The sequence below is a fragment of the Streptomyces sp. PTY087I2 genome (genome assembly GCF_001687325.1).
GTDB lineage: Bacteria > Actinomycetota > Actinomycetes > Streptomycetales > Streptomycetaceae > Streptomyces.
In genome coordinates this window covers 1-112899 of record NZ_LZRD01000026.1, presented here as the reverse complement: position 1 = coordinate 112899, position 112899 = coordinate 1, and the positions used below count along the sequence as shown (strand labels likewise).

Annotated in this window: 102 protein-coding genes and 1 tRNA gene (1 of these 103 only partly in view); 33 read left to right on the top strand and 70 right to left on the bottom strand. The window is 71.5% G+C overall.

The genetic code is table 11. The features are described from left to right. Together A3Q37_RS27385 and pyk are read left to right on the top strand one after the other, a co-directional pair. Positions 1-1167: the 3' portion of an acetate kinase gene (locus A3Q37_RS27385; RefSeq protein WP_079138011.1), read on the top strand. Its footprint begins 75 nt before the window's first position; only the last 1167 of its 1242 coding nucleotides appear in the window; its start codon lies beyond the left edge, outside the window; its stop codon occupies positions 1165-1167. A 74-nt stretch (positions 1168-1241) separates the two neighbouring features. Continuing rightward, complete coding sequence (gene pyk, locus A3Q37_RS27380; RefSeq protein ID WP_065488285.1) at positions 1242-2672, top strand: pyruvate kinase; 1431 nt, start codon at positions 1242-1244, stop codon at positions 2670-2672. A gap of 107 nt (positions 2673-2779) precedes the next feature. On the opposite strand, the gene A3Q37_RS27375 is transcribed toward pyk, so the two are convergent. The 4 genes from A3Q37_RS27375 to A3Q37_RS27360 form a co-directional block, all read right to left on the bottom strand. After that, positions 2780-4114, bottom strand: coding sequence for a hypothetical protein (locus A3Q37_RS27375; protein ID WP_065488284.1), 1335 nt, complete (start codon positions 4112-4114; stop codon positions 2780-2782). Beyond that, the gene (locus A3Q37_RS27370) at positions 4104-4667 is read right to left on the bottom strand and encodes a DUF6114 domain-containing protein (RefSeq protein ID WP_065488283.1); all 564 of its coding nucleotides are present in this window, start codon (positions 4665-4667) and stop codon (positions 4104-4106) included. Before A3Q37_RS27370 ends, A3Q37_RS27375 begins: the two co-directional genes overlap by 11 nt. A gap of 96 nt (positions 4668-4763) precedes the next feature. Next, positions 4764-5414, bottom strand: coding sequence for a DUF6230 family protein (locus tag A3Q37_RS27365; protein WP_065488282.1), 651 nt, complete (start codon positions 5412-5414; stop codon positions 4764-4766). 673 nt (positions 5415-6087) lie between these two features. Then, the gene (locus A3Q37_RS27360) at positions 6088-7059 is read right to left on the bottom strand and encodes a tetratricopeptide repeat protein (protein WP_079138010.1); all 972 of its coding nucleotides are present in this window, start codon (positions 7057-7059) and stop codon (positions 6088-6090) included. Positions 7060-7443: 384 nt separating this feature from the next. Here A3Q37_RS27360 and A3Q37_RS27355 point away from each other — a divergent pair, with 384 nt between their 5' ends. After that, on the top strand, positions 7444-8070 hold the full coding sequence (locus A3Q37_RS27355; RefSeq protein WP_065488280.1) for a TetR/AcrR family transcriptional regulator: 627 nt from the start codon (positions 7444-7446) through the stop codon (positions 8068-8070). Here the strand turns inward: A3Q37_RS27355 and A3Q37_RS27350 are convergent. From A3Q37_RS27350 to A3Q37_RS27320, 7 genes are all read right to left on the bottom strand, one after another. Further along, positions 8024-8950 carry a sporulation-delaying protein SdpB family protein gene (locus A3Q37_RS27350; RefSeq protein WP_065488304.1) on the bottom strand — a complete coding sequence of 309 codons (927 nt, stop codon included), beginning with the start codon at positions 8948-8950 and terminating at the stop codon, positions 8024-8026. The two genes, A3Q37_RS27355 and A3Q37_RS27350, sit on opposite strands and share 47 nt — an antisense overlap. Continuing rightward, entirely contained in the window at positions 8947-9543 is a 597-nt protein-coding gene (locus tag A3Q37_RS27345) for an SdpA family antimicrobial peptide system protein (protein ID WP_065488279.1), read from the bottom strand. Before A3Q37_RS27345 ends, A3Q37_RS27350 begins: the two co-directional genes overlap by 4 nt. A 146-nt stretch (positions 9544-9689) precedes the next feature. Then, positions 9690-10328, bottom strand: a complete 639-nt coding sequence (locus A3Q37_RS27340; RefSeq protein WP_141693615.1) for a hypothetical protein — start codon at positions 10326-10328, stop codon at positions 9690-9692. 278 nt (positions 10329-10606) lie between these two features. After that, positions 10607-12307, bottom strand: a complete 1701-nt coding sequence (locus A3Q37_RS27335) for a methylmalonyl-CoA mutase (protein WP_065488277.1) — start codon at positions 12305-12307, stop codon at positions 10607-10609. A gap of 96 nt (positions 12308-12403) precedes the next feature. After that, positions 12404-12730: a DUF3817 domain-containing protein gene (locus A3Q37_RS27330; RefSeq protein WP_030079230.1), complete on the bottom strand. Its 327-nt coding sequence runs from the start codon at positions 12728-12730 to the stop codon at positions 12404-12406. 85 nt (positions 12731-12815) lie between these two features. Then, a complete protein-coding gene (locus A3Q37_RS27325) occupies positions 12816-13325 on the bottom strand; it encodes a MarR family winged helix-turn-helix transcriptional regulator (protein ID WP_065488276.1) in 510 nt (169 codons plus the stop codon). A 21-nt stretch (positions 13326-13346) separates the two neighbouring features. Then, the gene (locus tag A3Q37_RS27320; protein ID WP_255311963.1) at positions 13347-14942 is read right to left on the bottom strand and encodes an MFS transporter; all 1596 of its coding nucleotides are present in this window, start codon (positions 14940-14942) and stop codon (positions 13347-13349) included. A 95-nt stretch (positions 14943-15037) separates the two neighbouring features. Here A3Q37_RS27320 and A3Q37_RS27315 point away from each other — a divergent pair, with 95 nt between their 5' ends. After that, positions 15038-16021, top strand: coding sequence for a DUF5937 family protein (locus tag A3Q37_RS27315; protein WP_065488275.1), 984 nt, complete (start codon positions 15038-15040; stop codon positions 16019-16021). Positions 16022-16223: 202 nt separating this feature from the next. After that, complete coding sequence (locus tag A3Q37_RS27310; protein ID WP_065488274.1) at positions 16224-17273, top strand: glycoside hydrolase family 6 protein; 1050 nt, start codon at positions 16224-16226, stop codon at positions 17271-17273. Positions 17274-17304: 31 nt separating this feature from the next. On the opposite strand, the gene A3Q37_RS27305 is transcribed toward A3Q37_RS27310, so the two are convergent. The 6 genes from A3Q37_RS27305 to A3Q37_RS27280 all read right to left on the bottom strand — a co-directional run bounded on the left by A3Q37_RS27305 (position 17305) and on the right by A3Q37_RS27280 (position 23775). Then, positions 17305-18540, bottom strand: coding sequence for a hypothetical protein (locus tag A3Q37_RS27305; protein WP_065488273.1), 1236 nt, complete (start codon positions 18538-18540; stop codon positions 17305-17307). Continuing rightward, positions 18537-19094, bottom strand: a complete 558-nt coding sequence (locus tag A3Q37_RS27300; RefSeq protein ID WP_065488302.1) for a SigE family RNA polymerase sigma factor — start codon at positions 19092-19094, stop codon at positions 18537-18539. The genes A3Q37_RS27305 and A3Q37_RS27300 overlap by 4 nt, the downstream gene beginning before the upstream one ends. 79 nt (positions 19095-19173) lie before the next feature. Beyond that, positions 19174-21129, bottom strand: a complete 1956-nt coding sequence (locus A3Q37_RS27295) for a galactose oxidase-like domain-containing protein (protein ID WP_065488272.1) — start codon at positions 21127-21129, stop codon at positions 19174-19176. A 3-nt stretch (positions 21130-21132) separates the two neighbouring features. Continuing rightward, positions 21133-22950, bottom strand: a complete 1818-nt coding sequence (locus A3Q37_RS27290) for a glycosyltransferase family 2 protein (protein WP_176711519.1) — start codon at positions 22948-22950, stop codon at positions 21133-21135. A 181-nt stretch (positions 22951-23131) separates the two neighbouring features. Continuing rightward, a complete protein-coding gene (locus A3Q37_RS27285; RefSeq protein WP_065488270.1) occupies positions 23132-23428 on the bottom strand; it encodes an MTH1187 family thiamine-binding protein in 297 nt (98 codons plus the stop codon). After that, positions 23425-23775 carry a DUF3817 domain-containing protein gene (locus A3Q37_RS27280; RefSeq protein ID WP_065488269.1) on the bottom strand — a complete coding sequence of 117 codons (351 nt, stop codon included), beginning with the start codon at positions 23773-23775 and terminating at the stop codon, positions 23425-23427. Before A3Q37_RS27280 ends, A3Q37_RS27285 begins: the two co-directional genes overlap by 4 nt. A 254-nt stretch (positions 23776-24029) precedes the next feature. Between A3Q37_RS27280 and A3Q37_RS27275 the strand changes: the two genes are divergently transcribed. The 4 genes from A3Q37_RS27275 to A3Q37_RS27260 all read left to right on the top strand — a co-directional run bounded on the left by A3Q37_RS27275 (position 24030) and on the right by A3Q37_RS27260 (position 26654). Then, a complete protein-coding gene (locus A3Q37_RS27275) occupies positions 24030-24662 on the top strand; it encodes an AIM24 family protein (RefSeq protein WP_065488268.1) in 633 nt (210 codons plus the stop codon). Next, entirely contained in the window at positions 24662-25312 is a 651-nt protein-coding gene (locus A3Q37_RS27270; RefSeq protein ID WP_065488267.1) for an AIM24 family protein, read from the top strand. Before A3Q37_RS27275 ends, A3Q37_RS27270 begins: the two co-directional genes overlap by 1 nt. Then, positions 25309-26073, top strand: coding sequence for an AIM24 family protein (locus tag A3Q37_RS27265; protein ID WP_065488266.1), 765 nt, complete (start codon positions 25309-25311; stop codon positions 26071-26073). The genes A3Q37_RS27270 and A3Q37_RS27265 overlap by 4 nt, the downstream gene beginning before the upstream one ends. 104 nt (positions 26074-26177) lie before the next feature. Beyond that, positions 26178-26654, top strand: a complete 477-nt coding sequence (locus tag A3Q37_RS27260; protein ID WP_065488265.1) for a MarR family winged helix-turn-helix transcriptional regulator — start codon at positions 26178-26180, stop codon at positions 26652-26654. Positions 26655-26688: 34 nt separating this feature from the next. Here the strand turns inward: A3Q37_RS27260 and A3Q37_RS27255 are convergent, their stop codons facing one another. Further along, positions 26689-28125, bottom strand: a complete 1437-nt coding sequence (locus A3Q37_RS27255; protein ID WP_065488264.1) for a HAMP domain-containing sensor histidine kinase — start codon at positions 28123-28125, stop codon at positions 26689-26691. Continuing rightward, positions 28122-28784 carry a response regulator transcription factor gene (locus tag A3Q37_RS27250; RefSeq protein ID WP_065488263.1) on the bottom strand — a complete coding sequence of 221 codons (663 nt, stop codon included), beginning with the start codon at positions 28782-28784 and terminating at the stop codon, positions 28122-28124. Before A3Q37_RS27250 ends, A3Q37_RS27255 begins: the two co-directional genes overlap by 4 nt. Before the next feature lie 124 nt (positions 28785-28908). Here A3Q37_RS27250 and A3Q37_RS27245 point away from each other — a divergent pair, with 124 nt between their 5' ends. Then, complete coding sequence (locus tag A3Q37_RS27245; RefSeq protein ID WP_065488262.1) at positions 28909-29649, top strand: PepSY domain-containing protein; 741 nt, start codon at positions 28909-28911, stop codon at positions 29647-29649. Positions 29650-29743: 94 nt separating this feature from the next. Here the strand turns inward: A3Q37_RS27245 and meaB are convergent, their stop codons facing one another. Both meaB and A3Q37_RS27235 read right to left on the bottom strand, forming a co-directional pair. Next, positions 29744-30712, bottom strand: coding sequence for a methylmalonyl Co-A mutase-associated GTPase MeaB (gene meaB, locus A3Q37_RS27240; RefSeq protein WP_176711518.1), 969 nt, complete (start codon positions 30710-30712; stop codon positions 29744-29746). A 36-nt stretch (positions 30713-30748) separates the two neighbouring features. Then, on the bottom strand, positions 30749-31924 hold the full coding sequence (locus A3Q37_RS27235; protein WP_065488261.1) for an acetyl-CoA C-acetyltransferase: 1176 nt from the start codon (positions 31922-31924) through the stop codon (positions 30749-30751). A gap of 175 nt (positions 31925-32099) precedes the next feature. Between A3Q37_RS27235 and mce the strand changes: the two genes are divergently transcribed. From mce to A3Q37_RS27200, 7 genes are all read left to right on the top strand, one after another. Beyond that, on the top strand, positions 32100-32528 hold the full coding sequence (mce, locus tag A3Q37_RS27230) for a methylmalonyl-CoA epimerase (protein WP_065488260.1): 429 nt from the start codon (positions 32100-32102) through the stop codon (positions 32526-32528). A gap of 201 nt (positions 32529-32729) precedes the next feature. Further along, positions 32730-36623, top strand: coding sequence for a polarized growth protein Scy (gene scy / locus A3Q37_RS27225; RefSeq protein ID WP_065488259.1), 3894 nt, complete (start codon positions 32730-32732; stop codon positions 36621-36623). Positions 36624-36807: 184 nt separating this feature from the next. Next, on the top strand, positions 36808-37746 hold the full coding sequence (locus tag A3Q37_RS27220) for a cellulose-binding protein (protein ID WP_065488258.1): 939 nt from the start codon (positions 36808-36810) through the stop codon (positions 37744-37746). Between the two features lie 88 nt (positions 37747-37834). Then, the gene (locus A3Q37_RS27215; RefSeq protein ID WP_065488257.1) at positions 37835-38830 is read left to right on the top strand and encodes an ABC transporter ATP-binding protein; all 996 of its coding nucleotides are present in this window, start codon (positions 37835-37837) and stop codon (positions 38828-38830) included. A gap of 5 nt (positions 38831-38835) precedes the next feature. Next, complete coding sequence (locus A3Q37_RS27210) at positions 38836-39615, top strand: ABC transporter permease (protein ID WP_065488300.1); 780 nt, start codon at positions 38836-38838, stop codon at positions 39613-39615. A gap of 130 nt (positions 39616-39745) precedes the next feature. Continuing rightward, positions 39746-40906: an ABC transporter ATP-binding protein gene (locus A3Q37_RS27205; protein ID WP_065488256.1), complete on the top strand. Its 1161-nt coding sequence runs from the start codon at positions 39746-39748 to the stop codon at positions 40904-40906. Beyond that, positions 40903-41754, top strand: a complete 852-nt coding sequence (locus tag A3Q37_RS27200; RefSeq protein ID WP_065488255.1) for an ABC transporter permease subunit — start codon at positions 40903-40905, stop codon at positions 41752-41754. Before A3Q37_RS27205 ends, A3Q37_RS27200 begins: the two co-directional genes overlap by 4 nt. Before the next feature lie 8 nt (positions 41755-41762). Here A3Q37_RS27200 and A3Q37_RS27195 read toward each other — a convergent pair whose 3' ends face one another. Continuing rightward, positions 41763-42092, bottom strand: a complete 330-nt coding sequence (locus A3Q37_RS27195) for an ATP/GTP-binding protein (protein ID WP_065488254.1) — start codon at positions 42090-42092, stop codon at positions 41763-41765. Between the two features lie 215 nt (positions 42093-42307). On the opposite strand from A3Q37_RS27195, the gene A3Q37_RS27190 reads away from it, so the two are divergent. Next, positions 42308-43357 carry an LLM class flavin-dependent oxidoreductase gene (locus A3Q37_RS27190; RefSeq protein WP_065488253.1) on the top strand — a complete coding sequence of 350 codons (1050 nt, stop codon included), beginning with the start codon at positions 42308-42310 and terminating at the stop codon, positions 43355-43357. A gap of 114 nt (positions 43358-43471) precedes the next feature. Here the strand turns inward: A3Q37_RS27190 and A3Q37_RS27185 are convergent, their stop codons facing one another. Then, positions 43472-43864 (bottom strand): SCO5389 family protein, encoded by a 393-nt coding sequence (locus tag A3Q37_RS27185; protein ID WP_006127608.1) that lies wholly within the window; start codon positions 43862-43864, stop codon positions 43472-43474. Between the two features lie 272 nt (positions 43865-44136). Here A3Q37_RS27185 and nucS point away from each other — a divergent pair, with 272 nt between their 5' ends. Further along, entirely contained in the window at positions 44137-44808 is a 672-nt protein-coding gene (gene nucS / locus A3Q37_RS27180) for an endonuclease NucS (RefSeq protein WP_065488252.1), read from the top strand. A gap of 73 nt (positions 44809-44881) precedes the next feature. Here nucS and A3Q37_RS27175 read toward each other — a convergent pair whose 3' ends face one another. The 4 genes from A3Q37_RS27175 to A3Q37_RS27160 all read right to left on the bottom strand — a co-directional run bounded on the left by A3Q37_RS27175 (position 44882) and on the right by A3Q37_RS27160 (position 49869). Further along, complete coding sequence (locus A3Q37_RS27175) at positions 44882-47377, bottom strand: AAA family ATPase (protein WP_065488251.1); 2496 nt, start codon at positions 47375-47377, stop codon at positions 44882-44884. A 238-nt stretch (positions 47378-47615) separates the two neighbouring features. Further along, positions 47616-47939, bottom strand: coding sequence for an STAS domain-containing protein (locus A3Q37_RS27170; RefSeq protein ID WP_003966237.1), 324 nt, complete (start codon positions 47937-47939; stop codon positions 47616-47618). A gap of 277 nt (positions 47940-48216) precedes the next feature. Continuing rightward, positions 48217-49065, bottom strand: coding sequence for a 3-hydroxyacyl-CoA dehydrogenase family protein (locus A3Q37_RS27165; protein ID WP_010060157.1), 849 nt, complete (start codon positions 49063-49065; stop codon positions 48217-48219). 150 nt (positions 49066-49215) lie between these two features. Next, a complete protein-coding gene (locus tag A3Q37_RS27160; protein ID WP_065488250.1) occupies positions 49216-49869 on the bottom strand; it encodes a TetR/AcrR family transcriptional regulator in 654 nt (217 codons plus the stop codon). 107 nt (positions 49870-49976) lie between these two features. On the opposite strand from A3Q37_RS27160, the gene A3Q37_RS27155 reads away from it, so the two are divergent. The 3 genes from A3Q37_RS27155 to A3Q37_RS27145 are packed head-to-tail and all read left to right on the top strand — an operon-like array spanning position 49977 to position 52105. Beyond that, positions 49977-50759, top strand: a complete 783-nt coding sequence (locus A3Q37_RS27155) for an ABC transporter ATP-binding protein (RefSeq protein ID WP_065488249.1) — start codon at positions 49977-49979, stop codon at positions 50757-50759. A 10-nt stretch (positions 50760-50769) separates the two neighbouring features. Then, positions 50770-51519, top strand: coding sequence for an ABC transporter permease (locus A3Q37_RS27150; RefSeq protein WP_065488248.1), 750 nt, complete (start codon positions 50770-50772; stop codon positions 51517-51519). 13 nt (positions 51520-51532) lie between these two features. Then, positions 51533-52105 (top strand): cob(I)yrinic acid a,c-diamide adenosyltransferase, encoded by a 573-nt coding sequence (locus A3Q37_RS27145; protein WP_065488247.1) that lies wholly within the window; start codon positions 51533-51535, stop codon positions 52103-52105. Between the two features lie 6 nt (positions 52106-52111). Here the strand turns inward: A3Q37_RS27145 and A3Q37_RS27140 are convergent, their stop codons facing one another. After that, on the bottom strand, positions 52112-52684 hold the full coding sequence (locus A3Q37_RS27140; RefSeq protein ID WP_065488246.1) for a hypothetical protein: 573 nt from the start codon (positions 52682-52684) through the stop codon (positions 52112-52114). Between the two features lie 150 nt (positions 52685-52834). Between A3Q37_RS27140 and A3Q37_RS27135 the strand changes: the two genes are divergently transcribed. The 3 genes from A3Q37_RS27135 (at position 52835) to A3Q37_RS27125 (ending at position 56719) form a co-directional block, all read left to right on the top strand. Beyond that, on the top strand, positions 52835-54034 hold the full coding sequence (locus tag A3Q37_RS27135; protein ID WP_065488245.1) for a sensor histidine kinase: 1200 nt from the start codon (positions 52835-52837) through the stop codon (positions 54032-54034). Beyond that, on the top strand, positions 54031-54681 hold the full coding sequence (locus tag A3Q37_RS27130; RefSeq protein ID WP_065488244.1) for a response regulator transcription factor: 651 nt from the start codon (positions 54031-54033) through the stop codon (positions 54679-54681). The genes A3Q37_RS27135 and A3Q37_RS27130 overlap by 4 nt, the downstream gene beginning before the upstream one ends. A 166-nt stretch (positions 54682-54847) precedes the next feature. Then, entirely contained in the window at positions 54848-56719 is a 1872-nt protein-coding gene (locus A3Q37_RS27125; RefSeq protein WP_065488243.1) for a glycoside hydrolase family 18 chitinase, read from the top strand. A 115-nt stretch (positions 56720-56834) separates the two neighbouring features. Here the strand turns inward: A3Q37_RS27125 and A3Q37_RS27120 are convergent, their stop codons facing one another. The 26 genes from A3Q37_RS27120 to A3Q37_RS26995 all read right to left on the bottom strand — a co-directional run bounded on the left by A3Q37_RS27120 (position 56835) and on the right by A3Q37_RS26995 (position 84930). Beyond that, a complete protein-coding gene (locus tag A3Q37_RS27120) occupies positions 56835-57281 on the bottom strand; it encodes a DUF2550 domain-containing protein (protein ID WP_006127595.1) in 447 nt (148 codons plus the stop codon). Positions 57282-57414: 133 nt separating this feature from the next. Further along, a complete protein-coding gene (locus tag A3Q37_RS27115) occupies positions 57415-57789 on the bottom strand; it encodes a F0F1 ATP synthase subunit epsilon (RefSeq protein ID WP_065488242.1) in 375 nt (124 codons plus the stop codon). 109 nt (positions 57790-57898) lie between these two features. Continuing rightward, positions 57899-59341, bottom strand: a complete 1443-nt coding sequence (gene atpD, locus A3Q37_RS27110; RefSeq protein ID WP_065488241.1) for a F0F1 ATP synthase subunit beta — start codon at positions 59339-59341, stop codon at positions 57899-57901. Next, positions 59341-60258: a F0F1 ATP synthase subunit gamma gene (locus A3Q37_RS27105; protein WP_032778986.1), complete on the bottom strand. Its 918-nt coding sequence runs from the start codon at positions 60256-60258 to the stop codon at positions 59341-59343. Before A3Q37_RS27105 ends, atpD begins: the two co-directional genes overlap by 1 nt. Before the next feature lie 3 nt (positions 60259-60261). Further along, positions 60262-61833, bottom strand: coding sequence for a F0F1 ATP synthase subunit alpha (gene atpA / locus A3Q37_RS27100; RefSeq protein ID WP_065488240.1), 1572 nt, complete (start codon positions 61831-61833; stop codon positions 60262-60264). 129 nt (positions 61834-61962) lie between these two features. Beyond that, entirely contained in the window at positions 61963-62778 is an 816-nt protein-coding gene (locus tag A3Q37_RS27095) for a F0F1 ATP synthase subunit delta (RefSeq protein ID WP_065488239.1), read from the bottom strand. Then, positions 62775-63311: a F0F1 ATP synthase subunit B gene (locus tag A3Q37_RS27090; RefSeq protein ID WP_065488238.1), complete on the bottom strand. Its 537-nt coding sequence runs from the start codon at positions 63309-63311 to the stop codon at positions 62775-62777. The genes A3Q37_RS27095 and A3Q37_RS27090 overlap by 4 nt, the downstream gene beginning before the upstream one ends. 41 nt (positions 63312-63352) lie before the next feature. Next, positions 63353-63583, bottom strand: coding sequence for an ATP synthase F0 subunit C (atpE, locus tag A3Q37_RS27085; RefSeq protein WP_006127588.1), 231 nt, complete (start codon positions 63581-63583; stop codon positions 63353-63355). A gap of 88 nt (positions 63584-63671) precedes the next feature. After that, positions 63672-64505: a F0F1 ATP synthase subunit A gene (gene atpB, locus A3Q37_RS27080; protein WP_065488237.1), complete on the bottom strand. Its 834-nt coding sequence runs from the start codon at positions 64503-64505 to the stop codon at positions 63672-63674. Positions 64506-64705: 200 nt separating this feature from the next. Further along, a complete protein-coding gene (locus tag A3Q37_RS27075) occupies positions 64706-65146 on the bottom strand; it encodes a hypothetical protein (protein WP_065488236.1) in 441 nt (146 codons plus the stop codon). A gap of 267 nt (positions 65147-65413) precedes the next feature. Continuing rightward, positions 65414-66808 (bottom strand): MraY family glycosyltransferase, encoded by a 1395-nt coding sequence (locus A3Q37_RS27070; RefSeq protein WP_176711517.1) that lies wholly within the window; start codon positions 66806-66808, stop codon positions 65414-65416. Between the two features lie 84 nt (positions 66809-66892). Beyond that, positions 66893-68182 (bottom strand): serine hydroxymethyltransferase, encoded by a 1290-nt coding sequence (gene glyA / locus A3Q37_RS27065; protein WP_065488234.1) that lies wholly within the window; start codon positions 68180-68182, stop codon positions 66893-66895. Positions 68183-68453: 271 nt separating this feature from the next. Beyond that, positions 68454-69095, bottom strand: coding sequence for a low molecular weight phosphatase family protein (locus A3Q37_RS27060; protein WP_006127583.1), 642 nt, complete (start codon positions 69093-69095; stop codon positions 68454-68456). Beyond that, positions 69092-69739: an L-threonylcarbamoyladenylate synthase gene (locus tag A3Q37_RS27055; protein WP_032763084.1), complete on the bottom strand. Its 648-nt coding sequence runs from the start codon at positions 69737-69739 to the stop codon at positions 69092-69094. The genes A3Q37_RS27060 and A3Q37_RS27055 overlap by 4 nt, the downstream gene beginning before the upstream one ends. A gap of 52 nt (positions 69740-69791) precedes the next feature. After that, positions 69792-70637, bottom strand: coding sequence for a peptide chain release factor N(5)-glutamine methyltransferase (gene prmC, locus A3Q37_RS27050; RefSeq protein WP_032763085.1), 846 nt, complete (start codon positions 70635-70637; stop codon positions 69792-69794). A 40-nt stretch (positions 70638-70677) separates the two neighbouring features. Continuing rightward, positions 70678-71754, bottom strand: a complete 1077-nt coding sequence (prfA, locus tag A3Q37_RS27045) for a peptide chain release factor 1 (protein WP_030715261.1) — start codon at positions 71752-71754, stop codon at positions 70678-70680. Between the two features lie 155 nt (positions 71755-71909). Further along, on the bottom strand, positions 71910-72134 hold the full coding sequence (gene rpmE / locus A3Q37_RS27040; protein WP_003966263.1) for a 50S ribosomal protein L31: 225 nt from the start codon (positions 72132-72134) through the stop codon (positions 71910-71912). Positions 72135-72281: 147 nt separating this feature from the next. After that, the gene (locus A3Q37_RS27035) at positions 72282-73385 is read right to left on the bottom strand and encodes an LCP family protein (protein ID WP_065488233.1); all 1104 of its coding nucleotides are present in this window, start codon (positions 73383-73385) and stop codon (positions 72282-72284) included. 261 nt (positions 73386-73646) lie between these two features. Further along, entirely contained in the window at positions 73647-75422 is a 1776-nt protein-coding gene (locus A3Q37_RS27030) for a trypsin-like serine protease (RefSeq protein ID WP_065488232.1), read from the bottom strand. Positions 75423-75713: 291 nt separating this feature from the next. Next, on the bottom strand, positions 75714-77738 hold the full coding sequence (rho, locus tag A3Q37_RS27025; protein ID WP_065488231.1) for a transcription termination factor Rho: 2025 nt from the start codon (positions 77736-77738) through the stop codon (positions 75714-75716). Positions 77739-78127: 389 nt separating this feature from the next. Then, positions 78128-79045 (bottom strand): homoserine kinase, encoded by a 918-nt coding sequence (thrB, locus tag A3Q37_RS27020; RefSeq protein ID WP_065488230.1) that lies wholly within the window; start codon positions 79043-79045, stop codon positions 78128-78130. Between the two features lie 388 nt (positions 79046-79433). Continuing rightward, on the bottom strand, positions 79434-80504 hold the full coding sequence (gene thrC / locus A3Q37_RS27015) for a threonine synthase (protein ID WP_010060188.1): 1071 nt from the start codon (positions 80502-80504) through the stop codon (positions 79434-79436). A 7-nt stretch (positions 80505-80511) separates the two neighbouring features. Next, a complete protein-coding gene (locus A3Q37_RS27010; protein WP_065488299.1) occupies positions 80512-81801 on the bottom strand; it encodes a homoserine dehydrogenase in 1290 nt (429 codons plus the stop codon). Between the two features lie 97 nt (positions 81802-81898). Beyond that, positions 81899-83290: a diaminopimelate decarboxylase gene (gene lysA, locus A3Q37_RS27005; RefSeq protein WP_065488229.1), complete on the bottom strand. Its 1392-nt coding sequence runs from the start codon at positions 83288-83290 to the stop codon at positions 81899-81901. Between the two features lie 33 nt (positions 83291-83323). Then, entirely contained in the window at positions 83324-84406 is a 1083-nt protein-coding gene (gene nrtL, locus A3Q37_RS27000; protein WP_065488228.1) for an ArgS-related anticodon-binding protein NrtL, read from the bottom strand. A gap of 110 nt (positions 84407-84516) precedes the next feature. Continuing rightward, the gene (locus tag A3Q37_RS26995; RefSeq protein ID WP_065488227.1) at positions 84517-84930 is read right to left on the bottom strand and encodes a response regulator; all 414 of its coding nucleotides are present in this window, start codon (positions 84928-84930) and stop codon (positions 84517-84519) included. A 185-nt stretch (positions 84931-85115) separates the two neighbouring features. Between A3Q37_RS26995 and A3Q37_RS26990 the strand changes: the two genes are divergently transcribed. Beyond that, positions 85116-85187 (top strand) — tRNA-Arg (locus A3Q37_RS26990). 81 nt (positions 85188-85268) lie between these two features. Here the strand turns inward: A3Q37_RS26990 and A3Q37_RS26985 are convergent. The 9 genes from A3Q37_RS26985 to A3Q37_RS26945 form a co-directional block, all read right to left on the bottom strand. Continuing rightward, positions 85269-86141 carry a hypothetical protein gene (locus A3Q37_RS26985; protein WP_065488226.1) on the bottom strand — a complete coding sequence of 291 codons (873 nt, stop codon included), beginning with the start codon at positions 86139-86141 and terminating at the stop codon, positions 85269-85271. Next, positions 86138-87661, bottom strand: coding sequence for an MFS transporter (locus A3Q37_RS26980; RefSeq protein ID WP_065488225.1), 1524 nt, complete (start codon positions 87659-87661; stop codon positions 86138-86140). The genes A3Q37_RS26985 and A3Q37_RS26980 overlap by 4 nt, the downstream gene beginning before the upstream one ends. Before the next feature lie 122 nt (positions 87662-87783). After that, positions 87784-88503 carry an HAD family hydrolase gene (locus A3Q37_RS26975; protein WP_065488224.1) on the bottom strand — a complete coding sequence of 240 codons (720 nt, stop codon included), beginning with the start codon at positions 88501-88503 and terminating at the stop codon, positions 87784-87786. Continuing rightward, complete coding sequence (locus tag A3Q37_RS26970) at positions 88500-89480, bottom strand: pseudouridine-5'-phosphate glycosidase (RefSeq protein ID WP_079138009.1); 981 nt, start codon at positions 89478-89480, stop codon at positions 88500-88502. The genes A3Q37_RS26975 and A3Q37_RS26970 overlap by 4 nt, the downstream gene beginning before the upstream one ends. Before the next feature lie 77 nt (positions 89481-89557). Beyond that, positions 89558-90262, bottom strand: a complete 705-nt coding sequence (locus A3Q37_RS26965) for a transglutaminase family protein (protein WP_065488223.1) — start codon at positions 90260-90262, stop codon at positions 89558-89560. Between the two features lie 51 nt (positions 90263-90313). Then, the gene (locus A3Q37_RS26960) at positions 90314-91453 is read right to left on the bottom strand and encodes an acyl-CoA dehydrogenase family protein (RefSeq protein WP_079138008.1); all 1140 of its coding nucleotides are present in this window, start codon (positions 91451-91453) and stop codon (positions 90314-90316) included. 99 nt (positions 91454-91552) lie between these two features. Further along, on the bottom strand, positions 91553-91927 hold the full coding sequence (locus tag A3Q37_RS26955; RefSeq protein WP_065488222.1) for an ectoine synthase: 375 nt from the start codon (positions 91925-91927) through the stop codon (positions 91553-91555). A gap of 49 nt (positions 91928-91976) precedes the next feature. Next, complete coding sequence (locus tag A3Q37_RS26950; protein WP_065488221.1) at positions 91977-92243, bottom strand: phosphopantetheine-binding protein; 267 nt, start codon at positions 92241-92243, stop codon at positions 91977-91979. Then, complete coding sequence (locus tag A3Q37_RS26945; protein ID WP_065488220.1) at positions 92240-93706, bottom strand: AMP-binding protein; 1467 nt, start codon at positions 93704-93706, stop codon at positions 92240-92242. The genes A3Q37_RS26950 and A3Q37_RS26945 overlap by 4 nt, the downstream gene beginning before the upstream one ends. 498 nt (positions 93707-94204) lie before the next feature. On the opposite strand from A3Q37_RS26945, the gene A3Q37_RS26940 reads away from it, so the two are divergent. Continuing rightward, entirely contained in the window at positions 94205-95527 is a 1323-nt protein-coding gene (locus A3Q37_RS26940; protein WP_107471598.1) for a transposase, read from the top strand. A gap of 92 nt (positions 95528-95619) precedes the next feature. On the opposite strand, the gene A3Q37_RS26935 is transcribed toward A3Q37_RS26940, so the two are convergent. Further along, positions 95620-97650: a helix-turn-helix domain-containing protein gene (locus A3Q37_RS26935; protein WP_065488218.1), complete on the bottom strand. Its 2031-nt coding sequence runs from the start codon at positions 97648-97650 to the stop codon at positions 95620-95622. Positions 97651-97934: 284 nt separating this feature from the next. Here A3Q37_RS26935 and A3Q37_RS26930 point away from each other — a divergent pair, with 284 nt between their 5' ends. Then, complete coding sequence (locus tag A3Q37_RS26930; protein WP_255311962.1) at positions 97935-98771, top strand: methyltransferase domain-containing protein; 837 nt, start codon at positions 97935-97937, stop codon at positions 98769-98771. A gap of 69 nt (positions 98772-98840) precedes the next feature. Next, on the top strand, positions 98841-101084 hold the full coding sequence (gene pabB, locus A3Q37_RS26925) for an aminodeoxychorismate synthase component I (protein ID WP_079138007.1): 2244 nt from the start codon (positions 98841-98843) through the stop codon (positions 101082-101084). A 65-nt stretch (positions 101085-101149) separates the two neighbouring features. Here pabB and A3Q37_RS26920 read toward each other — a convergent pair whose 3' ends face one another. Further along, positions 101150-102079: a transaldolase family protein gene (locus tag A3Q37_RS26920; RefSeq protein ID WP_107471597.1), complete on the bottom strand. Its 930-nt coding sequence runs from the start codon at positions 102077-102079 to the stop codon at positions 101150-101152. Between the two features lie 121 nt (positions 102080-102200). Between A3Q37_RS26920 and A3Q37_RS26915 the strand changes: the two genes are divergently transcribed. Next, positions 102201-102674: a GNAT family N-acetyltransferase gene (locus A3Q37_RS26915; protein ID WP_065488216.1), complete on the top strand. Its 474-nt coding sequence runs from the start codon at positions 102201-102203 to the stop codon at positions 102672-102674. Positions 102675-102717: 43 nt separating this feature from the next. Here the strand turns inward: A3Q37_RS26915 and A3Q37_RS26910 are convergent, their stop codons facing one another. The 3 genes from A3Q37_RS26910 to glyA (A3Q37_RS26900) all read right to left on the bottom strand — a co-directional run bounded on the left by A3Q37_RS26910 (position 102718) and on the right by glyA (A3Q37_RS26900) (position 105270). Further along, a complete protein-coding gene (locus tag A3Q37_RS26910; protein WP_065488215.1) occupies positions 102718-103278 on the bottom strand; it encodes a hypothetical protein in 561 nt (186 codons plus the stop codon). 265 nt (positions 103279-103543) lie between these two features. Then, a complete protein-coding gene (locus tag A3Q37_RS26905) occupies positions 103544-103867 on the bottom strand; it encodes a hypothetical protein (RefSeq protein WP_065488214.1) in 324 nt (107 codons plus the stop codon). Between the two features lie 113 nt (positions 103868-103980). Then, positions 103981-105270 carry a serine hydroxymethyltransferase gene (gene glyA, locus A3Q37_RS26900; protein WP_065488213.1) on the bottom strand — a complete coding sequence of 430 codons (1290 nt, stop codon included), beginning with the start codon at positions 105268-105270 and terminating at the stop codon, positions 103981-103983. A 291-nt stretch (positions 105271-105561) separates the two neighbouring features. On the opposite strand from glyA (A3Q37_RS26900), the gene A3Q37_RS26895 reads away from it, so the two are divergent. Next, positions 105562-107226 (top strand): hypothetical protein, encoded by a 1665-nt coding sequence (locus A3Q37_RS26895; RefSeq protein ID WP_255311961.1) that lies wholly within the window; start codon positions 105562-105564, stop codon positions 107224-107226. On the opposite strand, the gene A3Q37_RS26890 is transcribed toward A3Q37_RS26895, so the two are convergent. Together A3Q37_RS26890 and A3Q37_RS26885 are read right to left on the bottom strand one after the other, a co-directional pair. Continuing rightward, entirely contained in the window at positions 107195-109048 is a 1854-nt protein-coding gene (locus tag A3Q37_RS26890; protein ID WP_255311960.1) for a serine/threonine-protein kinase, read from the bottom strand. The two genes, A3Q37_RS26895 and A3Q37_RS26890, sit on opposite strands and share 32 nt — an antisense overlap. Before the next feature lie 92 nt (positions 109049-109140). Then, positions 109141-110190 carry a Ku protein gene (locus tag A3Q37_RS26885; protein ID WP_065488210.1) on the bottom strand — a complete coding sequence of 350 codons (1050 nt, stop codon included), beginning with the start codon at positions 110188-110190 and terminating at the stop codon, positions 109141-109143. Between the two features lie 58 nt (positions 110191-110248). Here A3Q37_RS26885 and ligD point away from each other — a divergent pair, with 58 nt between their 5' ends. After that, positions 110249-111139, top strand: coding sequence for a non-homologous end-joining DNA ligase (gene ligD / locus A3Q37_RS26880; protein ID WP_065488209.1), 891 nt, complete (start codon positions 110249-110251; stop codon positions 111137-111139). A 267-nt stretch (positions 111140-111406) separates the two neighbouring features. Beyond that, positions 111407-112899: PBS lyase (locus A3Q37_RS26875; protein ID WP_065488208.1), on the top strand; the 1493-nt coding region annotated here is incomplete at its 3' end.

Sequence of the window (112899 nt, the reverse complement as noted above, 5' to 3'; positions counted from 1 at the left end):
CGCTCGCGGCTCGCCTCGGGCCTGGTCGAGCGGATCGGCGAGGAGACCTCACGGCTGGTGCACACTCCGCTGGCAGGCGGCGGCGCGGAGCCCCGGGAGCGTACGGGCCGGATCGCGGACCACGACGAGGCGCTGAAGGCGGCGGCCGAGGAGCTGGCGGCGGACGGGCTCGGCCTGGACTCCCCCGAACTGGCCGCGATCGGGCACCGGGTGGTGCACGGCGGGCTGCGGTTCAGCGCGCCGACGGTCATCACCGACGAGGTGCTGAAGGAGATCGAGCGGCTCGTCCCGGTCGCCCCGCTGCACAACCCGGCGAACATCACCGGCATCCGTACGGCCCAGGCCCTGCGGCCGGATCTGCCGCAGGTGGCGGTGTTCGACACGGCGTTCCACACGACGATGCCGGAGGCGGCCGCGCGGTACGCGATCGACGTGGAGACCGCCGACGCGCACCGGATCCGCCGCTACGGCTTCCACGGCACCTCGCACGCGTACGTCTCGCGGAAGACGGCCGAGCTGCTGGGGAAGACCCCCGAGGAGGTGAACGTCATCGTGCTGCACCTGGGCAACGGGGCGTCGGCCTCGGCGGTCGCGGGCGGGCGGTGCGTGGAGACCTCGATGGGGCTGACGCCTTTGGAAGGGCTCGTGATGGGTACGCGCTCCGGGGACATCGATCCGGCGGTCACCTTCCATCTGATGCGGGTGGCGGGGATGTCGGCCGACGAGATCGACGTCCTGCTGAACAAGAAGAGCGGTCTTGTGGGCCTGTGCGGCGACAACGACATGCGGGTGATCCGCCGCCGGATCGACGAGGGCGACGAGCGGGCGGCGCTGGCCTTCGACATCTACATCCACCGCCTGAAGAAGTACATCGGCGCCTACACGGCGGTGCTCGGGCGGGTGGACGCGGTGGCGTTCACGGCGGGGGTCGGGGAGAACGCGGCCCCGGTGCGGGAAGCTGCCATCGCGGGCCTGGAGGAGCTGGGCATGGCGGTGGACGCCTCGCTCAACTCCGTACGGTCCGGTGAGCCGCGGCTGATCTCGCCGGAGTACGCCCGGGTGGCGGTCGCCGTGGTGCCGACGGACGAGGAGCTGGAGATCGCCGAGCAGACGTTCGCACTGGTCAGCCGGGGTGACGCCGTCAGCCCGGTGCACAGCGACAACTGAGCACCCCCGCGCCCCTTTGTATCTTCCACCAGACGGAATATTCCGTAGCGAAACAAACCGATAGGATCCGCCTCATGCGCCGTTCCAAAATCGTCTGCACCCTCGGTCCCGCCGTCGACTCCCATGAGCAGCTCGTCGCTCTGATCGAGGCCGGCATGAGCGTGGCCCGTTTCAACTTCAGTCACGGCACCCACGAGGAACACCAGGGCCGTTACGACCGTGTCCGCAAGGCGGCCGCCGAGACCGGCCGCGCGGTGGGCGTACTCGCCGACCTCCAGGGCCCCAAGATCCGGCTGGCGAAGTTCGCCGAGGGCCCGGTCGAGCTGGTCCGCGGGGACGAGTTCACCATCACCTCCGAGGACGTCCCCGGCGACAAGTCGATCTGCGGCACGACCTACAAGGGTCTGCCCGGCGACGTCGTCAAGGGCGACCCGATCCTGATCAACGACGGAAACGTCGAGCTGAAGGTCGTCGCGGTCGAGGGCCCCCGGGTGAGGACCATCGTCATCGAGGGCGGTGTCATCTCCGACCACAAGGGCATCAACCTGCCCGGTGCGGCGGTCAACGTGCCGGCCCTGTCGGAGAAGGACGTCGAGGACCTGCGCTTCGCCCTGCGGATGGGCTGCGACCTGGTCGCCCTCTCCTTCGTCCGGGACGCGAACGACGTCAAGGACGTGCACAAGGTGATGGACGAGGAGGGCCGCCGGGTCCCCGTCATCGCCAAGGTGGAGAAGCCGCAGGCGGTCGAGCACATGGAGGGCGTCGTCGCGGCGTTCGACGGTGTGATGGTGGCCCGCGGTGACCTGGCCGTCGAATACCCGCTGGAGAAGGTCCCGATGGTGCAGAAGCGCCTGGTGGAGCTGTGCCGGCGCAACGCCAAGCCCGTGATCGTGGCGACCCAGATGATGGAGTCGATGATCACCAACTCGCGGCCGACCCGCGCCGAGGCGTCCGACGTCGCCAACGCGATCCTGGACGGCGCGGACGCGGTCATGCTGTCCGCCGAGTCCTCGGTGGGCGCGTACCCGATCGAGACGGTCAAGACGATGTCGAAGATCGTCTGCGCCGCCGAGGAGGAGCTGCTCTCCAAGGGCCTCCAGCCGCTGGTCAAGGGCAAGAAGCCCCGTACGCAGGGCGGTTCGGTGGCCCGTGCCGCCTGCGAGATCGCGGACTTCCTCGACGGCAAGGCCCTGGTCGCCTTCACCCAGTCCGGCGACACCGCCCGCCGTCTCTCGCGCTATCGCACGGCCCAGCCGATCCTGGCCTTCACCACGGACGAGAACACCCGCAACCAGCTCGCCCTGAGCTGGGGCGTCGAGTCGTACGTCGTCCCGCACGTGAACAACACCGACGCGATGGTGGACCTGGTCGACGCGGAGCTGCTGAAGCTGAACCGCTACAGCGACGGCGACACGATGGTCATCACCGCCGGCTCGCCCCCCGGCATCCCCGGCACCACCAACATGGTCCGGGTGCACCACCTGGGCGGCGGCGAGCGGAACTGACCCGCACCCCGCACCACAACGCCGTGGGCCGTACTCCTGGTGAGGAGTACGGCCCACGGCGTTGTGCGGCTCCCGGACGGGTTTCGGGGAGGCGGGCGGGGCTGCTGTCAGCCGTTGCCGCCCTCCAGGTAGTTCTTCAGTCCGGGAACGGTGAGCGTGCCGCCGAACTGGCCGGCCTGCTTGACCGTGACGTTGGTGAACACGGCGATGGGGACGTTCAGCGGCGGCGGGGTCTGCGGGCTGAAGGTGACCGGGATGAGGCCGAAGAGATTGCCCTTCAGCTCCTCCGTGTACATCGTCACCTCGCCGTTGCGGATCGTCGACGTCGAGCCGGGACGGGACTTCACATGGCCCGTCGTGCCCGCCGGACCGACGGTCAGCTGGTGCAGGTCCTTGATGTCGATGGAGCTGGCGGTGAACTTCAGCACCTTCTTGATGCTGCCGTCCGCCTTCTTCACCTCGACGATGCCGTGGTAGTCCAGGCCCCTGAGGGTGAGCCGCGTCGACTCCAGGGTCCAGGGATCGGACGGCAGCAGCGGGATGCCGGGCTCCAGTTCGGCCGCGGCGAGCGCGTCCGGGTCGGCCTCGGGGCACGGGAAGCGGGGCTTCGCGCCGTCGGGGATGTCCTCGTCCTTCTTGGGGTCGAGTCCCTTGACGTCCTCGTCGAGTTCCTCGACGTCCCGGCCGGCCTTCTGGGCCGCCTCGCGGATGGCCTCGGCCGTCTTGCCGGCCGTCTCCTTCGCCTGGTCGGCGGCGCCCTCGGCCGGGTCCTTCGGCTGCTCCTTCGCCGTGTCCTTCGGCTTCTCGGACGCCTTGGGGGCCTCGGTGGTGGGGCTCGGGGACGGGCTCGCCGACTCCTCGTCCTTCTTGTCCTCGTCCTTGTTCCTGTCCGGGTCGAAGAGGTCCTTGAGGGCGTCGCCGAGGCCGAGCGGGTCGAGGGGGTTCTTCGACTTGGTGGGCGTCGGGGTCGCGGACGGCTTCTCCTCCGCGGACTGCGCCGACGTGTCCGCATCCGCGGCGGGCTTCTCGTCCGCCGCCGGGTCCTTGGCCGCACCGGTCGCGGAACCGCTCGCCGAGGGCTTCGGGGTCGCCGCGTCGCCCTTGGCGGGCTTCTCGTCCTTCTTCTCGTCCTTCGCCGTCGCCGACGGGGACGGGGTGGCCTCGGGCGACTCGGACTCGCTCGGCTCGTCGGACCGGGTGACGCAGGGTCCGGGCGCGAACGGGTTCTCGATGCGGTCCTCGGCCAGGGCCAGCTTGGGCGTGAGGCCCATGCCCACGAAGACGGCCGTCGGCATCGCCGCGAGCGCCAGCGCCTTCTTGCCGCTGGGCAGGTGGAGCTTGGTCAGCAGCGACTTCCGGGGGGCCGCGTGGCGGGGACCCTTGCGCTCGGGGAGTCCGTCGCCGAGGCGGGCGTCCGCCCGCTGTCCGTCGTCACCCAGCACGATGCCTCCCGCCCTCGGCGTCGGCCGCCGCGTCGAACTCGGCGCCCTGCTGCTGCGGTACGGCCGCCGCACCCTGGAGCTCGCCCTCGGGGCGCTCCTCGTACGGCTGCTCGCCCGACGGGGCGGCCTTCTCGGCCTGCGTCTCCTCGTCCTCCGGCCGGCCCGGCGCCCAGGAAACGGACAGGGCTCCGCCGATGAGCGCGAAGAGGAACCCGATGAGGAAGCCGCCGATGTTGGCCACGGGTATGGAGATCAGCGCGAGCAGGATGGCCGCGATACCGGCGAAGACCCGCACGATGTGGTGGAACCACATGGTCAGGCCCAGCGTGATCAGCAGTACGCCGATGATCAGGGACCCGGCGCCGGCGGTGGTGGACATCGTCAGCGTCATGTTGCCGAGGTGCAGATCGGCGTAAGGGAAATAGGCGATGGGTGCACCGCCGAGGATGGTGAACAGACCCGCCCAGAACGGCCGGTCACCCCGCCAGGCGCGGAAGCGTCGCCGGGCGACGCGAAGGTAGTGCTCGTTCTGCCCTGTGGACTCGGGGCTCATGGAAAACAGCTCCCTGGAACCGGTACTGCCGTGAAGGAGAAGGGGTGGGCGGCCGGAAAGCCCCGCCGAGGGGCGTTCCGGCCACCCGGGCGAGTGCTAGAAGCACTCCTTGACGCCCGTGTGCAGCCTCAGCTTCAGATCGCTGAGCTTGAAGGTGCCGGCGGTGGTCGCCCACGCCGTCTGCTTCACGTTGGTCAGCGTCGCCTTGTCGGCGCGCTGCGCGAAGCCTTCCTCCTTCGCCTGGGTGCCGGGCTGGATGCCGATGCTCCCGGGCTTGTTCGGCTTCTTCAGCGAACCGGCCGCGACGCCGATGTCGATGTTCTCGAACTCGGCGTCGGCGTCGAGCTGCGCGACGTCCAGGTAGAGGTTGGTCGCCTTGACCGGCTTCTTCGGGTTCGTACCGGCGTTCAGCATGAGGCTGACGTTGCCGATGAAGGGAACCTTCGGCGTGACCACCGACTGGCACATGTTGGTGATCGTGGCGTCGCTGAAGCCCGACACCGCGACCGCGTGCGCCGCTTCCTTGCCCTCAAGGTCCTTGCCGACGGCGACGCTGCCGTACTGGACGAAGTTCTCGCCCTCCAGCTTGTCGGTGCTGACCTTGAAGCTCTGGCCGGAAACGCTGAACGAAGCCGCCAGCGCACCCTGGGCCAGGCCTATGCCCACCGCGGCCGTCGCGGCGACGCTCGGCACCATGACCAGAGCGAACCGCTTCCATCTCGTCCCACCGCGAACCTGGGAACCCATACTTGCTCCTTCTTCTCGGACGTACATCTCAGGCCGGGCATCGTGCCCGTCCTGGGATGGGAGAAGTGCTACGTCCTCGGGAAGGAGAGCGCCCGTATCGGAGACGTGTCCCGCATCCGATCCACCGGCGTTCACCCCCGAGCGACAACCACTGGCCGCGCTTTCCGCACGGCCGGTCGGACAGGCCCCGCCCGTGAGCGGGAACCCCCCTGTCCGCGGTCGGCGCCTCTGCCGCCGACCCACCCGGTGGGGACCCAACAGACCCTCGGACACCGGCTGGAGACCGGGCTGAAGGCATTGGACCGAGCGTGGCCGATCGTGGTGCATTCACGGCCCCGGCACAAGGGGGATCGTTACTGGCTAGTAACGGCCCGATAACCACAGGACGACAGGGCGGCATCGGGCGACGACGCAGGGTGGCACGAAAGGGACATCGGAATAGCGGGAAACATCCTGGAAACAGGACAGAACAGCCCGCCCGGTTTACTGCGAGTAACAGCTTGCATCTTTGTCAAGATTTGGTAAAGCGAAGGCGTGCGGAGCCGTTCTTCGGCGCCGGAACGGCAAAACGGCCGCGCCGCCCGGTGGGCGGTGCGGCCGTCTTGTCACTTCGGCACAATCGGGCTCGTCCGGAGCGGACGGCGGGCCGGGGCGGTGCCCGGCCGGTGTTCCGTCAGAACAGAACGCGGGCCAGCGCGGTGCGTGCGGCGGTGACCCGGGGGTCCTCCGGACCGATCACCTCGAACAGCTCCAGCAGCCGCAGCCGGGCGGTGTTCCGGTCGTCGCCGGCCGTGCGGCGGACGGCCTCGACGAGCCGGCCGAAGGCGTCCTCCACATGACCGCCGACCAGGTCGAGATCGGCGGCGGCGATCTGGGCGCCCACATCGCCCGGGTTGTCCGCGGCCGCCTTGCGGACCGCCTGCGGGTCCATGCCCTGGACCCGGCCGAGCAGCTCCGCCTGGGCGAGGCCGAGCTTGGCCTCCGGGTTGCCCGGGTCGTCCACGAGGACGTTCTTGTACGCCTGGATCGCGCCGGGGAAGTCATTGGCGTCGAGCGCGGACGCGGCGGCCTCCAGCAGTGCGTCGTACGGACCGGCCGGCGCCTCGGCCGGGGCCGCGCCCGGCGCCCCGGCGTCCGGGTCGACGGCGATCCCGGTGAGGCCGAAGCGCTCCTCGCCGACCTGGATCAGCTGGTCCAGCGTCTCGCGGATCTGGGCCTCGGGGGCGGCGCCCTGGAAGAGCGGGAGGGCCTGGCCGGCGACGACGGCGAAGACGGCCGGAATGCCCTGGATGCCGAACTGCTGCATCAGCATCTGGTTGGCGTCGACATCGACCTTGGCCAGCAGGAAGCGGCCGTTGTACTCGACGGCCAGGCGCTCCAGCAGGGGGCCCAGCTGCTTGCACGGCTCGCACCACTCGGCCCAGAAGTCGATGACGACGGGGACCTCGGCGGAGCGCTGGAGGACATCGCGCTCGAAACCGGCTTCATCGACGTCGATCACCAGGGCGGCGGGCGACACGGCGCCGGCGCCCCCGGTGCGGGCGGCCTCCGCGCGGGCCTGCTCCGCCTTGGCCTTGGCCTCTCCGGCCGCCTTGACGGCGGCGAGGTCGACAACGCCGCTCATGGACATGTTCCTAGGCTGCATACGTACATCCTCCCCCGAGAGCGCGCCGTTTTCGAAAAGCGGGCGCGAGAACCGGCCCGGCCCGGGGCCCTCGCCGGCATGCGAGGGCGGACGGACCGGATCGGCGGTGGGCCTCTGAAAGACCCGGGTGGACCTGCCGGATCCCCATCCGGGCCGGTCCGTGCGGCTCCGGGTCCCCACCCGGCGCCTGGGGCCTTCGTGAAGGCCCCGGTGGCTGTCGCTCATGCGTTCCGTGGCGTCCGGGGCGATCCTGGCCGCCTTCCTTACGCTACGACCCGTAGCGTAACTGCCGATCGGCCCGCCGGAACAGGTGAGCCCGGTGATCTGTCTCACGGGCCCCGGGCCACAACCGTTCTCCCTACCGACCGGTATGGTCGCCGCATCATGAGCGACACCGACCCCAAAGCCACCCGAACAGGACGTCCGCGCAGCGTCGCGGCCGATGCCGCGATCCTTGAGGCGACGCGGGCGTCCCTGGTCGATCTCGGCTGGTCGAAGCTGACGATGAGCGATGTGGCGACCCGGGCCGGGGTCGCCAAGACGACGCTCTACCGGCGCTGGGCGGGCAAGAACGAGCTGGTCGTGGACGCGGTCGCGGTCCTCTTCGACGAGCTGGAGCTGCCCGACCGGGGCAGCCTGGCCGCCGATGTGCAGGGCGTGGTGCTCCAGTTCGCCGCGCTGCTGGAGCGGCCGGAGGCCCGTACGGCGCTGATGGCGGTGGTCGCCGAGTCCACCCGGGACGACTCGCTGCGCCGGCGGATCCGCTCGGCCATCGTGGACCGGCAGAAGCGGCTGGTGCTGCTGGGCCGGGAGCGCGCCCAGGCCCGCGGCGAACTGCGGTACGAGGACGACGCGTCGGCCGCGGCCCGCAACGCGGACCTGATCTTCGACGTGATCGCCGGGGCGGTGGTGCACCGGGCCCTGGTGAGCGCGGAGCCGGTGGACGCCGAGTGGGCGAACGGCTTCACCTCACTGCTGCTGCTGGGGCTGGCCGGCGCTCAGGCTGGGTGAGACCCTGCGCGCGGGGCCCGGGCCCGGCGCGCAGGTGCGCGCCCAGCGGGAGGCAGAGGAGGACGAGCCCCGCCCACATGGCGAAGGCGAAGCTCCACAGCCCCATCATCAGCGCGATGGAGAAGTGGAAGACGAAGCCGGCCACCAGCAGGTACAGGCGGTAGCGCCGCGGCAGCAGAAGGGCCAGGGCCAGGCCCAGTTCGATGAACAGGGGCACCCAGGTCAGTGCCGCGACCCCCAGAGGCTGCCGGACGACGAGGTCCACCACCGGTTGGAGCCACCCGGGAGCGCCGAAAGCGAGGTTGTTGGTCCAATACCACATCGCGGTTCCGTCCGCCCACTCCGTGTGGGGAAGCTTCGCGACGCAGGCCTGGAAGTACAGGAACGACATCTGCAACTGGGCCATGAACAGGGCGGAGCAGCAGGCGAAGGCCGTGACCTGCGAGCGTACCGAGCCTGTCCGCTCCTCCGGCGGATCGTCCCAGTGCCAGCGCCGGGGATCACCGAGGGCCGCGAGGGCGAGGAGGACGGCGAGGTTGCACGCGATCTGATCGCCGCCGTCCGGGATGGCGATATTGGCCCAGACGCTGTAGGTGATCCACAGGTGCGGCAGCGCCGTCCACCTGGGCCGCCAGCCGGACGCGACGACGAGCAGGACCGCCACGCACACCAGGCGCGCCACGTCCAACCGCTGCTCCGGAACGTGGCAGAACAGGCCGACCGACCGCAGGCCGTCGCAGCCCACGATGTCGTCGCGGCCCGCGGACGGGCGGAAGAGTGTGTCGGAACCGCTCCACAGAAGGGTGCCCGACGTGGCAAGGGCCAGCAGAGTGCGTGCCAGTCCGTAGACGTTGGTCCACGGCGACGGGAAGGACCTCATCCGCACTTCACCTCCAGGACCCGCACGCTCTCCGGCGTGTGGGTGTCCGCGTAGAAGTCGCGCCAGGCGTACGGAACGGGCAGCTGGTCGACCAGCGCGACGCGGCCGCACAGGGTGGGCGACGGAGACGGGTTGCCGACCGGGGTGATGTCCGCGCTCGCGCGGTCGAGACAGTCCGTCAGCGCCCGGCGTTCACATGCGAAGGGTTTGGTGTCCTGGACCTGGTAGAACAGCAGGCCGATCTCCAGGCCCTGGGCTCGCGACTCCCTGTTGAAGCCGTACTCGGCGTGCCGGCCCGACCGCAGGCCGCGCCAGGCGCCGTCGACCAGGCCGTAGGGGTCCATGTCCGTCTCCCTCGGGGACTTGGTGAAGAACGCCCACCCTTGGGGGACCACGGTCCGCGTCGTGGATTCCACCGAGCGCTGTCCCGGCAACTTCACCGCGTTGTCCGGCAGTTGTGTCTGCACCACATACAGGAGGAGCACCGCCCACACAGCGGTGACTCCTGCCGCCAGGGACCGCGGGACGCGACGGGTACGGGGCGGGGAGACCGACAGCCGGGCCCACCGGCGGCCGCTCGCTGGCCAGTTCATACGAGGTCTTCCTTCGCTCGTTGCTCGACGCGGTCACCGTTCTTCCCCGGCACCGGGGTGCCGGGGAAGAACGGTGCGGGACGGCTGACGTGTCGGTCCGGCGGGGTGTCCGGGCCGAGGGACCGGCTCCGGACACCCCGCCGCCGTCAGGCGTCCTTCAGAAGCGTCGTCAGGAGGGCGATGCTCTCCTCCGCCGACAGCATCGGCCGCTGCTCCATCCAGAAGTGCTGGACGTCCCACGCCACCTCGGCGTTGTAGACGGCGACGACGTTGCCGACCACCGCGACGTTCACCGCGACGACGACGGCGACACACGCCCCGGTGCTGCCGTCCCCGCTCTTCTCGATGACCTTGACGTGGTTCTTGAGAAGCGCCGAGGTGTGGTCCAGTGCCGCTTCGACCCGTCGGGGGTCGCCGCTGCGGAGGTCGGCGGAGAGCCCGGCGAAGAAGCCCGGCTCGCTCTTCTCCATGATGTCCATCAGCTTGCCGACCGCGGCCACGGACTTGGCGCTGCGGTTCTCCTTGAGTATCTCCTTCGAACTCCGGTAGTAGCCGCCCGCGATGAGGCTGTCGGCCACCCGCCCCTGGGTGAAGACCAGGCCGCCGAACAGGGCGCGGCCGTCCTCCGCCGCCGATGCGGCCTTCTCGACCGTCACGGCGGCCGGCGGGGCCGTCTGTGCCGCGGACGCGTGAGCGGTGCCGACGACACCGGCCCCCAGCGCGACGGCCGCCGCGAGGGCGGTGGCGATCACCTTCGGTGAGAACTGCACAGGAATGCCTCCCATTTCTGTTCCGTGCCCACCGCCGCACCGTCCCGCGACCAGGTCCGAGAGCACTGGACCGGCGTGGCTCCGCGTCGAGCGGACGTCAGGCGGAAGACGGCGGGTGAGCGACCATGGAGGCAACCAAAGCAGCCGGTCGGAGACCGGGATACCCACCAGAAAAGGGGGTACCCCGCACGCCCCGCCCTCCGTACGCTCCCGGCAGCCGGACTCGACCGCCGCGCACGACGAAGCGCCCGACCGGGAGACCCCGGCCGGGCGCTTGTTCTCCTGAGCCGACGTCAGAAGCCCGGCGGCTCCGTGTAGACGCCCCACTCGTCGCGCAGCACCCCGCAGATCTCGCCGAGCGTGGCCTCGGCCCGTACGGCGTCGAGCATCGGCGCGATCATGTTCGAGCCGTCACGGGCGGCGGCGAGCATCGCGTCGAGGGCCGCGGTGACCTTGGCGTCGTCGCGGGCGGCCTTGCGGTCGGCGAGCTGGCTGACCTGGTCGCGCTCGACCTCGTGGCTGACCCGCAGGATCTCCAGGTCGCCGGTGACCGAGCCGTGGTGGACGTTGACCCCGACGACCCGCTTGTCGCCCTTCTCCAGGGCCCGCTGGTACTGGAACGCGGACTCGGCGATCTCGCCGGTGAACCAGCCGTCCTCGATGCCGCGCAGGATGCCGGAGGTCATCGGCCCGATGGGGTGCTGCCCGTCGGGGTGGGCCCAGGTGCCGCGCTCCCTGATCTGGTCGAAGATCTTCTCCGCCTCGGCCTCGATCCGGTCGGTCAGCTGCTCGACGTACCAGGAGCCGCCCAGCGGGTCGGCCACATGGGCGACGCCGGTCTCCTCCATCAGCACCTGCTGGGTGCGCAGGGCGATCTCGGCGGCCTGCTCGGAGGGGAGCGCCAGGGTCTCGTCGAGGGCGTTGGTGTGCAGCGAGTTCGTGCCGCCGAGGACGGCGGAGAGGGCTTCGACGGCCGTCCGTACGACGTTGTTGTACGGCTGCTGCGCGGTGAGCGAGACCCCGGCGGTCTGGGTGTGGAAGCGCAGCCACTGGGCCTTGTCGGTCTTGGCGCCGTACGTCTCCTTCATCCAGCGGGCCCAGATGCGGCGGGCGGCGCGGAACTTCGCGATCTCCTCGAAGAAGTCGAGGTGCGCGTCGAAGAAGAAGGAGAGGCCGGGGGCGAAGGTGTCGACGTCCAGGCCGCGCGAGAGGCCCAGCTCCACATAGCCGAAGCCGTCGGCCAGCGTGTACGCCAGCTCCTGCGCGGCCGTGGCCCCGGCCTCGCGGATGTGGTAGCCGGAGACGGAGAGCGGCTTGTAGGCGGGGATGGAGGCGGCGCAGTGCTCCATCAGGTCGCCGATGAGGCGCAGATGGGGCTCGGGCTGGAACAGCCACTCCTTCTGCGCGATGTACTCCTTGAAGATGTCGGTCTGGAGCGTGCCGTTGAGCACGCCCGGGTCGACGCCCTGGCGCTCGGCGGCGACCAGGTACATGCAGAAGACGGGGACGGCCGGGCCGCTGATCGTCATGGAGGTGGTGACGTCGCCGAGGGGGATGTCGCCGAAGAGGATCTCCATGTCGGCGGCGGAGTCGATGGCGACCCCGCAGTGGCCGACCTCGCCGAGCGAGCGCGGGTCGTCGGAGTCGCGGCCCATCAGCGTCGGCATGTCGAAGGCGACGCTGAGGCCGCCGCCGCCCGCCGCGAGGATCATCTTGTAGCGCTCGTTGGTCTGCTGTGCGTTGCCGAAGCCGGCGAACTGGCGGATCGTCCACGTCCGGCCCCGGTAGCCGGTGGGGTGCAGTCCGCGGGTGAAGGGGTACTCCCCCGGCCAGCCGATCCGCTCGAACCCCTCGTACGTGTCGCCGGGGCGGGGCCCGTACGCGGGCTCGACCGGGTCCCCGGAGAGCGTGGTGAAGTCCGCGTCACGCTTGCGGGCCTTGTCGTAACGGGCCTGCCAGCGGAGGCGGCCTTCCTCGATCGCGTCAGCGTCCATACCCTCGAATTTACTAGGACGTCCTACTAAATGTCGATGACCAACCGCCCGGCGCTTTGCGCGCGGGGCGGTTCGGGTGATCCGGAAGCCCTGGCCTCAGGCCTTCGCGGGGGCCGGGGCCGGGTCGGTGACCAGGGCGCGGGCCTCGCGGCTGACCTTCGGTTCGACGAAGAACGAGGCGAAGGGGATGCAGCCGGCGGCCAGCACCCACAGGAGCTTGCCGAAGGGCCACTTCGCCTTGGAGCCGAGATCGAAGGCGAAGACGACGTAGACGATGAACAGCACGCCGTGAATCTGGGAGATCAGCATGGTGTCGCCGGTCTCGAAGCCGTACTTCGCGATGATCGCCGCGGTGAAGACGAGCAGCCAGACGGCGGTGACGTAGGCCATCACCCGGTAGCGGGTGAGCACGTTCTGTTTCATGCCATCGAGCGTAACCGGACGTCCGGGGCGATCTTCGCCCGGCCCCTCCGGCGGGACGGGCCCCACCCGCACGGGAAACCCGCGCTCACCCCTCCTCGAAGTCCTTGGCCGCCACCCGCAGCGGGCGCAGCATGGCGAAGATCTCGGCGCACTCCTCGGAGTCGTACACCCCGAGCCCGAAGTCGACCGCGACCAGGTCCCGGGTGGCCGCCTCGACGACGTCGCGGCCCTTGTCCGTGATGGAGGCGAGGGTTCCGCGGCCGTCGTTGGGGTTGGGCCGCTTGTCGACCAGGCCGGACTTCACCAGCCGGTCCACGGTGTTGGTGACCGAGGTGGGGTGCACCATCAGCCGCTCGCCGATCTTGGACATCGGCAGCTCCCCCGCCTTGGAGAAGGTGAGCAGCACCAGCGCCTCGTACCGGGCGAAGGTCAGCCCGTACGGCTTGACGACGGCGTCGACCTCGGCGAGCAGGATCTGCTGGGCCCGCATGATCGAGGTGATCGCCCCCATCGAGGGCACGGGTCCCCAGCGCTGCTGCCAGAGCTCGTCGGCGCGGGCGATGGGATCGAAGGGAAGGCTGAGCGGCTTCGGCACGGCATTGACCTTACCGACTGGTCATATGCCGGTCAGCCCCGTCTCGTTCTTCGGTACGGGGCGGCTGTCCGGGGCCGTCCGGCGGACTTCGGCGACGAGCAGGAGCGCGCAGACGGTACCGATGATTCCGGATCCGGCGACCACCTGGTGGACCGGGAAGAACTCGGCCGCGAGCCCCGCAAGCGCCATCCCAAGGCCCTGGACGGTCATCAGCCCGGCGGTGAGCAGGGTCATGGCCCGGCCGCGCAGTTCCTGGGGCACGGCGTCGACGAACCACTGGTCGAGCCCGATGACGTACGCCGCTCCCGCCCCGGCCAGCGCGAGGGCGGCCAGGGCGAGCGGCAGCCCGGGCCGGACCGCGTACACGAGCAGCGGCAGAAGGCCGACGGCGGCGACCGGCAGGACGATCCGGGAGCGGTTACGGGGGCTGAGCGCGGATCCGACGAACAGTTCGGCCCCGATGTGCCCGACGGCCATCGCGCACAGCAGCAGCCCGAGCGCGGCGGGCGAGGCCCCGATCGCGTCGGCGTACGGGGCGGCGAGCGCTTCGGGAGCCACGACGAACATCGCGGGCAGCCAGAACAGCAGCATCAGGGCGCGGATGCGGCGGTCGCCCAGGACGAGGCGGGCACCCGAGAGCGACTGCTTGAGGAGAGTCCCGCCCGCGCCGTCGCCGGTGGTGGAGCGGGCGGGGCGGTCGCGGGTGCCGAAGCGGAGGAGTGCGGCCGAGCAGAGGAAGGTCACGACGGTGACGGTGATCGCGCCGCGCGGGGACAGCACGGTGAGGAGCACCCCGCCGGCGCCGAACCCGATGAGCATCGCGCTCTGCGAGACGATCCGCAGGAGGGAGCGGCCCAGGACGTAGAGGTCGCCCTCGCCGAGGATGTCGGTGAGGGCGGCCATCCGGGTCCCGGTGAAGACGGGCGCGATCGCGGCGACCAGGCAGCGCAGCGCGAGGAGTCCGGCGACCGGGGTGGCGGGCACGAGCATCACGGCGACGCAGGCGGCACAGAGCAGATCGCAGACGACCAGGACGCGGCGAGCGGGGTAGCGGTCGGCGACCCCGGCGAAGAGCGTGCCGCCGACGATGTACGGGAGCAGCCCCAGGGCGAACGTCAGCGCGCTGAGCAGCGGGGAGCCGGTGAGGTCGTAGACGAGCACGGTGAGCGCGAGCTCGCTGACGACGACGCCGAGCAACGAGAGCAGATGCGCGGCGAAGACGGCCCGGAACTCGGCCACGGCGAAGACGGCGCGGTAGCCGCGCGGGGTGGCGGGGGCGGGGGTCGCTCCCGGTGCGGCGGGGGCCGGAGCGTGGGAGTCCCGGGGCCCGGGGGCGCCGGGGGCGGGAGCCGGTGTCGGTGCGGCGGGGGCCGGCGCGTCGGGGGCGGAGGTCGGGGCGTCGGAGATCTGGGCGGCGGAGGCCTGGAGCGCCGGGACGCCGGGGCCTGGGGCCAGGGCCGGTCCCCCTGCGGCCCCCGGCCGGGCGTCGGGGCCCCGGAGCGTGGGCCCGGGGCCCGGGTCACGGTGGGCACGCTCCGGGGCGGGAGCCGGGGCCTGCGCCGCCGGGGCGGGCGGGGTACGGGGTGTGTCCGCCGGGGCGGGGCTGTCGGTCGGCATGGGTCGAGACTGGGGCCAGGCCCCTCGCTCTCCGTAGACTTTCGGCTCAGGCCGAATGTTGGACCGGGCCGGGGCTTCGCGGCGGAGGGAGAGGCGTGCCGTTCCAGTTGCACTTCGGGGAGAGCGACCTGCTGCGCTGCCGGTTCGCCCTGTCGCCGCTGTTCGAGACCCAGGAGGCCGTGCGCACCCTGGCCCGCCGTCACCGGCACGGCTACCACCTGCCGTGGCTCCGCCGGATCCGGGAGGCGGCCGCGGCCCTGGACCTGGAGCCGCTGTGGCTGCTGATGCCGGACGGCGGCCACAACCCGGACTTCATCTGCCCGCCGCCGATCGGCCCGTTCGCCACCTTCGACGAGGAGATCGCGGGCGTCCGGGCGGTCGACCCGGAGGTGGCGTGGGCGGACATGGCGCTGGCGCTGGCGGAACGGCCCGGCGCCCGGGAATCCGCGACGGGCCGGCGCCTGCTGGCCGATCCGGCACGGGCCGTGCACGAGCTCGCCGATCTGCTGGAGCAGGTCTGGCGGACCCTGATCGAGCCGTACTGGCCCCGGCTGCGGGCCCTGCTGGAGGCGGACATCGCCTACCACTCCCGTCGGCTGGCGGACAGCGGCCTGGAAGGGCTGCTGGGCGAGGTGAGCACCCAGCTGAGCTGGAACGGTTCGACACTCACCGTGAAGGGGACGCGGGGCGACCACCACCAGGTGCTGGGCGGCCAGGGGCTGGTGCTGATGCCGAGCGTCTTCGTCTGGCCCGAGGTGGTCGGCGGCCACCTGGAGCCCTGGCAGCCCGGGCTGATCTACCCGGCGCGCGGGATCGGCGGGCTGTGGAGCGAGGCCGGGGAGCGGACGCCGGAGGCCCTCGCCCGGCTGCTGGGCCGGGTCCGGGCCGATGTGCTGTGCGCGCTGGACGAACCGGCCGGGACCAGCACGCTGGCACACCGGCTGGGCCTCGCCCCCTCGTCCGTCTCGGCGCATCTGTCCGTGCTGCGCGGGGCCGGGCTGCTGACCTCACGGCGCTACGGGCACCAGGTGCTGTACGAGCGCACCCCGCTGGGGATCGCGCTGGCCGCATCGGACTGAGGGCGCGGTGGCGGGCGTAGGGGCAGAGGCGTCACGGCCCCGGCGGGCGTGGAGGCCGACGCGTCACAGATCCCGCGGGCGTACGCGCGGACGCGTCACGGACGGTGTCGCGCCACCACTCCCTGTAACCGTTATGTCACGATTGCCCCTGCTTCACCGTGTTTCCCCGTGTCCGTGAGCCACCGCCGTCCGAGGGGTCTGGATGTCCGGCCGCAGCATCGTCCCGCGCGCTCTCCCCCGTACCGTCCGTGTCCTGGCCGCCCTCGCCCTGGCGACCGCCCTCACCGCGGGGTGCTCGACGCCCGAGCCGCGCGTCACCGGGGCCGCCGAGGAGGAGGGCGGACCCGTCCGGGGGGAGCCCGCCCCGGGCGCGGCCTCCCCGTTCTGGGTCGACCCGAACAGCGACGCGGCCCGCCAGGTGCGCGCCTGGGAGAAGGAGGGGCGCGACGCGGAGGCCAAGATGCTGCGGCGGATCTCCGAGCGGCCGGTGGCCGACTGGCCCGCCTGGGACGACCCGGCCCCGGGGATCCGGGCCGCCGTGCGGTCGGCCGCCCGCACGAAGAAGACCGTCGTGCTCGTGGCGTACAACATCCCGCACCGCGACTGCGGGCTGTACTCCGCGGGCGGCGCGAAGGACGCGGACGCCTACCGGTCCTGGATCGGGGAGTTCGCCGCCGCCGTCGGGGACGCGCCCGCCACCGTGATCCTGGAGCCGGACGCCCTCCCCCACATCACGGACGGCTGCACCCCGCCCGAGCACCACGCCGAGCGCTACCAGCTCCTCTCCGAGGCGGTGGACACCCTCAAGGCCCTCCCGAACACCAAGGTCTACCTGGACGCGGGCAACCCGGACTGGATCGACGAGCCGGCCAAGATGGCGCAGCCGCTGCGGCAGGCGGGCGTCGAGCGGGCCGACGGCTTCTCGCTGAACGTCTCCAACTTCCAGTCGAACGCCAGCGTGAAGACGTACGCGGGACAGCTCTCCGACGCGGTGGGCGGCGCGCACTTCGTGATCGACACCAGCCGCAACGGCAACGGCCCCCTGTCCGGGGGCCGTGAGGAAGCCTGGTGCAACCCGCCGGGCCGGGGGCTCGGCACGCCCCCGACCACCGACACCGGCGACGACCGGCTCGACGCCTACCTGTGGATCAAGCGGCCCGGCGACTCCGACGGCACCTGCCGGGGCGGCCCGCCGGCCGGCGACTGGTGGCCGGAGTACGCCCTCGGCCTCGCCCGCCGCGCCGCCTCCTGAGGCCGCCGCGCCGCCGCCTGAACCCGGCCTCTCAGCCCCGGGCGAACACCGGCTCCCAGCGCTTCGGGGAGTGGTCCTTGGGCGTGCGGGCGCCGCTGAGGGAGACCGTCTTCTCGCTGCCGATGCCGACCAGCACCAGCCGGTTCTCGTGCTCCCCGCCACCCGGGGCGATGTCCCAGGCGATCAGCCGCTCGTTGTCGACCCAGACCAGGAGTTCCTGGCCGCGCAGCTTGGCGACGCGCTTGCCCGTCCGGGGGTCGAGGACCTGGGTGGCGGTGGTCTTCACCCCGCCCGCGAAGGGACCGGCGACGAGCTTGCCGTCCGGGGAGAGGCCGGCGGGCGCGAACCTGAGGTCGACGTATGCCTCCTCGGCCGGGACGGCCACCTTCTTGCCGGTGAAGTCGCGGTAGACGACGCCCGGGTTCATGTTGATGGGCTCGTACAGCAGGGTGCCGTCGTTGTTGAAGCGCAGGTTCTCGCCGGAGCCGAAGTTCCCGCCGCCCTCGGAGAACGCGGGCAGGGCGTGCCAGTCGGACTCTCCCGTCGCCACGTCGACGACGGCGAACCCGGTGCGGCAGGGCACCCGCCACGGCTCGTAGGCGCCGTTCACCTCGACCTTGTGGGACCAGTAGGCGCGGTCCGGGTTCTTGTCGTACGTGGTGGCCACCAGCTTGCTGCCGTCGGGCGAGAAGGCCAGCCCTCCGACGCCCTGGGCCAGCGGGATCCAGCGGGTCATCTCGCCGGTACGGAGGTCGAGCAGCCCGATGCGGGGTGCGGGCAGTTCGCGTTCCAGAACGGCGGCGGTCCGCATGCCGGGGGCGACGGCGAGGAAGGACCAGCGCTCGTCCACCTCGTAGCGGCCGGTCTCCTGGTTCAGCACCGAGTAGGTCCGCTCGACGATCTCGTCGCGGTTGGGCTGGCGGACCTTCTCGGAGGTGTAGTAGGCGGCGAGGACCTGGTCGCCGACGGCGATCCTGTCGCGCGGCGGGGACTGGTCGACATGGCTCTGGACATCGTGGGCCGGGACCTCACCGCCGACCACGTGGACGCCCCGCCCCCGGCCGTCGTCCGGTCCGGCGTCGAGCAGCGTGGGTACGCCGACGGCCGCGGCGACGACGAGGGCCGTGGTGCCCGCGACCGCGGCGAGGGTGCGGGCCCGGCGACGCCGTCGTACGGCGAGAATCCGGTCGGCGAACCCGGAGCGCGGGGGCGCGATGCCGGAGGCCTGCTCGCGCAGGGAGTCACGGACGAGTTCCTCGACGTTCACGGTCCTACCTCCACGGCAGCGAGATTGCGGGCCGACGGCTGCTCCGCGCCGGGCCCGCCGAGGGCGGTGAGTTCGGGGGCGTGGGCGCGCAGCCGGGCCAGGGAGCGGTGGGTGGTGGACCGCACGGTGCCCACCGAGCAGCCGAGGAGCCGGGCCACGTCGGCCTCGGGCAGGTCCTCGAAGAAGCGCAGCACGAGGACGGTGCGCTGCCGGGCGGTGAGCCGGGACAGGGCCTCACGCATCACGAGCCGCAGCTCGGTGGCGCCCGCACCGTCCGTGCCGCTGCCGCGGTCGGGCGGCTCGGCGACCGTCAGCTCCCGTCTGCGGCCCTTCAGCCGCCAGCGGCTGACCTGCTGCCGGTAGAGGATCTGACGTACGTACGCCTCGGGTTCGTCGATCTTCCCCCATCGCCCGGCGGCCTTGATCAGCGCGTTCTGCAACAGGTCCTCGCCCGCGTGGCGGTCGCCGCCGCTGAGCAGGACGGCCGTCTTCAGCAACGCCGGTGAACGGTTGCTGACGAACTCCCGGAAGCTCTCCTGGCCTGCCGCGTCCACGGTCACCTTCTCTTCCCGGGCGGGCCCCCTGCCCTCCCTGACCGTACTGACGCGCGCGGGTGCTCCCCGCTATGCCTCCTCAGGCGACCTTGACCCATTTCGCTTCGGAGGGGATGCCGTCGGTGTCGGTGACGAAGAGCATGTACCAGCCGGGCGGCACCAGCGTGGGGTCGTCCGGGACGGTCACGCTCAGCTTGCCGCCGGCCTTCTTCAGCCCCAGTTCGATGGAGCGCTGTTCGACGTCGGTGGTGTGGGTGACGGCGCTCGGGCGCATCAGCCGGGCGGTCGCGATGCGGTCCGCGTCGGCGCTCTCGTACGTCACCGTCGCGCCGCGCTCGGCGTTCTCGGGGCCGTTGCCGATCACCGGGCGCTTGTCCTTGCCGCGGTGCAGGGCGGGCGGGGTGTAGACCTCCATGCGCTGTTCGAACTTGCCGAGCTTGGTGTTGTCCTTGTCGCCGTAGAGGGAGTCGGAGCCGAAGGTCGCCACCCGTCCGTCGGGCAGCAGCAGCGCCTCGGAGTGGTAGTTGCGGCCCACCGTCGGCTCGGCGGCCTCCTTGAAGGTGTTGGTCTTCGGGTCGTAGGACTGCGCCTTCAGGATGTTGCTGTCCCCGCGGCCCCGGTAGTCCTCGGATCCGCCGCTGGTGAAGACGGTGTCGTCGGGCATGATCACGCTGTTGAGGTAGCGGGTGCCCTGCGGCAGGTCGGGTCCGGGCTTGAAGGCCGGGCCGGCCTCCTTGAGGTCGATGACGGCCGTGCGGGCCGTGGACTTCTTGGACTCGCCGACCCCGCCACCGCCCAGCACCATCACCTTCTGGTCCTGCACGGGCGGCAGCATCAGCGAGGCCGCCGTCTCCAGCTGGTCGGTGTCGGTGAGGCCGGGGACCTTGGTGAAGGTGTTCTTCTTCAGGTCCCAGATCCCGGGCTCGCGCCCCTTGTCGGCCGGTCCGTAACCGGCGTTGGCGCCCGGGTAGAACAGCTTGCCGCCCTTGGTGAGGAACAGCGCCGGGTAGGTCGGGAAGTAGTGGAAGGGGCCCTTGGACCACTTCTTGGTCTTCGGGTCGTAGATCTCGTTGTCGCCCGGCAGGATCGCGCCGACGTCGTCGAGACCGGAGACGGAGAGCACCCGGCCGTCCTCAAGACCGACGAGCGTCGGGTACCAGCGGGCCTCCATCATCGGGTCGACCTTGATGTACTTCTCCGCCGTCGGGTCGAACTCGTAGGCGGCCCGGATCCCCTGGAAGTCCTGCTTGTCCATGGTGATCTTCTCGGCGAGGCCGTAGGAGTTGTCGGCCTCCTTGCCCTTGAGCCCGACGATCTCGTACTGGGCGGCGTCCGTCGCCACCGCGTCCGGCCCCTCGTTCACCGCCTCGACGAAGACCCGCTGCTCGGCGGCGGTCACCTTGGTCTTCCACGGCTTCATCTGGCCGCTCTTGAAGTACGTGACCTCGAACTCGCGCTTGGCCTTGGGCACGGTGACGTCGAACCTGGCCTTGTACTCGATGCCCGACGGCGAACGGAAGACCGTGCCCTTCTTCAGCTTCAGCGGCTTGTCCGGGTTCTCGTTCTTGACCCGCATCCCGCCGCCGGCCCGCTTCACCTTGTCGTCGAGCACCTCGTAGCGGGCGGTGCCGCCCGCGATCAGGAGCCGGCCGTCGGGGAGCTGGGCGTGGCCGCCGCAGAAGAAGTCCTCCGGGGTGGGGATCTTCTGGAAGGTGTTCTCGGCCGGGTCCCACAGCACGGTGTCGAAGGTGCCCTCGTCGAAATGCTTCTCGTCGTTGCCGGAGCCCGCGACGATCAGGACCTTCCCGGTGTGCAGGAGCGCCGCGTGGATCGCGTTGGTGCGGTACTCCTTCGGGATGTTCACCCGCTCCCAGGAGCCGTACTCCGCCTTGTACGCGGGCTGGTCGATCTTGTACGCGTGGTACCTGTCCTCGGTGAAGGACAGCGCCGCGGGCGCGTTCAGCCCGGCGAGCAGCACCACCGCGCCGCCGCCCAGGAGCGTCTTCCTCGTCTTCTTCGAGGGCCGGTAGGCCATGGCTCAGTTCCCTCCTGCGGTGGTGGTGGCGGTGGTGCCGGCGCTCGCCGTGGTGGTCGGCGACGGGGCGGGGGCCGTCGTCGTGGTGACGTACGCCGGTTCGGGCGGCGGGGGCGCCGGTACGGGGACAGCGCGGGCGGCCTCGGCGCGCTTGTCCTGCCGCACGGTCCAGGCCCAGACGACGACCGGGGAGAGGGATATCGCGAGGCCCAGCGTCGCCCAGGTGCGCATCGCGACATGGGTGTGGTCGAGGTACACCGAAGCGGCGAGCGAGGACAGCAGGACCGCCGCCCAGAAGAGGTGGATACGGAAGGTGAGCAGCCGGTCAGGGGAGGCCTGGCCGCCCTTGGGCGTGACGACGAACCGGCCGTCGGTGCGCAGCACGGCCGAGCCCAGCGACTTCAGGTAGATCGGCGCGGAGAGCGCGGACATGGCCATGCCCGCGAGGCCGCCGGAGCCCTCGGGCTCGTGCGGCGAGACGTTGTGGCGGCGGTTCCAGAGGTAGAGCCCGATCTGGAGGGCGGCGGCGTCGCTGTAGAGCATCAGCCAGATGGAGGCGGCGACCTGGGTGCCGGACGCGCCGAACCAGAGGAACAGCACACAGCTGAGGATGCCGAGCAGCCAGTTCACGGCGGTCATCGGGTAGTAGACGAGCATCAGCGTGTAGCTGAGGAGCCGCCCGGGGGGCACCCGGAAGAGCGCCTTGCCGTACTGCTTGAACAGCGTCTCGTACGTCCCCCGCGACCAGCGCAGCTGCTGGGTGAAGAAGTCCGTCCAGGAGGCGGGGCCCTCGCCCACGGCGAGCACGTCGGGGGTGTAGACGGAACGCCAGTAGTGCCCGGTGCGCGGGTTGCGGCGGCGGTGGATCTCGAAGCCGGTGGCCATGTCCTCGGTGATCGAGTCGTACAGGCCGCCGACCTGGCGCAGCGCGGCGATGCGCACGACGTTGTTGGTGCCGACGAACATGGGGGCGCCGTAGCGGTTGCCCGCGCGCTGGATCAGGGCGTGGAAGAGGAACTGCTGCGACTCGGCGGCCTTGGTGACGGCCGAGTCGTAATTGCCGTAGACCTGCGGTCCGACGACGAAGGCGACGTCCGGGTCGCGGAAGTAGCCCATCATCCGCTCCAGGAAGTTGGGCATGGGCACGTGGTCGGTGTCGACGGAGGCGAAGAAGTCGTAGTCGCCGCCGTGCAGGGCGATCCAGGCGTTGTAGTTGCCGTGCTTGGTCTTCGCCTTGTGGGCGCCCTTGTCGCGGTTCCACTCGGGGACCCCGCGCCGGGTGAAGTGGTGGACGCCGAGCTCCGCGCAGAGCATCCGGGCCCCGGGGTCGTCGCCCTCGTCGAGGAGCCAGACGTCCAGCGGGCCGGGGTGTTCGATCCGTACAGCGCCCTTGAGGGTGGCGCGGACCATGGAGAGGGGTTCCTTGCCGGGGACGTACGTGGTCAGGAAGGCGACCCGGGTGCCGGGCTCGGGCGTCACCGGGACCGGGTCCCGCGCGACGAGAGTGGCGTGCGCGATGGAGACCACGTTGACCAGCATGAACAGCTCGATCAGGGCGATCGACACCAGCATCACGGTGTCGGCGACGACCAGCCAGCGTTCCCCGTTCTCCCGGTCGGTCCAGTGCGTGGGCCAGACCAGGTAGAGCAGGAGGATGCCGGTGAGCACGGGGGCGAGCGTCATCAGCAGGACGGCTCTTATTCGGTGCTTCTCCGTCGAGAGCAGGCTCTTGTACCGCACCCGGTACCCCGTCGGCTCCGGCTCCGTGAGCGGACCCGCGAGCCGGCTGTAGGTGTCGTAGTCGTAGCCCTCCGACCGCACCGTGCCTCCCACTGTCGAACGGGTTGATATCCCCACAGAAGGGGACAGCTAACGGTGTGTCGACTTGGCAGGTCCGAGTGAGCGGTTTTTGGTCCGGGGCCGGAAAAGCCCCCGGCCGTGTGGCGCCGGGGGCTTTTCGGGTGAACGCGGAACGGGCCGCGCGGACGGTGCGTCAGAGGGGTCAGGAGCCCCCGAGATACCGCTCCACGGTCTCGACCTTCGAGGTCAGACCGTCGGTGACGCCGGGCCGGATGTCGGCCTTCAGTACCAGGGAGACGCGGCCGGCGCGGGCCTCGACGGCGGCCACGGAGCGCTTGACGACGTCCATGACCTCGTCCCACTCACCCTCGATGGAGGTGAACATCGCGTCGGTGCGGTTGGGGAGCCCGGATTCCCGTACGACCCGTACGGCGTCGGCGACGTACTCCCCGACGTCCTCGCCGACGCCGAGCGGCGAGACCGAGAACGCGACGATCATGCGCTGACCGTGCCCTCGCGGCGGGCGCGGGCGGCGATGACGCCGTCGGCCTCGTACTGCTTCAGGCGCTTGTCGCCGTAGAGCCCGCCGAAGGGGATCAGCGACAGCAGGAAGAAGAGGGCGACGCGCCCCAGCGGCCACTTCGCCTTCATCCAGACGTCCAGCAGGAACACGGCGTAGATCACGAAGAGGATGCCGTGGATCATGCCGAGCGGCATCATCAGGAAGTCGATGTCCGAGACCCGGCTGAGGACCGAGCCGAAGAGGATCAGGGCGGGGAAGGACAGCGCCTCGGGAATCGAGATGAGGCGCAGCCGGTGCAGGGCGGAAGCGGTCTTGATGTCCACAGGGGCACCTTCGGTGGGAGGGGGTCGTGTGGGCGGGAAGGGCCGTACGGGCTTGTGAACGCGGGCACAAGCCGCCCCCATTGTGGCATCGCGCCGGGACGTCCCCGGAGCCGGGGGCGTCGCGGGGCGGCGCCGCGCGTATCGCCGCATACCAGGGCCGGTCCGGGTACGCATCAGGGGAGCATCAGGGGCGTAACGGTTCTGTAGGGGGTGCCGCGGGGACGGGGCGGCGGGCTACCTTCGGGGGCGTGGCGATGTTCCGACTCCAAGGCAGCAAGACGCTCGCCGTCGATCTGGCCGGCGATTCCGTCAAGGCGAAGAACGGCTCGATGGTCGCGTACGACGGCCGGATGACCTTCAAGAAGATGACCGGCGGCGGTGAGGGCCTGCGCGGCATGGTGACCCGCCGGCTGACCGGCGAGCAGATGACGGTGATGGAGGTGTCCGGGCAGGGCACCTGCTACTTCGCCGACCGGGCGAGCGAGATCAACCTGGTCGCGCTGCACGGCGACAAGCTGTACGTGGAGGCGAGCAATCTGCTGGCCACCGACGCCGGGCTGCGCACGGGCACCACGTTCACCGGGCTGCGCGGCGGGGCGAGCGGCAACGGCCTGTTCACCACCACGGTGGAGGGCACGGGCCAGGCGGCGATCATGTCGGAGGGCGAGGCGGTGCTGCTGCGGGTGTCGCCGCAGTATCCGCTGATGGTCGACCCCGGCGCGTACATCGCCCACCAGGGCAATCTGCGCCAGCAGCTCCAGAGCGGGGTGAACTTCCGGACGCTGATGGGCGAGGGCTCCGGCGAGGCGTTCCAGATGCGGTTCGAGGGCGACGGCCTGGTCTACGTACAGCCGAGCGAGCGCAACACCGTCGGGGGCGATGTCTGATGCCGTTCCGCGAGATCAACTCCAAGATGGTCGAGGCGACCCTCACCCCGGGCCAGAAGCTGTTCAGCCAGCGCGGCGCGATGCTGGCGTACCGGGGCGAGGTGTCCTTCACCCCGAACATCCAGGGCGGCCAGGGCGGCTTCGCGTCGATGATCGGCCGCCGGGTGGCGGGCGAGGCGACACCGCTGATGACGGTCGAGGGGTCGGGCACGGTGATGTTCGGCCACGGCGGCCACCACATCCAGGTGATCAACCTGTCCGGCGACACCCTGTACGTGGAGGCGGACCGCCTCCTCGCCTTCGACGGGACGCTCCAGCAGGGCACGATGTTCATGGGCTCGCAGGGCGGGGTGATGGGCATGGTGCGCGGCCAGGTGACCGGCCAGGGCCTGTTCACCACCACACTCAAGGGCCACGGCGCGGTCGCGGTGATGGCGCACGGCGGGGTGATCGAACTGCCGATCACCCCGGGCCGGGACATCCATGTGGACCCACAGGCGTACGTCGCCCACCACGGGGAGGTCCGCAACAAGCTCTCCACCGCGCTCGGCTGGCGGGACATGGTCGGGCGGGGCTCCGGCGAGGCGTTCCAGCTGGAGCTGAGCGGCAGTGGTGCGGTGTACGTCCAGGCATCCGAGGAGAAGCTGTGAGCGCGCCCGTGGTCTTCGATCCGATGACGCTGCCGTCGGACGACAACGTCAACTCCTACACCTTCTGCGTGGAGCTCAAGGGGAGCCGGTGGTTCCTCCAGAAGGGCAAGATGATCGCCTACTACGGGCAGATCAGCTTCGACGGCATCGGGCACGGCCGGTTCGAGCGGCTGGTGCGGTCCAGCTTCCATTCGCCGCTGCACGCGAGCGACTGGGTGGTGGCCGAGGGCAGCGGGAAGATGCTGCTGGCCGACCGGGCCTTCGATGTGAACTCCTTCGACCTGGACGACGGGAACCTGACGATCCGGTCGGGGAACCTGCTGGCGTACGAGCCGTCGCTCGCGCTGAAGCAGTCGATCGTGCCGGGGTTCGTGACGCTGATCGGAACCGGGAAGTTCGTCGCCGCGTCCAACGGCGCGGTGGTGTTCATGGAGCCGCCGCTGCGGGTGGACCCGCAGGCGCTGGTGGGGTGGGCCGACTGCCCCTCCCCCTGTCACCACTACGACCACGGGTACATGACGGGCGTGATGGGCGGAATCCGGTCACTGACGGGGATCGGCGGGACCTCGGGCGAGGAGCACCAGTTCGAGTTCGTCGGGGCGGGCACCGTGCTGCTCCAGTCGTCCGAGGCGCTGATGGCGGAGCAGGCGACGGGCCTCGTGCCGAACGCGCCCGGTGTCCCGGGCGGCGGGGGTCAACACGGCTCCACCCCGCGCATGCCCGGCCAGCTGGGGGACCTCCAGCGTCGCTTCGGCTTGTGAACGGTAGTCTGCGGAGTGTGACGTCGAACGTCTGCGCCGGTCGTCACACTCCTCAGACCTCCCTGATTTCGTCCGGCTTTCAACTTCTTAGGTAGAATCCATATATGGAGACCGAGACGGCCACCCGCTGGCTGAGCGACGCGGAGCAGTGCGCCTGGCGCACCCACCTGGACGTCAGCAGGCTGCTGATGCACCAGCTGGAGAAAGACCTCCAGCCGTTCGGCCTGACCATGAACGACTACGAGATCCTGGTCAACCTCTCCGAGTCGGACGACCAGCGGATGCGGATGAGCGACCTCGCCGCCGCCACCCTCCAGTCCAAGAGCCGGCTCTCGCACCAGATCACCCGCATGGAGACCGCCGGTCTCGTGCGGCGTACGCATTGCGAGTCGGACCGGCGCGGACTGTTCGCGGTCCTCACCGAGCACGGCGCGGAGACCATGCGGAAGGTCGCCCCGCACCACGTCGACGCGGTGCGGCAGCACTTCATCGATCTGCTGTCCCCCGAGGCGCTGACCGATCTGCACGCGGCGCTGACCCCGATCGCGGAACACCTGCGCGGCAAGCGCGGGAAGCTGTAACAGCGGGGCCCGCCGGGGCCTCGCGCCCGCCGCCTCAGGCCGGGCGCGGCAGCCACAGGCAAAAGGCCGCGCCGCCCTCGTCCGCCCGGTGCACCGTCAGCGTTCCGCCGTGGCGGGCGGCGACGTCCCGGGCGATGGCGAGGCCCAGACCGGCGCCGCCGTCGTCCCGGCTGCGGGCGTCGTCGAGCCGGACGAACCGTTCGAAGATCCGCTCCCGCTCCTCCTCGGGTACGCCCGCCCCGTCGTCCCGGACCTCGACCCGCACGCCGCGCCCGTCGGCCGCCACCGACACCGCGACGCTCCTTTCGGCGTGCCGCTGGGCGTTGTCCAGCAGATTGCCGATCACCCGGGCCAGCTGCCCGCGCGACCCGGTCACCTCGAACGCGCCGCCCTCCGGGACCTCCACCGCCACCGCGATCCGGTCCCCCGTCCGCTGCGACACCTCCTCGCGGACCAGCGCGCCCAGCTCCACCGTCGCGCTCCCGGGCTTCTCCCCCGCGTCCAGCCGGGCCAGCAGCAGCAGATCCGCCGCCAGCACCTGGAGCCGTACGGTGTCGGCGACCGCGCCCGGCAGGTCCAGCAGTTCCGGGTGGGCCTCGGCCACCTCCAGCTGGGTGCGGAGCGAGGCGATCGGGGAACGCAGCTCGTGCGAGGCGTCCGCGACGAACCGCCGCTGCCGCTCCACCGACGCCTCCAGGACCGTCAGCGTCTCGTTCGTCGTCCTGGCCAGCGCGGCGATCTCGTCCCGTGAATCGGGCTCCGGGACGCGGCGGGCCAGGTCCTCGGACGCGGTGATCGCGGCCATCTCTCGGCGGATGCCCTCGACCGGGCGCAGCGCGCGGCGGGTCACCAGCCAGGTCACGCCCCCGACGACGACCAGGAGCAGCGGCAGCCCGGTGAGCATGGCCCCGCGCACGGTGTTGACCGCCTCCTGCTCGGCGGCGAGCGGGGCGCCCGCGTACACGGTGAGGGTGACGCCGTCGGGGGTGGTCGCCTCGACGGCGGCGAAGCGGTAGTCGGCGGTGGTGCGGTCGACGGTGGCGGTGCCGTCGGAGAACTCCGGGTCGTCGGAGGAGACCTCGCCCCGGCCCGGCCGGCCGCGGTCGTCGTCATCGTCGTCATCGTCGTCGGGTGACGACGTGGCGCCCGCCGAGGCCGAGGGCACGGGGGTGACGCCCGTCGCACCGGTGCCGGTGACGGCCCGCAGGCCCTTGGAGACGAGGACGACCCGGTCCTCCTCGTCGGTCACCTGGACCGGGTGGTCCTCCTCGTCGTCCAGCTCCACGTCCTCGTACGGGGTGCCCGTGGCGAGCTGTCCCGCCGCCTCGCGGGCCGCCACCTCGGCCTGGAGGTCCGCCTGGCCGATCAGGTTGGCCCGCAGGACCAAAAGGACGGCCAGACCGGCCGCGATCAGGGCGACGGCGACGACCAGGGTGGCCCCGATGGCGGCCCTGGCCCGGACGGACCTCATGACGCCTCCAGCCGGTAGCCGGCGCCGCGTACGGTACGGATGGCGGCGGCGCCCAACTTGCGGCGCAGGGTGGAGATGTAGACCTCGACGATGTTCGGGTCGCCGTCGTAGGCGAAGTCCCAGACGTGCTCCAGGATCTCCGCCTTGCTCACCACCTGCCCGGCGCGCAGGGCGAGTTGCTCCAGCACGGCGAACTCCTTGGCGGTGAGGGCGATTTCGTCCTCGCCGCGGATCACCCTGCGGGCGGCGGTGTCGATGCGCAGGGAGCCGACGGTCAGGACGGGCGCGGCGGCTCCGGCCCCGCGCCGGCGCAGCAGGGCCCGTACCCGGGCGACGAGGACGACATAGCTGAAGGGCTTGGTCAGATAGTCGTCGGCGCCGGTGTCCAGGCCCTCGGCCTCGTCGTACTCGCCGTCCTTGGCGGTCAGCATGAGGATCGGCACCTCGTGTCCGGCGGCGCGCAGGTTGGAGCAGACGCGGTAGCCGTTCATGCCGGGCAGCATGATGTCGAGGATCACCAGGTCGTAGCCGCCCTCGCTCGCCCGGTGCAGCCCCTCCAGGCCGTCGTGCACGACATCCACGGCGAAGCCCTCGGCGGTGAGTCCCCCGGCCAGGGACACCGCGAGACGCTTCTCGTCCTCCACGATCAACAGGCGCATGCGCACAGCCTCGCAAACTCCGCCTGAAGAAGGCTTCAGGTGGCTTCAGGCTGCGTTCAGCATCCGGTCGGCAGTGTGGACCCCGTCAACCAGCGCAGCACAGCAGCTCTCGGGGAGGAACCTCATGAAGCGCAACGTCACCATCGCGGCGATCACCGCGGCCGTTCTCATCGGCGGCACCACCGCCGCCACCGTCGCCTTCGCGGACAGCGACGGGGACCGCGACCGTACGCCCACGAGGAGCGCGAGCGCCGCGAGCCTCGCGGACGACCGGGACGACCGGGACGACCGTACGGACGACCGGGCCCCGGCCGCCGCGAAGAGCGTCCGGATCTCCCTGGACCAGGCCGTCGCCGCCGCGCTGAAGAGCGTCCCGGGCACGGTCACCGAGGCCGAGCTGGACGATGACGACGACGACCACGGAGGCCGGGCCGTCTGGGAGCTGGACGTCCGGGGCTCCGACAAGAAGTGGCACGACGTCACGGTGGACGCCGCCGACGGCAAGGTCCTGAGGACCCGCGACGACGACAACGACGACCGCGACCACTACGCGCCCCGTTCCTCCGCCGTCACTCTGAGCCAGGCGGCGGCAGCGGCCCTGAAGACCGCGCCGGGCACCGTCACGTCGATCGACCTGGACGACGATGACGACGACGACAACGGCCGCCGGGGGGACGTCCTGCGCTGGGACGTCGACATCGCGGGCAAGGACGGCAAGCAGCACGAACTGCGCGTGGACGCCCGGACCGGCAAGGTCACCGTGGACCGCGACGACGACGGGGACGACGACCGCGCGGACGACCGGAACGACGACCGTGACGACCACGGCGACGACCGCGATGACCGGGACGGCGACGACGACTGACGCGAACCCGGACCCGTAACACAGCCCCGTACGCGAGAAGGCCCCCTGAGCGGCACACATCCGCTCAGGGGGCCTTCAGCGCACGCTCAGGCGGTCAGGCGCCCTCCGTCAGCCCCGCCACCAGCTCGTCCGCCGCCGCGTACGGGTCCAGGTCGCCGGAGACGATGCGCTCCGCCAGGGCGTGCAGGCGGCGGTCGCCGCGGAGGTCGGCGATCCTCTCCCGGAGCGCGGTGACCGCGATCGACTCGACCTCGTGGGCGGCGCGGGCCGTGCGGCGTTCGGCCAGGACGCCGTGCTCCTCCATCCAGGCCCGGTGCTTCTCCAGGGCCTCGACGACCTCGTCCGTGCCCTGGCCCCGGGCCGCGACCGTCTTCACGATCGGGGGGCGCCAGTCGCCGGGGCCCCGGGACTCCCCCAGGCCCAGCATGTGGTTCAGCTCGCGGGCGGTGGCGTCGGCGCCGTCGCGGTCGGCCTTGTTGACCACGTACACATCGCCGATCTCCAGGATTCCGGCCTTCGCCGCCTGGATGCCGTCGCCCATGCCCGGGGCGAGCAGCACCACGGAGGTGTCGGCCTGGGAGGCGATCTCCACCTCGGACTGGCCGACGCCGACCGTCTCGACCAGGACCACGTCGCAGCCCGCCGCGTCGAGGACACGGATGGCCTGCGGGGCGGCCCACGCGAGGCCGCCGAGGTGGCCCCGGGTCGCCATGGAGCGGATGTAGACGCCCGGGTCGGACGCGTGGTCCGACATCCGGACCCGGTCGCCCAGCAGCGCCCCGCCGGAGAACGGCGAGGACGGGTCGACGGCGAGCACGCCGACCCGCTTGCCCGCGCGGCGGTAGGCGGAGACGAGGGCGGAGGTGGAGGTGGACTTGCCGACGCCCGGCGAGCCCGTCAGGCCGACGACGTACGCATGGCCCGCCAGCGGGGCCAGGGCCGCCATCACCTCACGGAGCTGCGGGGACGCCCCCTCCACCAGCGAGATCAGCCGGGCCACCGCACGCGGCCTGCCTGCTCGCGCCTGCTCGACCAGCGTGGGGACGTCCACGTCCACGTTCACCGCTCCGTTCTCGCCTTGCCTCGTGTCGTTACGGTGTTACTTGCCCGGGACCCGGATGATCAACGCGTCGCCCTGACCGCCGCCGCCGCACAGCGCCGCCGCGCCCGTGCCGCCGCCGCGCCGCTTCAGCTCCAGGGCCAGGTGCAGGACGACCCGGGCGCCGGACATCCCGATGGGGTGGCCCAGCGCGATCGCGCCGCCGTTGACGTTGACCTTGTCCGAGGTGACGCCCAGGTCCTTCATGGACTGGACGGCGACGGCGGCGAACGCCTCGTTGATCTCGATCAGGTCGAGGTCGTCGACGGTCAGGCCGTCCTTCTTCAGCGCGTGCTTGATGGCGTTGGAGGGCTGCGACTGGAGGGAGTTGTCGGGACCCGCGACGTTTCCGTGGGCGCCGATCTCGGCGATCCAGTCGAGGCCCAGCTCCTCGGCCCTGGCCTTGCTCATCACGACGACCGCGGCGGCGCCGTCGGAGATCTGCGAGGAGGTGCCGGCGGTGATCGTGCCGTCCTTGGCGAAGGCGGGGCGCAGCTTGCCGAGGGTCTCCACGGTCGTCTCGGCGCGGATGCCCTCGTCCTTCGAGAAGAGGACCGGGTCGCCCTTGCGCTGCGGGATCTCGACCGGGGTGATCTCCGCCTCGAAGAGGCCGTTCTTCTGGGCGGCGGCGGCCCGCTGGTGGGAGAGCGCGCCGATCTCGTCCTGGGCGGCGCGGTCCAGGCCGAGGCGGCCGTTGTGCTTCTCGGTGGACTCGCCCATGGGGATGTTCTCGTAGGCGTCGGTGAGACCGTCGTACGCCATCGAGTCCAGCATCTCGATCGCGCCGTACTTGTAGCCCTCGCGGGACTTGGGGAGCAGGTGCGGTGCGTTGGTCATGGACTCCTGGCCGCCCGCGACCACCACGTCGAACTCCCCGGCGCGGATGAGCTGGTCGGCCAGCGCGATGGCGTCGAGCCCGGACAGACACACCTTGTTGACGGTGAGCGCGGGGACGTTCATCGGGATGCCGGCCTTGATCGCGGCCTGCCGGGCGGGAATCTGGCCCGCGCCGGCCTGGAGCACCTGGCCCATGATCACGTACTGGACCTGGTCGCCGCCGATGCCGGCCCGGTCCAGGGCGGCCTTGATCGCGACGCCGCCGAGGTCGGCCGCGGAGAAGCTCTTCAGGGAGCCGAGGAGACGGCCCATGGGCGTCCGGGCGCCCGCGACGATCACTGAGGTGGTGGTACCGGTCGTTGCTGGCATGGGCACGGCCCCTTGGGATCGGATGTGAACGAGGGTTTACCTGAATGTACTGAGCGGTCCCGCGCCCGTCATCCGGCTGCCGGTGTGACGGCGCGCACGTTGCGTAACCATGGCGGGAGCGTCGCGGCCGATCCATGCTGAATCCATGCTGACGCGCATCGACCACATCGGAATCGCCTGCTTCGACCTGGACAGGACGGTGGAGTTCTACCGTGCCACGTACGGATTCGAGGTGTTCCACAGCGAGATCAACGAGGAGCAGGGGGTCCGCGAGGCCATGCTCAAGATCAACGAGACCTCGGACGGCGGGGCCTCGTACCTCCAGCTGCTGGAGCCCACCCGGGAGGACTCCGCCGTGGGCAAGTGGCTGGCGAAGAACGGGGAGGGCGTGCATCACATCGCCTTCGGTACGGAGGATGTGGACGGGGACGCCGCGGACATCCGCGAGAAGGGCGTCCGGGTGCTGTACGACGAGCCCAGGACGGGGTCGATGGGGTCCCGGATCACGTTCCTGCACCCCAAGGACTGCCACGGTGTCCTCACCGAACTGGTCACGAGCCGGGCGGACCACTGACCGCCGCATACCCGGCCCGGTAGAGTGGGCGGTTCCGGGCCGGGGCCGGGTCGGGGCCGTACCGCGTCCTCGTCGTTTGTCTGTCACCATTCCCCGGGGGACCGCTTCACCGGCGAGCCCCCGTGTGCAGAGTTGCGACCAGGGTTGGGGTCTCCCCTGCTCGAAGAGAGTTGAGAGCTCGGGGAAGGATGGGACCGCGCAGTGCGGGGCTACGAACGCCAGGAGAGCCACCGAGCTGAAGACGACCATCTCTCGCGGTTCGAAGCCGAGATGGACCGGCTGAAGACCGACCGGGAGAAGGCCGTCCAGCACGCCGAGGACCTCGGTTACCAGGTCGAGGTCTTGCGTGCCAAGCTGCACGAGGCCCGGCGCAATCTCGCGACCCGTCCCGCCTACGACAGCGCGGACATCGGCTACCAGGCCGAGCAGATGCTGCGGAACGCGCAGGCCCAGGCCGAGCAGATGCGCAGCGACGCCGAGCGCGAGCTGCGCGAGGCCCGGGCCCAGACGCAGCGGATCCTCCAGGAGCACGCCGAGCACCAGGCGCGTCTCCAGGCCGAGTTGCACACCGAGGCCGTCCAGCGCAGGCAGCGGCTCGACCAGGAGCTGGCGGAGCGCCGCCAGACCGTCGAGTCCCATGTCAACGAGAACGTCGCCTGGGCCGAACAGCTGCGCGCCCGCACCGAGTCGCAGGCCCGCCGGCTGCTGGAGGAGTCCCGCGCCGAGGCCGAACAGGCGCTGGCCGCCGCCCGCGACGAGGCCGCCCGGCTGGCGGAGGAGACCCGTCGGCGGACCGGCTCGGAGGCGGAGACCGCCCGGGCCGAAGCGGAAGCGATCCTGCTGCGCGCCCGCAAGGACGCCGAGCGGCTGCTCGGCGCCGCCTCCGCCCAGGCGCAGGAGGCCACCAGCCACGCGGAGCAGCTGCGCTCCAGCACGACCGCGGAGACCGACCAGGCCCGCCAGCAGACCGCCGAGCTGAACCGCACCGCCGAGCAGCGGCTCGCGGAGGCGGAGACCCGGCTGCGCGAATCCCGGCTGGAGGCCGAGAAGGTCCTCGCCGAGGCGAAGGAGGCCGCCGCCAAGCAGCTGGCCTCCGCCGAGTCGCAGAACGAACAGCGCACCCGTACGGCCAAGTCGGAGATCGCCCGGCTGGTCGGCGAGGCCACCAAGAACGCCGACACCCTCAAGGAAGAGGCCGAGCAGGCCCTCGCCGACGCCCGCGCGGAGGCGGAGCGGCTGGTCGCCGAGGCGGCCGAGAAGGCCAACACGGCGGCCGCCGAGGACGCCGCCGCCCAGCTGGCGAAGGCGGCCCGCAGCGCCGAGGAGGTGCTCACCAAGGCCTCCGAGGACGCGCGGTCGACGACGAAGGCGGCGCGCGAGGAGGCCGAGCGGATCCGCCGGGAGGCGGAGGCCGAGGCGGACCGGCTGCGCGGCGAGGCGGCCGAGCAGGCCGACGAGCTCAAGGGCGCGGCCAAGGACGACACCAAGGAGTACCGGGCCAAGACGGTCGAGCTCCAGGAGGAGGCCCGTCGGCTGCGCGGCGAGGCCGAGCAGCTGCGTTCCGAGGCGGTCGCCGAGGGCGAGCGGATCCGGGGCGAGGCCCGCCGCGAGGCGGTCCAGCAGCTGGAGGAGGGCGCCCGCACCGCCGAGGAGCTGCTGACCAAGGCCCGCTCCGACGCGGACGAGGTGCGCGCCAAGGCGAACGGCGAGAGCGAGCGCATCCGCACCGAGGCCGTCGAGCGGGCGGCGACGCTGCGCAAGCAGGCCGAGGAGACGCTGGAGCGCACCCGGACCGAGGCCGACGCGCTGCGGGCCGAGGCCGAGGAGCAGGCGGCGGCCGTCACGGCGGCCGCGGAGGCGGCGGCGGCCGAGCTGCGCGAGGAGACCGAGCGCGGGGTCGCCGCCCGGCAGGCCGAGGCCGCCGACGAGCTGACCCGGCTGCACACCGAGGCCGAGTCCCGGCTCGCCGCCGCCGAGGAGGCGCTGGGCGAGGCGCGTACAGAAGCGGAGCGGATCCGCCGCGAGACGAGCGAAGAGTCGGAGCGGCTGCGCGCGGAGGCGGCCGAGCGGCTGCGGACGCTGGCCGAGCAGGCCGAGACGGAGGCCGAGCGGCTGCGCGACGAGGCCGCCGCGGACGCCGCCCAGTCCCGGGCCGAGGGCGAGAACGTCGCCGTACGGCTGCGGAGCGAGGCGGCCGCCGAGGCGGAGCGGCTCAAGTCCGAGGCGCAGGAGAGCGCCGACCGGCTGCGCGCGGAGGCCGCGGCCGCCGCCGAGCGGGTCGGGGCCGAGGCCGCCGAGGCGCTGGCCGCCGCCCAGGAGGAGGCGACCCGTCGCCGCCGGGAGGCCGAGGAGACCCTCGGCGCCGCCCGGTCCGAGGCGGAGCAGGAGCGTGAGCGGGCCCGCGAGCAGAGCGAGGAACTGCTCGCCTCCGCCCGGAAGCGGGTCGAGGAGGCGGAGGCCGAGGCGGGCCGGCTGGTCGAGGAGGCGGACGCCCGGGCGACCGAGCTGGTCGCGGCGGCCGAGCAGACCGCCCAGCAGGTGCGGGACTCCGTCCAGGGTCTGCACGAGCAGGCCGAGGAGGAGATCACCGGGCTTCGGTCGGCCGCGGAGCACGCCGCGGAGCGCACCCGTACGGAGGCGCAGGAGGAGGCGGACCGGGTCCGCGCCGACGCGCACGCCGAGCGGGAGCGGGCCTCGGAGGACGCGGTCCGGCTGCGCCGGGAGGCGAACGAGGAGTCGGGCCGGCTGCGGCAGGAGGCTCACGAGGAGACCGAGGCCGCCAAGGCGCTGGCCGAGCGGACGGTCTCCGAGGCGATCACCGAGTCGGAGCGGCTGCGCGCGGACGCCTCCGAGTACAGCCAGCGGATGCGCACCGAGGCGTCGGACGCCCTGGCCTCGGCGGAGCAGGACGCCTCGCGCGCCCGTGCCGAGGCCCGGCAGGACGCCAACCGGATCCGGTCCGAGGCGGCGGCCCAGGCGGACCGGCTGATCGGCGAGTCGACCACCGAGAGCGAACGCATCCGCAACGAGGCCGAGCAGGCCTCCGAGCAGTTGGTCGTCGAGGCCACCACGGAGGCCAACCGCCGCCGGAGCGAGTCCACCGAGAAGGCGGACCGGATGCTGGCCGAGGCGACGGCCGAGTCCGAGCGGCTGCGCGCGGACGCGGCCGAGCGCCTGGGCGCCGCGCAGGAGCACGCGGCCCGCGCCCACGAGGAGGCCGAACGGCTGCGCGCCGACGCGGAGTCGGCGGCGGAGGAGCTGCGCTCGTCGGCCCTCCAGGAGGCGGACCGGGTGCTGGACGAGGCGCGCGAGGCGGCGGCCAAACGCCGGGCGGACGCGGCCGAGCAGGCGGACCAGCTGATCAACAAGGCGCGGGAAGAGGCGCTGCGTACGGCCACCGAGGCCGAGACGCAGTCCGACACGATGGTCGGCGCGGCCCGCAAGGAGGCCCAGCGGATCACCTCGGAGGCGACCGTCGAGGGCAACACCCTGGTGGAGCGCGCGCGTACCGACGCGGACGAACTGCTGGTGGGCGCCCGGCGGGACGCGACGCAGATCCGGGAGCGGGCCGAAGAGCTGCGGGCCCGGCTGGAGAGCGAGATCGAGGAGCTGCACGAGCGGGCCCGCCGGGAGACGTCCGAGCAGATGAAGACCGCCGGGGAGCGCGTCGACCATCTGATGAAGGCGGCGACCGAGCAGCGCGACGAGGCCGAGGCGAAGGCCAAGGAGCTGATGGCGGAGGCCAATTCGGAGGCGAGCAAGGTCCGTATCGCCGCGGTGAAACGGGCCGAGTCGCTGCTGAAGGAGGCCGAGACCAAGAAGGCCGAGCTGATCCGCGAGGCGGAGAAGCTGCGGGCCGACGCGAAGGCCGAGGCCGAGGCGACGGTCGACGAGGGCAAGCGCGAGCTGGACGTCCTGGTGCGCAGGCGCGAGGACATCAATGCGGAGATCTCCCGTGTCCAGGACGTGCTGGAAGCGTTGGAAGGTTTCGAGACTCCGGGCGGGGGCGGGAAACCGGCCGGCGGTTCCGCGGGAGGCGCCAAGGCTCCGGCGGCGGCGGGCACCCGGTCGGGGGGCAAGTCGTCCGAGCGTTGACCGGTCCGCGGCGCACCGTGCTTCGTCATGGACATTCAAGCCTTCGAGTGGCAAGCACTCCGGGGGTCAGCCACTCAAAAGGGGTGTCATTCTCCAGATCAAACCGGCATCTTCACGCTGACACGCCGCAATGGCCCCTAGGATTCCCTCTATCACCTCACCGGTCTCATTCGACAGGAACCCCATGAGTGACCCTTCCTCCCCCTTCGGCTTCGAGCACGTGCGCCGTGGCTACGACCGCGGTCAGGTGGACGACCGCATCTCCAAGCTCATCGCGGACCGTGACAGTGCCCTGGCCCGAATCACCTCTCTGGAAAAGCGCATCGAGGAACTGCACCTCGAGACGCAGAACGCCCAGGCCCAGGTAAACGACGCCGAGCCGTCGTACGCCGGTCTCGGCGCCCGTGTCGAGAAGATTCTCCGCCTCGCCGAGGAGGAGGCCAAGGACCTGCGCGAGGAGGCCCGCCGGGCCGCCGAGCAGCACCGCGAGCTCGCCGAGTCGGCGGCCCAGCAGGTCCGCAACGACGCCGAGACGTTCGCCGCCGAGCGCAAGGCGAAGGCCGAGGACGAGGGCGTCCGCATCGTCGAAAAGGCGCAGGGCGAGGCGAACACGCTGCGCGCCGACGCCCAGAAGGACGCCCAGCAGAAGCGCGAGGAGGCCGACGCCCTCTTCGAGGAGACCCGCGCCAAGGCCGCCCAGGCCGCGGCCGACTTCGAGACCAACCTCGCCAAGCGCCGCGAGCAGTCGGAGCGCGACCTCGCGTCCCGGCAGGCCAAGGCCGAGAAGCGTCTCGCCGAGATCGAGCACCGCGCCGAGCAGCTCCGCCTGGAGGCCGAGAAGCTCCGCACGGACGCCGAGCGCCGGGCCCGCCAGACGGTGGAGACCGCCCAGCGCCAGGCCGAGGACATCGTCGCCGACGCCAACGCCAAGGCCGACCGGATCCGCAGCGAATCGGAGCGCGAGCTGGCGGCGCTCACCAACCGCCGCGACTCGATCAACGCCCAGCTGACCAACGTCCGCGAGATGCTGGCGACGCTGACCGGCGCCGCCGTGGCCGCCGCCGGCACCCCGGTGGAGGACGAGCCCGCCACCCGCGGTGTCCCGGCCCAGCAGACCCGCTGACACCCTCGTCGGTAACGCCTTACCCCCGTGTGCGCCCGGTTCCGCCTTTGTGGTGGCGCCGGGCGCTCTGGCGTTCTAGCGTAAGCGCATGATCGAGCTCGAGGGACTTACCAAACGGTTCGGCAGCAAGGTCGCCGTCGATCATCTGACGTGCCAGGTGAGGCCGGGCATCGTGACCGGCTTTCTCGGCCCCAACGGCGCGGGCAAGTCGACCACCATGCGGATGATGCTCGATCTCGACAATCCCACCAGCGGTACGGTGCGCATCGACGGCAAGCACTACCGCGACCTCCAGGAACCGCTGAAGTACATCGGGGCGCTCCTCGACGCCAAGGCGATGCACGGCGGCCGCAGCGCGTACAACAACCTGCTGTGCCTGGCCCAGAGCAACCGCATCCCGAGCAGCCGGGTCGACGAGGTGCTCGACATGGTCGGTCTGAGCGCGGTCGCGAGGAAGAAGTCCAAGGGGTTCTCCCTCGGCATGGGCCAGCGGCTCGGTATCGCCTCCGCGTTGCTGGGCGACCCCGAGATCCTGATGTTCGACGAGCCGGTCAACGGACTGGACCCGGAGGGCATCCACTGGATCCGCAATCTGATGAAGACGCTCGCGTCGGAGGGCCGGACCATCTTCGTCTCGTCGCACCTGATGAGCGAAATGGCGCTGACCGCCGACCACTTGATCGTGATCGGCCAGGGCAAGCTGCTCGCCGACACCTCGATGGCCGACTTCATCCACGAGAACTCCCGCAGCTACACGCGGCTGCGCTCGCCGCAGTACGAACGGCTGCGGGACGTGCTGCACCAGGAGGGCTTCACCGCCGTCGAGACGGCGGGCGGCGTCCTGGAGATCGACGGTGCCACGACCGAGGAGCTGGGCGAGCTGGCGGCCCGGCACCAGGTGGTGCTGCACGAGCTGAGTTCCCAGCGGGCCTCGCTGGAGGAGGCGTTCATGCAGATGACCGCCGGCTCGGTGGAGTACCACGCCCACTCGGACCGGGATCCGGGCGCCGAGCCCCCGGTGGTGGGGGCCGGCTGGGGCGAGAACTGGAACAAGCCCGGCTCCACCGACGGCAAGGGGGCGTGACGACCATGGCATCGGTACCCGCGGTTCTCACCTCGGAATGGACCAAGATCCGGTCGGTCTCCTCGACCACCTGGACCCTCATCTCCGCGTTCGCCGTCACGGTCGTGATGGGCGTGGCGCTGAGCGCCCTGCTGAACGCCACGTTCGACGACCTCTCCGAGGCGGAGCAGGCCACGTTCGACCCGACGTTCGTCAGCTTCTCCGGGACCATTCTCGGCCAGCTCGCGATGGTCGTGTTCGGGGTGCTCGTGGTCGGCACGGAGTACAGCTCCGGCATGATCCGCACCTCGCTGGCGGCGGTGCCCCAGCGCGCGACGTTCCTCTTCAGCAAGATCGCGGTGGCCGGCGGGCTGGCCCTCGTTGTGGGGCTGCTCACCAGCTTCGTCTCGTTCTTCCTGGGACAGGCGATGCTCGGCGACCGGGGCACCGGCATCGGCGCGGAGAACGTGCTGCGCGCGGTCGTCGGCGGCGGGCTCTACATGGGTCTGATCGCGATCTTCTCCATGGGCGTGGCGGCGATGCTGCGCAGTTCCATGCTGTCGCTCGGCATCCTGATGCCGTTCTTCTTCCTGGTCTCGCAGATCCTCGCGGCGGTGCCGGGGGCCAAGAGCGTCGCCCGGTACTTCCCGGACCAGGCCGGTTCGAAGATCATGCAGGTCCTCCCGGACGCGTTGAACAGCGATCCCGCCCCCTACGGGCCCTGGGGAGGGCTCGGCATCATGGTGCTCTGGGTGCTGGCCGCGGTGCTCGGCGGCTTCCTGGTCCTGAAGCACCGGGACGCGTAACGGTCCGCTCGCACGCTGTGCACAACTTGGCCGGAACCGACAGCGCCTGGTTATCCTCCTAACTCTTACGGGGGTGTGCGGCCGGGTGGCCCGAGCCCCCAACGACAGAGTGAGTCGATGGGGCTGGAGCATGATCGAGGCAGTAGGCCTGACCAAGCGCTACGGCGCGAAGACAGCCGTGGACGACCTTTCCTTCCAGGTGCGGCCGGGCGCCGTCACCGGCTTCCTCGGTCCCAACGGGTCGGGCAAGTCCACGACGATGCGCATGATCCTCGGCCTGGACCGCCCCTCCGCGGGTCATGTCACCATCGGCGGCCACCCCTACCGCAGCCTGCCCAACGCCCCGCGCCAGGTCGGCGCGCTGCTGGACGCCAAGGGCGTGCACGGCGGCCGCACCGCCCGCAACCATCTGCTGTCCCTGGCCCAGCTGGCCGGCATCCCGGCGGCCCGGGTCGACGAGGTCCTCGGCGTCGTCGGTCTCCAGGACGTCGCCAAGCGGCGCTCCCGCGGCTTCTCGCTCGGGATGGGGCAGCGGCTGGGGATCGCGGCGGCGCTGCTCGGCGATCCGCAGGTCCTGCTGTTCGACGAGCCGGTCAACGGTCTCGACCCGGAGGGCATCCACTGGGTCCGCAATCTGATGAAGACGCTGGCCGCCGAGGGGCGCACGGTCTTCGTCTCGTCCCACCTGATGAGCGAGATGGCGCTCACCGCCGACCATCTGATCGTGATCGGGCGCGGCCGGCTGCTCTCCGACATGAGCGTCACGGACTTCATCTCCGCCAACTCCGCCGACTTCGCCCGGGTCCGGGTGCCCGAGGACGGCCCCGAGGACCGGCAGAAGCTGACGGCCACGCTCATCGAGGCGGGCGGCCGGGTCATGTCGGAGCCGGGCGGGGCCCTGCGGGTCACCGGGCTGCCGCTGCCGAGGATCAGCGACCTGGCCCACGGCTGCGACGTACGGCTCTGGGAGCTGTCCCCGCACCAGGCGTCGCTGGAGGAGGCCTACATGCGCCTCACGCAGGGCCTGGTGGACTACCGCTCGACGGACGACGCCAAGGCGGGCCTCGTGGAGCCGCCGCCGCTGGACGCGTACGGGAATCCGCTCGGCGGCCACGCCGATGTGCCCGTGGCGCCGGTGGAGGTGCCGCAGGAGGGCTGGTTCGCCCCGCCGCCGCCCGGTCCGCGCCCGGCCCCCGAGCCCGCCCCCTCCCCCGCCGCGGAGCCGTCCCCGGCCGCCGAGCCCTCTTCCGCCGCCCCGGCCGGAGAGCAGACCAGCAAGGACCTGAGATGACGTCCCCGGCCACCCCGCAGGACCGCCGGCAGACACCGGAGGCGGGCCTGCTGAGCTTCTACGAGTCGCCGATCCCGATCCGGCCCGCCACGCTCGGCGACGCGATCGCCTCGGAGTGGACCAAGCTCCGTTCCGTACGCGCCACGGTCTGGACGCTCGGTGTGATGGTCGCGCTGATGCTGACGCTCGGCGTGAGCACCGCGCTGCTGCTCGCGGCGGACGGCACCGACCTGTCGGGCGAGCCCGCTCTGGCCCTCGGCTTCTTCGGGGTGCTGCTGGGCTCGATCTGTGTGATCACGCTCGGGGTGCTGACCATCGGCTCCGAGTACAGCACCGGCATGATCCGTACGACGCTGACGGCGTGCCCGAGCCGGGTCCGGGTGCTCGCCGCGAAGGCGATCGTCTTCTTCTCGCTGACCTTCGTGATCACGACGGTGACCGCCACGGTCGTGGCGGTGCTCCAGACCCTGATCCTGAGCGGTACGGTCGCCGCCTCGGGCAGCGCGTGGGTGCTCTCGACAGTCGGCGTCGGGCTCTACCTCGCGGGCCTCGGCCTGCTGTCGCTGGCGATCGGCGCGATCGTGCGGCACTCGGCGGGCGCGATCACCATCATGATCGGCGTGGTGCTGCTGCCGCTGGTCCTCGCGCTGTTCATGTTCGCCGACGACCTGCGGGGCATTCAGCGGTTCCTGATCGAGTACTCGATCCCGAACCAGCTGAGCGCGCTCTACGGTACGTCGATGACCAACTCCGGCACCTCCGCGTGGGAGCCGCTGCTGGTGATGCTGGGCCTGGTCGTGGTGGCGCTGGGCGGGGCGGTCGCGCTGCTGAACCGGCGCGACGTCTGAGAAGGACTTCAGTAGCGCGGGGCGTTGCGGGACCGCTGCACCTTGGTGGTGCGGCGGTCCTTCGCGTTCCAGCAGGCCTTGTGCCAGTGCCTGCGGTCGTCGATGCCGCCGTACTCCGGCCAGGTCACCAGGTGCGGGACGCCGGAGGGGATCTCCTGGTCGCAGCCGGGGCAGCGGTACCGCTTGCCCTGGGCGCTCGCGCCGCTGACCGGGCGCACCGACCACTCCTCGCCCTGCCAGCTCTCGGTGACCCCTCCCCCGCCGTACCGGCCGGGCGCCGTGCCGGGGCGTTCGTCGGGACTCTCGCCGCCACGGGGGCGGTTGCGGCGCGGGGACACGGGACACCTCACGGGAGCGGATCGGGCTTGGGTGCGACCAAGCCTAGGCCCTGGAGTTCGGGGCAGCTGTCCGGTCAGCCCGCCGGTGCGGTCCGGCAGTGGGGTGAGTTAGCGGAAAATCGCAACAACTTCCGCCCGGACCGTGCCTTTGGCACGTGTCAGACGTTGTTGCCGGTGGGGGAGAAACGCGTCGGGCCGCAAGGAGGCAAGAGACGATGCGCATCGGAACGTTCGTTCTGGCAGCCCAGTTCCCGGGACAGGGGCCGGGTGAGGCCCTGCACCGGGCCGTCCGGTCCACCGAGGCCGCGGAGGAGAGCGGGCTCGACTCGGTCTGGCTGGCCGAGCACCACTTCGTGCCGTACGGGGTCTGCCCGTCGGCGACGACGCTGGCCGCGCTGCTGCTGGGCCGCACCCGCAGGATCCGGGTCGGCACGGCGGTCAGCGTGCTGCCCAACCACCACCCGGTGGCGCTCGCCGAGCAGGCCGCGCTGCTGCATCTGACCAGTGGCGGGCGCTTCTCGCTCGGGGTGGGCCGGGGCGGTCCGTGGGTGGACCTGGAGGTGTTCGGCGGCGGTCTCGACGCGTACGAGAACGGCTTCCCCGAGGCGCTGGACCTGGTGCGCGACTGGCTGCGGGAGCCGCGTGTCGCGGGGCGCGGCGAGCGGTTCGGCTTCCGTGAGGTGGCGGTGGTGCCGCGCGCGGACGAGCTGCTGGAGGACCCGGCGGACGCCGGACCGGGCGCCACGGGGCCCGAGGTCGTCGTGGCGTGCACCTCGGCGAAGAGTGTGCGGCTCGCGGCGGCGCGGGCGCTGCCGATGCTCCTGGGCATGCACTGCGGGGACGAGGAGAAGGCGGAGATGGTCGCCCTGTGGCGTACGGCCGCGCGGGAGGCCGGGCATCCGCCCGAGGTGGTGGAGGGGGCCGCACATGTGTCCGCCGGGGTGGCCCAGATCGCGGACGCCGCCGGGGACGCCACCGAGATGCTGGTGAAGACGATGCCGGGCTGGCTGCGCCAGGGGCTCGACGCCCATGTCACGGTCGACGGCAGGCACCGCGTGATGCGGGACCCGGTCGCGTACACGGAACTGCTGTGCGGGCTGCACCCGGTGGGGACGCCACGGCTGGCCGCGGACCGGCTCGCGGCCACCGCCGAGCGGACCGGGATCACGCGGTTCGCACTGCTGGTGGAGGGGTCGGGCGATCTCGCGGCGACCGAGGAGAACGTGCGGCGGCTGGGCGCCGATGTGCTGCCGCTGCTCACCTGACCTGCGTCTGTGCATGGACAAGGACCTCGCGTGGGACATGTGGTGCGGTGGTACGGGAGCTGCCGCCCCGGAGCCAGTTGCACCTCCCGCGGCCCGGAACGGCAGCGGAAGCGTTCAGCAGTCCCGTAGTTCGGGCGACTGGTTGAGCAACTGGCCCCTCACCGAAGTGAACTTGGCCAGTCGGTCGTCGACCGAGGCGTCCAGCGGGAACACCGCCACGCGGTGGCAGTTCTGGAATGCGAGACGCACTCCGAAGTGCCGCTGGAGCGCGCCGCGTATCGCATCACTCGCGAGCGCGCGCAGCAGCTGACCACGAGCCTGCTCGTCCGGCGGCGGCGTCTGGTTGTCGGCGAACTCTCCGCCGTCGACCTTCAGCTGAGCCACCAGCGAGCTGATCATCTCCCATGCGAAGGGCAGGGAGGTCCGGACGCAGTCGACGAAGTCGGCTTCGTCGACCTCGCCTCGCTCGGCCTGTTCCAACAGCGCCGGTGAGACGTCGAGCGACATGGGTTCTCCTCTCGCGACCCCGGAGAGTGGCCGGGGCCTTACGGGCAGGGAAGGGGGGCGACGACGCAGCGTGCACGGGCGGCGACCTCCTGCTTCCACGGTAAGCGCGCAGTCGGGGCCGCACCAGGAGATTGGGAACACAACCGGCCAATAACGAAGGGGCGCAAAGAGGGGCAAGCCCGCGCCGCCCCGGTGCGGCGTGCACCGAGTGACGGGAGGCGACGGATGGGGAAATCGCGCCGGGCCCCTGTCGTCGAGTAGCGTTGCCCACCATGCGTCTCGTCATCGCCCGTTGCTCCGTGGACTACGCGGGCCGGCTCACAGCCCACCTGCCCTCCGCCCCCCGACTGATCCTGGTGAAGGCGGACGGAAGCGTCTCCATCCACGCCGACGACCGGGCGTACAAACCCCTCAACTGGATGTCCCCGCCGTGCACCCTGAAGGAGGGCGCCGACGGTGAGGAAGGCGTCTGGACCGTGGTGAACAAGGCGGGCGAAAAACTGATCATCACCATGGAGGAAGTCCTCCACGACTCGTCGTACGAGCTGGGCGTCGACCCGGGGCTCATCAAGGACGGCGTGGAAGCGCACCTTCAGGAGCTGCTCGCGGACCGGATCGAGATCCTCGGCGAGGGCCACACCCTGATTCGCCGTGAGTACCCCACCGCGATCGGCCCGGTGGACATCCTGTGCCGGGACGCGAACGGTCAGACGGTGGCCGTGGAGCTGAAGCGGCGCGGTGACATCGACGGCGTGGAGCAGCTGACCCGCTATCTGGAGCTGCTGAACCGCGATCCGCATCTGGCGCCGGTGCGGGGTGTCTTCGCCGCGCAGGAGATCAAGCCGCAGGCCCGGGTGCTGGCGACGGACCGGGGCATCGGCTGTGTGGTCCTGGACTACGACGCGATGCGCGGCATCGAGGACGACAAGCTGCGGCTGTTCTGACCGTCCGACGAGAGCCGGGTGGTTCACGCTTCCGCGTGAACCACCCGGCTCTCCGCTGTCCTGCCCGTCCCGTTCAGGCCGCCGCGTCGGACTCCGACGGGCTCGCGGACTCGACGGGCGCGGAGGCGGAGGCCGACTCCGCCGGGCCGCTCGCCGAGGAGGAGTCCTCCACCGGGGGCGGCTCCGGGGGCTCGTCGGTGGGCGTCGGGTCCGGCGACTCGGTCTCCGACTCGGAGGGCGTGGGGCTCGGGCTCTCGCTCGGGGTCTTCGTGGGCCGGGGCGACGTCTTCGTCGGCGTCGGCCTGCCCGATGTGCTGCTCTCCCCGTCCGTCGGCCGGCCCGTCGGCGACGTACCGGCGGAGGAGGAGGCGCTCGGGGAGGGCGAGGCGGAGGTGCTGGGGCTCGCCGGGTCCGAGGCGCTCGGGGCCGCGGACGTCTCGTCGGTGGGCGCCCCGGCCGGGGACGAGCCGTCCTCCGTCCCGTCGGCGGGCAGATCGTCGTCGGGGGCTTCCTCGGTGGCCGTCTGCTCGGTGGTGACGTTGCGGCTGTCCGGCTCGTCGCCGTCCGAGGTGACGCCGAGGGTGACGACAGTGCCGAGCACGGCGATCAGCAGGGCGCCCGCCCCCGCGGCGGCCAGGTTGCGCCGGGCGCCGCCCAGGATCGCGAGGCCGGAGACCTTGCGCGTGGCGGGGCCGGGCGGCAGCGAGGAGATAACCGTGGGCTCCTCCTCGGCGGTGTTGCGGAGGAACAGGGGCGGCCCGGGTATTCCGCCCGGCGGCGTACCGGGAAGGTCCTGGCGTACGGTGGCCGGCTCGGGGCCCGAGGGGGTCCCGCCGAGGGGGGCGAAGTCGCCGGAGCGGTCCGCGACCAGGGCGAGCGCCCGGCGTCCGGCCACGGCCCCGGACTTGTCGGCGAGCACGCCGCGCATCCCGATCGAGGTCTCCAGCTCGGTCCGGGCCCGGTCCGGGTTGCCGGTGCAGAGCGCGAGGACGCCCAACTCGTGGTGGAAGTAGGCCTCTTCGGCGACCTCACCGGCGATCCTGGCGGCCTCCTGGCCGATCCTGAGCGCCCGCTCCCAGGCTCCCCAGCCCAGACCCGCGGCGAAGGCCGGGGAGGCGCTGCGGGCCAGCAGGACGGCCGCGCTGGCCGCTCCCGCCTCGTCTCCCGGGACCAGCCGGGCCAGGGAGGCGACGATCGCGTCGGCCTCGGCGACGGCCCGCTGCGGGGTGACCGAGGGGTGCGAGGTCCACCAGGCGTAGTGCTGGGCGGCGGTACGGGCGTGGGAGGCGGCGTCGTCCTCGTAGCCGGCGGCCACGAGCTGGGCGAGGACTCCGGCGGCGAGGCGGTAGCGCGGGCCGGCCGGGGAGAGCAGATGGCAGCCCGCGAGTTCGCCGAGCGCGGCGTCCGCGTGGGTGTCGCCCACGAGGGCCGGCAGATGGGCCTGGTGGGGCACCTCGCCGCCGAGGGCGACGGCGAAGCGCAGGGTGGCCCGGGCCGCCTCGCTGAGCCGGGAGGCGAGCAGGGCGGCGGGCGCGGCGCCCTCTCCGAGGCTCGGCAGGGGGATGTCGAGGGTTTCGGCGGTGGGCGCTGCGGGCGGCGGGGGCGCGTCGTCCGCGCGTGGCTCGAAGTAGTCGTACTCGTCGAAGGCTTCCTCGGGCGCGGTGCTCAGCCGGTCGCGCTGGACGAGAAGGGAGCCGGCCTGGACGAAGCGGAGCGGCAGGCCCTCGGACTCGAACCAGAGGTCGCCCGCCCAGTTCCGCTCCTCCTCGGTGAGGGGGCGCTCGACGACCTTCTCCAGCAGGGCGAGCGAGGCGCCGCGGCCGAGGCCGGCGAGGAGGACCTCCTCCAGGTGGGCGTCGACGCCGGGGGTGGTGTCGGTGGTGGCGGCGAGCAGGAAGGCGCACTCGGGGGTGGCGGAGAGCAGTTCGTCGAGGGCCGCTCCGCCGATCTCCAGGTCGTCGACGGTGACGACGGCGCCGATGGTGCGGACGAGCGCGAGCAGTTCGTCGCGGTCGGGGCGGTGGCCCGGGGCCTTGTAAACGGCGTCGAAGAGGGCGTGCAGCAGGTCGGTGCCGGTGCGGCCGCGGCCGTTGAGGCGGACGACGCCGTCGGGGGCCAGGCCGGCGCAGTCGGCGGCGACGGCGTCGAGCAGGGCCGTGCGGCCGGACCCGGGCTGGCCGGTGAGGCGGACGCTGCGGCCGCGCGCCAGCAGCCGGACGAGGCGCTCGCGCTCCTCCTGCCGCTCCAGGAGCGGCAGCTGCGGGGCGGGCGGTCCGGCGGGCACGGGAGGTGCGCCGGCGCGTTCGTGGGCGGCGCGTTCGGCGGGGGTGCGGCGGACCGGGGCGTCGGGTCCGGAGCCGGGCGGGACGGCCTCGACCTCGCTGCCGTCGACGGGGTTGACCGTGAGGAGCAGATCGCCCGCGGTCAGCTGGACGACGCGGACCTGCTGCGGTGTCTGCGGGCCGAAGTCGCCGCCGGAGTCGCGGGACGGCCGACGGTGGCCGGGCTCGCCGCCGGAGCGGCCGTGGCCCTGCCCGTACTCATCGGGTGCCCGGTGTGTCGGGTCCATCGCAAAGTCCCCCAGACGCGTCGTGCGCGGTTGCCCCTCCCGGCCTCACACGCGCCCCGCTGTCGCTTCCGGTCCGGTGTCCGCCATGGGTTCGTTGTCATTCGGCGGACGGCCGAACCCTAGACCTTGGCACAGTATTCATGAAGCGCCGGGGTGCCACCCCGTCCAGGACGTCACGTTCCGGTGAGGATTGCGTGACTTCCGTGCCTGATGCCCGTGCCCGTCCGCCGGGCACTCCTCAGACGCGCGGCAGCGACTCGGCGGCGATGCCGCCCTCGATGGCCAGGATGCGGTGCAGCCGGGTGGCCACCAGGAGGCGCTGCATCTGCGGTGGCACGCCGCGCAGCACGAGGCGGCGGCCGGCCCGTCCGGCCCGGCGGTGGGCCCCCATGATGACGCCGAGCCCGGTGGCGTCCCAGGAGTCCAGCTCGGTCAGGTCCAGCACGAGGTCGCCGACTCCGTCGTCCACGGCGGAGTGCAGGACCGTACGGGCGTCCGCCGCGCTTCGGACGTCGAGGCGGCCCCCGACGACCAGCTCGGCGTGGTCGCCCCTGATGTGCATATGCGCTCCCCGGTCATGCTCCGTAGTAAGTCCGTCGGTCTGTCTGTCCGTCTGATCCGCCGTCGCCGCCGGCCGTGCCTCTGCCACCACTGACTGCCGCGGCGACAGGGAAGTTGCCGTCTGTAAGCGAACCGATACCGAATTCACTCGGTGGAGTGACTCCGGTTCGTCGGCTGCCGGTCATCGCCGGGTAGAATCCCCGGCTCCCCCGGCCCGGACGGCGGTGGGCCGGCCGGGCCGGGAGGGCTGGTCCGGTCAGGACCCGTCGAGGATCCGGTCAGTACGTGTAGAAGCCCTGCCCGCTCTTGCGCCCGATGTCACCTGCGTCGACCATCCGGCGCATCAGCTCGGGGGCGGCGAACTTCTCGTCCTGCGATTCGGTGTAGATGTTGCTCGTGGCGTGCAGCAGGATGTCGACGCCGGTCAGGTCCGCCGTGGCGAGCGGGCCCATGGCGTGGCCGAAGCCGAGCTTGCACGCGATGTCGATGTCCTCGGCGGTCGCGACGCCCGACTCGTACAGCTTGGCGGCCTCGACGACGAGCGCCGAGATCAGCCGGGTGGTGACGAAGCCCGCCACGTCGCGGTTGACGACGATGCAGGTCTTGCCGACCGACTCGGCGAACTCCCTTGCGGTGGCGAGGGTTTCGTCGCTGGTCTTGTAGCCGCGTACCAGTTCGCAGAGCTGCATCATCGGGACCGGCGAGAAGAAGTGCACGCCGACGACGCGCTCCGGGCGCTCGGTCACGGCCGCGATCTTGGTGATCGGGATGGCGGAGGTGTTGGAAGCGAGGACGGTGTGCTCGCCGACGACCTTGTCGAGGGCGCGGAAGATCTCGTGCTTGACTTCGAGCTTCTCGAAGACGGCCTCCACGACGATGTCCGCGTCGGCCACGGCGTCGAGGTCGGTGGTCGTGGTGATGCGGGCGAGCGCGGCCTCGGCGTCGGCCGCCTCCAGCTTGCCCTTGGCGACGAACTTGTCGTACGAGGCCTTGATCCCGTCACGGCCCCGGGTCAGCGCGGCGTCGGTGACGTCCCGCAGCACGACGTCCCAGCCCGCCTGGGCGGAGACCTGCGCGATCCCGGACCCCATGAGTCCGGCCCCGATGACGGCGAGCTTCCTGGCCACGTTCGCACCCCTTGGTTTCTGTTCGCCCGTGCGCTTGAGTTCACGGGGGTTCACATTGCTCTCCGGCGGAGGTTAGTACCCGTCGGGCGCGCTGGGGCGGCGAAGAGATGCGCGTCACGTCTCAGATGACGGACATCACACCGGGACGCGTCATTCGGCTCCGCGCCGGGCGTAGTTGAGGACCTGATCGCCGAGCAGCCCCTCGATCTCGTCGAGGACGCCGAGGGCGTCGTGGGAGACGTCGACGGCCTTGCGGCCCTTCATCATCTCCTGGCTGACATAGCCGACGAGGGCGTGTTCGATCCAGGCGATCTGGCCGCCGACGAGGAGCGGCAGCGGGTCGTCCTCGCTCGCGCCGGTGTCCTCGCGGAGGGTGGCGACGACGGTCTGGAGCACCTCCTGCTGGAGGTACCAGAGGCGGGCCTTGAGGGTGGGGGCGTCCTCGATGACGCGCATGAAGTCGGCGAAGCCGTCCATCAGGCCGAACTCCGGGGAGACGGCGACGACGGCGGCGCGCACCTCGCGCAGGACGGCTTCGGCGGCCGACTCGCCCTGGTCGCGGGCGCGGACATAGCGGGCGACGCGCTGGGTGACGCCCTTCATCCGGTCGAGGAAGAGGTCCTCCTTGGCCGGGAAGTAGTTGTAGACGGTGTTCACGGAGACATCGGCCAGTTCGGCGATCTCGGCCACGGTCACCGTGACGAAGCCGTGCTGGAGGAACAGCCCGGTCGCCATGTCCGAGATGCGCTGCTTGGCCTGGCGCTTCTTGCGCTCCCTGAGTCCCTCACCCGTGCCCTCACCCATGCCCTCATCGTAGGGCGCACCGAATGATCATGATGTCCCCGCATTTTTGGGTGGCCATAATTTTTGGAGTCATTGCATTTTTGTGGTCACTCTGTTTTTCTGGCCGCATGACCGTCATCAGCACCGCCGGGCTCGCCCGGACCTTCACGACGCCGAGCGGCCCGGTGGAAGCCGTCCGTTCCATCGACCTGACCATCCGCGCGGGCGAGATCGTCGCCCTCCTCGGCCCCAACGGCGCGGGCAAGACGACCACCCTGCGCATGCTCACGACGCTGCTCACCCCGACCGGCGGCGCGGCCACCGTGGCCGGCCACGACCTGCTCGCCGATCCCGCCGCCGTCCGCGCGGTCTGCGGGTACGTCGCCCAGTCCGGCGGCGTCGACCCGCATCTGACCGTCCGGGAGGAGCTGGTCACCCAGGGGCGGCTGTACCGGCTGGGCCGGGCGGAGGCGGCCGCGCGCGCCGAGGAGCTGGCCGGCGCGCTCGGCCTCGACGGGCTGCTCGACCGCAAGGCGGTGAGCCTCTCCGGGGGCCAGCGGCGGCGGCTCGACATCGCCATGGGCCTCACCCACCGCCCGGCCGTGCTCTTCCTGGACGAGCCGACCACGGGCCTGGACCCGGGCAGCCGGGCCGACCTGTGGGAGCTGGTGCGGAGCCTGCGCGACGAGACCGGCACCACCGTCGTCCTGACCACCCACTACCTCGACGAGGCGGACGCGCTGGCGGACCGGCTGATCCTGATCGACGGCGGCACGGTCGTCACCGAGGGCACCCCCGCCGAGCTGAAGACCCGGTACGCCGGCTCCCTCGACGCCTCCCTCCAGGACGCGTTCCTGGCCGCCACCGGACGCCCCGTCACCCCTGCCGACGCCGCCCCCGTAGCCGTATAGGACCCGTTCCGTGCTCTTCCACGACACCGCGATCGTCTTCGGGCGGTACGCCCGGCAGACCCTGCGCTCCCGCTTCCAGGTCCTCTTCGGCCTGCTGATGCCGCTGCTCTATCTGCTCTTCTTCGGCCCGCTGCTCCAGGACCTCCCGCTCGGCTCCCCCGCCGACTCCTGGCAGATCCTCGTGCCCGGCCTGCTGCTCCAACTCAGCCTGTTCGGCGCGTCCTTCGCCGGTTTCGGGATCCTCATCGAGAAGTCGACGGGCGTGGTGGACCGGATGCGGGTGACCCCGGTCAGCCGGCTGGCCCTGCTGCTGGGGCGGGTGCTGCGCGACGCCCTGCTCTTCACCTTCCAGGCCGTCCTGCTGGTGCTCGCCGCCCTGCTCATGGGGTTGCGCGCGCCGCTGGCGGGCGTCCTCATCGGCTTCGCGTTCACCGCCGCGCTGGCGGCTTCGCTGGCCTCGCTCTCGTACGCCCTGGCGATGCGCGTCAGCACCCCGCAGGAGTTCGGGCCGGTGATCAACGCGGTGACGATGCCGGCCATGCTGCTCTCCGGGCTGATGCTGCCCATCACGCTCGGTCCCGGCTGGCTGGACGTGCTCTCGCACTTCACCCCGTTCCGCTATCTGGTGGACGCGGTACGGGACGCCTACAGCGGCTCGTACGCCACGACGCACATGCTGTACGGGGTCCTGGTCGCCGTGGGCTTCGCCGCCGCGGCCGTGACGGTGGGCACACGGGTCTTCCGCCGGGCCGGAGCGTAACTACGCTGACCCCATGGTCAATCTGACGCGCATCTACACCCGGACCGGCGACCAGGGCACGACGGCCCTCGGCGACATGAGCCGCACCGCCAAGACCGATCTGCGGATCTCGGCGTACGCGGACGCCAACGAGGCCAACGCGGTGATCGGGACCGCCATCGCGCTGGGACAGCTGTCCGAGGACGTAGTGAAGGTCCTCGTACGGGTCCAGAACGACCTGTTCGACGTGGGCGCGGATCTGTCCACCCCGGTGGTCGAGGACCCCAAATACCCCCCGCTGCGGGTCGAGCAGTCCTACGTCGACAAGCTGGAGGCGGACTGCGACCGCTTCCTGGAGGAGCTGGAGAAGCTGCGCAGCTTCATCCTGCCGGGCGGTACGCCGGGGGCGGCGCTGCTGCACCAGGCGTGCACGGTGGTCCGGCGGGCCGAGCGGTCCACCTGGGCGGCGCTGGAGGTGCACGGCGAGACGATGAACGCCCTCACCGCCACCTACCTCAACCGGCTCTCCGACCTCCTGTTCATCCTGGCGCGGAGCGCGAACAAGGAGGTCGGGGACGTGCTGTGGGTGCCGGGCGGTGAGCGCTGACACCTCCTAGAGGCGGTCGGCCGGCTCGCGGTCCGGCGCCTCGTCCCTGGGGGCCTGCTTCGGGAACAGGGTGTAGCTGCCGGCGATGATCAGGTTGATCCCGATCACGAGGCCCATCTTCTGCTGCCAGGACCGCAGCGAGCTGATCGCCCCGTCCGGGCCGACGTACCAGATCGCCGCCTGGAGCAGGCCCAGGGCGACCACCGCGGCGACGATCCAGCGGGCGGCCGTGCGCCACTCGTGGATCGCGCGGGCCGTGCCGTACTTCGGCGGCTTGACCGGTGGCGGGCCGCCGAACCAGCGGTGGGCGACCCAGGCGTCCACCTTCTTGACGGTGTGGTGGCCCAGCCCCACCGTGAAGCCGATGTAGACGGCGGCCAGCCCGTGCTTCCAGTCCGGCTCGGCCCCGTTCTTCAGATCGACGGCCGTCACCACCAGCAGCACGACCTCCAGCAGCGGCTCGCACAGCAGCAGGGCCGCGCCGAGCCGCGGCTTCCTCGCGACGTACCGCAGGGTCAGTCCGGCGGCCAGCAGAACCCAGAACGCGACCTCGCAGGCCACGACCAGTAGGGCGATCACGACTCTCTCCTCCCGTTCCCCTCCAGCCTCCCGGCCGCCGGGCGCGGTTACGTCGTCGGCGGTGACGAAACCGGACTGCATCCTTCGATGTAGTCGCGGATCGGCCCGCGTAGGGAGGTCCGGGAGCGGCGCTGCGTGTTGGATGGAGGGGTGCTCACCTCGATCCGCCCCGACCGCGACGCGGTGGCCCTGGCCGTCTCCGGGCTGCTCGGGGGGCTGCTGCTGTGGCTGCTGGGCCTCCACACCCAGGGCGGCCACCCCTTCTCCGCGCCCTGGGTCACCCTCGTACCGCTGACCGTCATGGCGGCGGCCGAGCTGCTGCGCCGCGACGCCCCGCGTACGGCGCTAGCGATCGGGGCGTTCGCGCTGGTGGCGGACCAGTTCACCCGGGGCAGCCTCGCCACCGTCCTGATGTTCACGGACGTGATGTACGCGGCCGTGCTGTACGGGACCCCGGCCGCAGCCCGCCGTCTCCCGGTGGCCACGCTGTTGATCACCGTGGCGTCGACGATCGGTTTCCTGGCCTGGTTCCGTAAACCCGAGGCGCTGCTGATCGGCCTGGTCATCGGGCTGGTCTCCTTCATCCCCGCCCTCACCGGGGTCAGCGTGCGCACCCACCGCGCCGCCGCCGACGCGGCCCGGCTGGCCGCTGCCCAGACCGCGCGGCTCGCCGAGATGGACCGGACGCAGGCGGTGATCGCCGAGCGGGCGCGGATGGCGCGGGAGCTGCACGACATGGTGGCCAACCATCTCTCCGCGGTGGCGATCCACTCCACGGCGGCCCTGTCCATCGACGACCGGGAGACCTCGCGGAACGCGCTGAAGGTGATCCGGGAGAACAGCGTCGAGGGGCTCGCGGAGATGCGCCGGCTGATCGGGCTGCTGCGGGAGGGCGGCGAGGACCGGGCGCCGGCCGCGGCTCCGACGCTGGCGGCCCTGGACGCTCTGATCGAGCAGACGAACGCCAACGGGGCGTCCGGCGGGCTCGTCTGCACCCTTCAGGACACCCGGGGCCCGGGGGCGGATGCCCTGCCGACGCCGGTCGAGCTGGCCGCGTACCGGATCGTGCAGGAGTCCCTGACCAACGCCCTCAAGCACGCGGCGCCGGGTCCGGTCGTGGTGCGGCTCGGCCAGGGCGGGGAGCTGCTGACGGTCGAGGTGACCAGCGCGTTCGGCAGCCGGACCGGGCCCACGGCGCCCGGATCGGGGGCGGGTCTCGTCGGTATGCGGGAGCGGGTGGCGCTGCTCGGCGGGACGTTCCGGGCGGCGGCCGAACCGGGCGGCGACGGCACGAAGATCTGGCGGGTGCGGGCCGAACTGCCCGTACGGGAAAGGGAGCTGCGGGAATGACGATCCGGGTACTGGTGGCCGAGGACCAGGCGGCCGTGCGCGCGGGGCTCGTACTGATCCTCTCCAGCGCGCCGGACATCGAGGTCGTCGGGGAGGCGGGGGACGGCGAGGCGGCGGTGCGCCTGGCCCGTGAACTCCGGCCGGATCTCGTCCTGATGGATGTGCAGATGCCCCGGCTGGACGGGGTCTCGGCGACCCGCCAGGTGGTGGCGGAGGAGCTGGCGGACGTCCTCGTGCTGACCACGTTCGATCTGGACGAGTACGTCTTCGGGGCGCTGCGCGCGGGCGCCTGTGGCTTTCTGCTGAAGAACTCCGACGCCCGCGAACTGCTGGAGGCGGTACGGACGGTGGCGCGCGGCGAGGGGCTGATCGCCCCGGCGGTGACCCGCCGGCTGATCGCGGAGTTCGCGGGGGCCACGCCCGTACGCGCGAGGGAGACGGCCGATCCGGTGGTGCTGGACACCCTGACCCGGCGGGAGCGGGAGGTGCTGGGGTGTCTGGGCGAGGGCCTGTCGAACGCGGAGATCGCGGCGCGGCTGTCGATGGCGGAGGCCACGGTGAAGACCCATGTCAGCAGGCTGCTCGGGAAGCTGGAGCTGCGCAGTCGGGTCCAGGCGGCCGTTCTGGCACAGGAGTTGGGGATCTGAACCGGGGATCGATCTTTGGTCCAGACCTCTTGACGGTTGGTCCAGACCTTTCTACTGTCACCGAACACACACTGCGGTGAGTACGAGAGCACCCGTACTCAGGGCGGCGCAGGGTTTGCAGTCCACGAATCACCCCCGTTTGCTGGACCTCACCCGAGGAGCACCGTTGAGCACTGAAACCCCCCAACGCCGTTCCAGATTCAGATGGATGCCCGCACTCAGCGGCAGATCCAAGGTCGTCGCGGGCCTGACCGCGCTGGTCGTGCCGCTGGCCGCGATGGTGGGGCTTGCCTCCCCCGCCTCGGCAGCCGCGTCGGCCACCGCCACGTACACCAAGAAGTCGGACTGGGGCAGCGGCTTCGAGGGCCAGTGGACGGTGAAGAACACCGGCACCACCGCCCTCTCCTCCTGGACCATCGAGTGGGACTTCCCCTCGGGCACGTCGGTCGGCTCCGCCTGGGACGCCTCCGTCACCAGCAGCGGCAACCACTGGACCGCCAAGAACCTCGCCTGGAACGGGACCGTCGCGCCCGGCGCCAGCATCAGCTTCGGCTTCAACGGCAGCGGCTCCGGCTCCCCCACGGGCTGCAAGCTGAACGGCGCCTCCTGTGACGGCGGCACCGTCCCGGGCGACAACGCGCCCTCCGCCCCCGGCAAGCCCACCGCGAGCGACATCACCGACACCTCGGTGAAGCTCAGCTGGACCGCGGCCACCGACGACAACGGCATCAAGAACTACGACGTCCTGCGCGACGGCGCGAAGGTCGCCACGGTCACCGGCACCACGTACACCAACACCGGGCTGACCGCGGGCACCGACTACTCCTACGCGATCCAGGCCCGCGACACCGCCGACCAGACCGGCCCGGTCTCGGCCTCCACCGCCGTGCGCACCACCGGTGGCGGCGGCGAGCAGCCCGGCGGCGACAAGATCAACCTGGGCTACTTCACCAACTGGGGCACCTACGGCCGCAACTACCACGTCAAGAACCTGGTGACGTCCGGCTCCGCCTCGAAGATCACGCACATCAACTACGCCTTCGGCAACGTGCAGGGCGGCAAGTGCACCATCGGTGACTCCTACGCCGACTACGAGCGCGCCTACACCGCCGACCAGTCCGTGGACGGCGTCGCCGACACCTGGGACCAGCCGCTGCGCGGCAACTTCAACCAGCTGCGCAAGCTGAAGGCCAAGTACCCGCACATCAAGATCCTCTGGTCCTTCGGCGGCTGGACCTGGTCCGGCGGCTTCGGCCAGGCCGTGCAGAACCCCGCCGCCTTCGCCCAGTCCTGCTACGACCTGGTCGAGGACCCCCGCTGGGCCGATGTCTTCGACGGCATCGACCTGGACTGGGAGTACCCCAACGCCTGCGGTCTGACCTGTGACACCAGCGGCCCGGCCGCGATCAAGACCATGGCCGACGCGATGCGGGCCAAGTTCGGCCCGAACAACCTGGTCACCGCCGCCATCACCGCGGACGGCTCCGACGGCGGCAAGATCGACGCCGCCGACTACGGGGGCGCGGCCCAGTCCTTCGACTGGTACAACGTGATGACGTACGACTTCTTCGGCGCCTGGGCGGCCCAGGGCCCGACGGCCCCGCACTCCCCGCTGACCTCGTACGCCGGCATCCCGCAGCAGGGCTTCACCTCCGCCGACGCCATCGCCAAGCTGAAGGCGAAGGGCGTCCCGGCCAAGAAGCTCCTCCTCGGCATCGGCTTCTACGGCCGCGGCTGGACCGGCGTCACGCAGTCCGCCCCGGGCGGCACGGCGACCGGCGCGGCCACGGGTACGTACGAGCCGGGCATCGAGGACTACAAGGTCCTCAAGAGCAGCTGCCCGACCACCGGCACCTTCGCGGGCACCGCCTACGCCCACTGCGGCACCAACTGGTGGAGCTACGACACCCCGGCCACCATCGGCACCAAGATGACCTGGGCGAAGAACCAGAACCTGGGAGGCGCGTTCTTCTGGGAGTTCTCCGGTGACACCAGCAACGGTGAACTGGTGAACGCGATCGACAGCGGCCTGAAGTAATCCCCACGCTGTAGCACGAAGCACGGAAAGCACGACCCCGGAAAAAGCACCGGGGAGACGGGTCCGTCCCCCGTCTCCCCGGTTTTTCGCTGTGTACGAGCGGGTGTACGGCCCGCTACGCGACGTTCACCCTCTGGCCGGGCGGTGCCGCCTCCAGCCAGGCGAGGAAGCCGGTGAGGGCGTCCTCGCTCATCGCCAGCTCCAGGCGTGTCCCCCGGTGGAGACAGCCGAGCACGACGGAGTCGGACAGGAGCGCCAGCTCCTCCTCGCCCTCCGGCATCCGGCGGGCGATCACCTCGATCGCAGAACGCTCCAGGCCCCGGCGGGGGCGAGGAGCGTAGGAGAAGACCCGGAACCAGTCGACGCGGTCACCGCTGTAGCGGGCGACGCCGTACACCCAGCCTTTGCCGAGGGAGTCCGGTTCCTCCGAGACATCCCAGCGCAGACTACAGTCGAAGGTCCCTCCGGAGCGCTGGATCAGCCGCCGGCGCAGACCGAAGACAAACAGTCCCAGCAGGACCATGACGACGACGGACAAGCCCACCCACAATGCGAGGACCATCTCCACCGACCTCCTCGCATCGTCGAGTAGCGAACACCGAAACCGTATTGCACCTGCATCGCCTCAGCCGCGACACGGCTGGATCGCTCCAGCTCGGGCCGCGGCTGAGTAAAAACATCTGTCCGTGGGGGTGCTAGAGCACCGCCACCGCACGCAGACGGATCTCGGCGCGCCGCTCGGCGGCAGCGTCGGCATCCGACTTCGCGAGCTCCAGCGCCCGCTCGGCGCGCTCGACATCGATCTCGTCGGCCAGCTCGGCGATCTCGGCCAGCAGCGACAGCTTGTCGTCCGCGAACGAGATGAATCCACCGTGCACGGCGGCGACGACGGTGCCGCCCTCGCTCGTGCGGATCGTCACCGGGCCCGATTCCAGCACACCGAGAAGCGGCTGGTGACCGGGCATGACGCCGATGTCGCCGGACGTGGTACGCGCGACGACCAGGGTGGCCTCGCCGGACCAGACACTTCGGTCCGCGGCGACCAGCTCGACATGCAGCTCAGCAGCCAAGGGTGGCTCCTCGGGTCACCACCCGGCCGCCCGGCCGGGTGTTGGGTCAATTCTACGGGGCGTGGTGAGGGGGGCGGGACACACCCACCCCCCTCGGTGAGCCGGAGGCTCAGGAGACGCCGAGCTCCTTGGCCTTGGCCTTGAGGTCGTCCAGGCCACCGCACATGAAGAACGCCTGCTCGGGGAAGTGGTCGTACTCCCCGTCGCAGATCGCGTTGAACGCGGCGATCGACTCGTCGAGCGGAACGTCCGAACCGTCCAGGCCGGTGAACTGCTTGGCGGCGTGGGTGTTCTGCGACAGGAAGCGCTCGACGCGACGGGCACGGTGGACGACGAGCTTGTCCTCCTCGCCCAGCTCGTCGATACCGAGGATCGCGATGATGTCCTGGAGGTCCTTGTACTTCTGGAGGATCCCCTTGACGCGGCTGGCCGCGTTGTAGTGGTCCTGGGAGATGTAGCGCGGGTCCAGGATGCGGGACGTGGAGTCCAGCGGGTCCACGGCCGGGTAGATGCCCTTCTCCGAGATCGGACGGGAGAGAACCGTCGTCGCGTCGAGGTGGGCGAACGTGGTGGCCGGGGCCGGGTCGGTCAGGTCGTCCGCGGGGACGTAGATCGCCTGCATCGAGGTGATCGAGTGACCACGCGTCGAGGTGATGCGCTCCTGGAGCACACCCATCTCGTCGGCCAGGGTCGGCTGGTAACCCACCGCGGACGGCATGCGGCCGAGCAGCGTGGAGACCTCGGAGCCGGCCTGCGTGAAGCGGAAGATGTTGTCGATGAAGAGCAGCACGTCCTGCTTCTGCACATCGCGGAAGTACTCCGCCATGGTCAGGGCGGACAGGGCCACGCGCAGACGCGTCCCCGGCGGCTCGTCCATCTGGCCGAAGACGAGCGCGGTCTTGTCCAGCACGCCCGAGTCGGTCATCTCGTCGATGAGGTCGTTGCCCTCACGGGTGCGCTCACCGACACCGGCGAACACCGACACACCGTCGTGCAGCTTCGCCACACGCATGATCATTTCCTGGATGAGGACCGTCTTGCCGACGCCCGCACCACCGAAGAGGCCGATCTTTCCACCCTTGACGTACGGGGTGAGAAGGTCGACGACCTTCAGGCCGGTCTCGAACATCTCGGTCTTGGACTCGAGCTGGTCGAAGGCCGGGGCCTTGCGGTGGATCGGCCAGCGCTCGGTGATCTGCGACTCGGCCTCGGGCTCGTTCAGGATCTGACCGAGGGTGTTGAAGACCTTGCCCTTGGTCACGTCACCGACGGGGACGGTGATGCCCGTGCCCGTGTCGGTCACCGGGGCCTGGCGGACCAGACCGTCGGTGGGCTGCATGGAGATCGCGCGGACCACGCCGTCGCCCAGGTGCTGGGCCACTTCGAGGGTCAGCGTCTTGCGGGCGCCGTCCTCGGCCGGGTCGGCGACCTCGACGTGAAGGGCGTTGTAGATGTCCGGCATCGCGTCGACGGGGAACTCCACGTCGACGACCGGGCCGATGACCCGGGCGACGCGGCCCGTGGCAGCGGCCGTCTCAACTGTCGTCGTCATTACTTGTCACTCCCCGCGGTCGCGTCGGCCAGGGCACTGGCACCGCCGACGATCTCGCTGATTTCCTGGGTGATTTCGGCCTGGCGGGCCGCGTTGGCAAGCCGGGACAGGCTCTTGATGAGGTCCCCGGCGTTGTCGGTGGCCGACTTCATCGCGCGGCGGCGGGCGGCGTGCTCGGAAGCGGCCGCCTGAAGCAGGGCGTTGTAGATACGGCTCTCGACGTAGCGCGGCAGAAGGGCGTCCAGGACGTCCTCGGCCGACGGCTCGAACTCGAAGAGCGGGAGGATCTCACCCTTGCGGGTGCTCTCCCCGGCCACCTCGTCGAGCGAAAGCGGCAGCATCCGGGCGTCGACCGCGTTCTGCGTCATCATCGACACGAATTCCGTGAAGACGATGTGCAGCTCGTCGACGCCGCCCTCGGCCGTCTCGTTCTGGATGGCCTCGATCAACGGGGCGGCGATGCGCTTGGCATCGCTGTACGCCGGGTTGTCGGTGAAGCCGGTCCAGGAGTCGACGACCTTGCGCTCGCGGAAGCCGTAGTACGCGACACCCTTGCGGCCGACGATGTACGTGTCGACCTCCTTGCCCTCGGAGGCAAGGCGCTCCCGCAGTCGCTCCGCGGCTTTGATGGCGTTGGAGGAGTAACCGCCGGCCAGACCGCGGTCGCTCGTGATGAGCAGGACCGCGGCCCGGGTCGGGGTCTCGACCTCGGTGGTGAGCGGGTGGTTGGCGTCGGAGCCGGTCGCCACCGCGGTCACCGCGCGGGTGAGCTCGGTCGCGTACGGCTGCGATGCCGCCACCTTGCGCTGCGCCTTGACGATGCGCGAGGCGGCGATCATCTCCATCGCCTTGGTGATCTTCTTGGTCGCGGTGACGGCTTGGATGCGGCGCTTGTAAACGCGAAGCTGAGCGCCCATCGATCAGCCCTCGCCCAGGAGCTTGCCGTCCGAGGTCTCGAACTGCTGCTTGAAGGCGGCGATCGCGTCGGCGATCGACTGCAGCGTGTCGTCGGACATCTTGCCGCCCTCGGCGATGCTGGTCAGCAGGTCCTTGCGCTCGCGGCGCAGGAACTCCAGCAGCTCGCTCTCGAAGCGACGGATGTCCTCGACCGGGACGTCGTCCATCTTGCCCGTGGTGCCGGCCCAGACCGAGACGACCTGCTCCTCCATCGGGAACGGGGCGTACTGCGGCTGCTTCAGCAGCTCGACCATGCGCTTACCGCGCTCCAGCGAGGCCTTCGAGGCCGCGTCCAGGTCGGAACCGAAGGCGGCGAACGCCTCCAGCTCGCGGTACTGGGCGAGGTCCACGCGAAGCCGGCCGGAGACCTGCTTCATGGCCTTGTGCTGGGCGGAGCCACCGACTCGGGAGACCGAGATACCGACGTTGAGCGCCGGACGCTGACCCGCGTTGAACAGGTCGGACTCCAGGAAGCACTGGCCGTCGGTGATGGAGATGACGTTGGTCGGGATGAACGCCGACACGTCGTTCGCCTTGGTCTCGACGATCGGGAGGCCCGTCATCGAACCGGCGCCCATCTCGTCGGAGAGCTTGGCGCAGCGCTCCAGCAGACGGGAGTGCAGGTAGAAGACGTCACCCGGGTAGGCCTCGCGGCCCGGCGGGCGGCGCAGCAGCAGGGACACGGCGCGGTAGGCGTCGGCCTGCTTCGAGAGGTCGTCGAAGATGATCAGGACGTGCTTGCCCTGGTACATCCAGTGCTGGCCGATGGCCGAACCGGTGTACGGCGCCAGGTACTTGAAGCCGGCCGGGTCGGACGCCGGGGCGGCGACGATGGTCGTGTACTCCAGCGCACCGGCCTCTTCGAGCGCACCACGCACGGAGGCGATGGTGGAACCCTTCTGACCGACGGCGACGTAGATGCAGCGGACCTGCTTGTTCACGTCGCCCGAGCGCCAGTTGTCGCGCTGGTTGATGATCGTGTCGACGGCCAGCGCGGTCTTACCCGTCTGACGGTCGCCGATGATCAGCTGACGCTGGCCGCGGCCGATCGGCACCATGGCGTCGACGGCCTTGTAGCCGGTCTGCATCGGCTCGTGCACCGACTTGCGGACCATGACGCCAGGGGCCTGTAGCTCGAGGGCGCGGCGGCTTTCGGTCTCGATCTCGCCGAGACCGTCGATCGGGTTGCCGAGCGGGTCGACGACGCGGCCGAGGTAGCCCTCGCCGACGCCGACGGAGAGCACCTCACCGGTGCGCTGCACCGGCTGGCCCTCCTCGATTCCGCTGAACTCGCCGAGGACGATCGCACCGATCTCGCGCTCCTCGAGGTTGAGGGCGAGACCGAGGGTGCCGTCCTCGAACTTCAGCAGCTCGTTCGCCATGGCGGAGGGCAGACCCTCCACCTTCGCGATGCCGTCGCCGGCAACGCTGACCGTACCGACCTCCTCGCGCGAGGCCGCGTCCGGCTGGTACGACTGGACAAAGTTATCCAGTGCGTCCCGGATCTCCTCCGGCCGGATCGTGAGCTCCGCCATCTGGGTTCCCTGCTCTCCTTGTTGGGCCCGAAGTTTCTTAAGGGGGTCTGGGGGCCGACCCCCAGGAATCTTCTGCAATTTCTGCACGGCCCAACCGGGCCGCTGGTCTTGCTTTGGTCTTGCTCTGTCTCAGCCGGCCATGCGACGGGTCGCATCGTCGAGACGCTCCGCGACGGTGCCGTTGATGATCTCGTCACCGACGCGCACCGAGACCCCGCCGAGGACCGAGGGGTCCACGTCCAGGTTCAGGTGCATCTCGCGGCCGTAGAGCTTCGCCAGAGCGGCGCCGAGGCGCTGCTTCTGCCGGTCGCTGAGCGGCACCGCCGAGGTGACGACGGCGACCATGCGGTTCCGGCGCTCCGCGGCGAGCTTGGACAGCGAGTCCAGCCCTGCTTCCAGGCTACGTCCACGCGGGTGGGTCACGAGGCGGACGATGATCCGCTCGGTGACCGGCTGCGCCTTGCCGCCGAGCAGGCTGCGCAGCAGCTCGCCCTTGGCGGACGCGGTGGCCGTACGGCTGGTCAGCGCGGAACGCAGCTCCTGGTCGGAGCCGACGATCCGGCCGAACCGGAACAGCTCGTCCTCGACGTCGTCGAGGTTGCCGCCGCGCTGGGCCGCGGTGAGGTCGGCGGTGTTCGCCAGCTCCTCGACCGAGTCCACCAGGTCACGGGACTGCGACCAGCGGGACCGGACGAGTCCGGAGACCAGGTCGACGGTCTCGCCGCCGACCTGTCCGCTGAGCAGACGCGTGGCCAGCTCGGCCTTGCTCTCGCCGCTCTGGGCCGGGTCGGTGAGAACCCGGCGCAGGGATACTTCGCGGTCGAGCAGCGAGGTGACCGAGGCCAGCTCCTCGGCGAGCTTCGCCGCGTCGACCGACGTGTTGTCGGTCAGCGCGTCGAGACGCTCGCGTGCGGCAGCCAGTGCTTCGCGGCTCGCGCCGTTCATCGGGCCGCCTCGGCCTTCGCCTCGAGCTCGTCGAGGAACCGGTCGACGGTGCCGCTCTGCCGGGCGTGGTCCTGGAGGGACTCGCCGACGAGCTTGCCGGCCAGGTCGGTGGCGAGCTTGCCCACGTCCTGACGCAGCGCCGAGGACGCTGCCTTGCGGTCGGCCTCGATCTGGGCGTGGCCGGCGGCGATGATCTCTTCGCGCTGCCGCTGCCCTTCCGCCTTCATCTCCTGGATGATGACGGCGCCCTGCTCCTGCGCCTCCTGGCGCAGACGCGCGGCCTCGTGACGGGCCTCGGCGAGCTGGGCCTTGTACTGCTCAAGAACGCTCTGCGCCTCGGTCTGAGCCGCTTCGGCCTTCTCGATGCCACCTTCGATCGCCTCACGACGCTCGTCCAGGGCCTTGTTGATGGCCGGGAGGAGCTTCTTGTAGAAGACGAAGAAGACAATGCTGAAGCAGATCAGACCGATGACGATCTCGGGCCAGACCGGCAGCAGCGGTGACTGCGGCTCCTCGGCTGCCAGATGCAACATGGTGGACCTTTCGTCGAAAACGTATCGTCAGGTCGCCGGGACTACTTCGGGTAGATGAAGGGGGCGACGAAGCCGATCAGGGCCAGGGCCTCGATGACCGCGAAGCCGAGCAGCATGTTCTGGCGGATCAGGCCGGCCGCCTCGGGCTGGCGGGCGATGGCCTGCACACCGTTACCGAAGATGATGCCGATACCGACGCCGGGGCCGATCGCCGCGAGGCCGTAACCGATGGTGCCGACGTTGCCCACAACGGCTGCGAGAGTCTCAGACATTGATCTGTGATTCCTTCTCTTGATTGGCCGGTGGAGATTGCGTCCACCGGACGTTCTAGGGGGTGTCCGGGTGGTGGCCCGGGTGTCCTCAGTGCGCTTCTTCGAGCGCCTGGGACAAGTACGTGGCGGTCAGCACGGTGAACACGTAGGCCTGAAGCGCCTGGATGAACATCTCGAAGACGGTCAGGGCCAGGGTCACGGCGAACGACGCGGTGGCGTAGACGGTGCCGAGCACGGTGCCGAGCATGTACCAGGTCGCGATCGTGAAGACCAGGATCAGGATGTGGCCGGCGAACATGTTCGCGAAGAGTCGGACCGCCAGCGTGAAGGGGCGCACGAAGATGTTCGAGACGAACTCGATCGGCGTCAGGATCACGTAGATCGGCTTGGGCAGGCCGCTGGGTACGCACAGGTTGCGGATACCGCCGACGAAGCCGTTGTTCCGGAAGGTCACCGTCATGTAGACGGCCCAGACGAGCAGGGCCAGTCCGACCGGGTACGCGATGAGCGAGCTCACCGGGAACTGTGCGATCGGGATGATCGCCCAGAGGTTCAGCATCCAGACGAAGAAGAACAGCGACACCAGCAGCGGGACGAAGGGCTCGCCCTTCTTGCCGATGATCTCCTTGGCGATGCCCCGGTGCACGAAGTCGTAGAGCGCCTCGGCGACCATCTGGAGCTTGCCCGGGATGACCTTAGGCTTGGAGAAGCCGGCCCAGAACAGAGCCAGGATGGCGAAGGTCCCGATGATCGCGAGCAGCATCGGCTTGTTGAACTCGACAGGCCCGATGGTGAAGATCGGGTCGAAGATGAACGACCACGCGCTCGGGGCTGGGAATCCGCACGAGCCCTGGAACAGGTGGCAGTCAACCTCGAAGGCGAGCGTCTGGGCGTCAGCAGTCACCAGGAGCTCCTTCTGCATGGCGCATGGATACGGCTACCTCGTTGTATCGGAGCGGCTGGCAGCCGCAGGTCGGCACCGGACTGGTTCTTACGGTGAGGAGGCGGCGGCCGGGCCCGAAGCCTCGCGATGTATCAGGCGACAGCCGTGTTGTCCGCGCCCGCAGTACCGCAACCGAGACCGGACGATAGCAGCATGTCGAACAGGGCTTTATCCCGGCCCTACTGGTCATGCTTCCCCTCGGTTCCGCCCGGGGTCTTCTCGCTCTCCCCGTCGGGATCGACGTACAGGGTCTTGCTCCTGGCGTGCAGCACGGTCTGCGTGACGATCCACGTGATCACCGAAACGACCAGCGTGAGCGCGAAGACCTGGAGGTCGAAGAGAGAGGTGTTCCTGATGGCCATGATGAGGCCGAGCAGGAGCACGAGCTGGACCGAGTAGACCAGCAGTCCCATGCCCTGGAAGAGGTGCGGCATCGACTTCGCGACCCATTGCAGCGCCAGCTGTCCGAGGGCCATGAAGAGGATGACCACCACACAGCCCACGACGGCGCCGATCGCCCCCTTGCCGCCGACGACGAGCCCGCCGACGAGCGTGGCGATGGCTCCCACCGCGGCGGTGGGGGTGGCGATGCGCAGTACTTCGCGCATGTCGGACTGCATGGCGGCAGCTCCACTGGTCTGAGAGGAGGAATGGGGCGTCGTCATGGACGAGCGTAGGCCCGGTCCGCGAGGCGGATTACCAGGCCAATGGACCGTCTCACTAGGGTCCTTCGGCTCCGTCACCGGGTCTCGTGAACGGTATCACAAACTATTTGATGAGGTCTTTACCTGGAAAGTGTGCCAACTGTCACACATGAGAGTTAACCCGCGCGTGTGTGCACGACAAGGCGTCGCAATGTCTGCTAATGCACCGGGACTTCCGAATCGTCAACGGGAGGAGTCGAGAGATCGGCGATCGGAGAACCGCGAACGAGCGCCGATCGCGGTAGCGCCGTTGACGCCGGACACCCCGACCGCCACAGGGGCCCGTTCGGAGTCCTCCTCGCCCATCTGGGCGTCCCCCACGCCCTGTTGGGCCCCGGAGGCCACGGGTACCGGGTTCTCGCCGGAGGAAGGCGAGGAGGAAACCTGCTCCGGGGCGCTGTGCCGGTAGCGCGGTGGCACGAAGCGGTTGGCCCAGTGCGGGGCGCGCGGGGTGAAGCGGGGCATCAGGAGCAGGATCAGGCCGATCGCGCTCGCGCCGACGATGAGGAAGACGATCCACATCGAGGCCGAGTGCACCGAGTAACCGACGGTGCCGAAGGCGATGAGCGCGGACCAGAAGTACATGATCAGCACGGCGCGGCTGTGCGAGTGCCCGATCTCCAGCAGCCGGTGGTGGAGGTGGCCCCGGTCGGCGGCGAACGGCGACTGGCCGTTCCAGGTGCGCCGGACGATGGCCAGGATCAGGTCGGCGGCCGGGATCGCGATGATCGTCAGCGGCAGCAGCAGCGGGATGAAGACCGGGAACATCGCGTGGGTCGCCCCGCGCTCGCTGCCCTCGAAGAAGATCCGCATGTTGTCCGGGTCGACCTGACCCGTGATCGAGATCGCGCCCGCCGCCAGCACCAGGCCGATCAGCATCGAGCCCGAGTCGCCCATGAAGATCCGCGCCGGGTGCATGTTGTGCGGCAGGAAGCCCAGGCACATGCCCATCAGGATCGCCGCGAAGAGCGTCGCGGGGGCCGCCGCCTCGATCCCGTACCCCATCCAGAGCCGGTACGCGTACAGGAAGAACGCCGCCGACGCGATGCACACCATGCCCGCCGCGAGCCCGTCCAGGCCGTCGACGAAGTTGACCGCGTTGATCGTGATGACGACCAGCGCCACCGTGAGCAGCGTGCCCTGCCACTGGGTGAGGGCGACCGTGCCGACGCCGGGGATCGGCAGCCACAGGATCGTGAGCCCCTGGATGACCATGACGGCGGCGGCGATCATCTGGCCGCCGAGCTTGATCAGGGCGTCGATCTCGAACTTGTCGTCGAGCACGCCGATCAGCCAGATCAGGGCGGCGCCGGAGAGCAACGCCCTTGGCTCGTTGGAGAGTTCGAAGACGCCCTTCAGATTGAACAGGTGGTCGGCGACGATCAGCCCCGCACACAGCCCGCCGAACATGGCGATCCCACCGAGCCGCGGTGTCGGCTCCCGGTGGACGTCGCGCGCACGGATCGCGGGCATCGCCCCGATCGCGATGGCGAACTTACGCACCGGTCCGGTCAGCAGATAGGTCACCGCTGCCGTGACACAGAGCGTCAGCAGGTAATCACGCACGGGCTGCCCCACAGGTTTCGCCGGCCATCTCAGCCCCACACCCTAGTCTCTGATACAAGGACTCAACGGTACGGGTGATGGTTCCCTGCGCCTCGCCTACCCCGGATAGGGAGGATTCCGCTCCGCCAGCGCCCGGACCTCCGCCGCGATCGGGCTCACATCGCCCGGCTCCCGTACGGCCGCTCCGAACAGGGCCGCGATCCGGGCCATGTCCCCGTCGTCCATCCCCTGCGTGGTGATCGCGGCGGTGCCGAGCCGGATGCCCCGGGCGTCCCCGTACGGCAGGGCGCACGTGTCGAGGACCATACCGGCCGCCGCCAGGCGCTCACGGGCGGTGCGGCCGTCGACACCGAGCGGGGCCGGGTCCGCGACGACGATATGGGTGTCCGTGCCGCCCGTCGTCACCTCGAAGCCCTCCGCCTCCAGACCGGCCGCGAGCACCCGGGCGTGGGCGACGACCTGGTGGGCGTAGAGCGTGTACGCGGGGGTGGCCGCCTCCCCGAACGCGACCGCCTTCGCCGCCACCGTGTGCATCTGCGCCCCGCCCTGCGTGAACGGGAACACCGCCCGGTCGATCCGTTCGGCCAGCTCGGCGCCGCACAGGATCATGCCGCCGCGCGGTCCGCGCAGCACCTTGTGCGTGGTGGCGCAGACCACGTCGGCGTACGGGACCGGGTTCGGCGCCGCTCCCCCGGCGATCAGCCCCATCGGATGGGCGGCGTCCACGATCAGATACGCCCCGACCTCGTCGGCGATCTCCCGGAACGTCTCGTAGTCCGGGTGGCGGGGGTAGGAGATCGAGCCGCAGACGATGGCCTTGGGGCGGCGGGCGCGGGCCAGGGCGCGGAGCCGGGTGTGGTCGATGAGCCCGGTGTCCGGGTCGACCCCGTAGCCGGCGAAGTCGAACCAGCGGCCGGAGAAGTTGCCCGGCGCCCCGTGGGTGAGGTGTCCCCCGAACGGGAGTCCCATCGCGAGGACCGTGTCGCCGGGGCGCAGCAGCGCGGCGTAGGCGGCGAGGACGGCGGAGGAGCCGGAGTGCGGCTGGACGTTGGCGTGTTCGGCGCCGAAGAGGGCGGTGGCCCGGCGTACGGCGACGCGTTCGGCGGCGTCCGCGTACTCGCAGCCGCCGTGGTGGCGGGCGCCCGGGTACCCCTCGGCGTACTTGTTGGCGAGCGGGGAGCCGAGGGCGGCCAGGACCGCGGGCGAGGTGAAGTTCTCGGCGGCGATCAGCTGGAGGGTGCCCGCCTGCCGGTCCCGCTCCGCGAGGAGGATCCCGGCGATCTCCGGGTCCTGGCTCAGCAGCGGGCCGAAGTCCTGGGGCAGGGCGTCGGGGCGGTCGGGTACGGGCGGCGCGGCCGCGGGTGCGGCGGGAGAGGTGACCGGCATGGGACGGCTCCGGGCCTGGAGGTGGGTGCGCCGGCGAGGGGTGCCGGTGTCAGCTCCAACGTACGCCGGGGCGGGTCGCCGTGCCCGCTGTCGCGGGGCGCCGTACGCCGGTCGGCGCACCGGCGTACGGCGCGGGACGCGCGGGGCCGTCGGGTGGGGCTGCGTACGTACGGCTGTCGGCGCGGCGGCGCTGGACGCGCGGGCCGTCCCGTCGGGCCGTGAACGTACGGTCGCCTGCGCGGCGGCGTGCGCCGGTGCGCGGTCGTGTCCGTCAGTGCGGAGCGCGTACGCCCGTGAGCGCGGTGACCACCGGGTCGAGGGCCTGGTTGATCTCGTCGCCGATGGAGCGGAAGAAGGTGATGGGCGCGCCGTACGGGTCGTAGACCTCGTCCGCCTCGGCGGTCGGGGCCAGCAGCCAGCCGCGCAGCGCGGCGGCGGCGCGCACCAGGGCGCGGGCGCGCTCGACGACGCCCTCGTCGCGCGGGTCGGGCAGGGTGGCCGGGTCTATGGCCCGGACCAGCCGGGTGAACTCCTTGAGCGTGAAGGTGCGCAGGCCCGCGGAGTGGCCCATGGAGATGACCTGGGCGCGGTGGTCGCGGGTGGCGGTGAGGACCAGGTCGGCGCGGATGACGTGCTCGTCGAGGAGTTCGCGGCCGACGAAGCCGCTGGCGTCCGCGCCGAAGTCGGCGAGGACGACCTCGGCGTTGGCCTCCATGGGCGCGCCCTCATGGCCCCAGGTGCCCGCGCTCTCCACGATCAGGCCGCCGCTGAGCGGGTCGCCGAGGCGGTCCACCAGGGCATGGCGGGTCAGCCGCTCGGTGATGGGCGAGCGGCAGACGTTGCCGGTGCTGACGTGGAGGATGCGGAAGGTGTCGGTCCGCCCCGCTATGCCACGCCCCTCGGGGGCGGTCAATTGGCCACCTCGAGGTCGGGGACCACCTTGCGCAGCTCCTCCGCGGAGAGGGCGCCGGCGCGCAGCAGGACCGGGGTGGCGCCGGTGACGTCGACGATGGAGGACGGCACGATGCCGGGCGTCGGGCCGCCGTCGAGGTAGACGGAGACGGAGTCGCCGAGCATGCCCTGGGCGGCGTCGCAGTCCTCGGGCGAGGGGTGTCCGGTGAGGTTGGCGCTGGAGACGGCCATCGGGCCGACCTCGGTGAGCAGCTCGATGGCGACCGGGTGCAGCGGCATCCGGATCGCGACGGTGCCCCGGGTGTCGCCGAGGTCCCACTGGAGGGAGGGCTGGTGCCGGGCGACGAGGGTGAGGGCGCCGGGCCAGAAGGCGTCGACGAGCTCCCAGGCCTCTTCGGAGAAGTCGGTGACCAGGCCGTGCAGGGTGTTCGGGGAGCCGATGAGGACGGGGGTGGGCATGTTGCGGCCCCGGCCCTTGGCGTCCAGCAGGTCCGCGACGGCCTCCGAGGTGAAGGCGTCCGCACCGATCCCGTACACGGTGTCGGTGGGCAGCACGACCAGTTCGCCCCGGCGGACGGCCGATGCGGCCTCGCGCAGCCCGGTGGTCCGGTCGGTGGCGTCGTTGCAGTCGTATCGCCGAGCCATCAGCCGGCCTCCTCGGACAGGTGCGGGTACGGGTGGTGGTGCCGGGGGCCGGTCACGGCATGGCCTTGCGGGCGGTGGCGAACCGGGGGCGCTTGTTGAGGTCGGGGTGGTCGGCCGCGTCGGCCCAGCCCCGCTCCTCGGTGAAGATCCAGGGGACCTGGCCGCCCTGGGTGTCGGCGTGCTCGATGACGACGAGGCCGCCGGGGCGCAGCAGACGGTGGGCGGTGCGTTCGATGCCGCGGATGGTGTCGAGGCCGTCCTCGCCGGAGAACAGGGCCATCTCCGGGTCGTGGTCGCGGGCCTCGGGGGCGACGTACTCCCATTCGGTGAGCGGGATGTACGGCGGGTTGGAGATCACCAGGTCGACCTGGCCGTCGAGCTCGGGAAGGGCGCTCAGGGCGTCTCCCTTGTGGACGGTGACCCGGGACCCCTCGGCGTTCTTCCGGGTCCACCTGAGGGCGTCCTCGGAGAGCTCCACGGCGTGCACGCGGGAGCGGGGGACCTCCTGGGCCATGGCGAGCGCGATGGCGCCCGATCCGGTGCACAGGTCGACGACGACGGGCTCGACGACGTCCATCGCGCGCACGGCGTCTATGGCCCAGCCGACGACCGACTCGGTCTCCGGGCGGGGCACGAAGACGCCGGGTCCGACCTGGAGCTCCAGGTAGCGGAAGAAGGCGCGGCCGGTGATGTGCTGGAGCGGTTCGCGGGCCTCGCGGCGGGCGACGGTCTCCCAGTAGCGGGCGTCGAAGTCGCTGTCGGGGACCGTGTGGAGCGCGCCCCGCTTCACCCCGTGGACGAAGGCCGCGAGTTCCTCGGCGTCGAATCGCGGTGAGGGGACACCGGCGTCGGCCAGCCGCTGGGTGGCCTGGGCCACCTCGGCGAGCAGCAGGTTCATCGCGGTTCTCCGTACGGGGGGTGCGGGGCGGGCGGGTCGCTTACGCGTTGGCGAGCTTGGCGGCGGAGTCGGCGTCGACGCACGCCTGGATCACCGCGTCCAGGTCGCCGTCGAGCACCTGGTCCAAGTTGTACGCCTTGAAGCCGACGCGGTGGTCCGAGATGCGGTTTTCCGGGAAGTTGTACGTCCGGATCTTCTCGGAGCGGTCGACGGTACGGACCTGGCTGCGGCGGACGTCGGAGGCTTCCTGCTCGGCGGCCTCCTGGGCGGCGGCGAGCAGCCGGGACCGCAGGATGCGCATGGCCTGCTCCTTGTTCTGGAGCTGGCTCTTCTCGTTCTGGCAGGAGGCGACGACTCCGGTCGGCAGGTGCGTGATGCGGACGGCGGAGTCGGTCGTGTTGACGGACTGGCCGCCGGGCCCGGAGGAGCGGTAGACGTCGATGCGCAGGTCGTTGGCGTGGATCTCGACGTCGACCTCCTCGGCCTCGGGGGTGACGAGCACGCCCGCGGCGGAGGTGTGGATGCGGCCCTGGGACTCGGTGGAGGGCACGCGCTGCACGCGGTGCACGCCGCCCTCGTACTTCATCCGGGCCCAGACGCCCTGGCCGGGCTCGGTGGCGCCGTTGCCGCCCTTGGTCTTGACGGCGACCTGGACGTCCTTGTAGCCGCCGAGCTCGGACTCGGTGGAGTCGATGATCTCGGTCTTCCAGCCGACGCGCTCGGCGTAGCGCAGATACATGCGCAGCAGGTCCCCGGCGAACAGGGCGGACTCGTCGCCGCCGGCGCCCGCCTTGATCTCCAGAAGCACGTCCTTGTCGTCGCTGGGGTCGCGCGGGACGAGGAGGAGGCGGAGCTTCTCCGTGATCTCCTCGCGCTGCTTCTCCAGCTCCTTGACCTCGGCGGCGAAGTCGGGGTCGTCCGCGGCGAATTCGCGGGCGGTCTCGATGTCGTCGCCGGTCTGCTTCCAGGCCCGGTACGTGGAGACGATCGGGGTCAGCTCCGCGTAGCGCTTGTTCAGCTTGCGCGCGTTGGCCTGGTCGGCGTGGACCGACGGGTCGGCGAGCTTCTTCTCGAGACCGGTGTGTTCACCGATCAGTTCCTCGACCGCCTCGAACATGCGGGGGCTCCTGGTTGGTCTGAAATCTGCGGGCCTGCTGGAGGGCGTACGGCCCGGTGGGGTGTCCGGCGGGTCTCCCCCGGACACCCGACCGGAAAAAACGCCGGTTCCGACGCCCCCGGGGAGAGGGCGCCAGGAACCGGCGCAGTGGCTCGCTACTTGCTGGCGGAGCCGGCAGCCTTGCCGAAGCGGGCCTCGAAGCGGGCCACGCGGCCGCCGGTGTCGAGGATCTTCTGCTTGCCCGTGTAGAACGGGTGGCACTCGGAGCAGACGTCGGCACGGATGGTGCCGTTGTCGATGGTGCTCCGGGTGGTGAACGACGCACCGCAGGTGCAGCTGACCTGCGTCTCGACGTACTCGGGGTGGATGTCGCGCTTCAAGGTGTCTCCTAGTTTCGGGAGGGCTCCGGGTCGTCCGCGCGGATTTGCGGGGCCGTGAACCGGGGCCGACGTACCAGTCTGCCAGGACCGGCCGTATCTCCCAAAACCGGGGGCGGGCCGCAGGTATTCCCCGGGGCCTGTGAGCGGCTACTCGACGACCTTCGCGGCGTCGCCCTTGTCCCCGGCCGACTTCTCGGTGGCGGAGGCGGGGATCGGCCGGTCGTTCTTGAGGGCGGCCCAGACCTGCCGGCCGGCCTTCTCCTGCGGGAGGACGCGGTTCGGGTCGGCCGGGTCGTACTCCACGGGCAGGGTCACCATGTGCACGTTGTCGGCGCCGAGCCCCTTGAGGCCGTTGGCGAAGCCGGTGAGCTTGGTGACGGAGCCGAGTCCGGAGTCGGTGGTGATCGCCTTGGTGGCGGCGTCCGCGAGACCGTAGAGCTTCTTGGGGCTGGAGAACACCCCGACGCTCTTCGTCTGCTGCATGAGCGCCTTGATGAACGCCTGCTGGAGCTGGATGCGTCCCAGGTCGCTGCCGTCGCCGACGGACTTGCGGGTACGGACGAGGCCGAGGGACTGCTCGCCGTTCAGGGTGTGGGTGCCGGGCTCCAGGCTGAGGTGGCTCTTGGAGTCGTCGATCGCGGTCTTCGTGGTGATCTCGACGCCGCCGAGCTCGTCGATGAGCTTCTTGAAGCCGGTGAAGTCGACTTCCAGGTAGTGGTCCATGCGGATGCCGGACATCGATTCGACGGTCTTGACCGCGCAGGCGGGCCCGCCGACCTCGTAGGCGGTGTTGAACATGGCCCGGTGCGCGGCGGGGACCGGGTCTCCGGTGGTGTCGCTCTCGCAGGCGGGGCGCTCGATCAGGGTGTCGCGCGGTATCGAGACGACGCTCGCGGACTTGTGGCCCTTGTCGACGTGGACGACCATCGCCGTGTCGGAGCGGGCCCCGCCCTCGTCCTGGCCGTACTCCCCGTTGTCGCCGGAGCGCGAGTCGGAGCCCAGCACCAGGATGTCCTGCGAGCCGTCGTCCACGTCGTCGGGACGGTCGGCGCCGAGCTTGGCGTCGATGTCGACGCTGGAGAGGTTGCCGTCGAGCGCCAGGTACGCATAGCCGAGCCCGGCCCCGCCGACGACCACGACCCCCGCCACCGTCCAGGCCGCGACGACCTTGGCGCGATGCCTGCCGGACGGTTTCCTCCGTCGGCTGCCGGTGCCGCGTATCCGGCCCGTGCTCCTGCTCTGCTCGCTCACGCGTCTCCCTCGTCACTCCTGTTGTCCGCGTGCCCCCTGCCGTGGTGGTGTGCCACGCGCGGTCGGCCTGTCCACATGCCGTAGGACGGCCGAAGCACCAAGAAGGGTTGCACAGACGCCTGTGGCCCCCGTCGGGGGACGGGGGCCACAGGATGTACGGGCGTACGAGCCGTGAGGCGGCGTTCACCTGGGGTTTCGTGCCCCGTACAGCGATCGTGCGGAGTGCCGGTGAGCCGTACGGGATGTGGTCAAGGTCTCGGGTCAGCCGAAGAGGTCGTAGTTGTTGGCGCCGCTGCCCAGCAGCTTGCGGGCGCCGAAGATGCCGCTGTCGGACTTGCCGGTGCCCGGGTAGAGGTACAGCTCCCCGGTCTTCACCCGGACGATGATGTCCGCGTGGCCGTCGCCGGTGAAGTCACCGGTGGTGACCAGGGCCGTGGCAACGTCCCAGGTCCGGACGAGGACCTTGGGCGCGAACGGGGCGCTCGCCTTGCCGGTGCCCTTGAAGAGGTACAGCTTGCCGCCGCTGCCGCGGGCGATGATGTCGGGCTTGCCGTCGTTGGTGAAGTCGCCGCTGCCGCGGACCATGGTGAAGTTGAGGCCACCGCCGCCGATCTTGATCCGGGCGGCGAAGGTGCCGTTGCCCTTGCCCGGGTAGAGCCAGAAGCCGCCGGAGGAGTCGGTCGACAGGACGTCCGGGTGGCCGTCGCCCGTCAGGTCGCCGGGGGCGAGGATCTGCGTGCGGGTGCCCCAGCCGGTGGCCAGGCGCTTGGTCTGCCACGCGTCGGCCGCGATGCTGTACCACTGCCAGTACAGGTTGCCGTCCTTGCCGCGCACCAGCAGGTCCTGGTTGTCGTCCCGGTTCAGGTCGGTCTGGAGCAGGACGTTGATGTCGCCCCAGCCGCTGCTGTACGTGGCCTTCGTCATGCCGGTACCGGTCGACGTGAACTGGTACATCGTCTTGTTGGACTTGTTGCGGGCCATCAGGTCCGCGCGGTGGTCCCAGGTCATGTTGGTGTCGTAGGCGCGCGCGTTGATGGCGGGCACATAGGTCGTCACCTTGGCGAAGACGCTGTACGCGCCCTGGCCGACGCAGTCCTGGATGCCCCAGGAGACGATGCCGGCGAGCTTGCCGCCGATGACCAGCGGGCCGCCGGAGTCACCGTTGCACGCCCCGACGGTCTCCGCGTCGCTCGCGCCGGTCTTGCCCGCGCAGACCATGTGGCCCGCGACGAAGGAACTGCCGTACGAGCTGCGGCACGCCGCGTCCGAGACCATCGGGAGGGTCGCCGAGCGCAGGGTGGTGGAGATGTCGTCGCTGGTGGAGCTGGTGCGGCCCCAGCCGTAGACCTTGGCCTGGGTGCCCGCGGCGTAGAGGCCGGTGTCCGTGTTGGCCGCCACCGGAAGGGACTTGGCCGTGACCGGCTCGAAGAGGGTGAGGACGGCGACGTCGTTGTCGGCCGCTCCCTGGACGTCCTTGTAGACCGGGCTGTTCCACTGGCGGTAGGGCCAGGAGACGGTGCCGCTGCTGTTGGGCTCGGTGGAGGTGCTGCCGGTGACGACCGCGCCGTTGGCGTTCCAGTCGTACCCCTTGACACAGTGCGCGGCCGTGGCGATCTTCGTGGGCGCGATGACGACGCCGCCGCAGAAGAAGCCGGTGTCGTCGCTCTCGTCGGCGGGGGTGCCCCGGTCGTCGTAGTACCAGAGCTGCGCCATCCACGGGGCGCTGGAGATGGAGGTCTGCGTTCCGCCGATGACCATCGGGGCGGCGGTGCCCGGTCCGTCCCCGGCGAACTTGGCCGGGGGAAGCGCCTCGCGGTCCGACCCGGCCGCGCCGGCCACCCGCTCGCGCAGCTCCGACTCGGCCGGGGCGGCGGGCCGTTCGGGGGCAGCCGTCGGCAACGAGGGCGCCGGCTCCCCGGCCTGGGACGTGGACATCGTCAGCCCGGTGCCGACGAGGGCGAGAACGGTGACGGCCGCCGCCGGAACAGCGAGTCTGAGCCGGCGCGCGTGCCGGCCCCCCGTGGTGCGTATGTGCACGCGGTGATCCTTCGGATAGGAACCGGCGGCACGGAAGAAGGCCCCGCCGGTCGGGAAACGGCGGAGGTGCGTGAACTGTCCGCTGCGCAGGGCGGATCGCCGCAGGGCTCACGCCTCTGCCGTTCCGCCTCGATGGCCCCCCACCTCAACTGCCCCGAACATTACGTCAGTAACAACGGAAGGGGAATGTGCGGAGAAAGAAAAGGAGAGGAAAAGGGAACCGTGGGGACGGAAAAGGGCTCCGCCCCCTCACCGAGGTGAGGGGGCGGAGCCCTTGACGCGTTCGACCCGTCAGTCGTTGCCGTTTCCGCTGCCCGGCGTCGTCTTCTGGATCTGGAGCAGGAACTCCGCGTTGGACTGGGTCTTCTTCATCCGGTCCAGGAGGAGTTCGATCGCCTGCTGCTGGTCGAGCGCGTGCAGCACCCGGCGCAGCTTCCAGACGACGGCCAGCTCGTCGGTGCCGAGCAGGATCTCTTCCTTACGGGTGGAGGACGCGTCGACGTCCACCGCCGGGAAGATGCGCTTGTCCGAGAGCTTCCGGTCGAGCTTGAGCTCCATGTTGCCGGTGCCCTTGAACTCCTCGAAGATCACCTCGTCCATGCGCGAGCCGGTCTCGACGAGCGCGGTGGCCAGGATGGTCAGCGAGCCGCCGTCCTCGATGTTGCGCGCGGCGCCGAAGAAGCGCTTCGGGGGGTAGAGCGCGGTCGAGTCGACACCACCGGACAGGATGCGGCCGGAGGCCGGCGCCGCGAGGTTGTACGCGCGGCCCAGGCGGGTGATCGAGTCGAGCAGGACGACCACGTCGTGACCCAGCTCGACGAGGCGCTTGGCGCGCTCGATGGCCAGCTCGGCGACGGTGGTGTGGTCCTCGGCGGGACGGTCGAAGGTCGAGGAGATGACCTCGCCCTTCACCGACCGCTGCATGTCGGTGACCTCTTCCGGACGCTCGTCGACCAGGACGACCATCAGGTGGCACTCGGGGCTGTTGACCGTGATCGCGTTGGCGATCGACTGGAGGATCATCGTCTTGCCGGTCTTCGGCGGGGCCACGATGAGCCCGCGCTGGCCCTTGCCGATCGGGGCCACCAGGTCGATGATCCGCGTCGTCAGGATGTTGGAGTCGGTCTCCAGGCGGAGCCGGTCCTGCGGGTAGAGCGGGGTCAGCTTCTGGAACTCGGGGCGGCCGCGGCCGGACTCGGGCGCCATGCCGTTGACCGAGTCGAGGCGGACCAGCGCGTTGAACTTCTCGCGCCGCTCGCCGTCCTTGGGCTGGCGCACCGCACCGGTGACGTGGTCGCCCTTGCGCAGGCCGTTCTTGCGGACCTGGGCGAGCGAGACGTACACGTCGTTCGGGCCGGGCAGGTAGCCGGAGGTCCGGATGAACGCGTAGTTGTCGAGGATGTCCAGGATGCCCGCGACGGGGATCAGGACGTCGTCCTCGGCCACCTGCACATCGCCGGCGAAGTCGTCGCGGCCACGACGGCCACGGCGGTCGCGGTAGCGGCCGCGACGGCCGCGGCGGCCGCCCGCCTCGTCGTCGAAGTCGTCCTGCGGACCGTTGTCACGGTTCTGCTGGCCCTGGCCCTGGCGCTGCGGACGCTGCCCGCCGCCGCCCTGCTGGCCCTGGTCGTCGCCCTTGCCGCGGCGGTCGCGCTGGCGCTCGCGGCGGCCCTCGCGGTCACCGCGGCCCTGGCCCTGGCGGTCGCCGCGACGGCCCTCGGCCGTGTCGGCGGCGTTCTCGGCCCGGGCGTCGCCCTTGGGCTCGGCCCGCTCCTCGGTCTTCTGCTGGGTCTCGGGCTCCGCCTTGGCCTTGACCTCGGTCTTCGCCTCGGTCTTGGGGTCGGGGCTGCCCGCCTGCGCGGTGGCACGGCGGCGACGGCGCTCGCCCGCGGGCTGGTCGTCGCTGGCCGGCTGACCGGGGATGTCGATCTGCTGCTGGGCGGCCGTGCTCTTCTCGGCGGCGGCAGCGGCGTCCTCGTCCCCGGTGCGCGCCTTCGAGGTCGCGCGGCGCTTGGGCTTGCTCTCCGCCTCGGCGGGGGCCTCTGCGGCCTTGGAGGAGGTCTTGGGGGCGGCGGATCCGCCACCCGCCTGCGCCTCCTTGATGACCTCGATCAGCTGGCTCTTGCGCATCCGCGCGGTGCCCCTGATGCCGAGGCCGGACGCGACCTGCTGGAGCTCGGCCAGGACCATGCCCTCGAGGCCGGTGCCGGAGCGGCGGCGCCGTGCGGTGGTGCCAGTGGCAGCACCTTCGGCGGGCGCGGCGCTGTCGACGTTCTTGTCGGCAGTCACGCCCATCAGATCGGTGGTGTCGCTCACGAAGGGTCCTTCCCTGGAGCGGACGTCGGCCTTCTGGCTCGGCGACCGGTTGTGCTGTCCGACTGCGGTCTGTTGATCTTGCTGGATCGCGGACCTTGCCGGGGCGGTGGTCCGCCGGGTACGGCGGAGAGATGAACGTGCGGGGTCCGGCGCGAGATCCCCCTGCTCGGCCCACTCCTGGACGAGCGAGGGGTGTCGTGCCGGTTCCGGAGCGTGCTCGAAACTGCTCAGGCAGGCTGCTCAGGCAGTTGGGGAGGCTCCCGGAAGAATGGTGGTCCCGGAGGGGGACACGAAGCAACGCGCCTCAAAGACGTCGGTTGCAGACTTGAGGTTAACACTACCGGCTCCAACAAACATTCCCCCTCTCGCTCACCGGTAATCACATGCGGTTACGCGGCCAGCGGCAGCACACTCGCGCCCGTCGCGTCGAGGGCCAGCCGATTCGCCGCCCAGCCCTCCCCCGCCAGTCGGGCGACCTTGTCGGCCGAACCCTCCTCCGTCAGCGCCAGGACCGTGGGTCCGGCGCCGGAGATAACCGCGGGCACGCCGTCGGCGCGCAGGCGGTGCACCAGCTCCACGCTCTCCGGCATGGCCGGGCCCCGGTACTCCTGGTGGATCCGGTCCTCGGTGGCGGCGAGCAGCAGCTCGGGGCGGCGGGTCAGGGCCTCGACGAGGAGGGCCGCCCGGCCGGCGTTCAGGGCCGCGTCGACGTGCGGGACGGTGCGCGGGAGCAGGCCGCGCGCCGTCTCGGTGAGCACGGGGCGTCCGGGCACGAAGACGACGGGCACGACGGATTCGGCGGGGTCCATCCGGATCGCCCGGGCCGAGCCGCCGTCCATCCAGGCGAGGGTGAATCCGCCGAGCAGACAGGCCGCGACGTTGTCGGGGTGCCCCTCGATCTCGGTCGCCAGCTCCAGCAGGGCCGCGTCGTCGAGGCGGGCGTCGCCGCCGGTCGTCACGGCGCGGGCGGCGACGATTCCGGCGCAGATGGCGGCGGAGGAGGAGCCGAGGCCGCGGCCGTGCGGGATGCGGTTGGCGCAGACGATCTCCAGCCCGCGGGGCTGGCCGCCGAGCAGGTCGAACGCGGTGCGCAGGGAGCGCACGAGCAGGTGGCTCTCGTCGCGGGGCAGGGTCTCGCTGCCCTCACCCGCGATGTCGATGTGCAGCCCGGAGTCGGCGACCCGGACGACGACGTCGTCGTACAGCCCCAGCGAGAGGCCGAGGGCGTCGAAACCCGGCCCCAGGTTGGCGCTGGTGGCGGGGACGCGCACCCGGACGGCGGCGGCTCGGAACGCGGGACCGGCCATCGGTCGGACCACTCCTTGTAAGGCGGCGGGGATGCAGTGCGGTGGATCTGCGGCGGCGGGGTCTGCGGGGGCGGGGGCGGGGGCGGGACACAGTGCGCACCGGGGCGTACAGGGGATCCGGTGGCCCGTCCCGCGTTCGCCCACGACGGCTGCCGTACCGCAGCGGACCGTCGGGCGGGTGTCGGGCGGATGGGGTACAGCTTATCGAAGGAAGGTTCTGTCGCGACATAGGGCGCACAGGAGGCGCACGATGCGTGTCGCCCGCCTCCTATGCGCTCTCCGCCCCGGAAAGAGGGCGGTTGAGCTGGGTTGTCACGGTTGACGGGGGCGTCGCCGCGGTGGGCGGGCCCTGGGCCGCGGCGGTTGCCGCGGCCCGTCCGGGACCGGCTCAGACGAGCCCGAGCTTCTCGGCGGCGGTGGCCGCGTCGACCGGGACCGTGACCGGCTGCGGGGCGCCCGCGACGGCCCAGTCGGGGTCCTTGAGGCCGTTGCCGGTGACCGTGCAGACGATCTTCTGGCCGGGGTCGACCTTGCCCTCCTCGGCGGCCTTGAGCAGACCGGCGACGGACGCGGCCGACGCGGGCTCCACGAAGACGCCCTCCTGGGAGGCCAACAGCCGGTACGCGGACAGGATCTGCCGGTCCGTCACCTCGTCGATGAAACCGCCCGACTCGTCCCGCGCGGCGAGCGCGTAGTTCCAGGAGGCCGGGTTCCCGATGCGGATCGCGGTGGCGATGGTGGACGGGTCCTTGACGACCTCGCCGCGCACGATGGGCGCGGAACCGGAGGCCTGGAAGCCCCACATGCGCGGGGAGCGGGAGGAGACGCCGTCACCGGCGTACTCGGTGTAGCCCTTCCAGTACGCGGTGATGTTGCCCGCGTTGCCGACCGGCAGGACGTGGATGTCGGGGGCGTCGCCGAGCGCGTCGACGATCTCGAACGCGGCGGTCTTCTGGCCCTCGATACGGACCGGGTTGACCGAATTGACCAGCGCCACCGGGTAGTTGTCGGAGAGCGCGCGGGCCAGGGTCAGGCAGTCGTCGAAGTTGCCGTCGACCTGGAGGATCTTGGCGCCGTGCACGAGGGCCTGGCCCATCTTGCCGAGCGCGATCTTGCCCTGCGGTACGAGGACGGCGCAGACCATGCCCGCGCGGACCGCGTAAGCGGCGGCGGAGGCTGAGGTGTTGCCGGTGGAGGCGCAGATGACGGCCTTCGCGCCCTCCTCCTTGGCCCGGGTGATGGCCATGGTCATGCCGCGGTCCTTGAAGGAACCGGTGGGGTTGGCGCCCTCGACCTTGAGGTGCACCTCGCAGCCCGTGCGCTCGGAGAGGACCTGCGCCGGTACGAGCGGCGTACCGCCCTCACGAAGCGTGACGACCGGCGTCGTCGCCGTGACCGGAAGCCGGTCCCGGTACTCCTCGATGATGCCGCGCCACTGGTGGGTGCCCTTGCTGGTCATGGGTCCTTTACTCCCCTTCAACACGCATGATGCTGGCGACACCGCGCACGGTGTCGAGCTTGCGCAGCGCTTCGACGGTCCCGGAGAGGGCGGCGTCGGGCGCGCGGTGGGTGACGACGACGAGGGACGCCTCGCCGTCCTTTCCCTGCTGGCGGACGGTATCGATCGATACGCCCTGCTCGGCGAAGACCGTCGCGACCTGGGCGAGTACACCCGGCTTGTCGGCCACGTCGAGGCTGATGTGGTAGCGCGTGACGACCTCGCCCATGGGGCTGACCGGCAGGCGCGTGTAGGCGGACTCACCGGGTCCGGTGGCCTCGCCCAGTTTGTTGCGGCAGACCGCGACGAGGTCGCCGAGGACCGCGGAGGCGGTCGGGGAGCCGCCGGCGCCGGGCCCGTAGAACATCAGCTGTCCGGCGGCGTCGGCCTCCACGAACACCGCGTTGTACGCCTCGCGGACGGAGGCCAGCGGGTGGCTGAGCGGGATCATCGCGGGGTGGACGCGGGCGGTGACGGAGGCCCCGTCGGCGGCGCGCTCGCAGATGGCCAGCAGCTTGACCGTGCAGCCCATGCGGCGGGCGGAGGCGATGTCGGCGGCGGTGACCTCGGTGATGCCCTCGCGGTGCACATCGCCGATCTTGACGCGGGTGTGGAAGGCGATCCCGGCGAGGATCGCGGCCTTCGCGGCGGCGTCGAAGCCCTCGACGTCGGCGGTCGGGTCGGCCTCGGCGTACCCGAGGGCGGTGGCCTCGTCGAGCGCCTCGGAGTAGCCGGCGCCGCTGGTGTCCATCTTGTCGAGGATGAAGTTGGTCGTGCCGTTGACGATGCCGAGCACCCGGTTGACCTTGTCGCCCGCGAGGGACTCGCGCAGCGGCCGTACCAGCGGGATGGCGCCGGCGACGGCGGCCTCGTAGTACAGGTCGCGGCCGTACTTCTCGGCGGCGGCGTGCAGGGCGGCGCCGTCCTCGGCGAGCAGCGCCTTGTTCGCGGAGACGACGCTCGCGCCGTTCTCGAACGCGGTGGTGATGAGCGTACGGGCGGGCTCGATGCCCCCGATGACCTCGACGACGACGTCGATGTCGCCGCGCTGCACGAGCGCGGTCGCGTCGGTGGTGATCAGTGCGGGGTCGATGCCCTCACGCACCTTCGAGGGCCGGCGGACGGCGACACCGGCGAGCTCGACGGGCGCGCCGATGCGCGCCGCGAGGTCGTCGGCGTGCGTCGTCATGATGCGCGCCACCTCTGAGCCGACCACACCACAGCCCAGCAGCGCCACCTTCAGCGGACGCGTACGCATCATCCGACCTCGTTTCTGTACATGCTCATTGGGGACCAGTCTCACTCACCGGACGGAAGTTCCTACCCTCCGTCCGGATCCTGAGATGACTATTTCATCAGCCGACATCGAGACGCAGGAGATCTTCCTCCGTCTCGCGCCGGACGATCACCCGCGCCTCGCCGTCGCGGACGGCGACGACCGGGGGGCGCAGCGCGTGGTTGTAGTTGCTCGCCATGGAACGGCAGTACGCGCCGGTGGCGGGGACCGCGATCAGGTCGCCGGGTGCCAGGTCGGCGGGGAGGAACGCGTCCTTGACCACGATGTCGCCGCTCTCGCAGTGCTTGCCGACGACCCGGACGAGCATCGGTTCGGCGTCCGAGGTGCGCGAGACGAGGGCGACGCTGTACTCGGCGTCGTACAGCGCGGTGCGGATGTTGTCCGACATGCCGCCGTCGACGCTGACGTACGTCCGCAGCCCCTCCAGGGGCTTGATCGTGCCGACCTCGTACAGCGTGAACGCGGTGGGTCCGACGATGGCGCGGCCCGGCTCGACGGAGATCCGGGGGGTGCGCAGCTTCGCGGCCTCGCACTCGCGGCCGACGATGTCGCTGAGCGCCTTGGCGATCTCGTGCGGTTCGCGGGGGTCGTCGTCGGAGGTGTACGCGATACCGAGGCCGCCGCCGAGGTCGATCTCGGGCAGCTCGACGCCGTGCTCGTCGCGGATCTCGGCGAGCAGCTGCACCACGCGCCGGGCGGACACCTCGAAACCGGCCATGTCGAAGATCTGCGAGCCGATGTGGGAGTGGACGCCGATGAGTTCGAGGCCGTCGAGCGCGAGCGCGCGGCGCACGGCCTCGGCGGCCTGCCCGTCGGCGAGCGCGATGCCGAACTTCTGGTCCTCGTGCGCGGTGGCGATGAACTCGTGGGTGTGGGCCTCGACGCCGACGGTGACGCGGATCTGCACGCGCTGGCGCACGCCGTGGCGCTGGGCGATGTGGGCGACGCGGACGATCTCCTGGAAGGAGTCGAGCACGATCCGCCCGACACCGGCCTCGACGGCCCGCTCGATCTCGGCGACGGTCTTGTTGTTGCCGTGGAAGGCGATGCGCTCGGCGGGCATACCGGCGTCGAGGGCGGTGGTCAGCTCACCGCCCGAGCACACGTCGAGATTCAGCCCCTCTTCCTTCAGCCAGCGCACGACGGCGCGGGACAGGAAGGCCTTCCCGGCGTAGAAGACGTCGGCGTCGGGCCCGAAGGCGTCGGCCCAGGCGCGGCAGCGGGCCCGGAAGTCGCTCTCGTCGAGGAAGTAGGCGGGGGTCCCGAACTCCTCGGCGAGCCGGGCGACGGCGATCCCGCCGACGGTGAGGGCGCCGTCCGCGTCACGGGTGACGGTGCGCGACCAGACCTTCTCGTCGAGGACGTTGAGGTCGGCGGCGGGCGCGGAGTAGTGCCCCTCGGGGAGGACGTCGGCGTGACGGGGGCCTGCGGGATGTGCGGAGCGGCTCATCGTGAAGGTTCTTTCGGGTCTCTTCTGATCGCGTCAGAGGTGTTCGGGCGCACGGATGCCGAGCAGGGACAGGCCGCCTGCCAGCACCGTCCCGGCGGCTTCGGCGATGGCCAGCCAGGCACGGTGGGCGGCCGAGGGTTTCTCGTCACCGGCGGGCAGGGGCGGGCAGGAGTCGTGGAAGTCGAAGAACGCGTGCGCGACGGCTTCCAGCTGCCGGGCGACCCGGTCGGGCGCGCGGTGACGGGCCCCGGCGAGGAGGACGCCGGGGTGGTCGGCGATGAGGTCGAGGAGGGGGCGGGCGGCGTGGTCGTAGACGGTTTGGCTTTCGCCGTACGGGGTGGGGTCGGCGGTGAAGCCGAGGGCGGCGGCCCCGCGGGTGAGAGCGCGGGCCCGCGCGTGGGCGTAGCGGACCCGGAAGAGCGCATTGGCCTCGCCCTGGACGAGCAGTTCGGGGCCGAGGGCGGCGCGGTCGTGTCCGGCGGCCCGCAGGAGCCCCCAGCGGGCCGCGTCGGGCCCGAGCCGCTCCAGCAGCTCCCCCGCGGTGGCCCCGGCGGGAACGGGGCGGATCTCGGTGAGGGGTGTGGGGGGTGTCCCGTACGCGTTGACGGTGACGCCGAGGCGGACCCAGTCCGGGTCGGGCGCCTCTTCGCAGGTGGTCCGGCCCCGGGCACCCTGGGCGACGAGGAGCCGGAACACGGCCTGGGCGGTGACGGCGGCGCGGACCTCCCGCGCGTGGTGGAGCTGGTGGATCTCGTCCCGGAGCGCGTCCCCGTGCCCGTACGCGAGGCCCTGTTCCCGTACGGCGGCGAGCACGGCCCGGTCGCTGACGGCCGGGGCGTCGAGGGTGAAGCTCAGGAATCCGGGCCCGGTGATCTCGACCCGCCCGACGCCGGGTTCGGCCGCGACACGATCACGCAGGATGCGGGCGACCTCCAGGGCGGGCAGTGAGGCGGGCCCGGCGAGCTGGAGGGCGACGGCGCAGGCGTAGTCGCCGCTGCCGCCGGGCCGGGTCCGCTCCACCCGCACGCGCGCGGGCACGGGCGCGCGCAACGCATCCTCGTCGACCGCGCGGCGCACGGCGTGCAGCACGGTCCGGGAGAGATCGGCGGGGGTCACGGGTCAAGCGTAGGTGAGAGAGGGGGGCACTTCGCGAACCGGTTTCGCCATCCGGTCAGCGGGGCACGGTTCCAGGGCGCGGGGCAGCCGGTCCCGGCCCGCCGCTCCGGTCAGCCGGCGGTGCTCCCCGCTCGCCCGGCACCGCGCCGCCCGTCCGCCGGCGCCTCTTCCTCCCCGGTCACCAGCCGGCGCATGATCCGCACCAGTTCGCTCGGCTCGAACGGCTTGGCCAGGAACGCGTCGACCCCGGCCGCGACGCCCGCGTCGACCTCGTAGGGCGTACAGGCGCTGATGACGACGATGGGAAGACCGCGGGTACGAGGGTCGGAGCGCAGTCGGGTGGCGGTCTCCAGGCCGTCCAGCCGGGGCATCACGACGTCGAGGGTGACGGCGTCGGGGCGGACTGTGCCGACCAGGTCCAGGGCCTCGACACCATCGGCCGCGGTCACGACCTCGAAGCCCTCCAGCTCGAGATTGACCCTGATCAGTTGCCGGATGACCTTGTTGTCGTCGACAACAAGCACGCGGCCGTACGCCCCTGACACCCTTCGAGAGTAGGTCGGCCGGAGGTGCGGCGTCCGGGTTTTGTCCACTTCCGCCCCGGACGGGTGGCGGCCGCCCACGCGTGCCGCTTCCGCGGAATACCTGTTCACGGACACCCCGCCGGAGCTGGTAGTGTTTCACCCGTCGCAGAGCAACACCGCGATTCGCCCCCGTAGCTCAGGGGATAGAGCATCGGCCTCCGGAGCCGGGTGCGCAGGTTCGAATCCTGCCGGGGGCACCGTTGTTGAGGTGCCAAGCAGACCCTCTGATCAGGCAGTACGCCGGATCAGAGGGTCTTTTGCTGTATGCCTTCAGATGCTCACACGGGGGTCCGCACCGGCGTGGCCTCCGCGTCCCGTTCCCCGCGCATGCGCCGGGTGAAGAGGGTGCCGTGCAGGGTCGGGTCGACGGCGGGCGCGATGCGGTACGGGGTGCTCCGCAGGGCGTGCCACAGCACGGCCTGGTTGGAGGTGATCACCGGCACGCCCAGCGTCTTTTCGAGGGAGGCGACGGCCCCCTGGGCGGGGAACCCGCTGCCGGGCACCAGGACGCTGTCGTAGGTTCCGGCGGCGGCCGCGCGGTAGGCGTCGACGACCTGGCGGTGGACCGCGTCCGGGGCGATCGTCCAATGGGCTCCCGCGTCGAAGGCGTTGTACCGCGTGATGGTGTCCCACGGGGAGGACAGGGCGAACTGGACGATCCGGTCGCCCGCCACGCCCGCCGTACGGAGGTACGCGTCGGTGGCCCGGAAGGTCGGTTCGGTGAACCAGGGCGGCATCACGACGAGGGGCCGGGTCACCGCGACGGCGGTGAGCGCTTCGGTGATGGCGGTGGCCGCCGTGTGCACGGCCGCACCGTGGGCGTGCCGTGCGGCCGCCGCGACGAACGCGGTGTCGAAGCCGGGTCCGCCGAAGAAGCTGCTGGAGCCGAAGCAGAGCGTGATGCTGTCCACTCCGGTCCTGCCCAGGTGGTCCAGCCCGCGGACCACGTCCGGGGCGTCGGCGAGGGCGAGGGCCGGGCTGCCGACGTACTCGGTGTCGTCGGCGCGGGGGCACTCGAAGCGTGCGGTGTGAACGGACACGCCCGCGGGTGCCATGCGCCAGATCTCCGTCTCCGGCACCGGATCGTTGTGGATGACCAGGAGGCCCACCCGGGGTGCGTGGTCCACCGTGCCGTGCGCGGTCGCGGTCATCGGCCGGCGCTCCCCGTCGCGGGCGGCTCTCCGGCGAGAGACCGTTCCGCACGGTCGCGGCCCCTGACGCCCTCGGTCCGGTGGGCGGGCGCGTCCTGGGCGGCCTCCCCGTCCGGTGCGGACGCGGACGCCTTGCCCGGCGTGGCGGCGAATCCGGTCCAGGCGAGGGCGGCCCCCGCCACGGCCAGTCCGGCCGCCAGCAGGAAGGCGGCGCGGAAGGCGCCGTCACCGATGTCGGTGCCGAGCACGAGCACCACGACGGCCACTCCGAGCGCGCCGCCCGCGTACTGCGTCGTCGTCATCATCGCCCCGGCCACACCCTGGTTGTGGTCGGCGACGTCACGCGTGCCGCCCACGAACATCGAGGTGTAGATCATGCCGTGGCCGAGCCCGCTCACCACCAGACCGGGGAGCAGCGCCGTGAGGTAGTCGTGCGAGGAGGTGGAGAGACCCAGCAGGATCAGTCCCGCCGCGCCGATGGCGAAGGCGAGGGTCAGTGTGCGCCGTACGTCCAGGATGTTCAGCAGTCGGCCGGCGAGGACGTTGCCGAGGGTGATGCAGGCCGCCAGCGGCAGGAAGGCGATGCCCGCGGCCAGCGGCTCGTACCCGCGGCCGTCCTGGAGGAGCAGGGTGACCAGGTAGAACTCGACGCCGGCCACGCTCGCCATGTAGAGGGCGGAGGAGCCGCAGCCGACGACCAGGCTCCGGGTGCGCCGGAGCACCGGGGCCACCAGCGGCTGTCGGCTGACTCGTTCCTGTACGACGAAGAGTACGAGCAGTGCCGCGCCCACCACGAGGCTGATCACGGTCGCGGGGGCCGTCCAGCCGGAGTCCGCGGCCAGCGTCAGGCTCAGGGCGAAGACCAGGACCGTGGCGGTGCACAGCACGGCGTTGACGATGTTCAGCGGGATGCGCGTGCCGCCCTCGGCGCGGCCGGGCAGCAGCCGGGGTGCGGCCAGCGCGCACACCACGGCGAAGGGCAGGTTCACGAAGAAGGTCCAGCGCCAGGACACCGTGGTCAGCAGCCCGCCGATGACGACGCCCGCGGCCAGCCCACTCGCGCCCACCGCGCCCCACACCGCGAGAGCCCGGGTGCGTTCCCGGCCCGCCGGGAAGGTGGTGTTGACCAACGCCAGGATGGCGGGCTGGAGTGCCGCGGCGGCGACGCCCTGGGCGCCCCGGGCGATCAGCAGCAGGGAGGCGTCCCCGGCGAGTCCGCCCAGGAGTGAGGAGACGCCGAACAGGACGAGCGCGGCGATGAACATGTTGCGTGCGCCGAGCCGGTCGCCGATCCGGCCTCCGGCGATCAGGAATCCCGCGAAGAACACCGAGTAGGCGCTGACGACCCACTGGACGGCGCTGCCGGACAGGTTCAGCTCCGCGCCCATGCTGGGCAGGGCGACGAAGATGACGGAGAAGTCGAGGGCGATGAGGAACTGGGCCGCGGAGAGGGTGAGCAGTCCTCCCGTCAGCCTTCGCTCAGCCGTGGTCGTTGCGGGAGGGGGGTCGGCCTGCTGCATGGGGAGCCACTTCCGTTCGTGCGTGAGTATGTGTACGTAGGGATGCGTGCGGGGGGATTCGTGCGTGGGGGCTCGTGCGGGGGGATTCGTGCGTTCGGGGGGGGGGGGGGGGGGAGTGGCCGTCAGGCGAGCGGTACGGGCGTTGCGCGCGAGGCCGGGACCGTGGGTGGCAGGAGCTCCTGCCCCAGACTGCGGGCCAGTTCGGCGACCGTTTCCACCACCTGTCCCGCGCCGGATGCGGCCAGCTGACGCGCCGACGCTACGCCGTAGGTGACGCCGATGGCCCGCATGTCCGCGCCGACGGCCATCCGCATGTCGTCGACGGCGTCGCCGACCACCGTGCAGAGGCGGGCGGGGGTGCCGAGCCGTTCCGCCGTGAGGAGGGCCAGGTCCGGGTGCGGTTTGCCGCGCTCCGCCATGCCGTGGCAGACGATGGCGTCGAACTGGTCGACCAGGGATGCCGGTTCGAGCAGTTCCATGGCGCTGGGACGGATCTTGCTGGTGACGACGGCAGTCCGGTACCCGCTCCGGCGCAGTGTGCGGAGGAGCTCGGGGATACCGGGGAACACCAGTGCCGCGGCCTCCGGCACCACGGTCCGGCGAAACAGCTCCCGGAAGAGGGATACGGCTTCCGCCACCTGTGCGCTGCCCTCCGGGCTGCCCGTCAGGTCGGCGAAGACCGCGGTCAGCGGGCGGCCCACGGTGGCACGGACCCGCTCGTCCGGCACCTCGCCGTGGCCCGTCTCGGCCAGCACCCGGTGCAGGGTGCCCGCGATGGCTCCCGGGGTGTCCAGCAGCGTGCCGTCGAGGTCGAAGAGGATCGCGGGGCGCTCGGTGCTCACCGGGACTCCCCCGCGCGCTCGGCCAGTTCGAGGGACATCTGCGCGGCGAACTCACCGGCCAGCGTCGCGGTCGACAGCAGCACCGCGCGGTTGGCGGCGGAGGTGCGCCCCTCGGTCGCTTCGGCTATCGCCTTGAGGAGGTACGGCGTGATCGCGGGGCCGCTCACGCCCGCCGCCTCCGCCAGGGCGGTGGCGTCCGCCAGAGCCGCCTCGATGTCCGCGGTCGGGATGCCGTCCGCTTCGCTGATGGGGTGGGTGACGAGCAGGGAGGTCTCGTTGCCGATCTGCCAGTGGGTGGCCGCCACGGCGGCGATCTCGCGGAGGTCGTCGATGCGGTGCGGGTTGCGGACTCCGGTGCTCACGCTGAGGTAGGCGGGGAAGTCGTCGCAGCGGTAGCCGATGACGGGGACCCCCGCGGTCTCCAGCCATTCCAGGGTCCACGCCGGGTGCAGCATCGACTTGGCGCCGGCGCAGACCACGGCGGTGCGGCTGCGGGTGAACTGCACCAGGTCGGCGGAGATGTCGAAGCTCTGCGGGGCGTCCCGGTGGACACCGCCGATGCCCGCCACGGCGAACACCGGGATACCGGCGAGATCGGCCGCCAGCAGGGAGGAGGACACCGTCGTCCCGCCGGCGCCGCCGCCCGCCAGGGTGAGGCCCACGCCCCGGGTGCTGACCTTGGGGATGGAGGTGTCGGTGGCGAACTGCTCCAGGCGGTCCTTGTCCATCCCGACGAGGATCTTGCCGCCGAGCAGGGCGATCCGGGCGGGGACCGAGCCCGAGGTGCGAACGGCCGCGTCGATGTCGAGTGCCAGGTCGAGGTTGGCCGGAAAGGCCGGCCCCTGCGGAATGGCCGAGGACTCCAGGGCGACGACCGGCCGCCCCTCGTGCAGCGCCTCGGCCACCTCCTCGTCGAGGACCAGCAGGCCGGGGTCTGCGGCGAGAGCCCGGTGCAGGGCGGTGGTCACAGCAGTCATGACGGGACTCCTTTGGGTTACAAGTCACTTGAGTGGAAGGGGAGTTGCGTAATGCCGGGAGTGCGGGGCCGGTGGCTTCAGGCCTCGGTGGCGGCCCGGGCCTCGGCGGCCAGGGAGCCGCCCGGGACGGTCCCGGCCCCCTCCAGGAACCGGGGGTGGGACCGGCGCATGGAGTCCATGACGAACGCGTAGGGCAGGTCGTCGAAGGCGCCGTGGTCCTTCACGAACTCCATGGCCCCGCCGTCCTGGCCGTACGGGTGGTGGAGGCTGTCGGCACGCCCGTCGAACTCCAGCGCCGGCATGCCGTACAGCTTGCAGAGCAGCTTGTTGAAGACCGGGGTGGCCTTCACCCAGGCGCCCTCCAGGTGGACCTGGGTCAGGCCGTGGAAGAAGACGTCGCCGCCGATGTGGGCGAGCAGGCGGGGCGAGGCGAGGTGGTTGCGGACATCGCCGTAGACCAGCCGGGAGGGGATGCCCAGGGCTCGTACCGCCGCCGCGTACAGGGCGGACTTGTGCAGGCAGAAGCCGGACCGGGCGAGCGCGGTGCTGGAGGCCTTGAGGCCGGTGACGGACAGGTCGGCGCCGTAGACCTCGTAGTCGACGGTGTCGCGGACCGCGTAGTACAGCTTCACCGCGTTGGTGCGACGGTCGGCGGAGCGGTCGTCGACCACGTGGTCGACGAACTCCTGGACGGCGTCCGTCTCGTAGTCGAGGAAGGCGGTCGGCCGGGTGAGGTGGACGAACGGGTCGAGCGGGGCGGGCGCGGGCAGAGGGGAGGTCATGGCGGTCCCGTGGGTCGGCGGCGCGAGGCCGGGTGGCAGGGGCGGGCCGGGTCAGAGGCCGAGAAGAGCGGCGATGCGGTTGCGCTGGATCTCGCTGGTGCCGGAGTAGATCGTTCCGGCGACGGAGTTACGCAGATCGCGCTCGACGCCGTGGGCGGTGAGGACGCCGCGTCCGCCGTGGATCTGAACGGCGTCGAGGGCGGTGCGGACGTTGGCCTCGGAGACCACCGTCTTGGCGGAGGCGAGGTCGAGGGAGGCGTCCTGCCGCTCCTCCACCTTGGCGCCGGTGTCGCGCAGCCACTTGCGGGCGGTCTCGACCTCGATGCTCATGTTGGCGATCTTGTGGGACACGGCCTGGTAGCCGCCGATCGGCTTGCCGAACTGTTCGCGCTTCTTGGCGAAGGCGATCGTCTCCTCCAGGCGCCGGGTCATCTCGCCCAGGGTGATGGAGAAGGCGAACAGCACCTCGCGCTTCATCACGTGGTCCAGGACCAGGAATCCCGCCCCTTCCTTGCCGACCCGCTGGGCGACGGGAACCCGCAGGCCGCGGAAGTCCAGGGTGCCGATCGGGCTGGTGCGCAGCCCGATCTTGTCCATGGCGGGGCCCACGGTCAGGCCGGGTGTGCCCGCCTCGACGAGCAGGCAGGTGAGACCGAACGGGCCGGGGGCGCCGGTACGGACGTAGAGCAGGAACAGGCCGGCCACGGGCGCGTTGGTGATGAACATCTTGCCGCCGTCGACCACGTAGTGGTCGCCGTCCCGCACGGCGGTGGTCGCCGTGTTCATGGCGTCGGAGCCCCCGGACTCCTCGGTGATGGCGTGTGCCGTGATCGTCTCGCCGGAGAGGATGCCCGGCAGGTGGCGGCGTTTCAGCTCCTGGCTGCCGAACCGCTGGAGGGGGACGCCCACGGAGACCATCTGGGTGGAGGTGGAGAAGGAGAGACCGGAGTCGCGGGACACGTGTCCCAGGCCCTCCAGCACGCGCATGGTGTCGGTCAGCGACCTTCCGTGGCCGCCGTACTCGGTGTCGAACGGGGTGCGCAGGATGCCGGATTCGCGGACGGCGGACCACTTCTCGCGGGAGAAGACGGCCTCCCGGTCCAGCGAGTCGAGGTCGGTGTTGAGCCGCTCGGCCCACGGGGTCATCAGCGTGAGGAGATCGTCGGGCGGCGCGTTCGGGGGGCGGGGCATGGGGTTCCTTCGGCAGGAGGGGCGAGGGTCCGTCGGGGCGCACGGCACCGGGGCGCGGCGCCCCGACGGCGGGTGTCCGGGCAGGGAGGGGGGCAGGGCTCAGTACTGGGAGAAGCCGTCCTCGGAGAGCGTGTGCTTCTCGTTGCCGACGATCGGCGGGTTGAAGACCGATATGAGATGCAGGTCCTCGTCGTCGGAGGCGACCAGGTAGTGGGGATCGTGCTGGTCGAGGGCGTAGAGCATGCCGGGCAGGATCTTGTGGTGGGTGCCGTCCTTCTCGACGACCTCGCCCGAGCCGGCCACGCAGAAGCACGCCTCCAGGTGGTTGCGGTACTGGAGGGCGCTCGTGGTGCCCGCTCGTACCAGCGTGACGGCGACGGCGAAGCCCATCCTGTCCGCCTCGGTGAGCAGCCTGTGGCTGGTGCCGTTGCCCCACTGGACGGGAACGACGTCGTCGACGCTACGAATGATCATGCGGAGCTCCTTGAAAGGTGAGTAAGGGCGAGAAGGGCACCGGGTGTGGTCAGGCCGCCAGGGCGCGCGAGTTGGCGCCGATGAACGCGGTGATGGCGGCGATGCTGCGGAAGTCGTCGGGACCGAAGTCGAGGTCGTCGACCGGCAGTTCGTAGAGACGTCCGATGTGGGAGACCATCCGGACCAGCCCCAGGCTGTCGATCACTCCGGAGGCGATCAGGTCGTAGTCGTGGGTGAGGTCCTCGCCGTCCTCACCGTCGAGGAACGTGGCCACGATGTACTCGTGGATCTCGGCCGCTAGGTCGGTGCTGGTCATGCTGACTCCTTGAGACGGTCGGCCTTGATGAGGCTTCGGTCGGGCTTGCCGGTGGACGTGCGGGGCAGCGGGGCCTCGGTGACGCGCACCGAGGACGGGATGGCGTGGCGGGGCAGGTGGCGGCCGGCGTGAGCGCGCAGTCCCAGACCGGTGAGGGAGCTGGTGGGGCGGCGTACCACCTGGGCGTGCAGGCGTACTCCGGCCTGGTCGTCGGGAAGGGCGACCACCGCCGCCTCCGCGACGTCGGGGTGGGCGGCGATGACGGTCTCCACCTCCAGGAGGTTGGTGCGCACGCCGCGGATCTTGACCTGCCAGTCGGCGCGGCCCTCCAGGTACAGCAGGCCGTCCGTGCCACGGGTGACGAGGTCACCCGTGCGGTAGTAGAGGTGGCCGTCGATCTCGGTGAACGCCTTGGCGTTGAGGGAGGATTCGAGGTAGCCGCTCGTCTGGAAGGGGGTGGTGACCAGCAACTCCCCCGTGCCGGGCCCGGGGAGCCGCTTCCCTTCGGGGGTGAGCAGCTCGGCGCGTACGCCGTCGACGGGGCGGCCGATGGGCAGCCGGCCCTCCCAGGTGGCGGGTGAGAAGGGGTGGATGAAGGAGTCGTTGGTCTCCGTGCAGCCGAACACGTTGTGGAACCGCGCCCCGGGGAACGCGGCGGCCAGCGGGCGCAGCAGTTCGGGACCGAGCGCCTCGCCCGTGGTGACGACCTGGCGGACGGCGGGGAAGGCCGTGCCGTCGCCGGTCAGCAGCCGGTGCAGCAGGGGTACGCCCTGGACGAAGGTGACGCTGTGCTCGGCGACCAGGTGGCGCAGGTGGGCGCCGTCGGCGGCGCGGTCCTGGTCGACCAGGACGACCTGGGCTCCTTCGCGCAGGAACGTCCAGACGTCCAGCAGGGCGAGGTCGAAGTTGAGCGGAGCGTAGGAGAGGCTCGTGTCGTCCGCGGTGAGGCGGAAGGCACCGGTGGCCCAGTCCGCGAAGGCGGCGAAGCCGTCGAGGGGAAGGGGCACGATCTTCGGGGTGCCGGTCGAGCCCGAGGTGGTGAGCAGCAGCCGCGTGACCTCGGGGTCGGGTGTGCCGAACCGGGAGGCGTCGGCGGCGTCCTGGGCGACCGGCTCGGCCGAGACGACACCGTTGTCGGAGACGGCCAGCAGGTGGGAGGCGCGGGCCTGCCGGCACAGCCGGTCACGGGCCGCGCCGCCCAGGTCCGGGGAGGGTGCCAGCACCACCAGGCCTTCGCGGAAGGCCGCCAGCATCAGCGCGAGGGTCTCCGGTGACTTGCGGGCCGGGACGCACACGGTGTTTCCCGCCGCCGGTCCCAGCCGGCCGAGCCGGTGGCGGAACGTGCGTACGGAATCGGCCAGTTCCCGGTAGGTGACGGTACGCCGGTGGCTCACCAGCGCGACCCTGTCGGGTCTTTCCTCGCCATGGGCGAGAACAGCGTCCACGAGCTGCGGTGACGGCATGGAGGTTCCCCTGTCGGATCGGATCGCGTGGAGCGGCGGAAGCGGCGCTTCGGTGCCGGACAACGGGGCGGCTGTGCCGCGCCGCGGAGCGGGTGGGGCGGGCGTTCTCCCGTGACCGCTCCGGTGCGGTGCCGAGCGGCCGGGTCTTCGGCCCGGCGCTGCGGTGGGTTGTTCGGTCATCACCATGCGAAGCGAGCGGAAGCCCTCACAAGCGGTGTCCTGGCTTCTCGTCAGGTCCGGCGGACTCCGTCAGATACGCCGACTTCGTCAGGTCGCACGCCGGGCGGGCGCGGAGACGGCAGAGGCCCCGGGGTGGTGCCCCGACCACACCTCCGGGCCTCCAGCGGACCCGCCAGACCGGCCCGGACCGGCCCTCATGGTGGTCCGGCCACCACCCGCACGCCGGATGGGGTCGTCGTGACACCTCTGCCCACCGCCGCCGGGCGGGCAGAGTGAAGGTCATCGGAGAGGCAGCGAACAGGACAGGGCGGGAGAGGCATGAGCAGAGCAGTGTTGTCGGGCCGCACGGCCGGACCGGATCTCGGCCAGCCGGCGGCCGTGGAGCCGACGGACGCCGTCACCGAGCTGTTGGCCACGCTGATCTCTCCGGTCCTGCGCCGCAGGGACCAGCGCAGGCGGGCCGAGCAGTACGTACGGGGTCTGCTGTCGGTGGACGGCCGCAAGTCCGTGCGCAGGATCGCCAGCAGTGTCGGCGGCGGCGCGGCCGAACAGGGCCTGCACCACTTCGTCGCGCACTCCACCTGGGAGTGGAACGCCATGCGCGAGCGGCTCGCCCGTCACGTCCAGGGTGTGATGCCGCCACAGGCCTGGGTGGTGCAGCCGGTCTCCATTCCGAAGGTGGGCGTCCACTCGGTGGGCGTGCACCGCCGGTTCGTCCCTCACCTGGGTCAGGCCGACAGCGGCCAGCAGGCGTTCGGCGTCTGGTTCGCCGCGGAGGACCTGAGCGTGCCGGTCAGCTGGCGGCTGCACCTGCCGGGTGACTGGGTGCACGACGAGGAGCACAGGAGACGGGCCGACATCCCCGACTCGGTGGTCGAGGAGACGCTGGAGGAGTGCGCTTCGGCCTCGGTGCTGGGCGCCGTGCTCGGTTGGCGGGTCCCGAGGGCGCCCGTGGTGATGAGCGCCGCGGGCCCGGACGTGGGGAGCACGATGCAACGTCACCGCGCCGCCGGACAGCCGTTGTTGCTGCGGGTCTCCGGGACGACGGGGCTGACCGCGGCCGACCCGTCGATGCCCGGACACGGTGCGGGGCGGGTGAGCGCGCACCGTATCGCCGCGTCCGTACGGGCGCTGCGCCGTCCCGTCGGATGGCCGCTGCCGGGCGGCGCACCGGGCGAGACCGGCCGCTCCCTGGTGGTGGCCGCGCGCGTGGTGCTGCCCGCCCCGGGGCCGCGGGCCTCCCGCGCGGACGCCGGGCGGCCGACGGGGCTGCTGCTGGCGGAGTGGCGCGATCCCGATGGACCGCCGTCCGGGTTCTGGCTCACCGAGATGGCCGGCACCCCGGTTCCGGCGCTGGTGCGGCTGGCCAGGCTGGCCGAGCGGGTGGCCGGGGACTTCGCGACGCTGGGCGACAGGGTCGGGCTCCGGGACTTCGAGGGCCGGTCCTTCACGGGATGGCACCGCCATGTCACGCTCGCCTCGATCGCGTACGCGGCAACCGCTCTCGGCGGCCGTGCCCCGTGGTCAGGGCACGGCGGGCTCGGTGGGGCCGGTGTGCTCGACGGGCCCGGGCCGTTGGACGGGTTCGGCGCGCCGGCGGGTCCCGGTGGGGTCGAGGCGCTGTTCGCACCGACCGGCTGAGGCGAGGTCCGGATGTCCGCCGGCCCGGGGATCGCCGCCCGCCGGCCGCCGGGGGCGTACCGCGGCAGGCCGCGCCGGTGCCGTCACGGTGCTCACGGGCCCGGACGGGAGGGCGGTCCGCCGTCGGGCTCCAGGACTTGGCGGGCGCGTTGCAGACGCAGGGCGAGTTGCACCTCCAGGGCGCGGGCCGGCTCCTGCCAGTCGCTGCCAAGCAGGTACGTGATGCGTTCCAGGCGCCGTGAAACGGTGTTGGGGTGGACGTGCAGCGTCTCGGCGGCCCTGGTCGGGCTGTTGCCCGATGTGAAGTACTCCTCCAGGGTCCGGAGCAGCTCGGTCGCCTGCTGACTGTCGTAGTCCAGCACGGGGCCCAGGGTCGAGGCGATGAAGCCGCCCACGTCATGCCGGTCCGACAACAGCAGCCCCAGGAACCCGAGTTCACGCGGGGAGGCGGCGCCACCCGTGCTGCCCAGAGCGGTCAGCGCGTCCAGGCAGCGCTGGGCCTCCTCGTAGGTGCTCCGTACGGCTCCCAGAGCGGTGACCGGTCCGGCGGCTCCCGCGGTGACGGGGTGGGCGAGCACCACGGACAGTTCCCGGGACACCGTCCGCCCGGCAGCGGTGGCGTCGTCGCCCGGCACCAGCAGCACGATGTGCTCCCCGTCGACGTACTTCAGTCCCGACCGCTGGTGCACGTAGGACGAGGCCCATACGACGGCCCGGCCCTGCGCGCCGCCTTCGGGGCGGGCCACCACGACGACGTGCGGCTGGGCGAGGTTGACGCCGAGCCGGCGGGCACGGGTCGCCAGTTGCTCCGGGGAGAGCTGGGAGGCGAGCAGCTCGTGGAAGAAGTCGTCGCGGACATGTGCCTCGGCCACCACGGTGCTGCGCTGCATGAGCATGAGAACGGCGACCGTCTGGGCGGTGAGCGCCATCAGCCGTCGCCGGTCGTCCTCGACCGGCCCCTTGCGGTGGACGACGAGGGTGCCCAGATGCTCCGAGCCGCCGGTCACCGCGTGGACCCACACCTCGGTGCCGTCGTCCGCCGTGCTCTCGCAGCGGATCGGCTCCCTACGCGCGTAGGAGTCCAGGCAGGCCCGCACGAGCGTGGCCTCGTCCACGGGTAAGCGCCCGCGCCCGGCGGACGGTTCCGGCGCGGCCGATGCATCACCGCGCGCCCGGCCGGCGCCGGGCTCCGGGAATCCCGCGGTCCGCTCCAGGTCCTTGCCGACCGCGTCCCGGACCATCAGTTCCGCGTCGAGTTCGCCGGCCGCCCGCCCGAGCAGGGTGTGCAGGTCGCCTCCCTGGAGGATCAGGTCGATCAAGTCGCTGTGGATGCCGTGCAGTCGGGTGGCGGCGGCCGAGCGGCCCCAGGCCCGGCTGGTGTCCTCCGCCAGCTCGGTGGCCTCGCTCCGCGCCTGCTCCAGCAGGCTGGTCCGTTCGATGGCGACGGCCGCGAGGTCGGCCAGCGAGCTCATGAGGGATATCTCGTCGGGCACGAAGTGCCGGACGTTGCGGTCGGCGGCGTAGAGGACACCGAACGAGGAGTCCGCGTGGCGCAGCGGAACGGCCACGATGGCCCGGAGCCCTTCGACCCGCACGACGTCGTCGATGACCGCGGCGTGCTCGAAGGACTCGTCGCGTAAGTAGTCCGGGGTCCAGAAGGGGGCGGAGCCCTGCCGGGCCTGTCTGCCGACGCCGCCGTCGCTCGGCACCTCGAAACCGACGGTGATCGCCGAAGCGTTGCCGTCGGCGGCGCGTACGCGGGACAGCTCGCCGGCCGAGTCGTGCAGGCTCACCCAGGACATGTCGAGACCGAGCAGCAGCCGGGCCCGCCGGGTGATCACCTTGAGCAGGGCGTCCAGGTTGTACGGGAGCGTCAGGTCACGGGCGGTGTCCACCAGGGCGGACAGTCCCGCCTCCCGCTGCTGGCGCCGGCCGAACAACTGGCGCACGCTCAGCGCGTGGTCCTTGGCCTCGTTGAGGCGGGCGAGGGCGTCCGCCGGGACACCGTCCGCCGCGGCGCGACGTACCGGTTCCTCGAACCGCTCCGCCGGGGCCTCCTGCGCCAGCAGTTCCAGCATGCTCAGGGCGTGGCCGTCGAGCGAGTCGTCCGCATCGGGCGACATGACGTGGTCCCCTCCCAGGAGGCCGCAATTCCTCGTCAGGCACAGGCCATATCGGGCCCTTCCCCCATAGAGGCCTCGAGGAACGTAATCCACATCTCATCAGGTGGTCAACACCACTTGACCGTCGTCACCGGAGGTCACAGCGGTCACGGGTGACGAGATCACCACCCCGCCGGGCGGACGGTGTCGTCGCGTCACCTTCCGGCAGGCACCGACGGCGGACAACGCTGTGCATGCAGGCGTTGCAGAGAGTAGCGCCTTCGTCGAGGAAGAGGTGGGGTCCCGTGTCAGCCGAACCCGTCGCATCCGTCGTCTCCGCACCCCGGGCCGAGGCGCACCGGGTGCGAAGTTTCACCAGGTCCCTGGAGCGCAGCCGCCAGTCGCTGACCCGGGCCGACCGGCCCCGCACCTTCGTCCTCGGGGGCCGGGAGTGGGATCTGCTGGACGAGGTCTTCGCCCCGGTGTTCTCGCCCTCGACCGGTGTGGGCCTGGACTTCCTGGGACTCAACGACCCGCATCCGGCGGAGACGGGTTCCCCGGAGGCGGCGGTCACCACCGCCCCTGTCCCGGGCGTGTCCGGCGGGCGGGGCTCGTTCCTGGAGATCGGCTGCGGCGCCGGAGTCATCGCCGTGACCGCGGCCCTGGCGGCCCACGGTCCGGTGGTGGCGAGCGACATCAGCCCCCAGGCGGTGGAGAACACCGTGCGGAACGCCGAACGGCACGGCGTGCAGGACCGGTTGAGAGCGGTGTGCGGCGACCTGTTCGGCGGGCTGGACGACGGGGAGCGCTTCGACACGGTCTTCTGGAGCTCGAACTACGTCCTCGGCCCCGCCGACTACGTCTACGAGTCGGTCCACGAGCGCGCGTACGTCGACACCGGCTACCAGGCCCACCGGCGCTACCTGGAGGAGGCACCGCGCCGGACCACCGAGGGGGGCGCGGCCCTGCTGCACTTCAGCAGCCGGGGCGACGTCGGCCTGCTCCACCGCATCGCCGCGGAGAGCGGCCGCGAGCTGCGCACCCTCGCCGTCTGCCCCGTCCGGGAGGGCGAGTACGGCAACGACCTGGTCGAGCACATCCTGTTCCAGATCCTTCCCGCCGCGCGCCCCCGCCGCGCCTGAACCGGCGCGCCCCGGAGAGACACGCATCCCCTGTCCGCAGGCCTCGAGCGAGGGAAATCAGACACCGTCATGCGTTCGCTGCTCGTCGACAACTACGACTCCTTCACCTACAACCTCTTCCATTTCCTGGCCCGGGTGGGCGGCCAGGAGCCGGTCGTCGTCCGCAACGACGACCCGTCGTGGCATCCGTCCCTGCTGGAAGGGTTCGACAACGTCGTCATATCGCCCGGCCCCGGCCACCCCGCTCGCTCCGCCGACTTCGGCATCTCCGCGGAGATCATCGACCGTTCTCCCCTTCCGCTGCTGGGGATCTGCCTGGGGCACCAGGGCCTCGGCCTCTCCCGGGGAGCGCGCGTGAGCAGGGCCCCGGAACCCCGGCACGGCCGCACCTCGTCCGTACTGCACGAGTCGCAGGGCCTGTTCGCCGGGCTGCCGTCCCCGTTCGAGGCGGTGCGCTACCACTCGCTGACTGTCACCGACCTGCCCGAGGAGCTGGAGGTCACGGCGTGGACGCCGGACGGTGTGGTGATGGGACTGCGCCACCGGGACCGCCCGCAGTGGGGGGTGCAGTTCCACCCGGAGTCGATACGCACCCGGTACGGTCATGAACTGCTCGCCAACTTCGACCGCTTGACCCGGGACCACCCGAGCCGTACCCGCGCGAGGGTCCTCCTGCACGGCGCGGCCCCGGCGCCCGTCGCCCGCCAGGACCCGGCCGAACCGCGCCCCCTCCCGCCCCTCCCCCGGCGCTCCCTGCGGGTACTGACCGCGGAGGTGCCGACAGGCTGCGACGACGAGACGGTCTACGACCGGCTGTTCCGCGGCGGCGACCACGCGTTCTGGCTGGACAGCAGCCGCCACGACGGCGGCAGCAGCGGCCGGTTCTCGATCATGGGCGACGCCTCGGGTCCGCTCGCCAGGGTGGCGACCGCCGACGTGTCCGCCGGAACGGTCACCGTACGGTCGAACGGTCCGGGATCGCCGGAGACCGTCCGCAGCGGCTTTCTCGCGTGGCTGGACCGTGACTGCGCCGCGCTCGACACCGACGTACCGTCGCTGCCCTGCGACTTCGCCCTGGGCTGGACGGGCTACCTCGGTTACGAGCTGAAGGCCGAGTGCGGCGGCGACGCCGTCCACCGCTCCGAGGAACCGGACGCCGTCATGGTCTTCGCGGACCGCGCCCTGGTCGTCGACCACCTCACCGGCACCACCCATCTGCTCGCGCTCGCCGAGCCCGGCACCGGACGCGAGGAGGACGGGGAGGAGGCCGCCCGCGCCTGGCTGGAGCAGACCCGCTCCCGGCTCTCGGCTCTGTCCGGGGCGGCCCCGGCACCTCCCCCCGCCGCTCCCGCCGGCTCCGCGGAGATCCGGCTGCGTCACGGCCGCGCCGCCTATCTCGACCTGATCGCCACGTGCCACGAGGAGATCGCGGCCGGCGAGAGCTACGAGATCTGCCTGACCAACATGGCCGAGGCCGACGGCACCGTCGATCCGTGGGAGGCGTACCGTCTCCTGCGCCGCACCAGCCCCGCCCCGTTCGGCGCCCTGCTGGGCTTCGGGGACGTGTCGGTGCTCTCCACCTCGCCCGAGCGGTTCCTGCGCATCTCCGCGGAGGGCCTGATCGAGTCCAGCCCGATCAAGGGCACCCGCCCGCGCGGCACCACCCCCGCCGAGGACGCCGCCCTCGCCGCGAGCCTGCTCACCGACGAGAAGGACCTGGCCGAGAACCTGATGATCGTGGATCTCGTACGCAACGATCTCGGCCGGTGCGCGGAGGTCGGCTCCGTCCGGGCCGACGACATCTTCCGGGTGGAGACGTACGCGACCGTCCACCAGCTCGTCAGTACCGTGACCGCCCGCCTCCGCCCGGACAGCACCCCCGTGCGATGCCTGCGCGCGGCCTTCCCCGGCGGCTCCATGACGGGCGCGCCCAAGGTCCGCACCATGCGGATCATCGACCGTCTCGAAGGCGGCCCGCGCGGGGTGTACTCCGGGGCGATCGGCTATGTGTCGCTCTCCGGCGCGGCCGACTTCAGCATCGTCATCCGTACGGCTGTGGTCACGCCCGGCCGGGTGCGGTACGGGGTGGGCGGGGCGATCGTGGCGCTCTCGGACGCGGCGGCGGAGTTCGAGGAGACGGCGGTCAAGGCCGCCCCTCTCCTCGCCCTGACCGGCGCGGCCTTCCCGGAGCGCGCATCCCTGTCAGCGCAGACCGCCGGGGAGCCGGCGCCCGTGCCGGAGCGGCACGCGCCCGCGCCGCCCGCCAAGGAACTGCCGCCCGTGCCGGAGCGGCACGCGGTGCCCGCCCGTTAACGATGGCGGCGCAGCAACTCCGCGGTGCCCGCCTGTTAGGGCGTGTCCGGCGGGCGCGGACCCGGTCAAGATCCGCCGGACACGCCCCGTCGGTGGCGGCGCAGCAGTTCCGCGCCGACCGCCGCCACCTGGACGCCCTGCCCGGCCAGGGCGTCCAGGGCACGGGCGGCCGGAGCGTCACAGCCCAGCAGGGTGTCTCCGCGCAGACCGCCCTCGACGGCCGCCGTCTCGGCCGTCTCCGCGGTGAGCGCGTGCGCGGTGTTCCAGCCGACCAGCGCCGGGATGTGCCCGGAGCCCGTATCCGTCCACACGAGCTTCGGCAGGCGGGCCCCCGCCCCGCTCAGGGCCCGCCACCGCTCCCCCGCCAGCCGTTTCTCCCTCAGCCGGTAGATCAGCTGGGCGGTGGCGGGCCCCGCCGTACCGTGCAGGGCGTGCGGCCCCCCGCCCGCCAGCCGCGTGAGCCGTACGTCGACCTCGGCGTCGAGGACCCCGACGGCGCACGAGGCGGCCACCGCCAGCGCGCCCGGGTCGACGCCGCCCGACAACGCCGTCTCCAGGCCCGCGAGTTGGGCGTCGAGCACCTCTGCGTACTGCTCGACCGTGTAGCAGGGCGAGGAGTCGACCGAGATGCCTTCCTCCAGGCATCCGGCCAGCGCCCGGATCCCGGTACCGTCAGCCGGCAGGCCCACCAGCAGATTCGGCCGGTCGACCCCGCCGCGCAGGACCCGGGCCGACGCCATCCAGTCGCCCGCCGACGCCTCGCGGCCGCCGGTCGGCGCCCCCGCCGGCATGCTCACGAATCCGTCGACGTCGCGCAGCACGTCGCAGGCGGCCCGCACCGCGGCGAGTGGCGCGCTGGGCGACATGCGCATGCCCCGCCACCCCTGCCGGGCGACCTCGGGGCCGGGAGGACGCGTGTCGTTCCAGACCAACCAGGGGTACACCCCCTCCGCGGCGAGGTCGGCGAGCACGCGACCGGCTTCAGCACTGATCATTCCTCGAGGCTAGGGACGGGACGCGGGAGGCGACACACTCCGTACCCGACGACGTCACGTCCCCGCCGACTTCGTCAACTCCCGTTCGTCGACTCCCGAAAAGAAGGGGGAGAATCGTCGCATGCACATCGAACCCGTCGCCTGGGACCACCCCGACGCCGTGATGCTGCGCGCCCGGCAGCGCGCCGAGATGGCCGAGCGGTACGGGACCCCCGACAGTGAGTCGGGCAGCGCGCCTTCCGCGTCGGACATCGCGGTGTTCGTCGTGGCCCGGGCGGCCGACGGGACCCCCGTCGGCTGCGGCGGGCTGCGCGCCCTGGACACGGAGTCGGGCGAGGTCAAGCGGATGTTCGTGGTGCCGGACCGGCGCGGCACCGGTGTGGCTGCCGCCGTCCTGACGGCGCTGGAGCAGTGGGCACAGGCCAGGGGCTGGACCCGGCTGCGGCTGGAAACCGGCCCCGCGCAGCCCGACGCCGTCCGCTTCTACACCCGCTCCGGGTACCGGCGGATCCCCAACTTCGGTGCGTACGCGCGGGTGCCGGACTCCCTCTGCTTCGAGCGCCTGCTCCCACCGGCATCCGTACCTGCCTCGTGAGGGCGGACCGAACGCGGCCCGGCTCGCCCTCACCAAGGGGTGGTCAGTACTTGCCGTCGACCGGGATCCAGCCGGACCAGGACTCGGGCTGATAGAACTTGCCGGTGTCGCCGTCGTAGCGCAGGACGCGCAGGCGTACGTTGCCGGTCTCGCGGTAGTCCTTGTTGCAGGTCGCCCAGGTGTTCACGCCGAGCTTGTTGACGCAGACCTCCTCGGCACGCCCGTAGTCGGTGTAGACCCCGACGGCCGCAGACATGCCGTCCTTCTTGGTGTCGCCCGCCCAGACGATGTCACCGTTGTGCTGGAAACACCCGCTGGAGCCGTAGGCGGCGGTCGCGCCCAGGCAGGTGTTCGACGGCGGGGCGGCCTTGGCGGCCATCGCGCCCGCCGGTCCCGTCGTCTCGTCCTCGTCCACCGGGAAGGGGATCTCCGTGCCGGGTTCCGTGGCGATGCCTTCGACGATCTTCACGTCGGCGGGCAGCTGGACTTCCACAGGGGTCTCCGGGGCGTCGTCGGCGAGCGCCGGCGTCGCGGTGACGGCCGAGAGGGCGAGTGCCGACGCCCCGGCGAGCACGCTCAACTTCGAGCGCCAGTTTTCACGCATGCTTCACTACCCCCGCGCCTGATCTCAGTGGCGAGATCATCAATTATCAAATGTGAACAGGATGTGAGACTAAGAGATCGCTGTGACGGAAGGAAGGGGTCCCTGTGACGCGAGTGATTCATGGTGCCCCTGATCCGGCGGTTCGCAGGGGCGCAGCAGACGGTGCGACACACAGAAAAGGCAGAGAAGGCAGAAAAGGAGGGCGGGCACACCGCTGTGTGCCCGCCCTCCTGCTCCGGCTCTCACCCACTGACGGGCTGAACGCCTACGGCAAAGTGGGCGGCCCGGAGGCCCGCTCCCCCTCGGTGACTTCGGCGAACGAGGGGTCGACGGCGCACTCCGCCGGAATGTCAGCGGCGGAACGCGCGCACTTCTCCGGACCCGCCACACTCTGCCCGTTCAACTCGGGCGCACCCGTCTGACGCTCGCCCGTCTCCATCTTCTCCGCCAGCCCCTCCACGGACGCCGGCCCGGTGCGGGTGGTGGACCGCTCGGCGTCCGCGGTGTCCGGCGAGGACGAACAGGCCGCGAGACCCGCCGTGGCGCACAGGACGAGGGCGGCCGAGGCCGCGGCGGTACGAAGTCGCATGGAAGTCCCCCCTACGCGGATGCCCGGACACCCGGGCATCAGTCGACCAACGGTGCCACAGAGGGGAGTTGGAGCGGCGGAGATCAGGTGAAGAAGGCGCGCAGAGTGCCTCGTCAGCCGACCGGCAGCCCCGGTGCCGGACAGGCGTCCATCAGCTCCTTCACCTCTTCGCGTACCTTCCTGATCGCTGCCTCGTCGCCCGTGCGTGCCGCCTCGACCGCTGTGGTGATCCAGGTGGCGACCGTGCCCATCGCGGAGGCGGGGACGCCCCGGGACGTGAGGGCCGGGGTGCCGATGCGGATGCCGGAGGGGTCGAAGGGCTTGCGGGGGTCGTAGGGGACGGTGTTGTAGTTGACGACGATGCCCGCGCGGTCGAGGGCCTTGGCCGCGGTCTTGCCGGGGACGTCCTTGTTCGTGAGGTCGATCAGCAGCAGGTGGTTGTCGGTGCCGCCGGAGACCAGGTCGAAGCCGCGGGCCGCCAACTCCTCCCCCAGGGCACGGGCGTTGGCCACGACCTGGTGGGCGTAGGAGCAGAAGCCGGCGGTGGCGGCCTCGCCGAGGGCGACCGCGATGGCGGCCGTGGTCTGGTTGTGCGGGCCGCCCTGGAGGCCGGGGAAGACCGCGCGGTCGATGGCGCGGGCGTGTTCGGCGGTGGAGAGCAGCATCGCGCCACGCGGGCCGCGCAGGGTCTTGTGGGTGGTGGTGGAGACGACGTCGGCATGACCGGCGGGCGAGGGGTGTGCGCCGCCCGCGATCAGGCCGGCGATGTGTGCGATGTCCGCGACCAGGACGGCGCCCGCCTCCCGGGCGATCTCCGCGAAGCCCGCGAAGTCGATCGTGCGGGGAACGGCCGTACCGCCGCAGAAGATGAGCCTGGGCCGTTCGGCGAGGGCCAGGTCGCGGACCTCGTCCAGGTCGATCCGGCCGGTGTCGCGGCGGACCCCGTACCGGACGCCGCGGAACCAGCGGCCGGTGGCCGAGACGTCCCAGCCGTGCGTGAGGTGGCCGCCCATCGGGAGGGACATCCCGAGGACGGTGTCCCCGGGCTGGAGGAAGGCCAGGTAGGCGGCGAGGTTGGCCGGGGAGCCGGAGTACGGCTGGACGTTGACGTGATCCATCCCGAAGAGGGCCTGGGCGCGGCGGATCGCCAGTGTCTCGACCTGGTCGATGATCTGCTGGCCCTCGTAGTACCGCTTGCCGGGGTAGCCCTCGGAGTACTTGTTCTGGAGCACGGTGCCCGAGGCTTCGAGCACGGCGGCGGAGACGTAGTTCTCGCTGGGGATCAGGCGCAGGGTGTCGGCCTGGAGCCGCTCCTCCGCGCCGATCAGGGCGGCCAGTTCCGGGTCGGATACGGCCAGGGCGGGGTGCGCCGGCGTGGTGGCGGTGGTGGGCTGCGTGGTCATGGAAGGCGTCCTTCCGGGTCGGCCGCTGTACGCGGCATGGACCCGGATGCCCAGGCGGACGGCTCTCCGGAGATGACGCCCCGGGCCCGCCCGGGGTGTGCCGCTTCCTCGTGGTCGGTTCCACGGAGCACCCCTGTCGGGGCGCGCGCCAGTCGCGGCGTTCGTCAGTTTAGGGGGTGGGGCGTGGCGGCGGTGGTCCGGCGTACGAAGAGGCTGCCGCGGTCGTGCGTGACCGGTGGCGGAACGGGGCAGATTCCCGGGGACCTTTCGGCTCGGCGGTGGGGGACCGTTATGGAGTCCGGTGATCGTTACGGCGTTGCGGGGTACGGAGCCGGGGGCGACGGGGCCGTGCCCCCTCCGCCCTATCACCCGCCGTCCGTCGGGCCGCCGCCGCCCGGTGCGTCGTTGCGGGCCGTCGCCGTCGCGTTGCTCAACTTGACCGGGCTCGGGCTCGGTTACGCCCTGGTGGGGCGGTGGGGGCGGGCCGTGGTGTGCTGGGTGGCCACGGCGGTGCTGTTGTGGGTGGCGTTGCCCGCCGATCCGGACGGGGTGCCCGCGGGTGTGCTCGTCGGGTATCTGCTCGTCCTCGTGGCCGCCGCCGTCGACGGGGGGCGGATCGCCCGGCGTTCGGCGGTGGGCGGGGCGTGGCGGCCCGGGCTGGCGGTCGGGCTTGGTGTGGCGCTGCTGGCCGTGCCGGCCGGTGGGGCCGTGGTGTACGGCTCCGCGCGGGACGAGGCGCGGGAGCAGATGCTGCTGGAGCGGCTGGAGGCCGGGGACGAGCGGGTCGCCACCGCGTCGCGGCAGGACTTCGGGGAGGCGAAGGACGAGTACGGGAAGGCCCTCGGCGTCTATCGCGCGCTCGGCGAGGACCACCCCGGCTCCCGGGCCGCGAAGCTCGTACCGGACCGGCTGAAGGCGTACTACGACGCCGTCTCCGCCCCGTACGCGAAGAAGCGGCACTGCGAGGCCGTCGCGCCGTTGACGTATCTGCGGACCCTGCCGGACTCGGTGGACAAGAAGCTGCTGGGTGATCTGGCCGCCTGGCCCGACACCCCGCTCGCCGAGTCGCTGTACGCGTGCGGTGTCTCGCGTCTGGGTGGGGCGGGGGGTGCCGGCGGCAGTGGTGGTGATGGCGGGGCCGAGCTGGGGCAGTTGTTGCGTACGTTTCCCGAGTCCGCCTCCGCGCGGCAGGTCGCGCCCGCGATCGACGAGCGGATCAAGGACCAGGTCGCGGCCTTGAAAGGCGCCGATCCATGTGCGGCCACCCAGGTACTGCGCGACCTCGGCGCCACCGCCTCCCGGCTTCCCGACGACAGCGTGAAGAAGCTGCGCGCCGATGCCGACAAGGGTGTCGTGGACGGGGTGTACGCCTGCGGGGTCGACCAGTTCAAGGACGAGAAGTTCGGCGCCGCACGCACGACGCTGACCGATTTCGCGCGGACGTACAAGAGCGACAGGCGGGCGGGGCAGGCGCGGAACATCGCGATAGCCGCGGAGATAGCCGACGACCGGCCGGCCGCGGGCAAGCGGCTGCCGCCGTCGAAGCGGCCCGGCGGCGCCCGGATGGAGCTGGTCATCAGCAATGACGCGCCGAACACGGTCGAGGTCCTCTACACCGGTCCGGTCACCGGCACCGTCACGCTGAGGGCCTGCGCCGGCTGCCAGCGGTACAGCGCTTCCGAAGGCCCGCGGCGAGCCTGCAAGGCGAGCGGCAGGAGCTACCCGAAGGCCCGGCTCCAACTCCCCGCCGGGGAGTACCACTTCCTCTACAAGCACGGCACGGGCGCGACCGCCCGCGTGGACAGCTACTCCTCCGGGACGAGGGTCCAGCCGGGCTACACCTACACCAGTTGCACGTACGTCATCGAGCGGAGCCCGTTCGACCTGAATCTGCCGTTGCTCCCCGACCCGATCCAGCCGGTCCTCAGCCCTTGGGGCGCGGGTTCCTCTCGATGACCCGGCCGTCCAGTTCGGCGGTGAGGAAGGCGCCGCCGTGCGAGTCGGAGACGTACACGCGCAGCACCGGGCGGTCGTCGTGGAAGGGCGACGCGGGATCCACGATCACGTAACTGCTCTCCGGGTTCTCGACGTTGAGCGTCTTCTCCGCCGTCTTCAGCAGGGCGGGCAGCGCGTCCCAGTCGACGGAGTTCAGGTCGACCGTCGTGGCCCCGGACATCAGGGTGCCGCCCATGTCGTCGTTCTTCGCCCGGCCGTCGCGGTAGCTGAAGCGGTCGTACAGCGCGGCGTTGGACTTCAGCGGCGCCTCGGCGGAGGCGTGTTCGCCGTAGAGGGTGAAGTCGGTGACCTTCGTTCCGCCCATGAGCGGCTTCAGCGCCTTGATCGCGGCCCGTACCCCGTCCGGGGTCAGAAGGTTCACCGGCTCCGCCTCCGCCTCCGATACGTCCTTCTCGTCGGATCCGTCGGCGATCGGGGTCGGCGCCGAGGCCGAGACCTGTGGTGCGCTCGCCCGGTCGCGCGGGCGGTCGTCGCTGTCGGAGCCCTTGGAGGAGAAGGCTCCGGTCGTCCAGAGGATGGTGCCCGCGATCACCACGGCCGAGACGACGGACGACGCGGCGCTGATCCTCCAGACCCGGCGCTCGATCCGGCGGCCACGCTCCCGCTCGGCGTCGTCGGAAGCGGGGGGCGGGGTGGCGTAACCCGTCGGAACGCGGTCTTCCGGCCCGCCGGGCGTCGGAGGCTTTCGGTCGGATGCGGGTGACCCGAAGGGTGCGTAGGGCGTGGCGGGTGCGGAGGGTGCCGTCTCGGGCCTCGGTCTCGGCGGTGGCGTGGCGGACGGCTGTGTGGGCGCTGCGTGTACGGACCCGGGGTGTACGGATCCGGCGTGTGCGGGGCCCTGGCCTGCGGAGGCCGGGTGCGCGGAGGCGGGGCGTTCCCGTACCGGCTCCGTGGGGGTCGGGGGCGGGGGCGTGCTCGTGCCGCCCCGTGCGGCCTCGGCCAGCAGCCGGTCCAGGGTCTCCGCGTCCGGGCGGTCCGGGATGTCCCGCGTGAGGAGCGCGCTCAGCACCGGGGCGAGGGCCCCGGCCCGTACCGGCGGTGGGATCTCCTCGTCGAGCACGGCGGCCAGCGTGGCCAGGGTGGTGGCCCGGCGCAGCGGGTGGCGGCCCTCGACGGCGACGTACAGCATCATGCCGAGCGACCAGAGGTCGGAGGACGGGTCGCCCTCCGTGCCCCGGATGCGCTCGGGGGCTATGTAGTCGGGCGAGCCGATGAGGGCGCCCGTCATGGTGAGGCTGGTCGACTCGCGGATGGCGGCGATACCGAAGTCCGTGAGGACGGGGCGGCCGTCGGTGCGCAGCAGGACGTTGGCGGGCTTGACGTCACGGTGCTGGATTCCGGCCGCGTGGGCGGCGCGGAGGGCGGAGAGGATGCCGCGCCCCAGCTCGGCGGCGTCGGCGGGGGCCATGGGGCCGGTGGCGAGCCGGTCGTGCAGGGAGGAGCCGGCCACCAGCTCCATCACGATCCACGGGTAGCCGTCCTCGCCGGGGTCGACGATGTGGTGGACGGTGACCACGTTGGGGTGGTCGACCCGGGCCAGGGCACGGGCCTCGCGCAGGACCCGGGCGCGCAGGGTGCGAGCGCCCTCGGGGTCGTACTCCGCGAGCGCCGGGTCCGGGGGCCGTACCTCCTTGAGCGCGACATCGCGGTGGAGCGCCTCGTCGCGGGCCCGCCAGACCATGCCCATGCCGCCGCTGCCGAGCCGCTCGACCAGCGTGAAACGGCCGTCGATCACCCGTCCCGAGGGGACCTCTTCGCTCATGGGCCGTAGCGTACGGGGGACGTCGGACAGCGGGGAGCCGGGGCGGGGTCCGGGGGGTCCGGGGGGCGGGGTCCGGGGGGGCGCCAGCCCTGTCAGGCCGAGGTGCGTTTGCGGGATGACGGCGTCTTCTTCGTCGTCCCACTGCCGCCGCTCGACGACGTCTGCTTCTTCGCCGCCGTCTTCTTCGCGGTGGTCTTCTTCGCCGTCGACGTGGACTTCTTCGCGCCGGTGGACTTGGGGGTGGACTTCTTCGCTGCCGCGGTGCTCTTCTTCGTGGACCGTGTGGACGACTTCCCCGACGTCTTCTTGATGGGGTGTACGTCGGCCATCTCGCCGTCGCCCTCGCCGTCGCCCTCCTCCTCGCCCCGGGACTTCTTCGCCGCCTGCACGCTGTTCTCCAGGGCCGCGATCAGGTCGATGACCTTGCCGCCGCCCGCGTCCCCGGACTCGGCCGGGCGCACGGCCTCGCCGGAGGCCTTCGCGGCGATGAGTTCCTCCACCGCCTCCCGGTAGTCGTCGTGGAGGCTGTCCATGTCGACCTCGCCGAGGGTGTCCATCAGGGCGTCCGCCAGGTCGAGTTCGGCGTCGCGGACCGTGACGTCGCCCTCCGGCGCGACGCCCTCGGGGGCGCGGATCTCGTCGGGCCAGAGCAGTCCGTGCATGGCGATCACGTCGTCCACGACGCGGAGCATGCCGAGCCGTTCGCGGCCGCGCAGGGCGTACTTGGCGACGGCGACCTTGTTGCTGCGCTTGAGGGCCTCGCGGAGCAGGGTGTACGGCTTCGCGGCAGGCACGCCGTTGGCGGAGAGGTAGTACGCCGCGTCCATCTGGAGCGGGTCGATCTGGTCCGCGGGCACGAAGGCGACGATCTCGATGGTCTTCGCGGTGGGCAGCGGGAGCTGGGCGAGATCCTCGTCGGTGATCGGGATCATCGTGCCGTCGGCGTCCTCGTACGCCTTGCCGATCTCGCCGCCCGAGACCTCTTCCTCGTCCAGTTCACAGACCTTGCGGTACCGGATCCGGCCACCGTCGGCGAGGTGGATCTGCCGGAAGTGGATCGAGTGGTTCTCGGTGGCGTTGACCAGCTTGATCGGGATGCTGACCAGCCCGAAGGAGATCGCGCCGTTCCATATGGACCTCACCGTTCACCCCTTTTGACCGCTAAGCACGCTTTGGAGGGTTTCGTGTGACTCTTATCGTATGACGCCGATCACCGAGGTGGAGGGGCGACGGGTCTCGCTCAGCAATCTCGACAAGGTCCTGTATCCGGCCACGGGGACGACCAAGGGCGAGGTGCTGCACTACTACGCGGCCACCGTGGGCAGCGTGATCCTGCCCCAGCTGGCCGACCGTCCCGTGTCCTTCCTGCGGTATCCGGACGGGCCGGGCGGTCAGCTCTTCTTCACCAAGAATCCGCCACCCGGTACACCCGCCTGGGTGGAGACCGCCCCCGTCCCCCACAGCGAGGACCAGGGTGCCCGGCAGGTCGTCGTGGGCGATCTGGCCTCGTTGATGTGGGCGGCGAACCTGGTGGTGGAGTTCCACACGCCGCAGTGGCGCACCGAGGCGCCGGGGGTCGCCGACCGGATGGTCTTCGACCTGGATCCCGGCTCGCCCGCGACCGTCGTGGAATGCTGCGCGGTAGCGCTCTGGCTGCGGGAACGGCTCGCGGCGGACGGGCTGGCGACGTACGGGAAGACGTCCGGGTCCAAGGGGCTGCATCTGCTGGTCCCGCTGGAGCCCACGCCGTCCGGCGAGGTGTCGGCGTACGCGAAGCGGCTGGCCATGGAGGCGGAGGAGGCCCTTCCGGCGCTGGCCCTGCACCGGATGAAGCGCGCCCTGCGGCCGGGCAAGGTGTTCGTCGACTTCAGCCAGAACTCCGCGTCGAAGACCACCGCCACGCCCTACACCCTGCGCGCCCGCCCCGAGCCCACGGTCTCGGCCCCCGTGACCTGGGACGAGATCACGGGGTGCCGGGAGGCCGGGGCGCTGGTGTTCCGCGCCGGGGACATGGCCGCCCGGCTGGACCGGCACGGCGATCTGCTCGCGCCGCTGAACGACCCGGAACAGGCGCGTCCGCTGCCCGCGTGACACTCCGAGGCCCGCTCAAAGCTCCGGGCTCGCCGGGGTCTTTCACCGCGACCTCACAGCGACCTCACAGCCGGATCGTCTTGACCCGGTCATGACCTGGTTACGGGCGCGAGGAAAGGCCACAAGTGGCGGGTGGATTGTCGGAGCCGTGGTGCACACTCTGCGCAGGCGCTTTCTACGGGGCGCGCCGGGAGGGGTGTGACGGGCCGGGTGCGCCATGCGGTGCGCCGGGTCCGGGCGCTGTCGTGATCGTGGGGAGGGGATGGCGTGTTCTCGGGGATCGACGAGGTCGACTGGGCCTCGATGGAGCATGCCTACGGGCCGGCCGACGACGTACCGGAGCTCCTGCGGGGGCTCGCGTCGGACGATCCGGCGGAGCGGGAGGCCGCGCTCGACGGCATGTACGGGGCGGTGCACCACCAGGGCGATGTGTACGCGTGCACGCTCGCGTGCATCCCGTTCCTGTTCGAGCTGGTCGTGGATCCGGGGGTGCAGGACCGGGGCGGCGTCGTCGAACTGCTCACCAGCATCGGCGGTTTCGACCTCGACGAGGACGACGAGGCGGAGATCGACGAGGACGAGATCGAGGGCGCCGCGAACTACGCGATGGCGGCGGCCGCGGTGACCGCGGGCGCCGGGGTGTTCTTCGAGCTGATCGCCGACGAGGACCCAGGGGTGCGGCTGGCGGCCCCGCTGGCGCTGGCCACGTTGCACCGGCACCCGGTGCGGGTGCTCGCGCTGCTGCGGGAGCGGCTGCCGGTGGAGCCCGACGAGGAGGTGCGGCTCGCCCTCGTGGAGGCGGCCGGGCGGGTCGCCCTGCGGCACCGGCCGCTGGCGGACCGGGTCGGGAAGTGGCTGGGCCTGCTGGCGTCCCGGGCCGACACCCCGGGACTGCGGCTCGCGGCCCTGGCCCAGCTGGCGCGCTGCTCCCCCGACGGGCTGCCGGGCGATGTGGTGCCGGTGGTCTCGGGGCTGCTGCGCGAGATGCGGTCGGTGCCGGCGGAGTCCGCCGGCCCGGAGGAGCGCGCCGCTCCGGGAGCGGGTGCCTCTCCCGGGGGGATCGCCGCGCGGGACGACGACGAACCGGAGCCCGTGGAGCCCGAACCCGTCGCCCCCGCGGAGGCCGCGCGGGGTGAGCACGTCGTGACGCCGACGCTCGTCGGGCAGTTGCGGTCGGCGGCCGCCCAGGAGAACGCCGGGCGCGGCGCCCCCTGGGCCGCGGATCTGCTGCGCACCCTGCACGTCGGCCTCGACGACCGGGTGGGCGACCGCACCGCGCTGCTCGCCGACCAGTTGCGCAGCCCCGACCGCCGTCAGCGCATCGACGCCGTACGGATGAGCGGCGGGCTCATACGGGCCTGGCGCGGCCCCTACGAGGAGCTGGTGGTGCTCGTCGGCGAGCAGCTGGCCGATCCCGAGCCCCGGCTCGCCGAGGCCGCGTCCCATGTGCTGGAGGAGCTGTTCGGGCTCGCCGCGCCCGCCGCGGACGCCCTGGCCGCCCGGCTGGCCGACGATCCCGGGGGCTGGGTGAGGACCTGGGCCAGCGGGCCGCCCGGGCTCGGCTCCACCGTGAAGGCCCTGGCCCGCCTCGGCGACGCCCGTGCCGTGCCCGCGCTCGCGGCGGCGCTGGAGCGGGAGCAGGTGGCGCACGATGTGGGGTTCGCCGTGGGGCACCTGGGGGCGGCGGCCCGGCCGCGCGCCGGGGCGCTGCGGCGCAGGCTCGCGGAAGTGGAGCTGGACGAGGGCGCCTACGACCGGGC

What these genes read in the sequence shown, in the direction of transcription:
- prfA (WP_030715261.1), bottom strand. Translation starts at nt 71,754, where the DNA reads ATGTTCGAGGCGGTCGAGGAACTGATCGGTGAACACACCGGTCTCGAG.
- A3Q37_RS27250 (WP_065488263.1), bottom strand. Translation starts at nt 28,784, where the DNA reads ATGCGCCTGTTGATCGTGGAGGACGAGAAGCGTCTCGCGGTGTCCCTG.
- A3Q37_RS26970 (WP_079138009.1), bottom strand. Translation starts at nt 89,480, where the DNA reads ATGACTGCTGTGACCACCGCCCTGCACCGGGCTCTCGCCGCAGACCCC.
- A3Q37_RS27190 (WP_065488253.1), top strand. Translation starts at nt 42,308, where the DNA reads ATGCGCATCGGAACGTTCGTTCTGGCAGCCCAGTTCCCGGGACAGGGG.
- A3Q37_RS27270 (WP_065488267.1), top strand. Translation starts at nt 24,662, where the DNA reads ATGCCGTTCCGCGAGATCAACTCCAAGATGGTCGAGGCGACCCTCACC.
- A3Q37_RS27310 (WP_065488274.1), top strand. Translation starts at nt 16,224, where the DNA reads ATGTCCGGCCGCAGCATCGTCCCGCGCGCTCTCCCCCGTACCGTCCGT.
- A3Q37_RS26920 (WP_107471597.1), bottom strand. Translation starts at nt 102,079, where the DNA reads ATGATCAGTGCTGAAGCCGGTCGCGTGCTCGCCGACCTCGCCGCGGAG.
- atpE (WP_006127588.1), bottom strand. Translation starts at nt 63,583, where the DNA reads ATGTCTGAGACTCTCGCAGCCGTTGTGGGCAACGTCGGCACCATCGGT.
- thrC (WP_010060188.1), bottom strand. Translation starts at nt 80,504, where the DNA reads ATGACCAGCAAGGGCACCCACCAGTGGCGCGGCATCATCGAGGAGTAC.
- A3Q37_RS26980 (WP_065488225.1), bottom strand. Translation starts at nt 87,661, where the DNA reads ATGCAGCAGGCCGACCCCCCTCCCGCAACGACCACGGCTGAGCGAAGG.
- atpB (WP_065488237.1), bottom strand. Translation starts at nt 64,505, where the DNA reads ATGCAGAAGGAGCTCCTGGTGACTGCTGACGCCCAGACGCTCGCCTTC.
- glyA (WP_065488234.1), bottom strand. Translation starts at nt 68,182, where the DNA reads ATGCCGGTCACCTCTCCCGCCGCACCCGCGGCCGCGCCGCCCGTACCC.
- A3Q37_RS27340 (WP_141693615.1), bottom strand. Translation starts at nt 10,328, where the DNA reads ATGGGAGGCATTCCTGTGCAGTTCTCACCGAAGGTGATCGCCACCGCC.
- A3Q37_RS27095 (WP_065488239.1), bottom strand. Translation starts at nt 62,778, where the DNA reads ATGAACGGCGCGAGCCGCGAAGCACTGGCTGCCGCACGCGAGCGTCTC.
- A3Q37_RS26945 (WP_065488220.1), bottom strand. Translation starts at nt 93,706, where the DNA reads ATGCCGTCACCGCAGCTCGTGGACGCTGTTCTCGCCCATGGCGAGGAA.
- pyk (WP_065488285.1), top strand. Translation starts at nt 1,242, where the DNA reads ATGCGCCGTTCCAAAATCGTCTGCACCCTCGGTCCCGCCGTCGACTCC.
- A3Q37_RS26895 (WP_255311961.1), top strand. Translation starts at nt 105,562, where the DNA reads ATGGAGTCCGGTGATCGTTACGGCGTTGCGGGGTACGGAGCCGGGGGC.
- A3Q37_RS27130 (WP_065488244.1), top strand. Translation starts at nt 54,031, where the DNA reads ATGACGATCCGGGTACTGGTGGCCGAGGACCAGGCGGCCGTGCGCGCG.
- prmC (WP_032763085.1), bottom strand. Translation starts at nt 70,637, where the DNA reads ATGAACCTGCTGCTCGCCGAGGTGGCCCAGGCCACCCAGCGGCTGGCC.
- A3Q37_RS27210 (WP_065488300.1), top strand. Translation starts at nt 38,836, where the DNA reads ATGGCATCGGTACCCGCGGTTCTCACCTCGGAATGGACCAAGATCCGG.
- A3Q37_RS27220 (WP_065488258.1), top strand. Translation starts at nt 36,808, where the DNA reads ATGAGTGACCCTTCCTCCCCCTTCGGCTTCGAGCACGTGCGCCGTGGC.
- A3Q37_RS27010 (WP_065488299.1), bottom strand. Translation starts at nt 81,801, where the DNA reads ATGCGTACGCGTCCGCTGAAGGTGGCGCTGCTGGGCTGTGGTGTGGTC.
- A3Q37_RS27185 (WP_006127608.1), bottom strand. Translation starts at nt 43,864, where the DNA reads ATGTCGCTCGACGTCTCACCGGCGCTGTTGGAACAGGCCGAGCGAGGC.
- A3Q37_RS27255 (WP_065488264.1), bottom strand. Translation starts at nt 28,125, where the DNA reads ATGAGGTCCGTCCGGGCCAGGGCCGCCATCGGGGCCACCCTGGTCGTC.
- A3Q37_RS26910 (WP_065488215.1), bottom strand. Translation starts at nt 103,278, where the DNA reads ATGCGTGAAAACTGGCGCTCGAAGTTGAGCGTGCTCGCCGGGGCGTCG.
- A3Q37_RS27200 (WP_065488255.1), top strand. Translation starts at nt 40,903, where the DNA reads ATGACGTCCCCGGCCACCCCGCAGGACCGCCGGCAGACACCGGAGGCG.
- A3Q37_RS27275 (WP_065488268.1), top strand. Translation starts at nt 24,030, where the DNA reads ATGTTCCGACTCCAAGGCAGCAAGACGCTCGCCGTCGATCTGGCCGGC.
- A3Q37_RS27285 (WP_065488270.1), bottom strand. Translation starts at nt 23,428, where the DNA reads ATGATCGTCGCGTTCTCGGTCTCGCCGCTCGGCGTCGGCGAGGACGTC.
- A3Q37_RS26940 (WP_107471598.1), top strand. Translation starts at nt 94,205, where the DNA reads ATGAGCAGAGCAGTGTTGTCGGGCCGCACGGCCGGACCGGATCTCGGC.
- A3Q37_RS27365 (WP_065488282.1), bottom strand. Translation starts at nt 5,414, where the DNA reads ATGGGTTCCCAGGTTCGCGGTGGGACGAGATGGAAGCGGTTCGCTCTG.
- glyA (WP_065488213.1), bottom strand. Translation starts at nt 105,270, where the DNA reads ATGACCACGCAGCCCACCACCGCCACCACGCCGGCGCACCCCGCCCTG.
- A3Q37_RS27075 (WP_065488236.1), bottom strand. Translation starts at nt 65,146, where the DNA reads ATGCAGTCCGACATGCGCGAAGTACTGCGCATCGCCACCCCCACCGCC.
- A3Q37_RS27205 (WP_065488256.1), top strand. Translation starts at nt 39,746, where the DNA reads ATGATCGAGGCAGTAGGCCTGACCAAGCGCTACGGCGCGAAGACAGCC.
- A3Q37_RS27160 (WP_065488250.1), bottom strand. Translation starts at nt 49,869, where the DNA reads ATGGGTGAGGGCACGGGTGAGGGACTCAGGGAGCGCAAGAAGCGCCAG.
- A3Q37_RS26935 (WP_065488218.1), bottom strand. Translation starts at nt 97,650, where the DNA reads ATGTCGCCCGATGCGGACGACTCGCTCGACGGCCACGCCCTGAGCATG.
- A3Q37_RS27245 (WP_065488262.1), top strand. Translation starts at nt 28,909, where the DNA reads ATGAAGCGCAACGTCACCATCGCGGCGATCACCGCGGCCGTTCTCATC.
- A3Q37_RS27345 (WP_065488279.1), bottom strand. Translation starts at nt 9,543, where the DNA reads ATGAACTGGCCAGCGAGCGGCCGCCGGTGGGCCCGGCTGTCGGTCTCC.
- atpA (WP_065488240.1), bottom strand. Translation starts at nt 61,833, where the DNA reads ATGGCGGAGCTCACGATCCGGCCGGAGGAGATCCGGGACGCACTGGAT.
- A3Q37_RS27175 (WP_065488251.1), bottom strand. Translation starts at nt 47,377, where the DNA reads ATGGACCCGACACACCGGGCACCCGATGAGTACGGGCAGGGCCACGGC.
- A3Q37_RS27145 (WP_065488247.1), top strand. Translation starts at nt 51,533, where the DNA reads ATGGTCAATCTGACGCGCATCTACACCCGGACCGGCGACCAGGGCACG.
- A3Q37_RS26890 (WP_255311960.1), bottom strand. Translation starts at nt 109,048, where the DNA reads ATGAGCGAAGAGGTCCCCTCGGGACGGGTGATCGACGGCCGTTTCACG.
- A3Q37_RS27350 (WP_065488304.1), bottom strand. Translation starts at nt 8,950, where the DNA reads ATGAGGTCCTTCCCGTCGCCGTGGACCAACGTCTACGGACTGGCACGC.
- A3Q37_RS27170 (WP_003966237.1), bottom strand. Translation starts at nt 47,939, where the DNA reads ATGCACATCAGGGGCGACCACGCCGAGCTGGTCGTCGGGGGCCGCCTC.
- A3Q37_RS26955 (WP_065488222.1), bottom strand. Translation starts at nt 91,927, where the DNA reads ATGATCATTCGTAGCGTCGACGACGTCGTTCCCGTCCAGTGGGGCAAC.
- nucS (WP_065488252.1), top strand. Translation starts at nt 44,137, where the DNA reads ATGCGTCTCGTCATCGCCCGTTGCTCCGTGGACTACGCGGGCCGGCTC.
- A3Q37_RS27105 (WP_032778986.1), bottom strand. Translation starts at nt 60,258, where the DNA reads ATGGGCGCTCAGCTTCGCGTTTACAAGCGCCGCATCCAAGCCGTCACC.
- A3Q37_RS27360 (WP_079138010.1), bottom strand. Translation starts at nt 7,059, where the DNA reads ATGCAGCCTAGGAACATGTCCATGAGCGGCGTTGTCGACCTCGCCGCC.
- A3Q37_RS27260 (WP_065488265.1), top strand. Translation starts at nt 26,178, where the DNA reads ATGGAGACCGAGACGGCCACCCGCTGGCTGAGCGACGCGGAGCAGTGC.
- mce (WP_065488260.1), top strand. Translation starts at nt 32,100, where the DNA reads ATGCTGACGCGCATCGACCACATCGGAATCGCCTGCTTCGACCTGGAC.
- A3Q37_RS26960 (WP_079138008.1), bottom strand. Translation starts at nt 91,453, where the DNA reads ATGCCCCGCCCCCCGAACGCGCCGCCCGACGATCTCCTCACGCTGATG.
- A3Q37_RS26915 (WP_065488216.1), top strand. Translation starts at nt 102,201, where the DNA reads ATGCACATCGAACCCGTCGCCTGGGACCACCCCGACGCCGTGATGCTG.
- A3Q37_RS27215 (WP_065488257.1), top strand. Translation starts at nt 37,835, where the DNA reads ATGATCGAGCTCGAGGGACTTACCAAACGGTTCGGCAGCAAGGTCGCC.
- A3Q37_RS26950 (WP_065488221.1), bottom strand. Translation starts at nt 92,243, where the DNA reads ATGACCAGCACCGACCTAGCGGCCGAGATCCACGAGTACATCGTGGCC.
- A3Q37_RS27155 (WP_065488249.1), top strand. Translation starts at nt 49,977, where the DNA reads ATGACCGTCATCAGCACCGCCGGGCTCGCCCGGACCTTCACGACGCCG.
- A3Q37_RS26985 (WP_065488226.1), bottom strand. Translation starts at nt 86,141, where the DNA reads ATGACCGCGACCGCGCACGGCACGGTGGACCACGCACCCCGGGTGGGC.
- A3Q37_RS27090 (WP_065488238.1), bottom strand. Translation starts at nt 63,311, where the DNA reads ATGTTGCATCTGGCAGCCGAGGAGCCGCAGTCACCGCTGCTGCCGGTC.
- atpD (WP_065488241.1), bottom strand. Translation starts at nt 59,341, where the DNA reads ATGACGACGACAGTTGAGACGGCCGCTGCCACGGGCCGCGTCGCCCGG.
- thrB (WP_065488230.1), bottom strand. Translation starts at nt 79,045, where the DNA reads ATGGCCGGTCCCGCGTTCCGAGCCGCCGCCGTCCGGGTGCGCGTCCCC.
- A3Q37_RS27320 (WP_255311963.1), bottom strand. Translation starts at nt 14,942, where the DNA reads ATGCCGACCGACAGCCCCGCCCCGGCGGACACACCCCGTACCCCGCCC.
- A3Q37_RS27330 (WP_030079230.1), bottom strand. Translation starts at nt 12,730, where the DNA reads ATGAAACAGAACGTGCTCACCCGCTACCGGGTGATGGCCTACGTCACC.
- lysA (WP_065488229.1), bottom strand. Translation starts at nt 83,290, where the DNA reads ATGAGCCGCTCCGCACATCCCGCAGGCCCCCGTCACGCCGACGTCCTC.
- A3Q37_RS27355 (WP_065488280.1), top strand. Translation starts at nt 7,444, where the DNA reads ATGAGCGACACCGACCCCAAAGCCACCCGAACAGGACGTCCGCGCAGC.
- A3Q37_RS27335 (WP_065488277.1), bottom strand. Translation starts at nt 12,307, where the DNA reads ATGGACGCTGACGCGATCGAGGAAGGCCGCCTCCGCTGGCAGGCCCGT.
- ligD (WP_065488209.1), top strand. Translation starts at nt 110,249, where the DNA reads ATGACGCCGATCACCGAGGTGGAGGGGCGACGGGTCTCGCTCAGCAAT.
- A3Q37_RS26905 (WP_065488214.1), bottom strand. Translation starts at nt 103,867, where the DNA reads ATGCGACTTCGTACCGCCGCGGCCTCGGCCGCCCTCGTCCTGTGCGCC.
- pabB (WP_079138007.1), top strand. Translation starts at nt 98,841, where the DNA reads ATGCGTTCGCTGCTCGTCGACAACTACGACTCCTTCACCTACAACCTC.
- A3Q37_RS27370 (WP_065488283.1), bottom strand. Translation starts at nt 4,667, where the DNA reads ATGAGCCCCGAGTCCACAGGGCAGAACGAGCACTACCTTCGCGTCGCC.
- A3Q37_RS27295 (WP_065488272.1), bottom strand. Translation starts at nt 21,129, where the DNA reads ATGGCCTACCGGCCCTCGAAGAAGACGAGGAAGACGCTCCTGGGCGGC.
- A3Q37_RS27055 (WP_032763084.1), bottom strand. Translation starts at nt 69,739, where the DNA reads ATGGCTCGGCGATACGACTGCAACGACGCCACCGACCGGACCACCGGG.
- A3Q37_RS27120 (WP_006127595.1), bottom strand. Translation starts at nt 57,281, where the DNA reads ATGGTCCTCGCATTGTGGGTGGGCTTGTCCGTCGTCGTCATGGTCCTG.
- A3Q37_RS26965 (WP_065488223.1), bottom strand. Translation starts at nt 90,262, where the DNA reads ATGACCTCCCCTCTGCCCGCGCCCGCCCCGCTCGACCCGTTCGTCCAC.